A 115,343-nucleotide genomic window follows, 5' to 3' on the forward strand; every position below is an offset into this window, starting at 1 on the left:
AAATACAAAAGTAGTAGATGTAATAGAAAATCTAAAAGAGTTTGGTACAGATGTTACTATTTTTGATCCTTGGGCAAATAGTGCAGAAGTTAAGCAAGAATATGGTATTGAAACATTTAGAAATATGCCTCAAAATAAATTTGATGGAATTGTATTAGCAGTTTCTCATAAAGAATTTTTAGAAATAGATTTTAATAAATATTTGAATCCGAAAGGAATTATATACGATGTAAAAGGTTTTTTGAATTGTAAAGTACAGGGGAAGCTGTAGGGCTGAAAACTATGACTAAGACTGAAGATTAAGTCAAAGTAAGATTCAAATTAAAAGTTAAACGATAATAAATTAATAATGAATATAGTAGTAATAGGAACTGGATATGTAGGTTTAGTATCTGGTACTTGTTTTTCAGAAATGGGAAATAAAGTAACCTGTGTAGATATAGATACTAATAAAATTGAAAACTTAAAAAAATCAATTCTTCCAATTTTTGAACCTGGTTTAGCGCCAATGGTGAAAAAAAATATTGAGAGAAATACACTTCAGTTTACAACAAATCTAAAAGAAGCATTGGTAGATGCTGAAATAGTTTTTATAGCTGTTGGTACTCCAATGGGCGATGATGGATCTGCAGATTTGCAATATGTGCTAAAAGTAGCCGAAAATATTGGTGATCTTATGCAAAGAAACTTGGTAGTTGTAGATAAGTCAACTGTGCCAGTGGGTACGGCAGATAAAGTTAAAGAAACCATTCAAAAGCAACTTGATAAAAGAGGTATTGCTATTGAATTTGATATGGTTTCAAATCCTGAATTTTTAAAAGAAGGAGCTGCAATTAACGATTTTATGAAGCCAGATAGAGTGGTTATTGGTTATGAAGGAGCAACTGCTTTAGAAAAAATGAAGCAATTGTATACACCATTCTGTATGTCTCATGAACGTTTTATAGCAATGGATATTCGATCTGCAGAAATGACCAAATATGCGGCCAATGCTATGTTGGCAACAAAAATTTCATTTATGAATGAAATTGCTAATATTTGTGAAAAAGTAGGTGCAGATGCCAATCAGGTACGTATTGGAATTGGTTCAGATAAAAGAATTGGTTACAGTTTTATTTATCCTGGTTGTGGTTATGGAGGCTCTTGTTTTCCTAAAGATGTAAAAGCATTAAAAAAAATAGCTGAAGATCATAATTATACTCCTAAATTAATAACTTCTGTTGAAGAGGTTAATGATGCTCAAAAATTAATTATTTCTGAAAAAATAGTTGAAAAATACGGAGAAGATTTAACAGGGAAAGTGTTTGCAGTTTGGGGATTGGCTTTTAAACCAGGAACAGATGATATGCGAGAAGCTCCGGCAATTTATATTATAAAAGAATTGGTAAAAAGAGGTGCAACAATTAAGGCTTATGATCCAAAAGCGATGGAGGAAGCACAACTATTTTATTTAAAAGGAGTTGAAAATGTAGCTTATTTAAATTCTAAATACGAAACACTTCAAAAAGCAGATGCTATGTTGTTATTAACAGAATGGAAAGAATTTCGTTCACCAGATTTTGAAGAAATAAAAAAACAATTAAAAACACCTGTTATTTTTGATGGTAGAAATCAATATAATGTGTTTAATTTAGAAGAAAAAGGATTTGAATATTATCAAATAGGGAAACGAAACAACTAACACCTTATAACGCATAACAAATTAACAATGAAAAATTTCGCACTAATAGGAGCAAGTGGTTACATAGCTCCACGCCATATGAAAGCAATAAAAGAAACCAATAATAATTTAGTGGCTGCTTTAGATAAATTCGATAGTGTTGGTATTATAGATAGTTATTTTCCAAACGCAGACTTTTTTACAGAATTTGAGCGTTTCGATCGTCATATTTCAAAATTAAAATACGAACAAAAAACAAAACTAGATTATGTAAGTATTTGTACGCCAAATTATTTACACGATGCGCATATTCGTTTTGCATTACGACAAGGAGCTGATGCTATTTGTGAAAAACCTTTAGTTTTAAATCCTTGGAATATAGATGCATTAGCTCAAATAGAAAAAGAAACAGGTAATAAAATTTACAATATTTTACAATTAAGAGTACACCCTAGCATTATTGCTTTAAAAGAAAAAATTGCAAACGGACCAAAAGATAAAATCTACGATGTTGACTTAACGTATTTAACATCTCGCGGACATTGGTATTATACTTCTTGGAAAGGTGATGTTTCAAAAGCAGGAGGAATTGCAACCAATATTGGTGTGCATTTTTTTGATATGTTATCTTGGATTTTCGGCGACTTAAAACAAAATACCGTACATGTAAATACGCACGATAGATCTGCAGGATATTTAGAGTTTGAAAAAGCAAGAGTTCGCTGGTTTTTATCAATAAATTACGATGTTTTACCAGACGAAATTAAAGCAAAAGGGCAACGTACCTACAGATCAATTACTATTGAAGGTGAAGAACTTGAATTTAGTGGTGGATTTACAGATTTGCATACAGTTTCTTATGAAGAAATACTAAAAGGAAACGGTTATGGTATTGAAGATCCGCGCCAAGCCATTGAAATTGTTCATAATATTAGACATGCAGAACCAATTGGGGCAAAAGGAGAATTTCATCCATTTGTTAAAAAATCATTGGCAAAACATCCGTTTGAGAAGTAATATAGTATAAAAGTCAAAAGTCAAAAAGTTGTGAAGAAGAAGTAAAACAAAGTTATTTTTCTTAATACTCAATACCAGAGACCAGATATCGGGTTTTTTAACTCAAAATAATTCCATAAAATGCAAGTAGATTATATAATAGTTGGTTTGGGTTTAGCCGGATTGGCTTTTTCAAAAGAATTAGAAAAACATAATAAATCGTTTGTGATTTTTGAAGATAACTCTCAAAACTCGTCAATAGTTGCTGGTGGAATGTATAATCCAGTAATTTTAAAACGATTTACACCTGTTTGGGATGCTATAAATCAACTTGAAATTGCAATACCTTTTTATAAAGATTTAGAAAAAGAATTCAAATCAAAATACCATTATTCCGTTAATATTTATCGAATATTTAAGTCGATAGAAGAGCAAAATAATTGGTTTATTGCAAGTGATAAACCATTGCTTTCAAATTATATGGAACCTAAAATTATTCACGAAAAACACTTTGGTATTAGTGCAGATTTTGGCTTCGGAAAACTTAAAAATACAGGTAGAATTGACACAAAATTATTGTTAGAAGATTACAGAAGTTCTTTAGCAAATAAAAAACGACTTATAAATGAAAGTTTTAAATACAATAATTTAAAAATTGAAGCTAATTCTATTGAATATAATGGAATAAAAGCTTCAAAAATTGTGTGTTGTGATGGTTTTGGATTAAAACAGAATCCATTTTTTAGTTATTTGCCAATGCAAGAAGCAAAAGGCGAATTGCTAATAATACATGCGCCTGATTTATCAATCAATTTTTTAGTAAAAGCAGCAGTATTTGTACTTCCTTTAGGAAATAATTATTATAAAGTAGGAGCCACTTTTAATTGGAAAGATACCACTCAAAAGTCTACAGAAGCAGGTAAGGAAGAGTTGGTAACAAAATTAAAAACGTGTATAAACGTGCCTTTTGAAGTAGTTGACCATATTGCTGGTATTAGGCCAACTGTAAAAGATAGAAGACCTTTGATTGGTGCACATCCAAAATATTCTAATTTGGCAATTTTAAATGGTTTAGGGACGCGTGGTGTTATGATTGCGCCAAAAGCAGCTAAATTATTATACAAGCATTTAGAATGTAATGAAACCCTAGATAAAGAATTTTCTATTGCTCGGTTTTTGTAAATTTTTTATCGTAATGCACAAAAATATTAATCCAAATTATTCTAGAAAAACGTAAAGAAAAAGGAGAGGTTAAAATTAAAACAATAACAATAGGTATAAAACTTTCTAACAAGCTAAGCTTAAAAACAAGTGTAGAAATAATAAATGTAATTATAGAAATACCTACTGTAAGCGCATAAGTTACATACATTGCACCATAATAAAATGAAGGCTCCATCATATATTTTAAATTACATTTAGAACAATGTTCTTTCATTTTAAATGCATTTTTAAATTTTAAGATGTTGTTTTCTTCCATAAAATCACCTTCATGGCATCTTGGGCATTTATTAAATAATACACTGTAGAGTTTAGATCCTTTTTTAAACATTTTTTATTATATTTTCTTGCTCTAAAATAAGAACTTTAATTGAGTGCCTAAAATTTTTATAGTAAGTTTGCAAGGTTTTAGAAAAACACAAAAATATACATTAAATTACAATAGCAATGCTTAACGTACATAATTTATCGGTTTCTTTTGCCGGTTCCGATTTGTTTTCGGGAATAACATTTAAGTTAAATAAAGGAGATAGAATTGGTTTAATTGGAAAAAATGGAGCAGGAAAATCTACTTTATTAAAAGTTATTTCTCAAGATATTGAAAGTTCTGGCGGAACAATGGCATTTGATAAAGATGTGCGCATTGGATTTTTACGTCAAGATATAGATTTTGAAGAAGGAAGAACTATTTTAGAAGAAGCGTATCAAGCTTTTGAAGAAATAAAACAAATTGAAGCAAAATTAGATCAAATTAATCTTGAATTAGCTGAAAGAACAGATTACGAAAGTGATTATTATCACGATTTAATGGTAGATATAAATGAATATACACACCGTTATGAACTGTTAGGAGGTTATAATTATAAAGGAAATACCGAAAAAATTCTACAAGGTTTAGGTTTTCAAAGAGAAGATTTTGATAAGTTAACAAGTACTTTTTCTGGTGGTTGGAGAATGCGTATAGAATTGGCTAAATTATTATTACAGAATAATGATATTTTATTACTGGATGAGCCAACAAACCATTTAGATATAGAATCTATTATTTGGTTAGAAAACTTCTTAAAAAACTACGCAGGTGCAATTGTATTGGTTTCGCATGATAAAATGTTTTTAGATAATGTAACTAACAGAACTATTGAAATTTCATTAGGTAAAATTTACGATTATAAAAAGCCATATTCTCAGTTTTTATTATTGCGTGGAGAGATTAAAGAAAAACAGTTGCAAGCGCAAAAGAATCAAGAAAAAGAAATTAAAGCAACACAATTATTAATAGATAAGTTTAGAGCCAAAGCTAATAAAGCTACTATGGCACAATCTTTAATAAAAAAACTGGATAAAGTTGAACGTATTGAAGTTGACAACGATGACAATGCTGTTATGAATGTGCGTTTTCAAATTTCAAAAGAACCAGGTAAAATTGTTGTTGAAGCAGAGGATTTATCTAAAAGTTATGGCGACAAACATGTATTGGAGAACGTAAATTTACTAATTGAAAGAAATAGTAAAATTGCATTTGTCGGTCAAAACGGACAAGGGAAATCTACTTTAGCAAAAATTTTGGTAGGAGAAATTGCTCATGGCGGACATTTAAAATTGGGGCATAATGTAGAAATTGGGTATTTTGCTCAAAATCAATCAGAGTATTTAGATCCAGAAAAAACGGTTTTAGAAATAATGGAAGATGCCGCTAATGATACTAACAGAATGCGTGTTAGAGATATGTTAGGGTCGTTTTTATTTGGAGGAGAAGCTGTTGATAAAAAAGCTAAAATGCTTTCGGGAGGTGAAAGAAATAGATTGGCACTTTGTAAATTATTACTTTCTCCATTCAACGTTTTAATAATGGATGAGCCTACAAACCATCTAGATATCGCTTCAAAAAATGTCTTAAAACAAGCGCTTCAAAATTTTGATGGTACATTAATTGTTGTTTCTCACGATAGAGATTTTTTACAAGGCTTAACAACAACTGTGTATGGTTTTAAAGATAAGGTAATTAAAGAATATTTAGGTGATATAGACTTTTTCTTAGAGCAACATCAAATAGAGAATTTAAGAGAAGCTGAAAAAAGAACAGTAGTTGAAAAAAAACCTAATAAAGTTAAAAAAGAAACTGTTCAATTATCTAGAGCAGAAGAGAAAGAATTAAAAAGATTAAAGAATAAACTGGCCAAAATTGAGGTTGAAATAGATACTTTAGAAAAAGAAATTTTAGAATTGGATGTTGCACTTGAAAAAGATTATGAAAGTAAAGCTGCTGAACCAGATTTTTTCGAAAATTATAAAGCTAAAAAACAAAAAATAGAAACTTTAATGGATTATTGGTCACAACTAGAAGAAAAAATTGAAGCGTGTTCTTAGAAGCCAAAAAAAGTAACATACAACAAATTTATTTTTCTGAAATAGCAAATTCAGGTGTTTCATTATATATTAAGCGAGAAGATCAATTACATCCGTTTATTTCTGGAAATAAATATAGAAAATTAAAATACAATCTTATAGAAGCGTCTAAACAACAGCAAAAAACATTGTTGACTTTTGGAGGTGCTTTTTCTAATCATATAACGGCTGCTGCAGCTGCAGGATTTCAATTTGGTTTTAAAACAATTGGAATAATTAGAGGAGATGAACTGGCAAACGATTTAGAAAAAGTCTTGCAACAAAATCCTACGTTAAAGTTTGCTTCAGAACATAATATGCAGTTTCATTTTGTTTCTAGAAGTGCGTATAGAGAGAAAACTTCAGAAGTATTTATAGCTAATTTAAAACAACAATTTGGCGATTTTTATTTAGTTCCAGAAGGAGGAACTAATACATTTGCTGTAAAAGGATGTGAAGAAATTTTAAATGATGAAGATATTATTTATAATGTTATTTGTTCATCTGTTGGTACAGGAGGAACAATATCTGGAATTATAAACTCCACGAAAAAACATCAAAAAACTATTGGTTTTCCTGCTTTAAAAGGAGATTTTCTTAAACATGAAATTAAAAAATATGTACTAACTGATAAAAATTGGAGTTTAAATACAGATTATCATTTTGGTGGTTATGCTAAGGTTTCAGAAGATTTAATTCATTTTATTAATAAATTTAAAAGTGAAACAGGCATTCCTTTAGATCCAGTTTATACGGGTAAACTGTTATTTGGAATTGTAGATTTAATAAAAAATGATTATTTTGATGCTGGAACTAATATTTTAGCAATTCATACCGGAGGTTTACAAGGAATTGAAGGAATGAATGTATATTTGAAAAATAAAAATTTAGCAGAAATAGTATAGTAATGAAGGTAAAATATTTTTTAATAGGAGTTTTAACAATCAGTTTATTAGTAAGTTGTAAATCTAAAAAAAAGCTCGCAGAAAAAAAGGTAAAAACTACTCATAAAGAGGTGGTAGTAAAATCTTCAAGAGATACCGATTCTAAAAAGGTAACTGTAAAATCGAATACCAATTCAACTATAAAAAATTCTACTTTAGAGTATATAGAGCAGTTTAAAGATGCTGCAATGAGAGATATGCGTAACTATAAAATTCCTGCAAGTATAAAATTAGCACAAGGTATTTTAGAGTCTTCAAGTGGAAATAGTCTATTAACAAGAAGGTCTAACAATCATTTCGGAATAAAATGCCATAAAGGTTGGGAAGGTGATAGAACCTATCACGATGATGATGAAAAAGGTGAATGTTTTAGAGTGTATAAAGATCCTGCAAATTCGTATAGAGACCATTCTTTATTTTTAACAAGTAGGTCTAGATATTCAAAATTATTTAAACTAAAACCAGGAGATTATGTTAAATGGGCAAAAGGTTTAAGTGAAGCTGGTTATGCTACAGATAGAAGGTATCCTGCAAAATTAATTGCTATAATAGAAAAATATGATTTACACAAATACGATACTCAAGTTTTAGGGAAGTCTTTTGAATATCCTAAAAATAATAGACTTCAAAATCATATTGTTGTTAAAGGAGATACATTGTATTCACTTTCAAGAAGGTATGGTTTAACCGTAGCTGATCTTAAAAAACTTAATAGTTTAAAATCTAATACTATAAGTGTTGGACAAACATTAATAGTTTCAAAATAAACTTTTTTAATGACTGAGAAAGAAAAGATGCTTTCTGGTAAGCTTTATAATACAAGCGATTCATAGCTTTCACTAGAGAGGCAAAAAGCACGTTTGTTATTTAAAAAAATAAATTCTCTTGGCGAAAATAATAAGTAAGAAAGAAATAAACTTTTTTATGAATTATTTGGAGAAGCAGGAGATTCTTTGTGGGTAGAGCCCCCATTTTATTGCGATTATGGCTATAATATAAGTGTTGGAGAAAATGTTTTTTTAAATTTTAACTGTTGTGTGTTAGATGCTATGCCAGTTAAAATTGGAAACAATGTACTTGTAGGACCAAATGTTCAAATATATACAGCAACCCATCCAATAAATGCAAAAGAAAGAGCAACTATGTTAGAGTTTGCAAAACCAATTACAATTGGAAATGATGTCTGGATTGGTGGTGGAGCAATAATTTGCCTAGGAGTTACCATAGGAAATGGTGTTGTAGTTGGAGCCGGAGCTGTAGTAACTAAAAATATACCTGATAATGTTTTTGCAGCTGGTAATCCTGCTAAAGAAATAAAAAAAATTGATAATTAATTTATATCAATTTATAAAAAATATTAGTAGTAGTATTTATTAATCAAAAAAAAGTGCTGCAAAATAAAATCGCAACACTTTTAATATCAGCAAACTAAACAAACTGATTTTTATCTATTTTTAAACTGTTTTTTAGAACCTCTACCGTTTTTAGAACCTTTAGAGTTTCCTTTTTCTCTATTTCCTTTTCTCATAGTTTGTTTTTTCATGGTTTCCCATTTTTCAAATTGTTCTTCTGTAAGAATTTTTTTGAATTCGGCTTTAGTAGCTTGTTGTTTTTCCAATCTTATTTTTTCACGTTCAAAACGTTGATCAGCTGTTGGTCCAGTACCGTCTGGTTTGTTTTTCATGTGTTCTGCTCTATAACTTTCGCGTACTTCAGCAGATTTCAACATTAATTTTTCAATTTGTTTTTCTTGATTAGTATTTAAATCTAAGCGTAATGCTAATTTTTTAGATTGTAATGTTGCTCTTTGTTCTGGTGTGTAATTAGCTCTTTTGTTTTGTCTTTGCCCTTGAGCAGTTGTAGTTAAAGAAAAGAACATTATTATTACTGTTAATCCTACTAATTTTTTCATAATTTAAATATTTTTATGTGTTAATATACTTCTTTGACGTTATTAAATTAAAAAGGTTTAAAAGCTTAACACTCATTAACACTCGTTAACATTAAACATTTATTATTAAAATTTTAAAATGAAATGCGAACAACTAAAAAATCTAATTAGGAATAATTATAAATAGTGTATTTTTGCAAAATATGATGAACAAACTTTCAGATTGGTTGCCTACTACTAATAAAGAGGTGAAACTTAGAGGCTGGGAAGAATTAGATGTAATTCTTTTTAGTGGAGATGCTTATGTAGATCATCCAGCATTTGGACATGCAGTTGTTGGTAGAATTTTAGAAAGTTATGGATTGCGAGTGGCAATTGTTCCACAACCTAGCGTGCATGATAACCTACAAGACTTTACAAAATTAGGAACTCCAAAAATGTTTTTTGCTGTAACTGGTGGTTGTATGGATCCAATGGTGAGTAATTATACAGCTAGTAAAAGAAAACGAGATAAAGATGCATATACTCCAAATGGAGATAAAGGATTTAGGCCAGATTATGCAACTACTGTTTACAGTAATATTTTAAAAGAAAAATTTCCCGATGTACCTGTTTTAATTGGTGGTATTGAAGCATCATTAAGAAGAGTTACGCATTACGATTACTGGAGTGATACATTAAAACCTACGATTTTAGAAGAATCTAAAGCCGACTTATTGGTGTATGGAATGGGAGAACAGCCCTTACGTGAAATTGTAAATTTATTACAAAAAGGAGTTCCGTTTTCTAGTTTAACTACTATTAAACAAACAGCATTTTTATTAGATAAGGATGAAGAAATTCCAAAAAACAAAAACTGGAAAGACATTTTTATTCATTCACACGAAGTTTGTTTGAAGGATAAAAAACTATTTGCATCAAATTTTAAAGTAATTGAGCAAGAATCTAATAAGTTATTTGCAAATAGAATTTTTCAAGATGTTGGAAATTCTAGGCTAATTATAAATCCGCCATACGAGACAATGACAGAAGCAGAAATAGACACTTCTTTTGATTTGCCTTTTACGCGACTTCCACATCCAAAATATAATAAGCGAGGTACTATACCTGCATTTGAAATGATTAAATTCTCTATAAACATACATAGAGGTTGTTTTGGAGGTTGTAGTTTTTGTACAATTTCTGCACATCAAGGAAAATTTATAGCAAGTAGAAGTCAAGAGTCTATTTTAAAAGAAGTAGATCAAGTAGCTAATATGCCCGATTTTAAAGGCTATTTATCTGATATTGGAGGACCTTCAGCAAATATGTATAAGATGAAAGGAAAGGTTCAAGAAATTTGCGATAGATGTGTTGCTCCTTCTTGTATTTCACCTGTAATTTGTCATAATTTAGATACTTCGCATAAGCCTTTAACAGAATTGTATCAAGCAGTTGATAAACATCCAAAGGTTAAAAAATCTTTTATTGGAAGTGGTATTAGACACGATATGTTGGTACCAGAATTTAATAAAAAAGCTGACCCAAAAGAACTTGATGCTTATACTGAAGAAGTAATGACAAAGCACGTTTCTGGGAGGTTAAAAGTTGCACCAGAGCATTCATCAGATCCAGTTTTAAAATTAATGAGAAAACCTTCATTTAAATATTTTCATATGTTTAAAGAGCGTTTCGATAAAATTAACATTCGTAAAAAATTAAATTTACAATTAATTCCTTATTTTATTTCAAATCACCCAGCTTGTGAAGTTGAAGATATGGCAAATTTAGCTGCCGAAACTAAAGATATGGGGTTTCAATTAGAGCAAGTACAAGGGTTTACACCAACACCTATGACAGTAGCTACTGTTATTTATTATAGCGGTTACCACCCATATACGTTAAAACCTACAAGAACGCCTAAATCTAAGCACGAAAAAGAAGAACAACATCGTTTTTTCTTCTGGTATAAGAGAGAAAATCAAGCTTGGATTAGAAAAACACTTTTAAAAGTAGGAAGACAAGATTTGTTACAAAAATTGCTTCCAACAACTAATTCTTGGAGAAAAAATAAATCTGAAAAAGTTAAAGATACTTTTAATGACGCAGTACCATTTAATTCAAAAAGAAAAAAGAAATTTAAAAAAAGAAAAAAAAGATAGAAATTATAGGTTTTTATTGAGTTCTTACAATTAATATTTAAACATATTTAAAATGAAAAAAATAGTTTTATTTTTTTTATTACTTTCTTCAACACTTATTGCTCAAAATAAGGTAAAAGTTGATTTAAGTAATCCAAATTCAACAATTTATACACATTTGTATTTTTTACAGACAGACTCTTATGAGCCTGAAAAAGCAGCTCAAACAATTTATGGTTTTGAAGGTGATGAAGCTGAAGAAATAGCTATTAAATTAAAGAAAATATTGGACGGAAAAGGATTAAAAGTAGACTTTTCTAAAGTTCCAAAAGATAATTCATATTCAGATTCAACAGGATATAAAGTAGGGTATAGGTATGTACTATTTCCTTATAGAATGCCAGATGTTTATGTTGAAAAAATTGGTGATAGTTGGTATTATTCACCAGATGTTTCAAATAATATAGATGTACTGTATAACAATATTTATCCTTGGTATACTGAAAAGTTACAACAAGTTGTTCCAGAATTTGGTAAAGAAAAAGTCTTTAACATAGAATTATGGAAATATTTTGGCTTGTTAATTTTATCAGTTATCTGTCTTGGGGTATTTTATGTTTTAAGAAGAATAATTTATTTTATTTTACAAAAGATTCAATATTGGCTCGTTAAAAAGTCTAATGATAAAATTAAATTAGCATTAAAAAAATTAACTAGACCAATTGTATTATTAATCTTAATTTGGTTTATAAAAGCCGAACTACCTTCATTAGCACTTCCATTAGATTTAAACACATTTATATTTTTGGCTTTAAATATTATGGTTACTGTTTTTTGGATTTATGTATTCTTAAAACTAGTAAAGGTAGTTATGGATATTTATGCTGACTATGCAGAATCTACACACGGTAAATTGGATGACCAACTAGTGCCAATTTTATATAATTTTTTAAAAGGATTGGTACTGTTTCTTGGGTTTCTAAAACTCCTTACTCTTTTTGGGGTTGAACCTGTTACGGTTATTGCAGGGGCTTCAATTGGTGGTATTGCGGTTGCTTTGGCTTCTCAAGATACAGTCAAGAATTTTATTGGTACAATAATGATTTTTGTAGATAAACCATTTCATATTGGAGATTGGATAGAAGCAGGTATTGTAGCAGGTACAGTTGAATCTGTTGGGTTTAGATCTACTACGGTTAGAGCTGCAGATACTTCAGTATATCAAATACCAAACAGTACGTTGTCTGAAATGGTTGTAAATAATAAAGGACTTAGGGCGTATAGAAGGTATACAACCACTTTAGGGTTACGTTATGATACACCTCCAGAACTTATAGATGCTTTTGTAAAAGGTGTGCGTAAAATTATTGAATTACATCCAGCTACACGAGATGATGCCTTTAATGTTGAATTCTCTGGTTTTGGAGATTCTGCATTAGAAATACTTTTAAATGTATACTTTGTTCAATTAGGTTGGAATGAAGAGCAAGCATCTAAACATAGTCTACACATTGCAATTTTAAAATTAGCAGCAGAAATAGGAGTTGATTTTGCATTCCCATCTACAACGGTAATGATTGAGCAATTTCCAGAAAAGAAAAATATTGCTATAGATTATAATATTGAAGAAAGTAGAATTCAAAATATAATTGATGGTATAAAAAAAGAATAAATTTTTTTAAATTTTAGCAAAAGCAAAGAGGCTGTCTATTTTTTAGACAGCCTCTTTTTAAAGTTGTAAACTTTAGTATTAAAAACTAATTTTCTTTTTCAGGATTTTTTAATTCCAAAATATCTTCAGAATGTTGTTTCTTCATCCAATAAAGAGGTGGTTGTCTTTTATGATCATTTCTTTTGTTTTTATTAAGGTTTAAAATAATAGAAAACTCGTGCGATCCATTATTATAATTAGAAAGGTTATTTGTAATCGCATCGTAAGTATATCCAACTTTTAAATTGTCTGTCAATCTAAGTTGAAAAAGACCAGAGACAGATTCATCAATTCTATGTGAGATACCAAATTCTAATTTATCAAGCCACAAAATGCTAGCAGAAATATCTGTTGAAAGTGGAGAATCATTTACCGCTCTTAACATAAAAGAAGGTCTTAGTTTAAATGAATCTCCTAAGTCAAACACATATCCAGAAGATATATAAAATATCATTTCATCTGAAGCACTAGAAACTACCGTACTGCTTTTATCGTAATGCTTGCTTTTTAAAATGTTTACGGTAGATAAGCTTGCAAAAAAGCGATCTGTATAGTAAAACACACCCGCTCCCATATTAGGGTTAAATTCATTAATGTTTTCACTAAACAAATTGTCATTTTCAATACCGAGTTCTAATAAATTTACATCTAGAAAACTACCTCCAGCTTTTAATCCAAAAGCAAGCGTAGAATTTTCATTTGGATAAATAGAATAGGAGAAATCTGCATAGATATCAGTTTCTTTTAATACAAACACTTTATCATTTACAATAGACAAACCTAAACCTACATTTTTATCAGTAGCTCCGTGAATTGATAAGGTCTGTGTTTCTGGGCTACCAGCTTCACCAGCCCACTGACTACGAATGTTTGCAGTAGCAGTAAATAATCCATGACTACCAGAGTAGGCAGGATTGATTAAGCTAAAGTTGTTATAATATTGTGTGTATAATGGGTCTTGTTGTGCATTACTTTTTAAAATGATTAAAAAAGCACTTACAAATACTAATTGTTTAAATATATTTTTCATCTTAATTTTTCTTAATAATTGATGTATAACCAGCCTTTAACTATTTTACTTCCTCCATTAACACTTAACACATAAAAATATGGAGCTGCGGGTAATTTTTTAGATTTACCAGAAGATACGCCATCCCAATAATTTTGATAATTTTTGGATTCATAAACTATGTTTCCATATCTATTATAGATTTGGATACTGTTATTAGGATATTTATGAAGTCCTTTAATTATAAACTCATCATTAGCTCCATCTCCATTAGGAGAGAACCCTTTCGGTATTTCTAACTCACCACTATCACAAACATCACCAATTCCATTACGGTCTAAATCTGCTTGATTGGCATTTGGAACTGTAGGACAATTATCTATGACGTTATTTACGCCATCACCATCCAGATCATCATCACAACTATCTGCAATACCATCATTATCTAAATCATCCGAAGTAAAAGTTATAATAGCCATTTCTGATGCACTATTCCCCGCATTGTCAACAGCTGTTAATGTTACCGAAGTATCACCTAAAGTAGGACAGTTAAATGTTGTTTTATCTAAACTCATAGTAGCTATTCCACAAGTATCAAAACTACCATCATCAATGTCATTAGCATCGATGGTTGCATTTCCATTACTGTCTAATTCAATAGAGATATTTTGTGTTATTACTATTGGGGCGTTTACATCTTCAACAGTAACTGTAGTTTCACAGAAACTAGTGTTTCCACTTGTGTCTGTTACAGTTAGTGTAATGGTGTTTTCGCCAATATCAGCACAGTCAAAAGTGTCTTTATCAATTATTATAGAGGCAATTCCACAATTATCTGTTGAACCGTTGTCTATTTGATCAACAGTAATACTTGCACTTCCAGTTTCATCTAATTGAATTGTAAAAGGAGCAGCACAACTAATTGTTGGAGCAATTAGTTCTTTAACAGTTACTATGGCTGTTGCACTTGTGCTATTTCCATTTGTATCTGTTACTCTTAATGTTACTGTATTATCTCCAATATTAGTACAATCAAATGTTGTAATGTCTAATTCTAAAGTTTCAATTTCACAATTATCTGTTGAGTTGTTATTAATTTGGTCTGCTGTAATTGTAGCATTTCCATCGATGTCTAATTCAACAATTATATTTTGAGTGTTTACTGTTGGAGCAATATTATCTTGAACAGTAACAATAGCATTGGCGTTAGCAATATTTCCGTTACTATCAGTTACTGTTAATGTTACTGTATTATCTCCAATAGTTGCACAATCAAATGTTGTAATGTCTAATTCTAAAGTTTCAATTTCACAATTATCTGTTGAGCTGTTATTAATTTGATCTGCTGTAATAGTTGCAATTCCGTTTGCATCCAATTCAATAATTATATCTTGAGTGCTTATTGTTGGTGCAATATTATCTAGAACAGTAACAATTGCACTGGCGTTAGTACTATTTCCGCTACTATCAGTTGCTGTAAGTGTTATTGTGTTTTCTCCAACATCAGTACAATCAAATGTTGTAATGTCTAATTCTAAAGTTTCAATTTCACAATTATCTGTTGAGTTGTTGTTAATTTGGTCTGTTGTAATAGTTGCAGATCCGTTAGCATCTAATTCAATAATTATATCTTTAGTGCTTATTGTTGGAGCAATATTGTCTTGAACAGTAACAACTGCACTGGCGTTAGCACTATTTCCATTAACATCGGTAATGGTAAGTGTTATTGTGTTTTCTCCAACATTAGTACAATTAAATGTTGTAATATCTAATTCTAAAATTTCAATTTCACAATTATCTGTTGAGTTGTTGTTAATTTGGTCTGCTGTAATAGTTGCAGATCCGTTAGCATCTAATTCAATAATTATATCTTTAGTGCTTATTGTTGGAACAATATTGTCTTGAACAGTAACAACTGCACTGGCGTTAGCACTATTTCCATTAACATCGGTAATGGTAAGTGTTATTGTGTTTTCTCCAACATTAGTACAATTAAATGTTGTAATATCTAATTCTAAAATTTCAATTTCACAATTATCTGTTGAGTTGTTGTTAATTTGGTCTGCTGTAATAGTTGCAGATCCGTTAGCATCTAATTCAATAATTATATCTTGAGTGCTTATTGTTGGTGCTATATTGTCTTGAACAGTAACAATTGCACTGGCGTTAGCACTATTTCCGCTACTATCAGTTGCTGTAAGAATAACTGTATTTTCTCCAATATTTGCACAATTAAACGTTGTGGTATCTAAAGCTAAAGTTTCAATTTCACAATTATCTGTTGAGCTGTTATTAATTTGGTCTGCAGTAATTGTTGCAGATCCGTTAGCATCCAATTCAATAATTATATTTTGAGTGTTTATTATTGGAGCAATGTTATCTTCAATAGTCAAAATTGCATTTTCAGATGATACATTTTCATTAGTATCTACAACATATAATTTAATTGTATTTTCTCCAAGATTGGAACAATTTAATGTTTGTTCTGAAAAACGTGTAATATTATTAATTTTAGCTCCTATACTTTTAATTTCGCAATTATCTGTTGAACCATTGTCGAAAATATTAGGTGAAATAGTAACTTCTCCATTTTCATCTAATTGTACGGTAACGTCTTTTGTCAAAACTGTTGGAGGAATGTTATCTTCAACCGTTACTGTAGCAGTGCAATAGTCAGTATTACCAGTGCTATCTGTAATAGTTAGTGTAACTATGTGTTCTCCTATATCGGTACAAGAAAAAGTAGCATTATCTATAGCTAAACTTACGGGGCCATCTGGATCAAAGGATCCATTATCTATATCAGAAGGTAAAATTGTAACATTACCTGTAGCGTTTAATTGTGCTGTAAAATTTTGACAAATTGCTGTTGGCATTGAATCTACTACTAATACAACGTCATTTCCATCTCCACCGTCATATTTTACAAATACAAATTGACCGTTAAAAGGTATTGATGCATTGTTTGGAAGATCGCTAAAAGTTCCAATAACAGCATCAGTACCGTCATTATCGATAATTATAAATTCGTTAGCTTCTGGAAGGGTTCCAACAAAATTATTAACCAGTGTTAAGGTTGCATCAGTTACATCTACTGTACCATTTACTACAATTTGGTCGTAATCTGCTCCTGGAGTAGTTATATCGTTTATTTCAAATTCTGCCGTGTCTCCAGAACTTAATGTAAAGTTTCCATTAACAGTGACTTGTCCTGGCGATTGCCCTGGAGCAAGTATTCCATTAATAAAAGTATTTGAAGCATTGAATATTGCATATCCGGGTATTCCAGTTGGGGTATTAATTTTACCTAAGCTTGCTGTTGCGGTTATATCTCCTCCTGCTGAAATAGGACCTATAAGTGTGGTTATATTTATGGCTGGATTAATTAGAGCTGAACTTGTACCATTTAGTTGAATACTACCTCCAACACTTGTAATAGAGGTAGTATTATTAAGATAAAGCCCAATATTATTAGTTGTTCCATTACCTCCAGTACCGTTTATTTGTATAGAACCTGTGCCAGTTGCATTTATTAGAGAGCCAATATATGTTCCATAGTTATTTCCGCCTGCAGTTCCAGTAGAAATTCCATTAACTGTTATATTTCCATTCTCTGTACTTACTTCAGTTCCGTTGGTATTTATTTCCAAACCATAATTACCACCTGTTCCATTCCCACTTGTTCCATCTATAGTTATCGTTCCATTTCCAATTGTTGAAACCGTTGCTATATTTCTAATACTGGTTCCCAGATTAAAAGAACCTGTTGTTCCAGAATTACCGGTTCCAGAAATAAAAATATTTCCTCCATTGGAAGTTACCGAAACATCACCTTGTATTTCAATACCTCTGTTTTGTTGAACTCCTGTACCACCAGTACCTGTTATGTTTATAGACCCTGTTCCCATATTCCTTACTAATGCCAATGAAGAAATACTAACTCCTTGGTTAAAATTACCTGTACCATTTCCACCGGTACCAGTTAAAGAGATTTCACCAGTATTAGTCCTTACAATTGATGCATTTTGTATTGCAATTCCAAAATTATCACTATCACCAATTCCTCCAATTCCTTTAATATTAATAGAACCTCCTGCCAAATCTTCTACAGTAGCACCTTCAATAGATACTCCTTTATTATAACTTCCAGTAGAAGTATTATCAGCTGTTCCTTTAATAGTGATACCTCCACCATTAGATTGTACAAGACCAGTATTATCAAATAATACTACTCCTCGGGCCCAACTATCACTTTGACCTCCATTTCCAGTTAAAGAGATAGCACCATTTCCACTAGTAATAATATCAACATCACCTATAGTTAGTAATCCCAAATTGTCTCCATAACTACCAGATCCTCCAGTTCCTGTTACACTTATATTACCATCAACAGCATTTATACGTGTTCCGTTATTTAATCTTACACCTTGATTAAAGAAAGTTCCGTCTCCTCCAGTTCCTGTTAGAGCAATGGCTCCTGCTCCTGTATTTCCTATAGTAGCTTCATTTACTTCGATACCAAAGTTACTTGACCCAGACCCACCAATAGCACCTTGCCCTGTTATATCTATAGTGCCACTAGCTGCACTAATAGTTGTTCCCGAACCATTAATAAAAACCCCTCTATTTGAATCAGAGTTACCTCTTCCGTTACCTTCTAAAATAATAGAACCTGCGTTTGTTGTCCGTACCACGGAATTCCCTACTATTTGGATACCATCATTATAACTTAATCCATCTCCTCCCGTACCCGTTAAAGCAATATTTCCACTTGTGGTATCTTTTATAGTTGAACCTCCCTCAATAGATATACCATAATTTGCATCAATACTACCATTTCCATTTCCAAGCATTGTAATTCCTCCGCTAGCTGTTATAGCATCAGCATTAAAAAAGACAATACCTTTATTAAAACTCATTCCATTTGTAGCATTTCCTGTAATATCAATAGCTCCAGTTCCAGTTGATTGAATTAAAGCATCACCGATAATAGTAACACCTTCATTATTGTTTCCAGTACCGTTACCACCTGTTCCATTAAGAGAGATATCTCCATTTACTGAAGATATAGTTGCTCCTGCACCTTTAAGGAGAATCCCTTGGTTAGCACTTACTCCTGCACTTCCTGTTCCAATTAGAGTGATTGTTCCACTATCTGTACTCTCAATAAATCCACCATTTTCTAATTGAATTCCATGATTATCATTTCCAGTTCCTGCTCCAAATCCTGTAAGCAATGTTCCTCCTCCATTGTTTCTTATTCCAGATTCAGCACCAGCGAGCACAATACCTTTGTTAAAGTTTGTTCCTCCTGTTGCAGTTCCTAATAATTCAATTAATCCAGCTGATGATTCTACTATTGCCGCCCCTGCAATTGTAACACCTTCATTATTGTTTCCAGTACCATTTCCGCCAGTACCAGTTAAAGAGATATTTCCAGTATTGGACTGAATTTTTGTATTAGTACCAACTAAGAATACTCCAATATTAGTATTAATTCCACTACCACCATTACCGTTCATACTAATACCTCCGGTTCCGGTTTGTATAACAGTTGACCCAGAGGAAATAAAAATACCTTGATTACTATTTCCTGTTGAAGTAGTGCTCCCTGTCCCATTTATATAAATGCCACTGGCATAGGCATTGGTTACCGAACTATTTTCTAATATTGCAACTCCTCTATTTTCGTTTCCTAATCCACCAGCTACTCCATTTAGACGAATATCTCCTCCATTAGAAGTAACACTGGCCCCAAAACTAATTTGTACTCCATTATTTGAATTTTCTCCGGTACTTGCACCTGTACCATTAAAAGTAATGGCACCTGTGCCTGAAGTAATTACTTGTGCATTACCTTCTACCACAACGCCATAGTTAAAACTGTTCGTCCCTAGGCTTTGTGCGGTTCCTGTAAATAAAATATTACCAGATCCAGTAGTTTCAACCATAGATCCATTCCATATTAAAACTCCATCATAGTCTCCTGAGGTATTTCCATTTGCTAATAGGGTAATATTTCCATTTTCAGCAGTTACAGAAGCAGCTGAGTTTATAATGATCTTAGAGTCACTAGTCATTGAAATGAAACCAGTTTCTGTGGTTGATATATCTTGTATTACCGAAATAGCTAAAGCATTCACTGTAATATTTCCAGTGCCAACACTGGTTGGGTTGGTTTGAAAGTTAACATAATCGTCAACGTCACCATTTATAGTTAAATCTGCATCAAAAGCAGCGTCAACCCCTTGCACAGATATAGTTTCTGCTTGAGTTCCCCCATTAATAGTTAATGAAATGGTTGGGTTAGAAAACACCATAGATTCAAAGGTGCCATTATTTGAATAAAATTGAGTATATCCAGTAGATGTATCATTTTCTAAAACTGCGTTGTTAGCACTATTGGGTAAATTAAAAATTAAGTCATTTACAGTAGAACCAGACATATCTATAGGTTCTAAACCGGTATAATTTATTTGATTACCATCTAATAAAATACTACCATCATTGGCGTTGGTAAAATTACTGATTACTGTAGCAAAAGTACCTCCAGTTATGGTAAGTATGTCTCCAGGCATTGAATTGTTTTGATCACCACCATTATAACTAATAGGTATATTTATAGTATCTTCTGAAAAATCTACAATAAATGTATCATCACCTTCTAAAGTGTTAACTAAAATACTTGTTATTCCTGTACCGGGTATTGTAATTGTACTTGTTCCGCTTCCCGTAGCACCAGGAATATTAGTAGATATTTCTAAACCACTATTGTCTGTAATGATAAAAGCCCCATTGGCATAGGAAATAATTAAATCATCATTTTTACCAATAGTGTCTTCAATAGTTAAAATACCACCCACTAGTGTTACCAAAGTTTCATCAACTGGAGGTAATACATTGTAGGAGCAATTTTCATTTGCAGTTGGGCTAAAAATTGTAGTATTATTATTTTTCCAATTAGATACGTTATTTATTATAGCTGAAAGTTCAACAGCAGTGCCCGTTAACGTATTTCCACTAGCAAGACTGCAATCAAACTGCCAGTTGTCAGATTCTGCTGAACCTGCAGAATACAATCTAACAGCATTTACACCATTTTCCAATTGATCTGGAAGTGCAGAAGTTGAATTATTTATAGAAACTCCGTCCCAATTTGCGTCAGTTCCTGTAGCATCGTTATACTGTAGACCAGCAATAAAAACTGGAGCTGCAATGGTGCCTTGAATTGCAAAAAGTTGATCACCAATTATAGCGTAAGCAGCCGGAAAGAGTAAGCTCATATCTATGGTTACCACCTCTCCTGCAGATCTTGCTGAACCGCTGGTCCAAGTAAATTCGCCATCACCCCAAAAGTTTGTGAAACCAGTGGCATCATCCCAACCTCTGTCGGTAAAGATAATTGTGGTTGCAGCATCAATATCTTTTAGTAAAACAAAGGATACAGAATCTATAAAATTTGTTGCCCCATCGGTATTACTACCCACAAAAGCAATATCTCCTGGAGCAAGTGTTGTTTGAGCATTTGTGTAAAAAACAGTTAGTGTTACAACCAACAAGAGTGTAATTTTTTTCATAATAGATAAGTTTAGGCTCCTTTCAACTATGAAAGTGAACTTTAGTGAATTTTATAGGCGATAAAAGCAATCTGTTTAACTTCTTGAAGGGAAAATTCCAACTAATGCAATACAATAATTTATTCCTAAAAAAGGATCTCTTGTACTAAATGATTGTCCACCACCAGTATTGCCAACGGATGTAGCTGCCATTACTTTATCTGTAGCAGCACCAAAAGCATTAGTTCCATCGCCAGCTATAAATGCTCCGGTAGGATCATCCGTAGTGCCCTCTTCTTTCGCATTTACTGGGTGGTTGTGTGCAGGCAGATTTGCAACAGTAAGTGTACGGTTTTCAGCGCCACCTTTTTGTCCTTGAACTACATTGTTTAGTCCAGGTCCTTGACCAAAATGTATTCCACTTCTACCTCTAAGGTCCGGTAGTGCAAAAGTAGTTCTGCCGTCACCACCATAAGTAGTTCCCAATAAAGAAAAAAGAGCTTGGTTTGAATTAATAGCTAAAAGTTGTCCATCGCATTTAGCCCATCCACGTGGTGCAAAATTAAATCCGAATGCTTGTATTTGTCCTAAAAATGGTTCCATAATAATTGATTTTTAAAAGTTAGTTAATATTAATTTTTAAGAAGATTTAGCTGTTACTTAAAAAAAACAGTTAAACATGTATTTTAGATAGAAATATTAAAAACAACAGATGAATTGTTTTTAGCACCTTTTTTTATAGGAAATAAATTATCTTTTAATTGGATATTTTCTTCCCAATGTTTTCCCGTAATGTTAGCTCCAAAATCATTTATTAATAATTCCGTAAAATATGTTTTTGAATTATTAGATACTTTAAAATAGATTCTGCTCATTTTACCTTTTTCCTTATTAGGAAAGTCGGTTACAAAATTGTATTCACCATTAGTATTGGTTTTTAATTTTGCATGATGTTTGTATGTATTTGAATTTGGAGATAAATGCCAAACCTCTATTGAAGTATTTGATAAAGGGAAAGTTCCGGTTTTATCAAATATTATCCCTTTTACAGATAAATGTTTTCCAAATAATGATGAGGTTCTCAAATCAGTAGTCTCTTTGGCATAAGGATTATATCCATCAAATGGACTTTCTGTATTTGTAAAAGAAGTAGCAAAAGTAGGTGAAGAAAATAGTGCTAAACCTGTTGCTGCAATTGCGGTATTGCGCAAAAACAACCTTCTAGAAGGAAGATTTTTCATGAATAAATTTGATTAGTTAGTATTGTAAATGTAATAAAAGTTACATAAAAAACAATATTTTTTTAAAAAAAATCATAAATACACTTGTTTTGTTGAATAAAAATCAGTAAAACAATTAAAAGATTAAATAGTATTTAATTTAAAGGTAAGTCTTAATTTTAATGTTATAAAATTAATATAGTATTGTGTCACAATTTTTTTATTTAATTTTATAACTTAAATTTAAATAAATGTTTATCAAAATTAATTGTTGAAAAGAAAATTTAAATAAAATTATTTATAATAAATTACGTTAAAAAACACCAAATACTTATGAAAAAAATAGCCGCATTAATTGTTTTAGCAATTATGTTTTCTTGTAAAGAAGATAAAGAAGCGCGTAAACCTGTAAAACAAGTTACAGTTGAAAGAGAATTGACAGAAATGGATAAGAATTTAGAGAAATATGTGTCATTTAAATTAACTTCAGATTTAAATGTTTTAACCGAAAATCAGCAAAAAATGTTGCCATTATTAATTGAGGCCGCAGATAAAATGAATGCTCTTTTTTGGTATGAAGCCTATGGAGATAAAGATGAATTACTAGCCAAAATTGATGCTTCCGAAACGAAACAGTTTGCTGAAATAAATTATGGTCCTTGGGATAGATTAGACGGAAATAAACCTTTTGTTGAAGGAATAGGAGAGAAGCCTTTAGGAGCAAATTATTATCCTATAGATATGACAAAAGAAGAATTTGAAGCCTTTTCTGATGAAAATAAATCTAGTTTATACACTTTTGTTAGAAGAGATGAAGATAGAAATTTAAAAACTATTTGGTATCACGAGCAATTTGAAAAGGAAGTGAAAGAAGTTTCAAACTTATTATTAGAAGCTTCAAAATTAGCTGAAAATGAAGGACTAAAGAATTATTTAGAATTACGTGCGCAGGCATTTTTAAACGATGACTATCAAGCAAGTGATTTTGCGTGGATGGATATGAAAACAAATACACTAGATATTGTAATTGGTCCTATTGAAACTTATGAAGATCAGTTGTTTGGAAATAAAGCTTCACATGAAGCTTATGTATTAATAAAAGACCAAGAATGGAGTAAAAAATTAGAGAAATTTGCACATTTTTTACCAGAGTTACAAAAAGGATTACCTGTTGATGAAGCATATAAAACGGAAACACCTGGTACAGACTCTGACTTAAATGCGTATGATGTTGTGTATTATGCTGGTGATTGTAATTCTGGAGGAAAAACAATTGCTATTAACTTACCAAATGATGAAGAAGTTCAATTGCAAAAAGGAACAAGAAGATTGCAGCTAAAAAATGCAATGCGTGCAAAATTTGATAAAATATTAATTCCAATTGCTGATAAAATTATTGATGAAAGTCAACGTAAGCACATTACTTTCGATGCATTTTTTGCCAATACAATGTTTCATGAAGTTGCCCATGGTTTGGGAATAAAAAATACCATTAATGGTAAAGGAACTGTAAGGAGCTCTTTAAAAGAATTAGCTTCTGCATTAGAAGAGGGAAAAGCTGATATTTTAGGATTGTATATGGTACAGCAATTACATAAAAAAGGAGAAATTGATGGAGATATAAAAGATTATATGACCACTTTTATGACAGGGATTTTTAGATCTGTTCGTTTTGGAGCTTCAAGTGCACACGGAAAAGCAAATATGATTCGTTTTAATTTCTTTAAAGAAAAAGATGCTTTTACTAAAAATGAAGATGGAACTTATAAAGTTAATTACGATAAAATGCAAACAGCTATGGAAGAGTTGTCAACTATTATTTTAACCTTACAAGGTAATGGTGATTATGATGGTGTAGCTAAATTGGTAGCTGAAAAAGGAATTATATCAGAAGATTTGCAAAAAGATTTAGATATGTTAAGCGAACAAAATATACCTGTAGATGTTGTTTTTGAACAAGGTTTAGAAGCTTTAGGTTTACAAGAATAACCAAAATATTAATTATTATGGGAACCTAAATCAAGTTCGATGGGTTTATTAAAATCATAAAAAAAGCCTCCAAATTGGAGGCTTTTTAATTAAATTCTTTTGAATTTAATTTATTATTTAGGGTCTAAAATAGCATCAATACGTTCTGCAATATCTTGTAAATGATATCTTGTAATTGTATTTGGTGCTGCATTAGCAGCTCTTTGAGCATCTCTTTTAATTCTATTTAATTCACCTCTAACAACTGGAATTATATCTGATTGTTTTACAGTAACAGTTGTGCTTTTTACATAGCTAGATTTTCTAGAAGGTGTTCTAGAGTCACTTGCAGTCATTAAGCTTGCAAGTTGTTCTACATGTGCTCTTTGTAAGTTTCTTCTGTAAGTGTCAATACTTCTTCCAGAGCGTAATTCTGTCCAGATACCATTTCTTAAATCACTCATCATAGAAATTAATGAGTATGCTTCAGAGCCGTTTAAAGTTTCATTTTCAATCATACGCATCATTCTTCCTAAGCTTAAAACGTTGTTAAGTGTTCTTACTTGAAGACCTCTAACGCGTTCTGTAATTCCAGAGTATTCAGTTTTTCCAATAATTTCTTTGTCGATTAACCAAGTTGGTGTTTTAAATAATTGATCTACTACAAAATTCAAACTATTTTTTTGACGTTCTTTAGGTACATGCGTGTATACTAAACCTTCTTGATCTGAAGTTTTAAAGTTTTCATAAACACCACCTATATTTGATGAAACATGTCCCATATATCTATTAAATTGAGAAACTACATGACCGTACATTTCAGATAAATCGTCATAATTTTCACCTTTTTTAGAAGTCCAGTCAATCAAATTATTCATAATAATTTTTAAATTTGAAATACCGTAAGCACTTGCTTTAACAGCATCATCTCCTAAATCTTCAGTTTGAGAGCTAGGGTCTACAACATCTCCAGCTTGTTGGTGACCAAATCTGTATAATGGGTCGCCAGCATGTTCTAAAATCCAACTATCTAAGATTTCTTTTTCATCTTCAGGAGTTTCAGCTTCTAAGATTGGGCGGTATCCCCATTTCATTGCATATTTATCATACACACCAATATTAGGCATCATTGCAACACTTTCATCTCCAGGTTGCGCAATATAATTAAAACGTGCATAATCCATAATTGAAGGGGCAGTACCATATTTTTTAGTGAAAGTAGCTGATCTTAGAGAGTCTACTGGGTATGCAGAACTACTTCCCATATTATGAGGTAAACCCAATGTGTGTCCAACTTCATGTGAAGAAACAAATTTTATAAGTTCACCCATTACTTCATCTTTAAATCCAACTTTTTGTGCTTCAGGATTAATAGCAGCTGTTTGTACAAAATACCAACCTTGTAATAAACTCATTACATTGTGGTACCAGTTAATGTCTGATTCTAAAATTTCACCAGATCTTGGGTCGCTTACATGAGGACCATTTGCATTTGGAATTGGAGAGGCTAAATAACGTACTACAGAATAACGTATATCTTCTGGGCTATATTCAGGGTCTTCTTCTTTTGTTGGTGCGTCTTTAGCTATAATTGCATTTTTAAAACCTGCTTCCTCAAAAGCCACTTGCCAGTCTTCAATACCTTGTTTAATAAAAGGTCGCCATTTTTCTGGAGTTGCTCTGTCTATATAATAAACTATTTGTTTTTTTGGTTCAACCAATTCACCTCTTTTAAATTTTTCAATATCTTCGTCTTTAACTTCTAATCTCCAACGATCTAAATAAGTAATGGTTTCACTTTTTTGAGCTTCAGAACTATAATCTATTTGACTAGAGGTAAACCAACCTACACGTTCGTCAAAAAGTCTTCTTTTCATTGGTTCTTTTGGAAGTAAAATCATAGAATTACTCATCTCAACAGAAACAGTTCCAGTACTTGAATTTGATGGTGGTGCACCTGCACTATATGTTTTTACGTGTCTACTTTCTATGTTTAAAGGGTAACTTTTAATACTGTCAATAAATGATTTTTGGGTATCTAATCTTGTAATTTTGTAACCTTTTCTAACTCTATCAGGTAAACCTAAAGCTTTTACATCAGTAGCATATAAGTCTGTTACATCTATAACTGTTGCAGTTTTATCTTCAGATAAAGCTTTAATTGGAAAAGCATATAAAACAGGTTCAAAGTTTGAGTTTGTAACTGCTTCGTGTACTGGTAAATCTTCATCAGCTACAACATTATGAGATACAACTCGTAATAAAATTTGTTTTCCTTTTTTTTGCCAGCGTAAAACTTTTGTATTTGCTTTTTGTCCACCAAAACTACTATTGTTTGAAGTGTTTTTGGCTATTCTAGTAACCATTAACATTTCTCTTTCTAGTAAAGAATCTGGAATTTCAAAAAGGTATTTATCATCTACAAAATGGACTTTAAATAAACCTTCATCGGTTTTTGCATCTTTGGTAATTACTTTTCCGTAAGGAAGTATATCACCTTTTTTTGGTTTTGGTGTTGCTGCTGCAGCTGCTTTAGCAGCAGCTTCTTGTTCTTTCTTTTTCTTCCTTTGAGCATCTGCTTGGGAAGTAACACCCACTATTAATAGTAGTGTTAATAGTGTGGTAAAAAATTTACGAGTCATGCGTTTTTTATGATTAATTAATGATTAAAAATTATTAAACGCCTAATTTATTAAACCTCAGTACAAAAAATCTTAAAAAATTGTTAAAGAAAAAACCGTTATTAGTAATGTTAAACTATTTTTTAACAAATTGATTTTAAAAAAAATTAAAAAATAAAGATATTTTTAACAGTTATCAGTTCTTTTTTAATTGTTTTTGAATTTTTTTAATGGCATTTTCAATTGGTTTTTCGGGTTCAATTACATTAAATTCGCCCCAAAATTCAGGATCTGAAAAGCCTTGTGCTTCATCACTAAGAATTATAGATGGTTTTAACCGATCTTTAAATTTAATGGTGTTTATGTTTGTAGTTTTTTCCCAATCTGTAATTGCTATTTCCATAATTAGATTGTAAACTGAATTAAATAAACGTTTATCATAGTTTATTTTAAAACCTAATTCAATTCTACTGTATCCAAAATACCATTTGCCATCTTTTTCTCTATAATTTATTTGGTAAGAAGCTTTTATAGGTGTAACATCTGCTTTTTTTGGTTTTTTAACAACAAATAATCTACTAGCTTCTTGTTTGTTGTCTAAATTTAAGTGGAATTTAGTGCTAATTAAGGCGTAAGTATTAGCATCTATAAATAATTGACCATAGTAAAAAGGGGTTTTAATATGGTTTTTTTGTTTAAAATTAACTACATATATAGGTCTGTTGTCTATTTTGGTAGCATTTGCAAATTTAAACTGATAGTTTTCAAAAACATCATCTCCAAAAAACTCGAATGTATTTTTTATAACATCAATTTTTAGGGTGCTAGAAGGACCTCCTTTTAGCTTTAAAGTAATGGTGTCTAATTTGTTATAATCTGTACTTTTACGTGCTTTATAAAGTTTAATTAAATCCTTTTTACGATTTAGATATGATTGTTTGTTAACCTCAATTACTGCTTCAGAAAGCGATACGTAACTTCTTCTTTTTTTAATTGTTTCTCTATAAAAGGCTGTCATAGATGTGGCAAAATCAAAATAATTGTGTTGTTTGTTTTTTAACATTTCTCGTATCAATGCATCGGCATTTTCGATGTTTATTTTAATTTCAGAAAGTTTTTCAATATGAGTTTCTAATGTAATTACGATTTTGTCTTCATTTAAAGTATTAAAGTCGATTGCTTTATTTGTATAACCTAAAAAAGAAACTGTAACGAGATTTTTACTATATTTTTTTGGAATTTTTAATTGAAATTCACCCTGTGTATTTGTTATAGAACTTATATTGGTATTGTTAACTAAAAGCGTTGCAAAAACTAATGGTTTTTTTGATTTTGAATCTATAATTTTACCTTTATACTGCTTAAAATCAACAGTGTCATTAACAATTAATGTACTTGAATAGACAATATTTTGAAATCCTATTAGGGAAATAAAAATAAAAATGGAAACTTTATTAGATAGTATTTTAAGAAATAGATTTTTATTTTTCATAACTCAATAATTTAGTTTTCATTTTACAAGTTACTGATTTTTAAGCTATTTTTAAAATAAAAAATGTATTTCAACTTCGTTAAATGTTTTTTTAAGTTCGAAGTTGAAATACATTTATACAATTTATACTATTGCTAGAATAGAGGTTTTAAGTTTTGTTAATTTTTTGAAACTGGAAATCCGCGGTCTCTCATTAATGCGTCTATTTTAGCATCTCTACCTCTAAATAATCTATAAGCTTCAGCAGGATCCATTGAGTTTCTAGGTGCAAATAAATACTTTACCATTTTCGCAGCCAATTCTTTATCGTAAAATCCGTTTGGAGCCTCAGCAAAAGCTTCTGCAGCATCAGCTGTTAAAACATCAGCCCACATATAACCGTAATATGCAGTTGCGTAACCTTCACCTGAAAAAACATGTCCAAAATGTGGTGTTCTATGGCGCATAACCAATTCTTTCGGCATATTCATTGCTTCTAATGTTTCTTTTTCAAAAGCATCAATATCAATATTTGTTGGGTCTGCTAAGTGAAGTTTCATATCCATTATTGCAGAAGCTAAATATTCGGTTGTAGCAAAACCTTGGTTAAAAGTAGATGCTTTTTTAATTTTTTCAACTAAACTTTGAGGAATTGCTTCTCCTGTTTTATAATGAACTAAAAATTGATTTATCACTTTATCTGTAGCTAGCCAACGTTCTAATACTTGAGATTGGAATTCTGTGTAATCTCTAACGCCACCATTTAAAGTAGGGTATTTTACATTTGAAGAAAAGAAATGCAATGCGTGTCCGAATTCGTGTAAAAATGTGGTAGCATCATCCCAAGAAACTAATAATGCTTCACCTGCAGCTGGTTTAACAAAGTTAGAGTTGTTAGATGCTAATACAGTTTTTTCACCATTAAAAGTAGTATGACTTCTATAGGTTGTAGCCCAAGCTCCTGAGCGTTTTCCTGGTCTTGCAAATGGGTCTAAATACCATAATCCAATATGTTTTCCAGTTGTTTTATCTGTTACTTCCCAAACGTTTACATCTTCATGAAAAACAGGAACGCTTCCTTCTGGAACTGGTGTAAAATTGTAATTAAATAATTCGCTTGCTACAAAAAATAGCGCTTCAGTTAGTTTATCTAATTGTAAGTATTGTTTTACTTCGTCAGAATCTAAATCATATTTTTGTTGACGAACTTTTTCTGCGTAGAAACGGTAATCCCAAGGTTCAATTGTAATGTTGTCTCCATTTGCATTTGCAACAGCTTGCATATCAGCAACTTCTTCTTTAACTCTTGCAATAGCAGCAGGCCAAACCGCATTCATTAAATTCATAGCGTTTTCAGGAGTTTTTGCCATTCTGTTTTGCAAACGCCAATCACCAAAATTATCATAACCTAATAATTCTACTCGTTCTTTTCTAAGTTGTAAAATTTTAGCTATATTTTTATTATTATCAAACTCATCTGCATTATCGCCTCTCGAATAATAATTTGTCCAAACTTGCTTACGTAATTCTCTTTCGGTTGAATAGGTTAAGAACGGATCTATATAAGAGCGTGTATTAGGTACTGCGTATTTACCTTCGTGCCCTTTTTCTGAAGCAATTTTAGCCATAGATTTAATCATTCCTTCTGATAAGCCACCTAATTGACCTTTAGTTAAGTATACTACATAATTTTCTTCGTCGGCTAAAATGTTATTTGAGAAATTAGTATATAATGAAGAAAGTTCTTTGTTTATGGCTGCGTAACGTGCTTTTTTTTCAGCGTCTAATTCTGCGCCACCCATAGCAAAATCTTCGTAAATAAGTTGAATAACGCGTTGTTGGTCGGCTTCTAAAGGGTTTTTAATAGCGTTGTTGTAAACGGTTTTAATACGTTTAAATAATTCAGAATTTTGTGAAATTTTAGAGTTGAATTCAGATATAATTGGAGCCATTTCACTTTGAATTGCTCTAAATTCTGAAGATGAAATATTAGAACTCCAAATACCATAATATTTAAAAACTCTACTCAATGCTTCTCCAGATTTTTCTAGCGGGACAATGGTGTTTTCAAATGTTGGAGCTTCTGTGTTTGCTGTAATTTCATCAATTTCTTGAAGTTTTAGCTCCATACCTTTTTCAATTGCAGGTTTAATATCTGTAAGATTCATTTTATCAAAAGCTGGAACTCCACCATAAGGACCTGTCCATTCTTGTAATAATATATTATTTTCGGTCATGTTTTTTGTTGTTTGCTTATTCTCTTTGCAACTTGTAAATGCGAGTGTTATACATAAAATGGTTGCAAATAGCGTTGTTGTTTTTTTAGACATATATATTAACTGTTTATTAAATTGATTGTTGCTTCAAAATTAACGTTTTAACAATAATTTTTATGCGATGCCTTTAATTTCAAGACGTTTAAATTAGTTAATATAATGTTAAATTTTTATTATTTTGAAGTTGCTACGTATAATTTAATGCTATTTGAAATAGTTTTAAATGGCATAAATTGTAAAAAAAAGACTGCCTAAAATAAATTAAGCAGTCTCTTTATAGTTATTTTAAAAGCTTTTTCTAAATTTTAAAAGCTTCTTTTATTTTAGCTACGTAGTCTAATTTTTCCCATGTAAATAATTCAACATCTAAAGAAACTTTAGAGCCATCTACATTTGTAAATGTTTTATTTACAATACGGTTGTCTCTTCCCATATGTCCGTAAGCAGCTGTTTCTAAATACATTGGTTGGCGTAATTTTAAACGTTCTTCAATAGCAGAAGGTCTCATATCAAACAATGTTGATACAATTTCAGCAATTTCACCATCTGCTTTGTTAACTTTAGAAGTTCCGTAAGTGTTTACGTAAATTCCCATAGGTTCTGCAACACCAATGGCATAAGAAACCTGAATTAAAATTTCATCAGCAACACCAGCCGCAACTAAATTTTTAGCAATATGGCGCGTTGCATAAGCAGCACTTCTATCTACTTTACTAGGATCTTTTCCAGAAAAAGCACCACCACCGTGTGCACCTTTTCCACCGTAAGTATCTACAATAATTTTTCTACCAGTTAAGCCGGTATCACCGTGAGGTCCGCCAATTACAAATTTTCCTGTTGGGTTAACGTGGTATTTAATATTATCGTTAAATAAAGCTTGTATTGAAGTTGGTAATTTTGCAATTACTCTTGGTATTAAAATATTGATAATGTCTGACTTAATTTTAGCTAACATTTCAATATCATCTTCTAAAAATTGATCGTGTTGTGTTGAAACAACAATATCTTTAATCCTAAACGGAACATTATCATCGGTATATTCAATGGTAACCTGACTTTTAGAATCTGGACGTAAATAGGTGATTTCGTTGTTTTCTCTTCTTAATGCAGCTAATTCATGTAAAATTCTATGACTTAAATCTAAAGCCAATGGCATTAAATTTTCAGTTTCGTTGGTAGCGTAACCAAACATCATACCTTGGTCTCCCGCTCCTTGTTCTTCTTTTGTAGCTCTATCAACACCTTGGTTAATATCTTGAGATTGTTCGTGGATTGCAGATAAAACACCGCAAGAGTTTCCATCAAACATATATTCTCCTTTTGTGTAACCAATATTGTTAATAACATCTCTTGCTATTTTTTGAACATCTAAATAAGTTTTAGATTTTACTTCTCCAGCCAATACAACTTGACCAGTGGTTACTAAGGTTTCACAAGCTACTTTTGAATTTGAATCAAAAGCTAAAAAGTTATCTACTAATGCATCTGAAATTTGATCTGAGACTTTGTCTGGATGCCCTTCTGATACAGATTCTGATGTGAATAAATATGACATAATTATTTAATTTTAAATTGTTTGAAGAGAGGTTTGTTGATTGCGTTGGTCGCTAAAAGGAGTAAAAAATTACTGCTTTAGCATTTTTTAACGAGGTTGCAATCAGATCAAATTTTTCCTCCTAAATATTTCGTCTGCAAATTTATGAAAAATAAAAAGTTATAAGCTAAATAACTGTTAAATAATTTCTAAATATATTTTTTGTAATGATTTTGAGTTTTTTACGACTTCTTATTTACTAAACTAATTAAAATGAAAAACTTAATTGTATTCATGCTTTTTGTAATAACATTTAGCAATTGCTCAGAAAATAACGATGAAATGGATGTTATTGAAGTACGTATAGAAAATGAAGAAAACAATATAAATGAAGAAAATACTACAAGTGAACCCACTTTAATAATGGGTGATTTTATTGATGGGGCACATCCAACTTCCGGAAAAGCATCTGTAAATTCAGATAAATCAGTTTTATCGTTTACAAATTTTAAAACAGATAATGGGCCTAAATTACTAGTTTATTTATCAACGGATTCAAATGCTAATGAGTTTGTAAATTTGGGAGATTTAAAGGGGATTATTGGAGATTTTACTTATGGTATTCCTGAAAATATAGATGTTTCAAAATACAATATTGTAAATATTTGGTGTGTAGATTTTTCTGTTAGTTTTGGAACAGCAACATTAAAATAAATAAAATATTTATTGGATTTTAAAAAAATGTGATTACATTTGTCGTATCAAAAAAGAATAAAATGACAATTAAATTTAATATAATGCGTGCTATGATGTGTAGAATTTACACAGAGGATGCTATTGTTTAAAATTTAATAAAACATAAATAATAAAAACCTCTGATGAAAATCAGAGGTTTTTTATTTTAAAAACAATTATAATATGAAAATTACTTTCCAAAATAGAACGTCAAACCAATTTGAAATGTGTATGCGAATGATGCGTAACACAATGAACTGGTATTGCCTAAAATAAATGGAAAATAAAATCTAATTAGATAAAAGTCCCTTTGGTAATACCTAGAACCAAAGGGACTTTTTTTATTAAAAATTAAAACTAAAAAAATAAAATTATAAGATTATGAGTACTCAAAAAATTTCTACACAAGCATTACACGCAGGACACGATACAACAAAAAATGGAGGCACTAGAGCAGTTCCAATTTATCAATCAACTTCATATGTTTTTAACAATACAGAGCATGCTGCAAATTTATTTTCATTAAAAGAATTAGGGTTTATTTATGCAAGATTAAACAATCCAACAAATGATATTTTGCAACAACGTTTAGCAGCAGTTGAAGGAGGAGTTGGAGCTGTTGTATTTGCCTCTGGAACTTCAGCAATTTCAACAGGATTGTTAACTTTGTTAAAAGCTGGAGATCATATTGTTGCATCAAGTAGTTTATATGGTGGTACCTATACGCTTTTAAATGTTACTTTGCCAAGATTAGGAATTACAACAACATTTGTAGACGCTTCAAATCCAGATAGTTTTAAAGATGCTGTTCAAGAGAATACGAGAGCGTTTTTTGTAGAATCTTTAGGAAATCCAAAATTAGATGTTCTAGATTTAGAAGCTATTGCAGCGCATTCAAAAACTGCTGGTGTTCCATTTATTGTAGATAATACGGTTGCAACGCCAGCATTATTAAATCCAATTAAACATGGAGCAAATTTGGTAATTCATTCATTGACAAAATATATTGGCGGACAAGGGAATTCTTTAGGAGGTGCAATTATTGATGCTGGAACTTTTGATTGGACAAACGGAAAATTTCCTGAATTTACAGAGCCGTCAGCAGGTTACCATGGCTTAGTTTATAGTGAAGCTTTAGGAGCTGCAGCATTTACTTTTAAATTAATTTTAGAGGGTTTACGTGATTTTGGTGGTGCTTTAAGTCCGTTTAACGCTTTTCAAATTATACAAGGGTTGGAAACTTTACCTGTTCGTATTAAACAACACAGTGCAAATGCATTAGAATTAGCAAAATGGTTAGAAAGTAGAGAAGAAGTAGCTTGGGTAAATTATCCAGGTTTAGAAAGTAATAAGTACAATACATTGGCTAAAAAATATTTGCCAAAAGGGCAAAGTGGATTGGTTACATTTGGAGTAAAAGGAGGGTTTGAAGCAGCTAAAAAAGTCACAGATGCAACTGAAATATTTTCACTACTTGCAAATATTGGAGATACAAAATCATTAATTATACATCCAGCAAGTACAACACATCAACAATTAACAGTTGAGCAACAAGCAAGTGCAGGTGTTGGTCAAGATCTAATTAGATTATCTGTAGGTCTTGAAGATATTGAAGATTTAAAAGGAGATTTAGAACAGGCTTTCAAAAAAATAGTAGATTAAATTTTGTTTGAGAAAAAATTATTGCGTTAATTTGTTGCTTAGTTCATAAGCATATTGACTATTGTTATCAAGAAAGGCAGAGGGAATAGACCCTGTGAAGCCTTAGCAACCCTTTAACTTGTAAAGAAGGTGCTAAATTCTACCCATTTTGGATAGATAACTAAACCTAATTATTCTCAAAATAATTAGCTGCAAATTCACATAACAATTTTTTTTAAGCAAACTAAAAAGTTTGAAATATATCATATTAAGAGTAATAAAACATTGATGTTTTAGAATGTTAAAACTCGTTTTGTTATTCTTAATATGATTAAATAAAGTTTAATAAGTAATAATTGATGAAGCAATTGCAACATATAACTCTTTCCAATTTTATTTCTGAAAAAGGATATAGAAGTGAACAACTTCAACTTTCTTATGAAGTTTTTGGAAAAGAATTGTATTCTGCTCCTATTATTTTAATAAACCATGCTCTAACAGGAAATTCTAATGTAGCTGGAAAAGGTGGCTGGTGGACAGATTTAGTTGGAGAAAATAAGGTGATAGATACCAATCAATACACTATTTTATCGTTTAATATTCCTGGAAATGGGTACGATGGTTTTGTAATTGAAAACTATAAAGATTTTGAGGCGAGAGATATAGCAAACATATTTTTATTAGGGCTTGAAAAATTAAAAATACAAGGTCTATTTGCATTAATTGGAGGTTCTTTAGGTGGTGGAATTGCTTGGGAAATGGCAGTTATAAGTCCAAAAATTACCGAACATTTAATATTAATTGCTACCGATTGGAAAGCTACCGATTGGTTAATTGCAAACTGTCAAATTCAAGAACAGTTTCTTGTAAATTCTAGCAATCCAGTACATGATGCACGTATGCATGCAATGCTGTGTTACAGAACGCCAGAATCTTTTAAAAAGCGTTTTCAACGTTCTAAAAATGAAGCATTGGCCATTTTTAATGTAGAGAGTTGGTTGTTGCACCACGGCAAGAAATTACAAGAACGCTTTCAATTATCTGCTTATAGATTAATGAATCAATTGCTTAAAACTATTGATGTTACCAAAGGAAGAGATGCACATGTTTTAGATTCAATTAAAGCAAATATTCATATTATAGGAGTAGATTCAGATTTGTTTTTTACGGCTGAAGAAAATAAAGAAACACATAAACAATTAGCATTAACAAACCCGAATGTTACTTATAACGAAATTAATTCGGTACACGGACACGATGCTTTTTTAATGGAATATAAACAATTAGGGAAAATTATAGAACCAATTTTTAACATAAGTTCTAAACATAATAAGATGAAAATAGTAAAATTTGGAGGGAAGTCTTTAGCAAATGGTTTAGGTTTAGAAAGTACCTTAGCTATTATTAAAAATAAAATTGACAACAACGAAAATATAGCAGTAGTAGTTTCTGCACGTGGTAAAACTACAGATCATTTAGAGTCTATTTTAGAAAAAGCTAAAAATAGTTTGCCTTATGTAGAAGAATTTGAACAGTTGAAAAATTATCAGTTAGAGGCTGATAATACAGTAGATTTATCTGCAGAATTTCAATTGTTAGAAGAAATTTTTAAAGGCGTTAATTTACTTGGAGATTACAGTGTAAAAGTTAAAGATCAAGTACTTGCTCAAGGTGAATTAATTTCAGCTAAATTGGTTGCAAATTTATTGAATAAAAATGGTGTAAAAGCCAATTTTGTAGATACTCGTTTGTTAATTAAAACAAATAATCAGTTTGGAAAAGCACAACCTTTTGAAAATACTTCAGAAGAAAATGTTATTGAGTTTTTTAGAAATCAACCAGATGATATTACTCAAATTATTACAGGTTTTATTGGTTCAAATTTACAAGGAGAAACAACAACTTTAGGAAGAAATGGTAGTAATTACACAGCTTCTTTAATTGCTAATTTTTTAAATGCACAAGAGTTTCAAAACTATACACATGTTGATGGAATTTATACAGCAAATCCAGACTTGGTTGAAAACGCAAAAAAAATTGAAAAATTAAGCTATCAAGAAGCCAATGAAATGGCAAATTTTGGAGCTAATATTTTACATGCAAAAACTATTATTCCTTTAATTGAGAAAAATATTCCTTTACGAATTTTAAACACCTTTAATGCTAATAATGAAGGAACTTTAATAGGTAAAGAAACAGAACGTGGAGGTATAAAATCGCTTTCAGTTGAACAAAATGTTGCTTTGGTAAACTTAATAGGTAGAGGATTATTGGGTAAAGTTGGTGTAGATGGTAGAATTTTTGGAGCTTTAGGTAGAGAAAATATAAGTGTAAGTATTATTTCTCAAGGATCATCAGAACGAGGAATTGGTTTTATTGTAGATGCTAAAAATGGCTATAGAGCTAAAAAAGTACTAGAAGAAGAATTTAAAACAGAATTTCAAAGTAAAGATGTAAGTCAGGTTTATGTTACAGAAAATGTTTCGGTAATTTCTATTATAGGTCAAAGTTTATATTCTTTTAATCAGCCATATAGCGCGTTAATTAAAAACCATATAACACCTATACTAATTAACAATACGGTTACTGGAGAAAATGTATGTTTGGTTGTAAAACAAACAGATTTAAAAAAGGCTGTTAATGTTATTCATGGAGAGATTTTTGGAGTTTCAAAAAATGTAAACATTGCTATTTTTGGGAAAGGTTTAGTTGGAGGAACGCTTATAAATCAAATTTTAAAGAGCAAAGACAATATTATTAAAAGAAAAAACATCAACTTAAATATTTTTGCTGTAGCAAATTCATCAAAAGTTTTATTGAATAAAAATGGGGTTTCTACAGATTGGGAAAAAGACTTAGAAAAAAGTGACGTAGAAAACAGTATTCAAAATATTTTAGAATATGCAGAAAAATTTCATTTAGAAAATTTAATTGCAATTGATAATACCGCTAGTAGCGAGTTTGTTAAACATTATATAGAATTAGTTGAAGACGGTTTCGATTTAATTTCTTCAAATAAAATTGCAAATACATTAGATTATACTTTTTATAAAGAATTAAGAGAAAAACTAAGTAAAAATAAAAAAACATATTTATACGAAACTAATGTTGGTGCTGGATTACCATTAATAGATACTATAAAATTATTACATGATTCTGGTGAAAATATAACAGGAATAAGAGGTGTGTTTTCGGGATCGTTAAGTTATTTATTTAACAATTATTCAGCACAAGATCGTCCGTTTAGTGTAGTTTTAAAAGAAGCTATAGAAAACGGATATACAGAACCAGATCCACGTGAAGATTTATGTGGAAACGATGTAGGTAGAAAATTATTGATATTAGCACGTGAATTAGATTTACAAAATGAATTTACAGATGTTAAGATTGAAAATTTAATTCCTGAAGATTTACGTGAAGGTTCCGCATCAGAATTTTTAGGTAAACTTGATGAGATGGATGCATATTATCAGGATATTAAAGACAGTCAAAAAGAAGGTCATGTTTTAAGATATATTGGAGATTTATCTGGTAATTTACAAGAAGATAAAGGAATTTTAGAAGTAAAATTAATTTCTGTACCTGCAAATAGCGCTTTAGGTCAAATACAAGGAGCCGATGCCATTTTTGAAGTATTTACAGAATCTTATGGAGAAAAACCTATTGTAATTCAAGGAGCTGGAGCAGGAGCGGCAGTGACAGCACGTGGAGTTTTTGGTGATGTTTTAAGACTAGCAGAGAAAAATTAATTTGCAAGGTTAAAGTTAAAAGGTAACATCAAAAACGCGTTAGCGATAGTAGTGGCATCCTTTTTTAAAGTGGAACGAAGAAAAAGATATAACGGATAGCGCGACCTGCAAGGAAACGCCCAAAAGAATACTATATTAAATGAGTAAAAAAAAATTTGAAACAGCAGCAATTAGAACTCAATTAGAACGTTCACAATTTCAGGAACATTCTACACCAATGTATGTAACTTCTAGTTTTGTTTTTGAAGACGCAGAAGATATGAGAGCTTCTTTTAGTGAAGAAAAAGATAGAAATATTTATTCACGTTTTAGCAATCCAAACACTACGGAATTTGTTGAGAAAGTTGTTACAATGGAAGCTGCTGAAGATGGTTATGCTTTTGCAACTGGAATGGCTGCTATATATTCTACGTTTGCAGCTTTATTAAGTAGTGGTGATCATATAGTTTCTGCGCGTTCGGTTTTTGGTTCTACACATACTTTATTTACTAAGTATTTTCCAAAATGGAATATAGAAACGTCATACTTTGATATTAACAATCCTAATGAAATTGAAAGTTTAATAACGCCTTCAACTAAAATTTTATATGCTGAATCTCCAACAAACCCAGGCGTCGATATTATTGATTTAGAAATATTAGGAAAAATTGCAAAAAAACACAATCTAATATTAATTATAGATAATTGTTTTGCAACACCATATATTCAACAACCAATTAAATTTGGTGCAGATTTAGTAGTACATTCTGCTACTAAATTAATGGACGGGCAAGGAAGAGTTTTAGGAGGCGTTGTTGTTGGTAAGTCTGAATTGGTTCGAGAAATTTACTTATTTTCACGTAATACGGGTCCTGCAATGTCTCCATTTAACGCTTGGACTTTAAGTAAAAGTTTAGAAACTTTGGCTGTAAGAGTTGATAGACATTGCGAAAATGCACTTAAAATTGCTAAAACTTTAGAAAGTAATGCAAATATTTTAAAAGTTAAATATCCATTTTTAACATCGCATCCTCAATATAAAATTGCCAAAAAGCAAATGAAATTAGGAGGAAATATTATTGCTGTTGAAGTAAAAGGAGGTATAGAAGCAGGAAGAAAATTTTTAAATGCTATTAAAATGTGTTCACTTTCGGCAAATTTAGGAGATACTAGAACTATAGTTACACACCCTGCATCTACAACACATAGCAAACTTAGTGAACAAGAACGTTTAGCAGCTGGAATTACACCCGGTTTAGTGCGTATTTCAGTTGGTTTAGAAAATGTGAATGACATTCTAGAGGATATTGAACAGGCATTAAATACTTAAATTTTAACAAATTTTTTTAAAAAATGTTAAAATTTAGTAGAATAATAATCTATTAGTCTATCGAGTTGGTAGGCTAATAAAAAAAATGTATGTTTGCCATCAAAATAGTATAAAAGAAAAAAATGATACTAGATCAATTATTTATTTTAAACAAAACGCCTAAAGCTAAAAGCAAAACAAAATCGAAAGATTCTGAAAAACCTTTACGCAGTGTTGTAAAATCAATTAGCTGGAGGATTGTTGGAACTTTAGATACGGTATTAATTTCTTGGTTAGTTACCGGACATATAGCGCTGGCTTTATCAATTGGTTCTATAGAATTAATTACAAAAATGGTATTGTACTTTTTTCATGAAAGAATTTGGAATAAAATAAAATGGGGAAAATAATGAAACAGTTTAATATTGAACAAATAAATGAAGATTTAAAAGATAAATCTCCAGCAGAAATTATTACTTGGGCATTGTCAGTTGCTAAAAACCCAGTGTTAACAACAAACTTTAGACCGTATGAAGTTGTTATTTTACACGCTTGTACGCAAGTTGAACCAGAATTAAAAATTATTTGGTGTGATACAGGTTATAACACACCACAAACATATAAGCATGCAAATGAACTGATACATGCGCTAGAGTTAAATGTACATTTATATGTGCCAAAACAAACAGCTGCGTATAGAGATTCAATTATTGGAATCCCTCAAATTGATGATCCACAACATAAAATTTTTACTGAACAAGTAAAACTAGAGCCGTTTACTAGAGCAATGCAAGAGCATAAACCAGATGTTTGGTTTACAAATTTAAGAAAAGGTCAAACTGCTTTTAGAGATAGCATTAATGTAGTTTCATTAAGTAAAGATGGTATTTTAAAAGTGAGTCCTTTTTATAATTATTCAGATGCGCAATTAGATGCATATCTAGAAGAATATGAATTGCCAAATGAGTTTAAATATTTCGACCCTACAAAAGTATTAGAAAATAGAGAATGTGGTTTACATTCGTAAAAAGTGAATTATGACAGATAAATTATACATAAATCAATTAGAAAACGAAGCAATTTACATTATAAGAGAAGTTGCGGCACAGTTTAAAAAACCAGTGCTGTTATTTTCTGGAGGAAAAGATTCTATAACTTTAGTTAGGCTGGCTCAAAAAGCATTTTATCCAGCAAAAATTCCTTTTCCTTTAATGCATATTGATACAGGACATAATTTTCCTGAAACTATTGAATTTAGAGATCGATTGGTAAAAGAATTAGGCTTAGAATTAATCGTTAGAAATGTTCAAGATTCTATTGATCAAGGAAAAGTAAAAGAAGAATCTGGAAGGTATTCTAGTAGAAATATGTTGCAAACAACTACGCTTTTAGATGCTATAGAAGAATTTAAATTTGACGCTTGTATTGGTGGAGCGCGTAGAGATGAAGAAAAAGCAAGAGCAAAAGAACGTATTTTTTCTGTACGTGACGATTTTGGTCAGTGGGATGAGAAAAACCAACGTCCAGAACTATTTGATATGTTAAACGGACAAATAGATTTTGGTCAAAATGTACGAGTTTTTCCAATTTCTAACTGGACAGAATTAGATGTTTGGACTTATATTGAACGCGAAGATTTAGAAATTCCTTCTATTTATTTTTCACACCCAAGAAAAACATTTGTGCGCGATGGTTTAATCTGGTCAGCTTCTGAACATGTGTACAGAGATGAAGAAGAAGTAGTAGAAGAACGTATTGTTCGTTTTAGAACTGTTGGTGATATGAGTTGTACAGCAGCAGTAGCTTCTTACGCCGAAACAATTAGTGAAGTAGTTGCTGAAATTAGAGATTCAAGTATATCTGAAAGAGGTGCAAGGATTGACGATAAAAGATCAGAAGCAGCAATGGAAGAACGTAAACAACAAGGGTACTTTTAAAATTTTCTTTAGAAAATTTTGCCTTTAGCTTTTGGCAATTAGTCAATAGCAGATTAATAAAATGATAATAAAATTTAGCCAATAGCAAAATGCGAATGGCACATAGCTAAAAAGAATGGAAGTTTTAAAAATAGCAACAGCAGGAAGTGTAGATGATGGGAAAAGTACATTAATTGGAAGATTATTGTACGATACAAAATCGTTAACAGATGATAAATTAGAAGCCATTGAACGTAGCTCTAAGCAAAAAGGGTACGATTATTTAGATTTTTCCTTAGCAACAGATGGTTTAGTAGCTGAAAGAGAACAAGGAATTACTATTGATGTAGCTCATATTTATTTTTCAACTGCAACAAAAAGTTATATAATTGCCGATACTCCAGGACACGTAGAATATACGCGTAATATGGTTACAGGCGCATCTACATCGCAAGTTGGTGTGGTTTTAATTGATGCGCGTCACGGTGTTATTGAACAAACCTATCGTCATTTTTTTATCAATAATTTATTGAGAATTAAAAATGTAATTGTAGCGGTAAATAAAATGGATTTAGTTGATTTTTCTGAAGAAAGATACAACGAAATTAAAGCAGATTTTCAAAAGGTAGTTGATAAAAGTGATTACGAAGATCAAAACATTACATTTATTCCTGTAAGCGCTTTAAAAGGAGATAATGTGGTTGAGCAATCAACAAATATGCCTTGGTTTTCAGGTAAAACCTTATTGCAATATTTAGAGGAAATAGATAGCGAAGATATTTATAATAAAGGTAAAGTACGTTTTCCGGTGCAATATGTAATTCGCCCAAAAACATCAGCATATCACGATTTTAGAGGGTATGCAGGTAAAGTGTACGGAGGTGAATTAAATGTTGGTGATGAAGTTGTTATTTTACCTTCAAAAACAAAATCAAAAATAAAAGAAATCTTCTTTTATGATAAAAAATATAAAACTGCAGCTCGTAGATCTTCAGTAACAGTTACCCTAGAAGATGATGTAAATGTGAGCCGAGGCGATATGATTGTAAAAGAAAGTGAATTGCCGAAAATTGAAAAAAAGTTTACAGCAACTGTAACTTGGATGGATAACGAAAATCTAACACCTGGCTCAAAATATGTTTTACAACACGGCGTAAATAAAGTATTGGCTAAAGTTGGAGCGATTCACAATAAAATAAATCCAGATTATTCTGGAATTGAAACAGGAGTTGAAAGTTTAAAAATGAACGATATTGCGTCTATTTCTTTTCAAGTAAATAAACCAATTTTTTTTGATGCTTTTAAAGAGCATAGAACTAACGGATCTTTTATTTTAATCGATCCACAATCTAACAATACCGTAGGAGTCGGATTTATTGAATAACTAAAAGAAAATCAATTACATATTAATTTATTGAAGCTTATAATTCCTTATGAACTAGGAATTCTATTATTACTAACTAAAAAATAAAATAGCATGCAAAGCTTTAGAAGCGAGATCGAAAATCCGATCGTCGAAAAGGATATTATTGAACTAGAAAAAAAGATTCAACAGTTTTATAAGGGTGAAATTGATGAAGATAGATTTAGAAGTTTACGTCTTGCGAGAGGTGTTTACGGTCAACGCCAATTTGGTGTTCAAATGATTCGTATTAAGTTACCTTACGGAAGAGTTACAAGTGAACAATTACACAGAATCTCTAATGTTTCAGATGAATATTCTAGAGGAAGATTGCATATTACTACGCGTCAAGATATTCAAATTCATCACGTTAGTTTAGATAGAACTCCAGAATTATGGGCAGAACTAGAAAAAGATGATATTACCTTGCGTGAAGCTTGTGGAAATGCCGTTAGAAATGTAACCGCAAGTGAAACTGCAGGTATTGATCCAGAAGAACCTTTTGATGTTTCTCCGTATGCACAAGCTACTTTTGAATTTTTTTTAAGAAACCCAATCTGTCAAGAACTTGGTAGAAAATTTAAAATTTCTTTCTCAGGAACCGACAAAGATACAGCCTTAAGTTTTATGCACGATTTAGGTTATATTGCTAAAATTAAAGATGGTGTAACTGGTTTTAAAGTAATGCTTGCTGGTGGATTAGGATCGCAAGCTAGATTAGCAGATACACTTTTTGAATTTATTGAAGCTGATAAAATTATACCTCTAACTGAAGCTGTTTTACGTGTTTTTGATAGGTATGGAGAACGCTCTAGAAGAGCAAAGGCACGTTTAAAATTTTTAATAAAAGATATTGGTTTTAATGCATTTGTAAAATTGGTTGAAGAAGAGCAAAAAGCACTATCAGTAAAAACATACCCGATAGATACTTCTAATTTTGATGCTGAGGTAGATTTATCTCATGTTCAAATTCCAACAGTAGAAATTAAAAATGAAAAAGCTTTTGAAGCTTGGAAAGCAATAAATGTAATTCCTCAAAAGCAAAAAGGTTTAAGTGCTATTGGAATAAAAGTGCATTTAGGAGATTTTTATACCGATAAAGCTAGAATTTTAGCAGATTTAATTAAAAAATATGCAGGTAATGAAATTCGTTTAACATTACGTCAAAATATATTAATTCGTCATGTAAAAAATGAATTATTGCCTTTTTTCTATGTAGAGTTAAAAAAAATGGGTTTTGTAGATTTAGGGTACGAAAGTACGTTAGATATTACATCGTGTCCAGGAACAGATACCTGTAATTTAGGTATTGCAAGTAGTACGGGAATTTCCGTGGCATTAGAAAATGTATTGAAAAATGAATACCCTCAATACGCAAACAACAAAAATATTACTATAAAAATTAGTGGTTGTATGAATTCTTGTGGGCAACATACAATGGCGCATATTGGTTTTCAAGGTATGTCTATTAAATCTGGAAATTTGGTAGCTCCAGCTTTACAAGTATTATTAGGAGGAAGTGTTTTAGGAGATGGAAAAGGTAGAATTGCTAATAAAGTATTAAAAATACCAAGTAAACGAGGCCCAAACGCATTACGTTCAATTTTAAATGATTATGAGGCAAATGTTCTAGCTAACGAAAGTTTTATAGATTATTACGACCGCCAAGGTGAACGTTATTTTTATAACCTGCTAAAACCTTTGTCAGATACTACTAATTTAGAACAAAACGATTTTATTGACTGGGGAAGTGAACATGCTTATGAAAAAGCTGTTGGAGTAGGAGAATGTGCAGGTGTTGTTATAGATTTAATTGCTACGCTATTATTAGAAAGTGAAGAAAAATTAGAAAACGCTTCAGAGTCGTTAAATCTAAATCAGTTTTCAGATAGTATTTATTACGCATATTCAAGTATTGTTAATACCGCAAAAGCTTTGCTAACTTCAGAAGAAAAGAAAACCAATACACATGTTGGTATTATTTCTCAGTTTGATGAGTTTTTTGGAGATAAAATTGATTTAGGCGTGCCTTTTTCAACATTGATTTATCAAATAAAAAATAATGAACCAACTAAAGAATTTGCTCAAAAATATTTGAGCGATGCACAGTTGTTTTATAAAAAAGCAAATGATTATAGAGCTAAAACTGTGAGTAATGAAAACTAAATTAGAAAAAAAAGTAACTTTAGTTGGAGCTGGTCCAGGAGATCCAGATTTAATAACGGTAAAAGGTGTAAAAGCATTGCAAAAAGCCAATGTTATTTTATATGACGCTTTAATAAATAGAGAATTATTAGCGTATGCACCAACTGCAAAAAAGATTTTTGTTGGTAAACGTAAAGGAATGCATAGCTTTTCTCAAGATCAGATTAACGAGTTAATAGTTAAAAGCGCTTTTGAGTACGGAAATGTTGTCCGTTTAAAGGGAGGTGATCCTTTTATTTTTGGAAGAGGTACTGAAGAAATTGATTATATTGAGTCATTTGGTATAGAAACCGAAGTTGTTTCAGGTATTTCATCATCAATGGCTGTACCTGCAAGTCAAGGTATTTCATTAACAAAAAGAGGTGTTGCTGAAAGTTTTTGGGTAATTACAGGAACCACTTCAGAAAAAAAATTATCGGGCGATGTATATTTGGCGGCTCAATCAACAGCTACAGTTGTTATTTTAATGGGGATGAGTAAGTTGGATGAAATTGTTTCAGTTTTTAAAAAATATAATAAAACTGAAATACCAACAGCAATTATTCAAAACGGAACAACAAAAAACGAAAAATTAGGATTAGGTACAATAAATACCATTGAAGAGGTTGTAGCTCAAAAAAAATTGTCTTCACCAGCCATAATTGTTATTGGTGAAGTAGTTAAGGAAAGTTCAAAATTTCACTTATTTTATAAAAATGTTCATTCTGAATTGTTAAAAGAGTTGTAATTGCATTTTAGTAGTAGTTTTACAGCTAAGAGTGTTTAAAATAAAGTTACTATGAATCAAAATGAATTATATCCTATTTTTTTAAAAGTGTCTCAGCTAAATGTATTAATAGTTGGAGGTGGAACTGTAGCGTTAGAAAAACTTTCATTTTTATTAAAATCCAGTCCTAATGCAAAAGTGTTGGTGGTTTCTAAAGAGTTTGATGAAAATTTGCTAAAGCTAGTTGAAGAACATAATGTATCAACAGCAACAGCTCCATACAATAAATCTGCACTAAAAAATAAGCAGCTTGTTATTGCAGCAACTAATAATAAGCAGGTAAACAAGCAAATTTATTTAGATGCAAAATCAGAAAATATTTTAATAAATGTAGCAGACACTCCTGAATTATGTGATTTTTATTTAGGAGGTATTGTTACCAAAGGGAATATTAAAATAGCAATTTCAACTAACGGAAAATCACCTACATTAGCAAAGCGTTTACGTCAGTTTTTTGAAGATGTAATCCCTGAAAATATAGATGATTTGGCTACTAATTTAAATGCATTTAGAAAAACTATAAAAGGTAATTTTCAAGAGAAAGTAAAGAAAATGAATCAATTAACTGAGAAATTGCTTTAGAATTTAATAAATTGCGGTAGTAGTTTGTTATTCATAAGAATATGCCGTTTATTTGCACAAAGTTCATAAACATACATATTAGTTATTAAGAAAGGCAGAGGGAATAGACCTGTTGAAGCCTTAGCAACCCTTTAAAGCTAAAGAAGGTGCTACGTTCTACCATTAATTATGGACAGATAACAATTACTTCTTAATAACTTCCGCGTATTTATTAAAAAATATAAAATGGAAGACATTCGTAACATATTAAAAAATAAAATCCTTGTACTAGATGGCGCTATGGGAACTATGATTCAACAGTATAAATTTACTGAAGAAGATTACAGAGGAGAACAATTTAAAGATTTCAAAGTTTCGGTAAAAGGAAACAATGATATGCTTTCAATTACACAGCCAAAAGCAATTAAAGAAATTCATGCAAAATATTTAGAAGCCGGAGCAGATATTATTGAGACCAATACGTTTTCGTCTACAACAATTGCTATGGCCGATTACAAAATGGAAGACTTTGTTTATGAGCTAAATTTTCAATCTGCTAAAATAGCTAAAGAAGTTGCAAAAGAATTTACTGAAAAAGATCCATCTAAACCGCGTTTTGTAGCGGGTTCAATTGGACCAACAAACCGTACAGCAAGTATGTCTCCTGATGTAAATGACCCAGGTTTTAGAGCAGTAACTTTTGATGATTTAAGAGTCGCTTACAAGCAGCAAGTTGAAGCATTAATTGATGGAGGAGTAGATGTATTATTAATTGAAACAGTTTTTGATACTTTAAATGCTAAGGCTGCTTTATTCGCTATTGAAGAAATTAAGGCAGAAAGAAAAATTGATATTCCTATTATGCTAAGCGGAACAATTACAGATGCTAGTGGAAGAACATTATCGGGGCAAACGGCAGAAGCATTTTTAATTTCTGTATCACACATTTCTTTATTAACTGTTGGTTTTAATTGTGCTTTAGGAGCAAAACAATTAACACCACACTTAGAAGTATTAGCTCAAAAATCTGACTTAGCAATTTCGGCACACCCTAATGCAGGATTGCCAAATGCATTTGGAGAGTATGATGAAACGCCTGAAATGATGGCTAATCAAATAGAAGAATATTTAGAAAAGGGTTTAATTAATATTATTGGAGGGTGCTGTGGAACAACCCCAGATCATATTAAAGCTATTGCAGATGTAGCTAAAGGATTTGAACCTCGTAGAGTTGATTCAAAAAAATAAATTTTCGTCATTCTGAATTTATTTCAGAATCTCACACATAATAGCATGAATACAGAAAGAAAATACTTAAAACTTTCGGGCCTAGAACCCTTAATAATTACTCCAGAAAGTAATTTTATAAATGTTGGTGAACGTACCAATGTTGCAGGTTCTCGCAAGTTTTTACGATTGATAAAAGAAGAAAAATTTGATGAAGCATTAGCTATTGCTCGTCATCAGGTTGAAGGTGGCGCACAAATTATCGATATTAATATGGATGATGGTTTGTTAGATGGAAAAGAAGCAATGGTTCGCTTTATGAATTTGATTGCTGCAGAACCAGATATTGCACGTGTTCCAATTATGATTGATAGTTCCAAATGGGAAATTATTGAAGCTGGATTACAAGTTGCGCAGGGTAAATGTGTTGTAAACTCTATCAGTTTAAAAGAAGGAGAGAAACAATTTAAAGAACATGCAAGAAAAATAAAAATGTATGGAGCAGCCGTTATTGTAATGGCTTTTGATGAGGATGGACAGGCTGATAATTACGAACGTAGAATTGAAATATCTCAGCGTTCATATAATATTTTGGTAAACGAAGTTGGATTTCCTTCAGAAGATATAATTTTTGATTTAAATATATTTCCAGTGGCAACCGGAATGGAAGAACACCGTAGAAATGCTTTAGATTTTATTGAAGCTACACGTTGGGTTCGAGAGAATTTGCCAAATGCTAGTGTAAGTGGAGGTGTAAGTAATGTGTCGTTTTCTTTTAGAGGGAACAATGCGGTACGCGAAGCAATGCACTCAGTGTTTTTGTATTATGCTATTAAAGCAGGAATGAATATCGGAATTGTAAATCCTGCAATGTTGGAGGTTTATGATGATATTCCAAAAGATTTATTAGAACACGTAGAAGATGTAATTTTAGATAGAAGAGATGATGCTACAGAGCGTTTACTAGATTTTGCTGAAAGTGTTGTAAGTACTGCTAAAGAACGTAAAGTAGATATGTCTTGGAGAGAAAAACCTTTGCAAGATCGTATAACTCATGCATTGGTAAAAGGCTTGGATGAATTTATTGTTGAGGATGTGGAGGCTGCACGATTGGAAGCTGAAAAACCAATTGAAGTTATTGAAGGTAATTTAATGATTGGTATGAATGTAGTTGGAGATTTATTTGGTTCTGGTAAAATGTTTTTACCTCAAGTGGTGAAATCTGCTCGTGTAATGAAAAAAGCCGTAGCTTATTTATTGCCTTTTATTGAAGCAGATAAAAATGGTGTAAAGGAAGCAAATGGAAAAATTTTATTAGCAACTGTAAAAGGTGATGTACACGATATTGGTAAAAATATTGTAGGTGTAGTTTTAGGTTGTAATAATTATGATATTGTAGATTTAGGGGTAATGGTTGCCCCAGAAAAAATAATTCAAGCAGCGAAAGATGAAAACGTTGATGCTATTGGTTTAAGTGGTTTAATTACACCTAGTTTAGATGAAATGGTGTATTTAGCAAAAGAAATGGAGCGTCAAAAATTTGAAGTTCCTTTGTTAATTGGTGGTGCAACAACTTCTAAAGCACATACAGCAGTAAAAATTGATCCACAATATAAAAATGCTGTAGTTCACGTGCACGATGCTTCAAGAGCAGTAACTGTAGTTGGTGATTTATTAGATAAAAGAATTAACCAAAAATATGTTGGCGATATAAAAGCAGATTATGTTAAGGTTCGTGAAGGTTTTGCTAATAGATCAAGTAAAAAAGAATATTTGTCGTTAGCTGATGCAAGAAAAAATAAGTTTAAGATAGATTGGAGTACTTCAACAATTGTAAAACCAAATTTTGAAGGAATTCAAGTTTTTGAAGATTTTGATTTAACAAAATTAGTAGATTATATAGATTGGAGTCCGTTTTTTAGAACTTGGGAATTAGCAGGTAAATTCCCTGCAATTTTAACTGACAAAGTTGTAGGAGAGGCGGCTACCAACTTATTTAATGATGCAAAATTAATGCTTGCAAAAATATTAAATGAAAATTTATTAACTGCAAAAGCTGTTTTTGGTATTTTTCCAGCAAATAGTGTAAACGAAGATGATATAGAGCTTTATGCAGATACGGATAGAACTAAAGTAAATGTTAAGTTTATAACATTACGTCAACAATTAAAAAAGAAAGAAGGAATACCAAATATTGCCTTGGCAGATTTTATTGCTCCAAAAGAAACAGGAATTGAAGATTATATGGGAGCGTTTTGTGTATCTACAGGATTTGGAACAGCTGAATTAGCTGCGGAATTTGAAAAAGATCACGACGATTATAACTCTATTTTGATTAAAGCTTTAGCCGATAGGTTAGCAGAGGCTTTTGCAGAATATCTGCATGAAAAAGTTAGAAAAGAATACTGGGGCTATGCTTTAGAAGAGGTTTTATCTAATCAAGAGTTGATTAAAGAAGGTTATAAAGGTATTCGTCCAGCTCCAGGATATCCTGCTTGTCCAGATCATACAGAAAAATGGACTATATGGGATTTGTTAAGTGTTAAAGAAACTATTGGGGTAGAATTAACCGATAGTTTAGCTATGTGGCCTGCAGCTTCGGTATCGGGTTATTATTTTGGAAATGAAAAAGCTAAATATTTTGGAGTAGGTAAAATTACCGAAGAGCAATTGATAAGTGTTGCTGATAGAAAAAATAAGGATTTAGATGTAATGAGAAAATGGTTAAATCCTAATTTAGCTGAAAGTTAGAAAGTTTAAAGTAAGACCTAACATGTTTTAAAAACCTGTTAGGTATGTAAAGTCAAAAGTGCGTTAGCGATAGTAGCGGCATCCTTTTTTGGAGTGTAACGGAGAAAAAGATATAGCGAATAGCGCGACCTGAAAGGAAACGCCCAAAATATTAAGTTCAAAAGTTTAAATGTTGAAAGTTAAAAAGTTTGTGAAAAACTAATAGCTAACAACTAGAAACTAACAACTAAAAAAAATGAAAGTAACAAATCATATAAAAAATGCGAACGGTAAAACATTGTTTTCATTTGAAATTGTACCACCACAAAAAGGTCAAAATATCCAAGATTTATACAATAATGTAGATCCTTTAATGGAATTTAATCCGCCTTTTATTGATGTAACAACTTCTAGAGAAGAATATGTGTATATAAAAAAGGAAAATGGTTTATTAGAGCAAAAAATGACAAGGATGCGACCAGGAACTGTAGGTATTTGTGCTGCTTTAAAGTATAAATATGATGTAGATGCAATTCCACATGTATTGTGTGGAGGTTTTACTAAAGAAGAAACTGAATATGTGTTGGTTGATTGTCATTATTTAGGGTTAGATAATATTATGGCATTACGTGGTGATGCTATGAAACACGAACCGTATTTTGTACCAACAGAAGGCGGAAATGTGTTTGCATCTGATTTAGTAGCTCAAATAAAAGAATTAAATGAGGGTAAATATTTACATAATATTATTGAAACAACTAATAAACCAGATTTTTGTATTGGTGTGGCTGGTTATCCAGAAAAACATTTAGAAGCACCAAGTATGGAAACAGATTTGCGTAGATTAAAAGAAAAAGTAGCTGCTGGTGCAGATTATGTAGTAACGCAAATGTTTTTTGACAATCAAAAATATTTTGATTTTGTTGAAAAAGCGAGAAGTATTGGTATTACTGTGCCTATTATACCAGGTATAAAACCTATTGCAGTAAAAAGACATCAGCAAATATTACCTCAAGTTTTTAGGTTAGATTTACCCGAAGAATTGATTGCTTCTATTGAATCTTGTAAGGATAATAAACAAGTTCGACAAATAGGTATAGAATGGGCAATACAGCAATCTAAAGAGTTAATAGCTAACGGAGCTCCTGTAGTTCATTTTTATTCGATGGGGAAATCGGATAATATAAAAAAAATAGCAAAAGAAGTATTTTAATAACACTTAAAATTAGTTTTGTTAATAGTTTAATAAAGAAAAGTAATAAATGTTGAATTGTTTTGGTGAAATATTTGTTTACTTTTGTACAAATTTAAATAGCATTTATTAATTAATAAAAATATATCATGGCATTAGAAGTAACAGATGCAACTTTTAACGAAGTTGTTTTACAATCGGATAAACCAGTAATGGTTGATTTTTGGGCAGCTTGGTGTGGACCTTGTAGAATGGTTGCTCCAATAATGGAAGAACTATCAACTGAATATGAAGGAAAAGCAACAATAGCAAAAGTTGATGTTGATTCAAACCAAGAGTTTGCAGCTAAATATGGAGTACGTAATATTCCTACAGTTTTAGTTTTTAAAGGAGGAGAAGTTGTTGAAAAACAAGTTGGAGTTGCTCCTAAAGCAACATATGCTCAAAAAATTGACGCACATTTATAAAATTTAATTTTATATATAACTTAAGAAAGCTCGACAAAATTTGTCGAGCTTTTTATTTTTAAATTAATAAATATTATAATTATACAGCTTGTTTATTTTTAGTTTACTATTTTTAATTTCTTATAATTAAAACCAATTTTATATATTATCAATTGTTAAAAATTGAAAGTACTTTTTAAATAATATTTATGGAAACATTATCAGTAAAACATCTTTCAGAACTAAATAACTTAGATTTGTTAGCAAAACAAGTTGTTGAAGGATTTATTACCGGGATACATAAAAGTCCGTTTCATGGGTTTTCTGTTGAGTTTGCTGAGCATAGATTGTATAATAAAGGAGAAAGTACACGACATATAGATTGGAAACTTTACGCTAAAACAAAAAAGTTGTTTGTAAAACGTTATGAAGAAGAAACAAATTTACGCTGTCATTTAATTATAGACAATTCAGCGTCTATGCATTATCCAGTAGTTAAACAACCAACAATAGATAATTTAACAAAAGTTGCATTTTCAGCTATTGCTTCTGCAGCATTAATGGAAATTTTAAAGCGTCAGAGAGACGCTGTAGGTTTAAGTGTATATAGTGATAAAAACGAATATTACGCACCTGCAAAAGGAGGAGAACGCCATAGAAGGATGTTATTAACAGAATTAGATGGTTTGTTAAAGAAACCTTCAGTTTCAACAACAGATACATATACAGCATTGCATGAAATTTCAGAAAAGATTCCTAAACGATCGTTGGTGTTTTTATTTACAGACATGTTTCAGGCGTCTAAAGATGAACAAGAATTATTTGACGCGTTAAGGCATTTAAGATATAAAAAACACGAAGTTGTTTTGTTTCATACATATGATGAAAACTTAGAATTGAATTTTGATTTTGAAAATTCTCCAAAAAAGTTTGTAGATGTAGAAACTGGCGAAGAAATTAATATGTATGCCTCAAATGTAAAGGAACAATACCATAAAAATATGCTAAAATATTTTAATGAGTTGAAATTGAGGTGTATGCAATATAAAATTGAATACGTTCCAGTAGCTATAAATAAAGGGTTTGACACGATTCTTCTATCGTATTTAATGAGTAGAAAAAATTTTTTATAAAAAAGTTGAAAAAAGTTTTGCAGAAGTCAAAAACACTTGTATATTTGCAACCGCTAAGAGCAACGGTCTGGTAGTTCAGCTGGTTAGAATACCTGCCTGTCACGCAGGGGGTCGCGGGTTCGAGTCCCGTCCAGACCGCAAAAAGCATCTCAATTGAGATGCTTTTTTTATGCAATTTTGTTTCAAAGCCCTTTGTTTATTGAGGTTCTAGAGGTTTTCTTGTAAAATAGAATAAAGTTAGATAAAGAGAAATAAAATAATTTTCGGTACATCTTTCGGTACAAATTTATTTTTTATTACTTTTAAGTATTCGAAAATTGCAATTGCTATGGCAACAATAAAATTTTTTTTAAGAAACAAGTCTCTTCAAAAGATGTCTCAATAAGTTTAAGAATATTATTGCCAGAAAAGAATGAATTGGTTTATTCAACTGGTTTAAAAATTTCTGTAAAAAATTGGGATGTGAAAAATCAACAAGTTAGAAACAGGGTTGAAGTATCAAATGTAAAAGATGTTATAAATAATAAATTAACAAAAATTAAATCTTTTGTTGAGGAAAAGTTTATTGCATTATTAACAGCTGATAAATTATCTAAAGAAAATTTGAAATATGAATTAGACGTTTATTTCAATAAAGTTAATGTTGAGAAGAAAATGAAAAATTTCACAAACGACGAATTTAAAAACAACAAGTTATTTCTATTTATTTTAGACACAAGTTATAAGAAATTTATTAGGTAGTCCAAACTCTAATGTCAATTCTTTAATAGATTTACCCGAATCTAGTAACGATACTAGCATCTTTTTGAAATCTTCATTATAAATTATTCTTCCCATTTTGCTAAGTTAATTTATTCACTTAAATGCGTACCAACAAAACTAGACATTCCATAGCAAACTTTGTATATACAGAACAATCAACAAATATTAAAGTAGGAATGATGTCTCCAAGTGAATATTTTGCTAAAGTGAAAGATGAAATAGCTGCTAAAGTTAATAATATTTCTACCATTGATTCAGAAGAATTACTATCTAGTAATTTAATAGTTAATGATATCCCTACTTCAATATTAAATGCAAGTCACTCTAATTATAATGATTTTTTAAAAGAGAGAAGGGTATTAATGGTAAATAATATTAAGGAATATTATGAAGGATTATAGTTTTATCAATTTAATAAATAAACTGGATACTGGAAGTCTTTTAATTTTGTGACCATTAATGGTCACAAAATTAAAAGACTTCCATCTAAAACTATAATACTTTATTAATATTTGTCCAGTTTTTTAATTAATAAACTGGACATTTTTAGTACATTTGTATAAAGTTAAATAAATGAAAGCATCTGATTACATTGAAGATAGGGTAAATAAATTGCCAAAAGGCTATGTTTTCACCTATGTAGATTTTCTATCGGAGGTGGCAAAGCGAGAAGCTATTATTAAACATCTAAATAGAATGGTAGTTTCTGGTAAAATTGAAAAGCTCTCAAAAGGTAAATATTATAAACCTCAAAGCACTGTTTTTGGAAATCTATTGCCAGAGCAAAATCAAATTGTAAAAGATTTATTAGAGAAAAACGGAAAACTTTTAGGGTATATTACTGGATATAGCTTTTACAATGCAATGGGTTTTACAGCGCAAGTAAGTAGTATTATACAAATTGCTAAAAATGAAACTAGACCTTCTTTACAAAGAGGTAGGTTTAAAATAGCATTTATCAAACAAAAAAACACCATTACAAAGCAAAATATACCGTTATTAAGATTGTTAGATGCTATTCGTTTTATTAAAGACATTCCAGATGCAACTATCAATAATTCGTGTACTCGTTTGCTAACATTATTAGCTGATTTATCAGAAGAAGAGCAAGAACAGATAAAAAAACTGGCGTTAAAATATCCACCATCAACAAGAGCTTTGTTAGGTGCGTTTTTTCAACAAATAGATAGCAATCAAAATACAGAGACCCTTAAAAAGTCTTTAAACCCAATAACAACTTATAATTTATCGGTTTCAGAAAACATTTTACCAACTGCTAAAAACTGGAATATTAAATGAACCTACACGAAAATAAAGACTTATTTAAAGATGCAGTAAAGTTTACAGCAGAGCAAAAACATATTAAGGATATTTATGTTGAAAAAGATTATTGGGTAACATTTGTATTGTATAATTTGTATAAAAGTGAATTAGGTAAGGGAATTGTATTTAAAGGAGGAACTGCATTGTCCAAATGTTACAATATTATAGAACGCTTCTCGGAAGATATAGACTTAATTATCTTAAAAAGTGACAACCAGTCAGATCACTATTTAAAGAAAAAACTAAAAGATATAACAACAGCTGTATCTAAATTATTACCTGAAATAGAAGAAAAAGGTATTACTCATAGAATTGGAATGGTTAGAAAAACAGCACATTCCTATCCAAAAGCATTTAAGGGTGAATTTGGTCAAGTGAGAGATACTATTATAGTTGAAGCTACCAGATTAGGGCATCACGAACCTTATGAAACAAAAATAGTTTCATCTTATATTTATGAAATGATGTTAAATACAAAACAAGAAAATTTGGCAACACAATATGGATTGCTCCCTTTCAATGTTTTGGCTTTAGATATTAAAAGGACATTGTGCGAAAAAATAATGAGCTTAGTTCGTTTTTCATATACCAAAGATGCTATTGAAGATTTAAATAATAAAATTAGACATACTTATGATATTCATCAATTATTAAATAATAACGAGATTAAAACATTCTTTAATTCTGAAAGTTTTGATAGTATGTTGTTACGAGTTGCAAATGATGATTTAGTAAGTTTTAAAAATAACAATGAGTATTTAAAAAAACATCCTAAAGACGCACTATTGTTTAGTCAGCCTAAAGAAACATGGAAGCAACTAAAAAGCACCTATCAAGGTAGTTTTAAAACATTGGTTTTTGGCACGTATCCAAATGAAAGTGAAATACTAAAAACATTACTTACTATTGCTGTAAGATTAGAAAAAATAGATTGGAAATTTAAATTCGATTAAAGCTATGAAATTTACGGAATCCCAATTAGAAAAAGCATTTATTGAACTTTTAGGCTCAGAGAAAATACCACATGTTTCTGGACAAAATATTCAAAGAGATATTTCAGAAGTGCTTCTTAAAGATGATTTAAAAGAATTTCTTTTGAGTAAATATAAAAAAGATGGACTCACTAGTGTTGAAGTAAATTCTATAATTCGTAAGCTAGAGCTCTACTCCTCTTCAGACCTTTATGAGAGCAATAAAGCTATTATGAAACTTATTTCTGATGGCTATGTTTTTAAAAGAGAAGATCGCAGTAAAAAAGACCTTTACATTCAGTTTATTGATTATTCCGAAGAAAACAATAATAGATATAAAATTGTAAATCAACTTGAAATTTTTGGTTATGAAAAAAGGATACCCGATGGTATTTTGTACATCAATGGATTGCCGCTTGTAGTTTTTGAATTTAAAAGTGCTATTAGAGAAGATGCAACAATACACGATGCTTTTAAGCAGTTAACTAATCGATATAAAAGAGATATTCCAGAGCTTTTTAAGTACAATGCTTTTTGTATAATTAGTGATGGTGTAAATAATAAAGCTGGTTCGTTTTTTTCATCTTATGAATTTTTTTATGCGTGGCGAAAAGTTGAAGGTTTAGACAATGAAGTTGATGGTATAAATTCTATGTATACATTAATTGAAGGGATATTTAACCACAACCGTTTACGTGATATTATACAAAATTTTATTTATTTTCAAGACAGCTCAAAAAAGGATGATAAAATTGTGTGTCGTTATCCACAATATTATGCTGCAAGAAAATTATTTAACAATATAAAACTGCATCAACGTCCTAAAGGTGATGGTAAAGGAGGAACGTATTTTGGAGCGACAGGATGTGGTAAAAGTTATACAATGCTTTTTTTAACAAGATTATTAATGAAGAGTGTGCACTTTTCAAGTCCTACAATAATCTTAATAACTGATAGAACAGATTTAGATGACCAGCTTTCTGGACAGTTTACTAATGCTAAAGGTTTTATTGGAGATGATACTATTATTAGTGTTGAAAGCAGAAATGAACTGAGAGAATTGCTGCAAGGAAGAAATAGTGGAGGGGTATTTCTAACAACAATACATAAGTTTACTGAAGATACAGCGCTTTTAACCAATAGAACAAATGTGATTTGTATATCTGATGAAGCACATAGAAGCCAAACAAACTTAGACCAGAAAATAGTGATTACCGATAAAGGAGTTGAGAAAAAATTTGGATTTGCAAAATACCTTCATGACTCCTTACCAAATGCTACTTATGTTGGTTTTACAGGAACACCAATAGACGCAACAATGAGTGTTTTTGGTGATATTGTTGACACTTATACAATGACTGAGTCTGTAAAAGATGATATTACAGTTAAAATTGTGTATGAAGGTAGAGCAGCTAAAGTATTATTAGATACTAGTAAACTTCAAGAAATTGAAGATTATTATGCTTTATGTGAAGAGGAAGGCTCTAATGAATATCAAATAGAGGAAAGTAAAAAAGCGACAACCCAAATGAGTGCTATTGTTGGTGATCCAGATAGGTTAAAAGCAGTTGCTTTAGATTTTGTAACTCATTACGAGCAAAGAGTAAACGAAGGAGCTTCAATAAAAGGAAAAGCAATGTTTGTTTGTAGTAGCCGACCTATTGCTTATAATCTTTATAAAGAAATTATCCTTTTGCGACCAGAATGGGAAGAAATAAAAAACTGTGATGATGGTGTGGAATTGACTGAAAAAGAACAAAAGGACATTAAACCAATGGAGCGTATTAAAATGATTATGACCAGAGGTAAAGATGATCCAAAAGAAATGTATGATGCCTTAGGAACAAAGGAGTATAGAAAAGAATTAGATAGGCAGTTTAAAAATGAAAAATCAAACTTTAAAATTGCCATTGTTGTAGATATGTGGTTAACGGGGTTTGACGTTCCTTTTTTAGATACAATGTACATTGATAAGCCAATTCAACAACATAATTTAATTCAAACAATTTCAAGAGTAAATAGAAAATTTGAAACTAAAGAAAAAGGGCTAATAGTCGATTATATTGGGATAAAATCCCAAATGAACAAAGCCTTAAAAAAATATTCAAAAGTTGATGGTAATAATATAGAAGATATTCAAAAATCTATTGTAGCTGTAAAAGATTAATTAGATTTATTGGCAAAGATATTTCACAATTTCGATAGTACAGATTATTTTACAGGAAAATCTTTACAACAATTAGATTGTTTGAATAAAGCATCTGAATATGTTCAATTAACAAATCAAATAGAAGTGCGCTTTATGGGGTTAGTTAAACGCTTAAAATCAGCGTATGACATTTGTTGTGGAAGTGATGAACTTTCTCATATAGAAAAAGATTATATTCATTTTTATTTAGCAATTCGTTCAATTGTACTTAAACTAACCAAAGGCGATGCACCCGATACTGCTCAAATGAATGCAAAGGTTCGTAAGATGATTTCAGAAGCACTACAAAGTGAAGGTATTGAGGAAATATTTAAACTTGGAGATGATAAAGAAAGTAAGATTGATATTTTTAATGAAGATTATTTAGCTAAAATCGAAAAAATAAAATTACCGAATACCAAAATAAAATTATTACAACAATTGTTAGCAAGAGCAATTGATGACTTTAAAAAAATAAATAAAGTAAAAGGGGTTGATTTTTCTAAAAAAATGAAAACATTAGTTGACAAATACAATGAAAGAAAAGCTGATATTTTACAAAGTGAAGTTTTAGAAGATTTTACAGATGAAATTATAGATTTATATCATTCACTTAAAAAAGAAAAAGAATCATTTAATGATATGGGTATTGATTTTGAAGAAAAGGCTTTTTACGATATTTTGAAATCGTTGGCAGTAAAATATGATTTTGATTACCCAGAGGATAAACTTATTTATCTAGCTAAAGAAGTTAAAAAAGTGGTGGATGATAAGGCTAAATATACAGATTGGAATCAGAGAAATGATATAAAAGCAGAGTTAAAAGCGTATTTGATTGTGCTATTAGCTGAAAATGATTACCCTCCAATTGATAGAGATGAAGTGTATAAAGAGATATTTGAGCAAGCAGAAAATTTTAAGAAGTATAACAATTAAATGTTATGTTTTTCGAGATTGAAAAGAATGAGTTTTGTTAAATATTAAAGGTAATATCCTGTCAAGTGTGTTAACGGGAAAAGTTATTTTGAAATTTTTTGGTTTAAATCATTTTAAGTATGTAATATATAATGGTAAGTTCTATGCAGACCGAATGTTAAAATATTTTTTAACCTTAATATTATCACTTATCAAATTAAAAAAGTAAAAGTCAATTATTTTCACCTGATAATAATTATTAATTTAGTATTCATCATAACTATTTAACTTCACAGATTGTATCTTTTTATCAAAGCATTACGGAAACCCGTAGATTTTTTTTTAAAAATGCAGGTATATTTGTTATGATAAAAGTCATCTTTTTATTCATGTTAACTGTTTAAATTTAAGTCTTTTATAGGTGTTTATGGGAGAAATCACTAAATCATACAACTAAATTTTTTATTTATTATCTTTAATACGGAGTAACTTATCCAAACATAAGTCATGGGCAAATCAATTACAATTTTTATTCTTGCAATTATTCTATTTAATGTTTCAATATATTCCCAAACTTCGGATGAATTGTGGTCAAAATCTTCAATATCAGCAAAACAATCCTCGAAAAAAATTCAAAGACAAACAGCTCTAACAGAGTTTGATGTATATCAGTTGAATTTTGAGTTGTTAAAACGAAAGCTTGTAAATGCTCCTCAAAGAAAAGGAATTGTTGCAAAGAACAATAACATAATTAGTTTTCCTGATGGAAAAGGAAAGTTGGAAAATTACTATGTTTTTGAAGCATCGATAATGGAAGAAGAACTTCAAATACAGTACCCAAATATTAGAACTTATATTGGGAAAAGTGTAAATAATCCTAGTTCAGTTATTAGATTTAGTATTACTCCGTTAGGTTTGAATGCTTTAATATTAAATAATCCAGATGGAGCAATTTATATTGATCCTTATACGTCAGACAACCATACTTATTTAATATATAATAAGAAAAGTTTACCTGAAAGTGAACCGTTTGATTGTGGGTTTGATGAATTAAATTCAACAATAGAAGAGTCTAAACAAGGTGTTCATTCAAAGACAGATATTGTAAATGATGGAAAGTTAAGAACTTTTAGACTAGCAGTTGCTGTAACGGGGGAATATTCTCAATGGCATTTAAATAGTAGAGGTGTTAGCAGTTATGAGTCTGATGAAGTGAAAATTGGAAATGTATTTGCTTCTGTTGTAGTTACAATGTTAAGAGTAAATGCCATTTTTGAAAGGGATTTAGGAGTGTCAATGATTTTAGTTGATAATAGTGCTAAAATGATGTTTTTAAATCCAAATACTGATGGTTTAACAGGTAATGATAAATATAAAATGATAGATGAAAGTATAAATGTTCTAAACACTTATATAGGTGAGTCAAATTATGATATAGGTCATGTCTTTGCTGCAAGTAACCTAGGAGGTGTTGCATATAGGTCTTCAGTTTGTGGTTATTATAAAGCAGGAGGTGTTTCTGGTATGAGCCCACCTGAAGGTTCTAATTTTGAAAATACTGTTACACATGAGATGGGGCATCAATTTGGAGCAACACATACTTTCAATTCAAGTTCTGGAAGTTGTAATGGAAATAGAACCGATGAAACTGCCGTAGAGCCAGGAAGTGGATCTACAATTATGTCTTATGCTGGAAATTGTTCCCCTGAGAATGTTACAAGTTATAGTGAACGTGATAAATATTTTCATTTAGTTAGTATTAAACAAATGTGGGCTATAATATCTAGCATTGGAAGTTGTGGTACATCAGTTAATACTGGAAATAACCCACCTATAATTGAAGCGATACCCAATTATACAATTCCAATTTCTACACCATTTGCTTTGAATGCAAATGCTTCAGATGCAAATGGAGATGAATTAACTTATACTTGGGAACAATTAGATACCGAAATTGCTGTTGCTCCCCCAAACTCAACTTCAACTGGTGGTCCCGCCTTTAGATCCTTACCTCCAAATAGTTCTCCAACTCGTTATTTTCCAAATCTAAATACAGTAGTAGGAGGTAATTTGTCAAATACTTGGGAAGTTTTGCCGTCAGTTGCTAGAACAATGACCTTTGGAGTTACAGTGAGGGATAATAACTCAGATGGAGGTCAAACCAATAGTGAAGAAACTACCATTACATTTGCTGGTAATACAGTACCATTTAAAGTTACATCTCAATCCTCAGCTGTTAATTGGGAAATTGGTTCAACTAAGAATATAACTTGGGATGTTGGTAACTCAAACACTTCTCCAATTAATTGTTCTAAAGTTAATATACTATTATCAACAGATGGTGGTTATACATTCCCTATAGTTTTGGCTTCAAATGTAAATAATGATGGGGTTCATCAAATTGTTGTACCAAATATTTTAACGAACTCCAGTCGTATTAAGGTTGAGGCTGTAAATAATATTTTTTATTCACTTAATAAATCTAATATACAAATAATTAATGTTGATGATGATAATGATGATGATGGAGTTGAGAATGATATTGACCAGTGTCCAAACACTCGTTTTGGAGATAAAGTAGATGCTAATGGTTGTTCAGAAAATGAAACTTTGGTTCCAAATGAATTATGGGGGGTAGCTCCTCGTTCCGGAGATTATAAATTAGGATCCATTTACAAATTTGACCCTGCAACCAATAATTATTCTAGAATGTATAGTTTTAAGGGGGGTGTTGATGGTGAAATTCCTCAAGGGGGGATAATTCAAGCTTTAAATGGTAAATTATATGGGCTTACTAGAAGCGGAGGAGCTTATAATAAGGGAGTATTATTTGAATTTAACCCAGCGAATGGTGTTTTTATGAAAAAAGTTGATTTTAATGGAGGTAATGGAAATTGGCCTGAAGCAAGTTTGTTTGCCGCTTCTAACGGGAAATTATATGGAATGACTTACTTAGGGGGATTGAACAATGATGGAGTTTTTTTTGAATATGATCCAATCAATGATGTTTATCTAAAAATAATCGATTTTGATGATAAAGTTTCAGGACGGAATCCATTAGATAATGTTATGGAAGCATCAAATGGGAAACTTTATGGTACAACTAGATATGGAGGTCCAAATGGTTCAGGTGTAATTTTTGAGTATGACCTGTCTTCCAAGGAGTTTAAAGCTCTATTTAGCCTTGGGGGAATTTTTGCTGGAGGTTTCGATATATATGGTGGTTTAACCCAGGCTTCAAATGGAAAGCTATATGGTATGACATCATGGGGAGGAATTAATACAGACGGTATTATCTATGAATTTAATATAGAGACAGGAGAATATTCAAAGAAATTTGATTTTGAAGAAGAGACAACAGGTAGACGTCCCTACGGGAGTTTAGAATTAGCTAATAATAATAAGCTTTATGGTATGACTTCTGGCATTTGGAATGGTAGTTATAGTACAGCATTTTTATTTGATTATGACCCCATAACAAATGCTTTTAACATAACATGGGATTTTATCACGGAAGAATATGGGCAAGGGTCAAACTCCAATACGTTGCTGCTTGCTTCAGATGGTATGCTATATGTAGGATCAAATGGTGGAGCGTATGGAAATGGAATGATTATCAAATATAGTCCAAGTACTAATTCATTTACTAAATTAATAGATGTTGGAGTAAATGATGCATTACCAGATTCTAATTTTATTGAGATAGAAGATTATGACGATGATAATGATGGTGTAATAAATTATGAGGATTTATGTATGAACACTCCAACAGGTGAAGAAGTAAGCGCAACAGGATGTTCAGAAAGCCAGCTAGATGATGATGGAGATGGGGTCATGAATAATATTGATACTTGTCCAAGCACTCCAACGGGTGAAGTTGTAAATGAAACAGGGTGTTCAGAAAGCCAGCTAGATGATGATGGAGATGGGGTCATGAATAATATTGATACTTGTCCAAGCACTCCAACGGGTGAAGTTGTAAATGAAACAGGGTGTTCAGAAAGCCAGCTAGATGATGATGGAGATGGGGTCATGAATAATATTGATACTTGTCCTGACACACCAATAGGAGAAAATGCAAACACAACAGGATGTTCACAAAGCCAGTTAGATGATGATGGAGATGGGGTCATGAATAATATTGATACTTGTCCAAGCACTCCAACGGGTGAAGTTGTAAATGAAACAGGGTGTTCAGAAAGCCAGCTAGATGATGATGGAGACGGAATAATGAATAATATTGATATTTGTCCGAACACTCCAACAGGTGAAGACGTAAGCACAACAGGATGTTCACAAAGTCAGCTAGATGATGATGGAGATGGGGTAATGAATAATAAAGATACTTGTCCAGATACGCCTACAGGAGAGGATGTAAATGAGACAGGATGTTCAGAAAGCCAGTTAGATGATGATGGAGACGGAATAATGAATAATATTGATATTTGTCCGAACACTCCAACAGGTGAAGAAGTAAGCGCAACAGGATGTTCACAAAGTCAGCTAGATGATGATGGAGATGGGGTAATGAATAATAAAGATACCTGTCCAGATACGCCAACAGGAGAGGATGTAAATGAAATAGGATGTTCAGAAAGTCAGATAGATGATGATTTAGATGGGGTAATGAATAACATTGATACTTGTCCAGATACGCCAACAGGAGAGGATGTAAATGAGACAGGATGTTCAGAAAGCCAGCTAGATGATGATAATGATGGTGTGATGAATAATTTAGATTTATGTCCTAACTCAACTGCAGGTGTAACTGTAAATGAAAATGGATGTTTCTTTTTACCATCCAATAATTTTACTTTTGAAGTAATAAGTGAAACCTGTCTAAATAAAAACAATGGACAAATATCAATTTCAGCTGCTGAAACGCATAATTATCTAGCCACTATAAATGGAAATAGTCATAACTTCAGTAATAATAGTTTAACCGTTTCTAATATGGAATCTGGAACATATGAAGTTTGTATTACAGTGTCAGGTGAAACCTACGAGCAATGTTTTAATGTTGAAATAAGTGAAGGTACTTCAGTGTCTGGAAAATCAAGTGTTTCATCAAATAAAGTTTCAATTGTTATAACTAAAGGGACAGCTCCTTACAACGTTCTTGTAAATGGTAAAAATGTATTAAACACATTTTCAACTTCAATTGAAGTTGATGTAAAGCATGGTGATTTAATTGAGGTTAAAACAGCTGTTTTATGTGAGGGAATTTTTTCAAAAAATATTGATTTATTTGAAACAATATCAGCATATCCAAATCCAACCAATGGAATTTTTGAAATTACTTTACCAGTTTTATTGAATGAGATCAAAATTGAATTGTTGACATCTAATTCACAATTAATTTCGTCTCAAATATATTCCGTAATTAACGGTAAAGTGCAATTAAATATTGAAAATATATCTTCTGGTGTATATTTTGCAAAAATATATTTAGAAAATCCTATTTCGGTTAAAATTGTGAAAATATGATTATAAGAATTAGATAAATTTGGAAATTTTTTAGGTATATCAATTAATAAATTCGGTACAAATTTCGGCACAAAAAATAGTGTAAAATTATAAGTAACTGAAAATAAGCACTGTATAAATATAAAAAAAGTCCCGTCCAGACCGCTTAAGGAATCCTTAATAATCTTGTAATGAGAGAGTTAAGGATTTTTTGTTTTTTACCTACTAAACTATTACAAAACAACTTCAATAATTAGGGTATTTTTATGGATCATTCTCAAAAGTTGTGGAAAAACTAAAATCAATAATATATTCAATACTTATTTTTAACAAATAACGTATAGTACAAAATATAAAATGCCACTCTTATATATAGGAATCTAGTAGAGATTACTTTTTTATAGATTAAGGTTGTTTCAACTTGATTCGGGTTAAAAGATTTAATATCAAAATAATTTTATATGAAGTTTTTAAAAACAATTTTACTTGCATTATCACTTTTTTTTGTCACTTATCAAGCAAGTGCTTGTACAGTAGCTGTAATTTCGGGGAAGTATACTAAAGATGGCCGACCATTATTGTGGAAAAATAGAGATACGCCAGCGATAAACAATCAAATTGTATATTTTAATGATGGAAAATACAATTATGTAGGTTTGGTTAACTCTAAAGATACTCAAGGTAAAAGCGTTTGGATTGGTCAAAATAGTACGGGTTTTGCTATAATGAATTCAGCTTCATATAACTTAAATATTGGAGACGATACCAAGCTTAGTGGTTTTGAAGGTAGAATTATTAAAGAAGCCTTAGCAACGTGTGCAAGTATAGAAGATTTTGAAAAGTATTTAGATAGTTTACCAATTCCAACAAGATTAGAAGGTAATTTTGGTGTTATTGATGCACAAGGCGGAGCAGCAATGTATGAGGTAAATAATAAAGGATATGTGAAATTTGACGCTAATGATGCTAAAGTAGCACCTTTCGGATATATTATTCGATCTAATTACTCTTATATGGGAAGTTTTGGTGAAGAGAGCAGTGGGTACCTTAGAAGCAATACAGCAAATGAGCTTTTTTACAACGCTATGGCAACAAATACTTTTGATGCACAATTTATACTTCAAGATGTAACGCGTAGTTTAAAACACTCTTTAACTAAAGATGATTTGTATAGAGATTATGCCGATATTCCAGAAAATACTCCTACGTATTCTTTTTTTCACGATTTTATTCCGCGTAGAAGTACAGCTTCTGCCTGTGTTGTGCAAGGTGTGAAAAAAGGCGAAGATCCAGTATTTACAACCTTATGGTCTGTTGTTGGATTTCCATTAACATCAATTGCATTACCTGCTTGGGTTAAAGGAGAACATGATTTTCCAGATGTGTTAAAACGCAACGACAAGTTTAATGATGCACCAGTTTGTTATGCAGCGTTAGAATTAAAGAAAAAATTCTTTTCTATTAGGTGGGGAAAATGGGCAGCTAAATACTATGTAAATATAAATGCTTTAGTAAATAAAGATAATACGGGTATTTATCAAAAAATTCATCCGTATGAAAATGAGATCTTTAAAATAACAAATCAAAAATTAGATGCTTGGAGGTCTAATGAAATGAAAAAATCAGATTTAAAAGAGCATTATAATCAACTTAATCAATTGGTGGTATATATGTTTGATAAAGAATTTGAAATTGATTTAAATTAAAAGGATAGTATGAGAATTTATGTTATTATAATTGCTTTGTTTTCTCTTTTTGCTTGCGAAACCAAACAAAAGAGCCAAAATGAATCTGTAAATACGAATGGAAAATTAAAAATTGCTGTTTTTAATGGAAATGGAGCAGGAGAGGTTTCTGTAATTGAAGCGGTTGAAGCATTAAAAATTGATACAGGAATTGTTGCTGTGCCTTTAAGTGCTTCTGAAATACAAGATGGGAAATTAAATGAATTTGATGCTTTAGTATTTCCTGGTGGAAGTGGAAGTAAGCAATTATTAAATCTTGGAGAGAAAGGTAAAGAAATTGTAACGGATTTTGTTGTAAATCAAGGAAAGGGTGTAATTGGTATTTGTGCAGGAGCATATTTACTTTCTTCTACAGAAAATTATCCTAATTTAAAACTAGCAAGTTCAATTCATATAGATAGAGCACATTATAATAGAGGTCGTGGACTTGTTGAATTTGAATTAACGAATGAAGGATTTAACGTTTTTCCTGAATTAAAAAATGAACGCCTTTTTGCTCAATATTATGATGGGCCTGTATTGGTAAAAAATGATTTAGCAGAAGTACAGTTTGAAGAACTGGGGAAATACGTAACAGATATCCACCCAGATGGATTTGCACCAGAAGGAATAACACCAGGGAGAACATTTATGTTGCGACAAAATAAAGGAAAAGGAAAGGTGTTCTTAATAGCTGGTCACCCAGAATCTACTCCAGGAATGCGTTGGATGGTACCTAGAATGGCACGTTGGGTATGTGGAAGTGAATTGATAAGTTATGCAGGAAAATGGGTGAGGCCTCAAATAAATAACAAACCAATAATATTTGATAAAGAACTAAGAAAGGTTGAAAAAGCTAATTATTGGCTTTTATTTAGTGAGAATTCACAAGAGCAAATAAAGGCGATAAATAAATTACATGAGCTACGTTCTAGACCGGCAGTAAGATGGAATATAGGACTTTTAAGAAGTGTTCATGCCGAAACCAGAAGAATGGCTGCTAAAACTTTACAAGAAACAGAATATTCTAATGCGATACCTGATTTAGAAATGGCTTTAAAGGTTGAAAAAGATTCGCTAACAAAAGTTGCTTTTGAAGAAACTATTGCTTTTTTAAAAAAATAAATAAGTTAATTTAAAAACGTATAAACTAAAATTCAGAATTAAGTTATATTAATTTAATTCTGAATTTTATGTCTTTTATTAATTTTTTTAGAATTGCTGTAAATCTTGAGGCTTATCCATCATCATTTACAAATATGGTTGGGCTAAATCTTTCAGTAATTATTTATTCTGATAAATTACTTTTTATATTATTTCTAATACTTTAATTATTGCTAATATAAACTAATAAATCACCTTTTTCAAAGGAGATAAAAACACTGTCTTTAATTGCTTTGTTACGGGTTCCAATGCGTTCTCCAAAAGTTAAAGATTCTTTATTAAGCGGGTACATAAGTCCTTTGGTTTCTATACCCGTTGCTGTAGGAAAAGGAATTAGAGAAATGTTTTTTTCTTTAACATTGGTTAATAGTATACTATCTTCAATAAAAAAATATTTACCAAAATCGTCAAAAAAAGAAATAGATAATCCCATTTTCCATTGTAATGCAGTGCTAATATTACCTAAAAAGTGATCGTGTTCTTTACCGCTTCCTCCATAAACATCTATATGTGTAAATTCACGATGTTTTAGAATTTGTAGTGCTTTTTCAAAATCGGTATAATCTTGGTTGGGTGTTTTTATAACTTCAATAGAAGTTGGTATAGTATCTATAGAATCAAAATCTCCAGTAACTAAATCTGGGGTTAGGTTGTTGGCTTTAAAATAATTATATGCGCCATCTATAGCGCAAATAATTTCATACTTAGTAAGGTCTGGCAGCGATAAAGGCTGTGAACCATTAAGTAAGATAAATGCTTTTTTCGTTTTCATAGTTTACAAAAATAATGAAAAAAAGCATTGGTTTTTTATAAGTGTTGTAAATAATAAAAAAATAGTTAGTATCTAAAGATTTAGTACTAACTATTTTAACTGATGGTTACTTTTTTAAAAGCTTTAAAATAATAATTCCAATTCTGGCAATTAAGAATACAATCATTCCAAATAGTGGAGAAAGTATAGCAATTTTAAGTCCGCCTGCTAATACTGCAGGTGAAATATCTCCAACGGCTTGAATTGCATCAAAAGCGCCAATTAAACCAATCATTTGACCTAGAAATCCCCAAACCAATACAAATAAGCTTAAAGAGCTAACTAAGGTTATTGTTTTATCTCGAGTTGTTGGCTTTAAAAAACCTCTAATTAACAGCGCAGTAATTATAATTAAAATAAAGAGCGTTGTATACATAAAAAGTGGTCCACCTTCATTTAATCTTGCAACAAAAGGATTTCCAGCTAAAAGTGTAATGGTTTGTAGTACTAACATAATATGATTTTTTTTAAATTATAAATCAAAAATAACTTATTAGTTGTGTGTTTAAATTTTAAAGCGATACTTTGCTAGTAAGTTAAGATAATTGACTGGTTAAATATGTTTTTTGCAATTTAAAGAGTGAAATTGGTTGAATTAAGCTTATTTTTCTAGTTTCACCTCTAAAATAAATGTAATTTTAATATTATTTGCATATTGCACTTTATGGAAAGTAAGAACATTATTTTAAAATACCTATTCACTATTTTTGGTCATCTATTGTTTTGGGTAGTTGTCTATTATTTTTATTCTTATTTTTTAGGTTATGGAAGTACTAATACAGCGTATGTAAATCAGTTTTCTGGTTTTTTAATGCCTGTTACTATTTTAATTAGTTATTTTTTAATTTATTATTTAATTCCAAATTATTTACTTACTAAAAAGTATGCATATTTTATTTTGTATGGTGTATATACGTTTATAATTTCTTTGTATATAATTATTTTATCTATACTATATGGTTTATTGTATTCTGAAGGTTATAAAGAGGTAGAAACTGTTCCATTAACTAAATCCTTACCTTTTATAATTTTAGGCGTTTATTTTGTGGTTTTAATTATAGTTTCATTTAGTTTAATAATGTATAACTATAAATCGATTGTAAGTAATGAAAATTTAAATAATAAAATTCTACAAACAAAATTGCAAATTAAAAATCAAGAGTTGCGTTTTTTAAAAATGCAAATCCATCCACATTTTTTGTTTAATTCTTTAAATACTATTTATGGTTTTGCATTAAACAAGAAAGATGAGGCACCAGAAATGATTTTAAAACTTTCTAATTTATTAGATTATATTTTATATCAAATTGAAAAACCACATGTATTATTAATAGATGAAATTAATCATTTATTAGATTATGTTGCATTAGAAAAAATGCGTTTTAATGATACATTAGAAGTTAAAACAACAATTGAAGTTGCAAATAAAACAATTAAAATAGCGCCAATGTTGCTAATTCCTTTTGTTGAAAATGCGTTTAAACATGGGGATATTATAAATGGAAAATTAAATGTTTCAATTTATATTAAAACAGAAGACGATACTCTAATTTTTGAAATTGAAAATACATCTATAGAAGAAAATAAGTCTAAAAAAGGAATTGGCTTAGAGAATATAGCAAAAAGATTAGATATGTTATATTCAAATTTTTATAGTTTAGAAACCAGTCAAATTGCAACTATTTTTAAAGTGAAATTAATAATTAATAACTTAAAAAAATAACCAATGCCTAAAACCATTCAATGTATTATTGTAGATGATGAACCTGTTGCTCGAGAAATATTAGAAAATCATTTACAAAAGATTGAAGCTGTAAATGTTATTGCAACTTGTAAAAATGCCATTGAAGCATTTAATCAAATTAATTCAAACCAAATAGATTTAATTTTTTTAGATATTAATATGCCCGAAATTTCGGGACTTTCGTTTGCAAAATCAATCAATAAAAATATAAAGGTAATTTTTACAACAGCTTACCGAGAATATGCGGTAGATGGTTTTAATTTGCAAGCCGTAGATTATTTATTAAAGCCTATTTCGTTTCAACGTATATTGCAAGCTGTAAATAAATATTTGGGTGAAAATACTTTAGTAGAAACCAGTTTAGCTACTGAAATAATTCAAGAAAAAAATGACTTTATTTTTGTGCGTTCAGATAGGAAAATGGTAAAAATAAATTTTTCTGAAATCAATTATATAGAGAGTTTAAGTGATTACATAAAATTTCATTTAAAAGATAAAATAATTATAACTCGAGAAACTATTTCTAATATTGAAGCAAAATTACCTCAAAAAGAATTTATAAGAATACATAGATCTTATATCGTATCAATCTCTAAAATAAATTCTTTTACTAATGAGTTTATTGAAATTCATAAAAAAGCTTTGCCAATAAGTAGAAGCTATAAAAAAGAAGTTTTATCTAAATTAGAGCAGGTTTAGTAGTTTTATAGTGGTTGTTGTGTTTTAATGAAATTACATCAATTTGAGTGAATTTTAAATAATTTTAACTCTAACTAAAAGTTCTCGATACAATCTTTTTCTATTTCATTTTTAAAAAATTACTCGAACAGGCGTATTTATACTTTTATATTTAAAATGAATTAAGAGTTATAGTATATTAAATATAAGTTTTGTTTTACTTTTTTACTTAAATATTAAACAGTATCTTTGTTAAAATTTATGAATTTGACCGAAAAAGATTTTATTTTACAAGATTATACTTGTAAAAATAACACAAAAGGAAGCATAACTTGGAAAACCCCAAGTAATATTGCATTGGTAAAATATTGGGGAAAACAAGAACCTCAAATTCCAGAGAACACTTCTATTAGTTTTACGTTAGATGCTTGTTTTACGTTAACAACTTTAGAGTATAAACTTAAAGAGGGTAATGCTGAACCTGATTCAGAATCTCAGAATAAGATGTTGAATCAAGTTCAGTATGATAAAAATAGGTTCAATTTTGAGATTTATTTTGAAGGTGAAAAAAAAGATGACTTTAAGCCTAAAATTCAACAGTTTTTTGAAAGAATTGAGCAATACGTGCCGTTTTTAAAAGCATATGATTTTGTAATTAAATCTAGAAATTCTTTTCCGCACAGTAGTGGAATTGCGTCATCGGCAAGTGGAATGAGCGCATTGGCTTTATGTTTAATGAGTGTTGAAAAAAAGATAAATTCAGAAATAAGTGATGAGTATTTCAATAAAAAAGCATCTTTTTTAGCACGTTTAGGTTCAGGAAGTGCTTGTAGAAGTATTGAAGGTGAATTAATTGTTTGGGGAAATCATTCTGAAATTGCAGGAAGCTCTAATTTATTTGGAATTAAATTTCCATATAAAATTCATAAAAACTTTAAAAATTACCACGATACTATTTTATTGGTTGACGAAGGAGAAAAACAAGTTTCTAGTACCGTTGGTCATAAATTAATGCACAACCATCCGTTTGCAAAACAACGATTTTTACAAGCTACGGATAATATTTCAAAAATTTCTAAAGTCATTCAAAACGGAGATTTAAAAGAATTTATAGCTATTGTAGAAAGTGAAGCGTTAAGCTTACATGCAATGATGATGACAAGCAATCCGTATTTTATTTTAATGAAACCCAATACGTTGAAAATAATCAATAAAATTTGGGAATTTAGAACGAAAACAGCAAGTAATATTTGTTTTACATTAGATGCTGGAGCTAATGTGCATGTGTTATTTCCAGAAAATGAAAAGGAAATCGTTAACAATTTTATAATAAGTGAGTTAATTCAGTTTTGTCAAGAAAATCATTATATTTGCGACAGAGTTGGAGAAGGAGCTAGGTTAATGAAAAATGAATAAATAATACTGAAAAAATAGTTCAGTATAAAATATAAAGAACTTTTAAAGTTATAAGTACGTATTATTTAAGTAACCAACCAAATAATTGTCAATTTAGAAAATAATGAAAGGACCACTTTTTTACGCTAAAATTTTGCTTTTTGGAGAGTACGGAATTATTAAAGATTCCAAAGGATTGGCAATACCATACAATAGCTACCAAGGAGCTCTAAAAAAAACGGATAAGTTAACTGCTAAAACTAAAGATTCTAATAAAAATCTTTTAAAATTTTACACGTATCTTTCTAATTTAAAAACCAATTTAGTACGTTTTAATTTAGATGAATTTAAGCAAGATATTGACCAAGGAATGTATTTTGATTCTAGTATTCCACAAGGTTATGGTGTTGGAAGTTCAGGAGCTTTAGTAGCTTCAATTTATGATAAATATGCAACTAGTAAAATTACAGTTTTAGAAAATCTTACACGCGATAAATTATTGAAATTAAAAGAAGTATTTTCTTTAATGGAATCCTTTTTTCATGGTAAAAGTTCTGGATTAGATCCTTTAAATTCGTACTTGAGTTTGCCAATTTTAATAAATTCAAAAGACAATTTAGAGGCAACAGGTATTCCATCTCAAAAAGAAGGAAAAGGCGCTGTATTTTTATTAGATTCTGAAATTATTGGAGAAACAGAACCAATGGTTAACATTTTTATGAATAAAATGAAAAACGAAGGTTTTAGAAGAATGATTGATGAAGACTTTGCAAAATGTACCGATGCTTGTATAGATGATTTTTTACATGGAAATATAAAATCGTTATTTGGTAATGTTAAAAATTTATCTAAAATAGTACTTGATAATTTTAAACCTATGATTCCTAAACGCTTTCATACTATTTGGCAAAAAGGAATAGAATCTAACGATTATTATTTAAAATTGTGTGGTTCTGGTGGAGGTGGTTATATTTTAGGTTTTACTGAAGATTTTAGTAAAACTAAAACCATTTTAAAAGACTATAAACTAGAATTAGTTTATAGATTCTAATTCTAAATTATTAAAATAAACACTTATTTATTGGCAATATTAGTAGGCTAATTTTATATGGATTTACTCGAAATTTCTAAAAATAACACTAAAAAAAATGCTCCATTTTATGTTAAAATGTTGAGTCTGTTTTCTGTTGTTAGAGGGTATAATATCTTATTAATTATAATTGCCCAATATTTAACATCTATATTTATTTTAGCCCCAGAAAAATCACTAAAAACCATATTGTTAGATGTTAACTTGTATTTTATTGTTTTAGCAACAATGTGTGTTATTGCTGCTGGGTATATAATTAATAATTTTTATGATTTTGAAACTGATAAAATAAATAAACCTTTAAAAACAAAGATTGATACTATTGTAGAGCAGAAAATTAAATTGCCTATTTATTTTGTATTAAATTTTTTAGGTTTTGTTTTTGGATTGTTGGTTTCTTGGAGAGCAGCTTTGTTTTTTTCAGTATATATTTTTTCAATTTGGTTGTATTCACATAAGTTAAAAAAATATCCGTTAACAGGTTTATTTGCTCCTGCTGTATTATCAATACTACCTTTTTTTGCTGTTTTTGTGTATTATAAAAATTTTTCAGAAATTATTTTTACACATGCAGCATTATTGTTTTTTATTCTATTAATTAGAGAGTTGGTAAAGGATTTAGAACGCATAAAAGGAGATTTTGTTAAAAACTACCAGACTATTGCAGTCAAATACGGAGAACATTTTACCAAGTTATTAATCTCGTTTTTGGTGTTGTTAACACTAAACCCAATTTACTTTTTGTTAAAGTATCCAGAAATTGGAGGAATGAAATATTACCTATACATAAGTATTTTAATGCTTATTGTTTTTTTACTGTTTTTGTGGTTTAGTAAAAGTAAAAGAAATTACACATTGCTTCATTGGTTACTAAAGCTGCTTATATTTGCAGGTGTTTTTAGCTTAGCATTTATAGATACTTCAATTTTAATTGAGCGTATTTTACCAAGTTAATTAAAATATTAATAATTTAATAAAGCCTTATGGCAGTTTTATAATTTTATCTTTTTAATTATAGACAACTATTTATTAGATTATTAAAGGATTAACCTTACTTTTGCAAAAAATAATAATAAAAATACTAATGAATTCAAATAAAAACTCGTCGAGAGGACGACAACAAGGAAAAAAGAAACCTCAAGGTACATTTACTAGAAAATTTGATGCTAAAAAGAAATTTTCTAAAAATAGAGATACTTTTTCAAAAGCACCTAAAAAACAAACTACCAGTAATCCAGAAGTTGACGGAATACGTTTAAATAAATACATTGCAAATTCAGGAATTTGTTCTAGAAGAGAAGCAGATGTTTTTATTGCGGCAGGAAGTGCAATGGTAAATGGAAAGGTGATTACAGAAATGGGCTATAAAGTTAAATTAACTGACGAAGTTAGGTTTGATGGTTCTTTAATTAGTCCTGAAAAAAAGCGTTATGTCTTATTAAATAAACCGAAGAATTTTATTACTACTATGGATGATGATAGAGGTAGAAAAACGGTTATGGAATTAGTTGGCAATGCATCAAAAGAGCGTATTTATCCTGTAGGTAGGTTGGATAGAAATACAACAGGACTATTGTTGTTTACAAATGATGGGGAATTGGCTAAAAAATTAACACATCCAAAACACAATATACAAAAAATTTACCACGCTTCGTTAGATAAAAAATTAACGAATGCCGATTTAAATAAAATTGCAGAAGGTTTTGTTTTAGATGAAAAACGAGTTATTGTAGATGATATTTCGTATATTTTAAATCAACCAAAAAGTGAAGTTGGAGTAAAAATTCATTCAGGAAGAAATAGAATTGTCCGTAGAATTTTTGAACATTTTAATTATAAAGTAGTAAAACTAGATAGAGTTATTTTTGCTGGCTTAACTAAAAAAGATTTACCAAGAGGACACTGGAGACATTTAACAGAAATGGAAGTTAATAATTTAAAAATGCTTTAATAGTAGCATTTTAATTATTTTAAAAAAGACTGTTTTAATAATTTATACTATTTAACAGTCTTTTTTTTGTTTTATAATTAAATATATTTGAACTTGTTTTTTATTAATTTTTTGAAATTAAATATTCATTAATAAACTGAAATATTTTTTTTAAGAGTTAACATTTCATTCAAATATTTTTTTATATTTGAACAACTTGAATAATAAAATTCAAGGTAAATTTAATTGTTTAATATATAATTTTAACTGATTTGTTTTGAAGAGAATACTAGTAGATTTTAAAAAATTAACACCTGAAATTCTTAATTTATTGGTGGAGAAATTTCCTGATGGTTATGGGTTGAGAGATATTATCCATTTTACAAATTCAAAAGGACAATATGTTGATGCTGTAGAAGTGAGAACTGAAGATACTATTTATTTAGTGAAAATTAGTGAGCAGCTTGCTGATACTATGGAAAATTATGAAGAAGAGGAAGATGAGGATCCAATAATTAGTGATGATTTAGATATTGATGTTGATGCTGCAGTTAGTAAGGATGTTTTAGATGACGATTAAATTTTAGGAGTGTAAAAATATCTTATCAAGATTACTGTTTCTGTTAATTTTATTAATCTTAATAAAATAAGTTACTAATAACTTGTTTAGTATTTAAATAATATTAAAAAGCTATAGGTTTTATAAAAAAATCTATAGCTTTTATTTTTTAGAGCAGAATTATAGTTTGTAGCAAACTATTTAGCGTGTTTTTTTATGTATTCTGTTGGACTTATACCATACTCTTTACTAAAACATTTACTAAAATATTTTTGATTGTTAAAGCCAGTCATATAAGCAATTTCAGAAATATAGATTTTGTTTTTCTTTAATAATTGCGCTGCTCTTTTTAATTTAATAGTCTTAATAAAGTTAACAGGAGTGTCATTTAAAATAACTTGAACTTTTCTGTAAAGGTTGGCTCTACTCATCCCTATTTCAGAAGCTAAAAACTCAACATTTAAAATGTTACTACTCATATTTTCTTCAATTATTTTGATAAGCTTTTTTATAAATTTTTCATCATTAGAATCTATTTGAATATCAGTAGGAGCTGTAGTTATTAGTTTACTATATTTTTCTTTAAGTTCTTGTCTTGTTGTAAGTGTATTTTTTATTTTCCATTGTAAAAACTCAAGGCTAAAAGGTTTTTCAATATAATCATTGGCTCCTAAACTTAAGCAATCAATTTTAGTTTCATTTGAGTTTTTCGCTGTCAACATAAATATTGGAATATTGCTGAGTTCAGCATTTTTCTTAATTTGTTTAAGCATTGACACTCCATCTTGTATTGGCATTAAAATATCACTAATTATAAGCTCAGGTTTTTCTTTTAAAGCTACTTCGTATCCTATTTGACCATTTGAAGCTTCAACTACATTAAATGTAGGGTTTAACTCAGATTTAATCATTTGTCTTAAATCATCATTGTCTTCAACTATAAGAATTTTAGGTTTTTTAGATTTTTCTTTTTTTATTTCATTCTCTTTAAACTTAGAGGAAACTTCTTCAATTATTTGAAATTCATTGTTTTTAATAAAATTTCTTTTTAGTGGGGTTCCGGTTTCTAATCGTTCGTTTTTATTGTATTTGTTTTTTGCTATTGGGAGGTAAAAAGTAAATTCGGTAAAGACATTTTCTTCACTTTCTACGGTAATAGTACCATGGTGTCTTTCTATTAATTTAGAAACAAGTTCCATACCAATACCTGTTCCTGGAATTTGATTTCTTTGAGATTTAGTTGCTTGGTAGTAACGGTCAAAAATGCTTTTTAAATCTTTTTTAGGAATTCCTACTCCATTATCTCTTACACTGCATTTAATGTGTTTGCCATCTATATTGTGGGAGTTAATTTGTAAATTTTTAGGTTTAATAAGTTCTAATTTTACAGTAATTTCGCCATTTTCTTTGGTAAATTTAAAAGCATTTGATAAAAGGTTAAATAATATTTTTTCTAAGAGATCTACGTCATACCACGCTTTAATTTCTTTGTCTTCTGTTATAAATTCATACTTTATACTGTAAATTTTAGCAAAATCATTAAAAGCATTTTTAATGGTATTAATGTCTCTTACAATATCATTTTTAGAAATTTTCAATTTAAATTTACCTTCATCAAACTTTCTTATATCCATTATTTGGTTAATAAGTCGATTCATTCTTAGTGTATTATTATAAATACGTTGACTTGTTAAAGGGCTTAAAGTAAATTTCTTTTCTTTTACAACTTTTTCAATGGTTCCCAGTATTAGAGATAAAGGAGTTCTTAATTCGTGAGAAATATCAGTGAAAAAAATCATTTTCATTCTATTGTGTTCATTATCTTTTTCTCGACTAATTGTTTCTTTTACCAAATTTTTCTTTAATAAATACCATCTTTTAATTAAAATAATATTGATATAAATTATTAAAATTGAAATTAAAATGTAGCCAAAAATAGCCCAATTGCTTTTCCAAATAGGAGGTTTTATTGTAAAGGTTATTTCAGAAGGCGTTTCATTCCATATTCCATCGCTATTGGAACTTTTAGCTTTAAAGGTGTAAGTTCCAGGCGCTAAGTCGTTATAGTTAGCGCTTCTATTAGAAGCATCTGTATAAACCCAATAATCATTTAAACCGTCTAATTTATAGGCATACAGGTTCTTATTAGGCGCTGTAAGATCTAAAGATGAAAAGTTAACATATATGTTATTTTGATTGTAAGGTAAGACAATAGGTTCTTTAGCGTAAATGTTAATATTATTTACAGGACTTAGAGCATTAGCTGAATTGTTTTCATATACTTCTCCAAGTGTAGAAAAATTGGTTATTACCGTATTAGGTACTATGTTTTGTGGAATTAGTTGATCTGGATACACGCTATAAAAACCGTCGGCACAACCAAAATATAAAATCTTTTTTTGCTCATCTGAAGTACTAGAATTAAAAACAAACTGATTTTCATTTATACCATCTTCTACACCAAAAGACATAAACCTTTCAGTTGTTAAATTTAGCATGGCAATACCGTCTTGTGTACTCATCCAAATATTGCCATTAAAGTCTTCTTCTATGGCAGTAACTACTTTTGGATTGTTAGTAGTTGTTTTTCTGAAATTTTTGAATTTTTTAGATTCTATGTCATATACATTTATACCACCACCTCTTGTTCCGATCCATATTTTTCCACTTTTATCTTCGTAAAGGCTTAAAATAGCATTAGAGGTTAAACCATTAGCAAGTGTTGGTAAATAGTGTTTGTAGTTTTCTTTTATTAAATCTATTATGTATAAACCTTCACCTCTTGTTCCTATAAATAATTGATTACCTGTAGTTAATAAAATTGTTGAGGTATGATTGCCTTTTAATTCTTCTATAATCTTTTTTTTGAACTCTGATAGTATGTTTTCACTGTTTATTATATCTACACCTTCTCCCCAAATACCTACCCACATTTCGTTTTTGTTTATGGGTACAATGTCTTTTATTGGATTTTGGTAGGTTTTAACTTTTATTAATTCAAAGTTTTTAGGGTTGTTAGGGTTGTAATTTTTTGAATTATAAATATTATTATTGTCAGCAATAATAAGCTCTGTTTTTTCGAAGTTTTTTGTTACAACAGAAGCTGTTTCTATGGTGTTATTAATTTTTAAAGCAGTTTTAGTTGTTTTATTAAAAGTAAATAATCCATTATTTAAACCAACTAATAATTTGTTTGATTTTTGATTGTCTAAACAATTGGTTAAGTTATTGTTTGTAGAGAGTTCATGAAATTCAAAAAGTGGAGTTCTTCCTAAATATTTATTAACACCTTTAAAAGAACCAATCCACAGATTTCCGTAAGTGTCAAATATTGTTGAAGTAATGGTGTTGTTTAATAAATTGTCTGAGTTAGATTCGTTTAAATAATGAGAAAATTCGTATTTATTATTTTTCCTATTTCCTTTTATTAATCCAGATGTTGTACCTATCCACAATTCATCACTTTTAGTGTTAATTGCAATTGTGCTTAAAGTTGTGTTTGGATCAAAATTGGTTAATAAATTAGTGTAATTTTCAAGTATCTCTAATTTACTGTCAGATTTGTTATATCCTAAAATATAGATGTCACTTGGAGTTAAGACAATAATTTGATTATTACCTAAAAGTTCCATGTTTAAAACCTTTTTATTAAATGTTGTTGGTGTAATTTCTCCTTTTTTATTTAGTTTTAAAATACCTTCTTCTGTACCAATCCAATTTCTTCCAAAATTATCTTCAATTAATGATAGGTTTTGTTTTTCAATCTTATAAATATTTTTAATTATCTGGGTGCTAAATTCAGAATCTAATTCTATGCTGTTAACATCTTTATTCGTTTCAACTTTTAATAATCCATAGTTTTCTAACTTTACCCATATATCTCCAGACTTTGTTTTGTTTTTTACAATTGAGGTCTTGTTTTTTAAGTATCCTTTAAACTTATTATCTTTTCTATTGAAGCAAATAAGGTAACTTTCACTACCTATCCATAAGTTGTTATAGTCATCTTCAAAAATGGAATTGATATTATTATTAGGAAGCGAATGTGGTGTGAAAGCATCATATTGATATTCGGTAATATTATGCCCGTCGTATTTATATAATCCAGAATTACTTCCAATCCATAAATATCCAAAACTATCTACAAATAAGGTATTAACTCTTTTGTTAAAAAGCACTCCATGAATGTCTAACTTATGGAAATTTACAGAGTTAGTTTGTGAATAGAGTACAATAGTACTAAATAGTAAGATGAATTTTATTAAATAATTTTTAAGCATAATCTACTTTATTATAAATGTATAGAGTGGATTCAAAATGTAACATAACCAATGTTATGAGATTTTTGGCAATTTACACAATGTTTACCTATTTTACATCATTTTTAACAAGCATAGGGGGATATAAATGTCTAAAATACCTTGTACTTATGTTGCATATAAGCGTTTTTACTGGTGTTTATTACTTGTGCAACATTCGTAGACTATATTTGGTAATTTTTTTTTAAGTAACTGTTGTATATTCGTTTGTGTATAAAAAATAGAATAATATATAGTTAATATGGTATTGAAATTACTGTAGTAAATTAATATCACAGCAAAAAAATAGATTTTAATAATGCATAAAAAACATAAAATGAGTAAGTATTTAGTCGCACTAATTGTAATAGCTACTTTAATATCATGTAATAAGGTAGTTTTAAATCCAAGTAATAATAATGTTGCTAATAATTGGGAAAATCCAGAATGGGAAAACCCAGAATGGGAAAATCCAGAAATATTTCAAATTAATAGAGAAGAACCAACAGCATCATTTTATAAATATAATGAACCAACAGAGGCTTTTGAGAATGATAGTTGGCAAAATTCTTCATTATACCAATCTTTAAATGGAACTTGGAATTTCTATTATGCAGATAGTGTACAAGCAAGACCTACAGGATTTTATAAAGATGATTTTAGCCTAGAAGGATGGGATAAAATTGAAGTACCATCAAACTGGGAAATGAAAGGTTTTGGAATACCAATATATACAAATAGAACATATATGTTTCCAGCAAATCCACCTTTTATTCCTCATAATACTAATAATGTAGGAAGTTATAAAAGAGATTTTGAAATTTCAGATGATTGGGATGGAAAAGATATTTACTTACATTTTGAAGGTGTAAGTGGTGCAATGTATATTTGGGTAAATGGAGAAAAAATTGGTTATAACGAAGGTAGTAAAACAGCAGCAGAGTTTAAAATTACAGATGTTGTTAAAAAAGGAAAAAATAGCTTAGCAGTTCAAGTATTACGTTGGTCAGATGCCAGTTATATGGAGGATCAAGATTTTTGGAGATTGACAGGTATTGAAAGAGATGTTTATGTATATGCAACTAATAAAGTTACATTACGCGATTTTAGAGTAACTTCAGATTTAACAAATAATTTTACAGAAGGTGTATTTAATGTAGATTTAAAAGTTGATAATAATTCTAAGAAAAACGTTGAAAAAGAAGTTAAAGTTCAATTGTTTGATGGGGATAATGAAGTTTATTCAGCAACTAAAAAAGTTGATTTAGCAAAGGGAAGAACTATTGTAAACTTTAATAAAAATATTCCTAATGTAAAAACTTGGAATGCTGAAACACCTAACTTATACACACTTTTACTAACTGTAAACGGTGAATCTACAGCAATAAAAGTTGGGTTTAGAAATATTGAAATTAAAAACAATCAATTTTTAGTTAATGGAAAAGCTGTTTTATTAAAAGGAGCAAATCTTCACGATCATAGTGAAACAGAAGGGCATGTAATTTCAGAAGAATTAACAATGCTAGATTTAGAGGTGATGAAACAAAATAACCTGAATGCAATTCGTTGTAGTCATTATCCTAAAAATCCACACTTTTACAGATTGTGCGATAAGTATGGTTTTTATGTAGTTGATGAGGTTAATATTGAAACTCACGGAATGGGAACTACAAATCAAGGTTTAGATAATAATAAAAAAGCACAAGCTGTTCACCCAGCATACTTACCGCAATGGAAAGCTATGCACTTGGATAGAACAATTAGAATGTTTGAACGTGATAAAAACTATCCTTCAATTGTAACTTGGTCTTTAGGTAATGAAGCTGGTAATGGAGACAATTTTGTTGCAACTTATAATTGGTTAAAAGAACAAGATGCTACTAGACCAACACAATATGAAGGAGCTACACAATACAGTAATACCGATATTCAAGCTCCAATGTATTGGACAATAGATAGAATGATAAAATACGCAGAAAATAACCCTACACGACCATTAATTCAATGTGAATATGCACATGCAATGGGGAATAGTGTTGGAAATTTACAACAATATTGGGACGTTATTGAAAAGTACGATATTATGCAAGGTGGATTTATCTGGGATTGGGTAGATCAAGGAATTTTAACTAAAAATGAAGAAGGAGAAGAGTTTTGGGCTTATGGAGGAGATTTAGGTGGTCAAGATTTATATAACGATCAAAACTTCTGTTTAAATGGAATTGTAAACCCAGACAGAACTGCTCACCCTGCTTTATATGAGGTGAAGAAAGTATATCAATACATAAAGTTTAAACCAGTTAATTTAAGTAATGGAGAAATTTCAATTAAAAATATTTATGATTTCACCAATTTAAACGAGTTTGATTTTACGTGGAAACTTTTAGAAAATGGAGTTGAAATATCTGAAGGAAAAATACCAACGTTAGATATCGATTCTTATGAAACGAAAACAGTTAAAATTAACATTCCAAAGTTAAATAATGCATCAGCAGAGTATCACTTAAATGTTTATGCTTTAAATAAAAATGAAACAGACTTAATGCCTGTAGGACATGTTGTTGCTTTTGAACAATTTCAATTAACAGCGAATAAATTAACTGCTTCAGAAAGTACAATAAGCAGTGAAATTTCTATTAGTACTACAGATAATATTACAACTCTTTCAAATGCTAATTTTGAAGTTAAATTTAATACAAAAACAGGTTTATTAGATGCTTTAGATTATGGAAATGGAAACTTATTGGTTAAAGGTGTAACTCCTAACTTTTGGAGAGCAACTACTGATAATGATTTTGGAGCAAAATCACCTGAACTTTTAGGTGTATGGAAAGAAGCGACTGACACACAAATGTTAACAAAAGTTAGTTTATCAAGTAATGGAGAAGAATTAGATTTATCTAAAGCTTTAACCGTAAATAATAATGTTAAAATTGAAACAACATATAATTTACCTTCAGTTAAGGGTCAAATAGTTGTAAGTTATACAGTAAATGGGCAAGGTGAAATTTCAGTAAATAACCAGTTGAAAAATATAAGTTCAGAACTGCCAATTTTACCAAGATTTGGAAATAATTTTATTATAAATAACCAATACCAATCAGTTACTTGGTTTGGAAGAGGACCACACGAAAATTATAACGATAGAAATACCGCTGCTTTAGTTGGACTGTATAAAGCCTCAGTTGAAGAATTATACTTCCCTTATATTAGACCACAAGAAAATGGATATAGAACAGATGTACGTTATATAGAGTTTGTTAATGCGGCAGGAAAAGGATTGAAAATTGAAGGAAGTTCATTAATAAGTTTTAGTGCACATCATCAATATAATAGTGATTTTGATGCAGGTAAAACAAAGCAACAAAGACATACAACAGATATTAAAAAGAGAGATTTTGTAAATATAAATATAGATTATATGCAAACGGGAATAGGAGGAGATAATAGTTGGAGTTTAAAAGCTCGTGCCCATGAACAATTTAGAGTAAAAGCTGAAAATTTAAATTATTCTTACAAAATAACTCCTTTAAAATAATTATTTTGATAATGAAGTTAGGTTAAGTTTTATTGTAAATTCTCTGTCAATTAATTGGCAGAGAATTTTTTTAATAAATTGTAAATCGTAAAAATTAAACCCCATACTATAATGAAACTAAAACAGTATTTAAATTATCCAATAGTACTATTTGTGCTTGTACTATTTTTTTCTTGTAAACAAAATACAGAAAACTTACCACCACCTAATATTGTTTGGTTAGTATCGGAAGATAATTCAATGCATTATCTTAAAATGTTTAATGAGAATGGTGTTGAAACTCCAAATCTTGAAAATTTAGCAGCTGAAGGATTGGTTTATACACATGCTTTTTCCAATGCTGCAGTATGTAGTGCTGCACGATCTACAATAATTTCGGGTTTATATGGACCTCATTTAGCATCTCACTATCATAGAAAAATTGAAAAAGTTTCAATGCCTCAAGAAGTGAAAATGTTTCCTGCATATTTAAAAAAAGCAGGTTATTATACTACAAATAATAGTAAAGAAGATTATAATATTATTAAATCGAATAATGTTTGGGACGATTCTTCAAAAAAAGCAAGTTGGAGAAATAGAGAAGAAGGACAGCCATTTTTCCATGTATATAACAGTGGAATTACTCATGAAGGAAGTCTTCATTTTAATAAAGAAACATTTGAAAATAAAAAAACGACTACAAGCTTAGAGTCATTTAAAATTCAACCAAACCATCCAAATACAGAATTGTTTAAATATACAAATGCCTTGTATAGAGATAAAATTGTTGAAATGGATACTCGTATGGGTAAAGTAATAAACCAATTAAAAGAAGATGGTTTATACGATTCTACTTTTATTTTTTATTATGGAGACCATGGAGGCGTATTGCCTGGAAGTAAAGGTTATTTATATGAAACAGGTTTACATGTTCCAATGTTGGTTCATGTTCCTAAAAATTATAAAAACTTAGTTAATAATAAATTAGGAAGTAAAGTTAAAGGCTTTGTAAGTTTTGTAGATTTAGCTCCAACAGTATTAAATTTAGCAGGAGTTGAAATTCCTGAAGCATTGGATGGTAAACCATTTTTAGGAGAAAATATAACGGCCGAAGAAATTAATAATAGAGACGAAACATTTAGTTATGCAGATAGATTTGATGAAAAGTACGATATGGTTCGAGCTATTAGAAAAGGTAAATATAAATATATAAGAAATTACCAGCCATTTAACTACGATGGTTTAATGAATAATTATCGTTACAAGCAATTGGCTTACAAAGAATGGGCTAAATTGTATAAAGAAGGTAAATTAAACGATGTACAAGCAGCATTTTTTAAACCTAAAAAAACAGAGATGCTTTTTAATGTTGAAAGCGATCCTTTTGAAACTAATAATTTAGCAGAAAATAAAGAGTTCGAAACAGTTTTACTTCAATTAAGAAATAACTTAAATAAGCACCTTTTAAAAATGCCAGATTTATCATTTTATCCAGAGCATTTTTTAATAAATAATGCATTTGATAATCCTATTAAATTTGGTCAAGAGCATAAAGAAGCTATTTCAAAATATATGCAAATAGCAGATTTAAGTTTATCAGATTTTGATGCTGTTAAACAGCAAATAAATGAGGCCTTAAATTCAAAAGACCCTTGGGAACGTTATTGGGGAATTATTGTTTGTAGCAATTTTGGAGAAAAAGCAAACGAATTTACATTAAAATTAAAAGAAATTGCAAACAGTGATGTAGAGCCAATTAATAAAGTGAGAGCTTTAGAGTATATGGGGTTATTTTTAAATGAAAATACATTGGGTGAAATTGCTCAAGTTCTCTATAAATCTAAAGATACTGCAGAAGCTTTATTAATATTAAATTCAATGGTTTTATTAACAGATAATGAGTTTGGCTATAATGAGAATTATAATTTTGAATTACTTTCAAAAAAAATAACAACGAATCAAGACATAAAAAATAGAATAGAATACTTGTCAAATAAAAAATTCAATTTATAATGAATAAAATTTCTTTAATGCTATTGCTGCTTTTGGTAATTGCAGCATGTAAAGAGAAGAAAATAGCTATTAATTCAAAAAAGGCCATGCCTGTTGGAAAAAGCTTAAATGAAAAGCCAAATATTATTTTAATTTTAGCTGATGATCTAGGAAAGGGCTTGCTAAGTAAAAATGGACAAGAGATTATAACCACTCCAAACATTGATAAATTAGCGGAAGAAGGTATTTGTTTTAGCAACGCCTATACAAATATGTTATGTGCACCATCCAGAGCATCTTTAATAACAGGTATTCATGACAGTCACGCAAACAAATTTGATATAACTTCTGGAGGTTTGTATAAAAAAATAAGTGCAAAAACAGCTACACTTAGTGAAATTGAAGAATCTATTAATAGTGTTTTAAAACCTATTGGTGAAGATGAAGTTTTTTTAGGAACAGTAGCACAAGAAGCGGGTTATAAAACAGGGCAAATTGGTAAATTAGAATGGGGTTTTTCAGCTACCGACGCACAAATGAAACGTCATGGATGGGATTATTATTACGGTTATTTAGACCATGCAAGAGCACACGGTTTTTATCCACCATATTTATTTGAAAATGGAAAACAAGTTAATATAGCAGGAAATTTACTACCAAATTCAGGTAAATCTAAAGAACCTGAAACGCCAGAAGCTTATAGAGAAAGACATGATATGACCGGTAAAAAGGTGTATTCTCAGAATTTATTTATGGAAAAAGCGTTTCAGTTTATAACTGAAAATAAAGATGCTCCTTTCTTTTTATACTTTCCAACCCAATTACCGCACGGACCTGTTTCAATTCCAGAAGTACATGCAGATTTTATAAACGATGATAGACTAACACCAATTGAAAAAGAATATGCATCAATGGTTAAAATGTTAGACGATAATGTTGGACAAATTATGCAAAAATTAAAAGATGAAGGGATTGCTGAAAATACAATTGTAATTTTTGCATCTGATAATGGGCACGAAATTTATTATGGACAAGAAGGACGTGTTTTAAAGCCATATACCAATATAAAAACAGGACAACGTTTCGATAATTTAGAACGTAAATATTACAGTGATTTAGCTGGAGATGTTTTTGATGGTAATGATGGACAAGCAGGGATGAAAAGAAGTAATTTACAAGGCGGTATTACTACTCCTTTAATTTTTAATTGGCCAAATAAAATTAAACCAGGTACTACAAGTGATAGATTGATTGCAAATTATGATATGTTAGCTACGATAGCTGAAATTACAGGGTTTAATAAACCTTTAAATATTGATGGGATTTCTTATTATAATGAACTTTTTGGAGGTGAAACAAAAACACATGAATATGTTGTTTATTCATCATATTCTGGACCAACTTTAATTACAAATGACGGATGGAAAATACGTGCTATTTTAAATAAAAATGTGTTTGAAATTTATTATTTACCAGATGATTATAGAGAAGAAAATGAGTTGTCTAAACAATATCCAGAAAAATTAAAGGAACTTAAAGAAAAATTATTAAAAGCTTGTGATGGAGATTTTAACAATGGACTTTATTCTTCAAAAAACAGTGAAATAAGAATTAAATAACTGATTTAATCATTAAGGAAGAAACACTTGTATATAAATTTCAAACAATTAAAATGAAAAATATATTTTTATTTATACTAGCAATTGTACTGTTAAGTTGTACAAAATCTAAAAATAAAACACCTGAAAAACAACAATCAAATATTGTTTTTATTTTTACAGATGATCAAAGTTATTCAACGGTTCATGCTCTAGGTAATAAAGAAATTATTACCCCTACAATGGATTCTTTTGTTGAAGCTGGTACAACATTTACACATGCGTATAATATGGGTTCATGGAGTGGTGCTGTATGTGCAGCGTCACGTGCAATGATGAATACTGGACGAACTGTTTGGAGAGCCAATAAATTCCGTAAAAATTGGACTAAAAAAGATTCTTTAGAACTTTCTTGGTCAAAATTAATGGCTTCTCAAGGTTATGAAACCTATATGACAGGAAAATGGCATGTTGATGCTCCTGCAGCTGCAATATTTGATAATACTGTTCACATACGTCCGGGAATGCCTAAAGATGCTTGGAAAGGGCGTAAAAATTTTGACGCGCCTTTACCTAACGGATATAATAGACCTTTAAATGAAAACGATAATTCTTGGAGTCCTTATGATACCTCAAAAGGAGGTTTTTGGGAAGGTGGAAAACATTGGAGTGAAGTTGTAAAAGATGATGCAATTGAATTTATAAATCAAGCTAAAACCAAAGACACTCCTTTCTTTATGTATTTAGCATTTAATGCGCCACACGACCCGAGACAAGCTCCAAAAGAATATGTAGATATGTATCCGTTAGAAAGTATTTCTACACCAAAAAGTTTTTTACCTGAATATCCTTATAGAAATTCAATCAAAAATGGAGATTATTTAAGAGATGAAATGTTGGCTCCAATGCCAAGAACAGAATATGCAATTAAAGTCCATACTCAAGAGTATTATGCAAGTATTACACATGTTGATGCCCAAATAGGAAAAATTGTAGAAGCATTAAAAAAATCGGGTAAAATGGATAATACCTATATTATTTTTTCAGCAGATCACGGATTGGCAATGGGACGCCATGGGTTTATGGGAAAACAAAATTTATACGATCATAGTATTCGTCCACCAATGATTATTTTAGGTCCAGACATTCCAAAAAATAGAAAAGTTGATGCCGATGTGTATTTACAAGATATTATGGCAACGTCTTTAGAACTTTCAGGAATTGAAAAACCTGCCTATGTTGAGTTTAATAGCTTTTTAGATTTAGCAAAAGCAGAAAGAAACGAAAGTCATTATGATGCTATTTATGGAGCTTATTTAAAAGCGCAAAGAATGATTAGAAAAGATAATTTTAAATTATTAGTATATCCTGAAATTAATAAAGTACGGTTGTATAATTTAAAAAATGATCCAGAAGAATTGAATGATATAGCAGACAATCCAATACATCAAGAAAAAATCAAAAGTTTATTTAAAGATTTAATTCAACTTCAAAAAGAACTGGATGATCCTTTAGACTTATCAAAAGTATATGAATCCTTATTTTAATTTGGGTAAGGATATTCATTTTAATATATAAAATTTAACTTTATGAAATTCAAAATAATTGTAATAATTGCATTGTTTGTTATTTCCAGTTGTGTAAAAATTACAGCTCAAAATTCAACTATAAATAATTCAAAAAAACCTAATATAATCTATATAATGGCTGATGATTTAGGGTATGGAGATTTAGGTATAAACGGACAGAAGAAAATTAAGACTCCAAATATAGATAAACTGGCTTCTGAAGGAATGTTATTTACGCAACATTATGCTGGTTCTACAGTATGCATGCCTTCTAGGGCTTCTTTATTGGTAGGGAAACATATGGGACATAATACAGTGAGAGGAAATCCAAATTGGACTTCAACGGGAAAAGCTGTTAATTTATTAGTTGAAGATGTTACTGTTGCTGAAGAATTAAAAAGAGCGGGATATAAAACAGGGATTATTGGTAAATGGGGCCTGTCTGAAGGTGGTGATGATGCAAATTTACCTTTAAATCAAGGGTTTGATTATTTTTATGGTTACAGAAATCATGGAGAAGCACACCATTATTATCCTGATGTTTTATGGGAAAATAATAAGCCTTTTGAAACAGGTAACATTGTTATGGAAAAGAAAGGGACTTTTTCGCACGATTCATTTGTAAAAAAAGCCAAAGATTTTATTAAAGAAAATAAGGAAGATCCCTTCTTTTTATATTTAGCTTTTACAATTCCACATTACGAGCTTACAGTTCCAGAAAATTCGAAAGTGCCTTATAAAAAATTAAATTGGGAAGAACGTGAATTAAAGGTGAAACCAAATAAAGGCTATCAGCATGATAAGGATGGACATGCTACTTATGCAGGTATGGTTTCTCGTATGGACGGTGATATTGGTGATTTACTAAAGTTGTTAGAAACCTTAGACATAGATGAAAATACAATTGTAGTATTTACAAGTGATAATGGTCACGAGTTCGATAAAAATTTCTTTAACAGTAATGGCGATTTTAAAGGTAAAAAACGTGATTTGTACGAAGGTGGAATAAGAATTCCATTTATGGTGCGTTGGCCAGGAACAATTCAGCCAAATTCAAAAACAACACATATTTCCGCATTTTGGGATTTTTTACCAACTGTTTGTGATATTGCAGGAATAAAACCAAGCGACCCTACCATAGATGGTATTTCATATTTACCAACTTTATTGGGTAAAGAGCAAAAGAAACACGATTATTTATATTGGGAGTTTAATGAAGGGAAAGGTCCTATTCAAGCAGTAAGAAAAGGAGATTGGAAAGCAGTAAAATATCTTGAGAAATCTATAGAGCTTTATAATTTGTCTAATGATGTTGGAGAAGCTCATAATGTTGCAAAAATGAATCCTGAAATTGCAGAAGATATGGCTAATTTAATGAAGGAAGCTAGAACAGAAAATAATAACTTTCCATTAGAGTATCACAAAAGAGTATTAGAAAAAATGAATAAGCAAAAACAAGTTAAAAACTAATTGTATTTGTTGTAATCTAAATTTTGAACAAATTATGGTTTGTTTTAAAATCTTTTAGGTTTTATAAATTTATATTGAATTTCTTATGAAAAACTTATTTATTATAGTATTGCTGATTGTCTTTTCTTTTTCTTGCACTACTAAAAAACAAGATGAAACTACCGAAAAACCTAATGTTATTTATATAAATGTAGATGATTTAGGTTGGATGGATACAGAAACTTATGGTAGTTCATTTTATGAAACTCCAAACATTTCTAAACTAGCTGAAATGGGTATGATGTTTACCAATGGTTATGCTTCTGCCTCAAATTGTGCTCCAAGTAGAGCTTGTTTAATAAGTGGGCAAAATACACCACGACACGGAATTTATACTGTTAGTAATTCAGATAGAGGAAATAAAAAAACGCGTAAATTAATATCAATAAAAAATACTGAAATATTGAATGATAGTGTGTTTACAATGGCAGAAATGTTTAAAAAAGCAGGCTATGTTACAGGAACTTTTGGTAAATGGCATTTAGGAGAAGACCCTACAACACAGGGGTTTGATGTAAATGTAGGTGGTGCTCTTAATGGAAACCCTGGATCTGATGGTTATTTTAGTCCATATAATATTAAAAACATTGAAGATAATACACCAAATGAAAATTTAACGGATAGACTTACTTCAGAAGCTATTAAGTTTATCGAAAAAAATAAGGAAAAGCCATTTTTTGTATACCTTCCTTTTTATGCTGTCCATACGCCTTTATCTACAACTTCATTATTAGAAAAAAAATATACAGATAAAGGAGGTAATAAACTTCAAAATAAAGCTGTTTATGCTGGAATGATAGAGACAGTAGATAAAAATATAGGCATTTTATTAAATACTTTAGAGAAGCTAGATTTAAAAAATACACTTATAGTATTTACGTCAGATAATGGAGGAATTAGAGCTGTTTCTTCTCAAGAACCATTAAGAGCAGGAAAAGGTTCTTATTATGAAGGAGGTATTAGAGTGCCATATATTATTAGCTGGAATGGAGTTGTACAACCAAATTCAGTTTCAAATACCCCAATTAGTAATCTTGATTTTTATCCAACTTTTATGGATGTGGTCGGTGTTAAATTACCAAATAAAATTTTGGATGGAACATCAATTTTACCAGTTTTAAAAGGAGAATCAATTACTGAAAGAGCCTTGTTTTTTCATTTTCCAATTTATTTACAATCCTATGCAGGAAAAAAAGATGATGCACGTGATCCTTTGTTTAGAACTCGTCCTGGTTCTGTTATTATTGAAGGTAATTGGAAGTTGCATCAATATTTTGAAGATGAAGCTTTAGAATTATACAACTTATCTACAGATATTGGAGAACGTACAAACCTTATTAACGCAAACCCAGAAAAGGCAAGAGAACTTTTAGAAAAATTAGATAGTTGGAGAAACAATACAAATGCTCCAATACCTACAGAATTAAATTTAGATTACGATCCTAATTTTGTTCAGAAAAAGAAAAAAAAATAGTTTTTAAACTGCAGGAAATAGAATAATTATAAGATGTTATAATTAAAAAAACCAAAAATATAATGAGATTTTTTAAAAAAATTCAGTTAATAAGTAGTGCTTTAGTGTTGATATTTTTATTCTCGTGTAATAATTCAAAAGAAATAATTACTACGGAAAGTTTGTTAAAAGAAATGGTTAACAGAACCGAGCAGTCGCGTTATCCAAAAGTAGATTTTAGGTTAAAACAAGCAAGTAGTTATAATCGTGCATCTGTAGATAGTTTAGATATCGATGGTTGGTTTATAAATCACGATTTTAACTCTAACAATAAAGACCATAATTTTATTCGTATTGAAGAAAACAATCAACAAAAAGAATGGGTATTAATGGATCATAATGGTCCTGGAGCTATTGTTAGAACTTGGATGCCTTTTTTAAATGATAGTAAGCCAGATACAGATATTCAAATTAAAATTTACTTAGATGGAAGTGAAACACCAATAGTAGAAGGCAATATGTTGCAATTATTAAATGGAGATGGTTTGTTTCCGTTTCCGTTTGCACATAAATCATTACGTTCTGCAGTTTCATTTTTTCCAATAGCGTATGCTAAAAGTTGTAAAATTACTACAACTGGACGTCCATTTTTTTATCAGTTTACATATCGTGAATATCCTGAAGGAACAAACATTAAAACATTTTCTAAAGAAGATTTTGAAAGCAATAAAAGTTTAACTGTACAAATAGGTGAAAAATTATTAAATCCAGTAAATACTACTGAAGGTCAATCGGTTAATTTAAATGTAAAAATACCAGCTTCTGGAGAAAAAACAATAGAGTTACCAAATGGAGCAGCGGCTATTAATATGTTTACACTTAAATTAAGTGATTATACTAATGATGACGTAATGAGATCTACCATTGTTAAAATGAATTTTGATGGAAAAGAAACTGTATGGTGTCCTATTGGAGATTTTTTTGGGTCAGGAATAGGTTTAAATCCTTATAAAGGTTGGCATAATACGGTTGCTGAAGATGGTACAATGACTACCAAATGGGTAATGCCTTATCAAAAATCGGCTAGTATAAGTATTGAAAACTTAAGTGAAGCTGTAATTGATGTTGAATTAAATGCAGTAGTAGGAGATTATAAATGGGATAAGCGAAGTATGTATTTTAACGCAGCATGGCGTGGTCAATATCCGGTTGCTACAAGACCATATTCCGACTGGAATTTTATATCATTAAAAGGACGAGGAGTTTATATTGGAGATGCATTAACAGTAATGAACCCTGTTAAAAAATGGTGGGGAGAAGGTGATGAAAAAATTTGGGTAGATGGAGAAGATTTTCCATCCATTTTTGGAACAGGAACAGAAGATTATTATGGTTATTCTTGGGGAGGTAAAAGCACCGATTTTTATGAGCACCCTTTTCATGCACAACCACAAAGTAACGTTTATAATAAATTAAATAGAAAAGTTACTGATGAGCGAAATACAAAAGGTTTTAGCACAGAAGTTAGAACTAGAGCTCTAGATGTAATGCCTTTTTCTTCTTCATTACACTTTGATATGGAAATTTGGAGCTGGACAGACTGTGATATGGGGTACGGAGTTGGACTAATGTGGTATGGTTTTGAGGATGTAACTTCAAATAGAACACCAAATGCAATTGAAGCGTTGAATGTACCAAAATTAGAAAGTATAGATTAATTATTTTTTAAATTTAAAAATGCATTAAATTAAGAATACTCTCGTCTTAAAATATATAGATTAAAACAACTTATAAAGTAATCAAATGAGAACAAAACTAAAATACATTATTATCGGTTTAATTTTTCAATTTTCTTTTGGTCAACAAAAAGATAGTTTAAAAGTTATAATTACTCCTGAAGTTGAATATCAAACTATTCATAATTTTGGTGCTTCAGACGCCTGGACAACCCAGTTTGTAGGTAATTGGCCTTTAGAAAAAAAGAATGCAATTGCCGACTTATTATTCGGTTTAGAGTACGATTCAACAGGGTCTCCAAAGGGAATTGGCTTGGCGGCTTGGCGGTTTAACATTGGGGCAGGAAGTGCAGAGCAAGGTGCATTAAGCGGTATTAAAGATCCTTGGAGAAGAGCAGAAGGTTTTTTACAAGACGACCTTAGTTATAATTGGAAAAGTCAAAGTGGTCAACAATGGTTTTTGTTAGCTGCAAAGCAACGAGGTGTAAAAGATTTTGTTGGTTTTGTAAATAGCCCTCCAGTACAATTAACTAAAAATAATAAAGCATACCCATCTAATGCAAATTCATCAAACCTTGCGGAAGCGAATTATAATTCTTATGCTGTTTTTTTGGCTGAAGTTGTAAAGAACTTTAAGCGTAATTTAAATATTGACTTGACTTATATAAGTCCTTTTAACGAGCCGCAATGGGAGTGGATAAAAGGAAGTCAAGAAGGTTCTCCTTGGAATAACAATGAACTAGCATTAGCAACAAAGGCTATTGATAAAGTTTTTAATGAGGAAAATTTAAAAACAAAGTTGGAAATCTCAGAAGCAGGTTCTATTGGTTATTTAACTTCCGAAAAAACTAAGTTTAATAATAGAAGTAATCAAGTAGAAGAGTTTTTTAATACCGAAAGCAGTAATTATATAGGAGACTTAAATTCGGTAGCATCAAAATTTGCAGGACATAGTTACTTTACTACTTGGAAAATTTCAAAACTGAAAAAAGAACGTGAAAAAATAGCTGAAAAGTTACAAGAATACCCCAATCTTGAATATTGGATGACTGAATACTGTGTTTTGGAAAATAATGAAGAAATTAAAGGAAAAGGGAAAGATTTAGGGATGAATACGGCATTGTATGTTTCAAGGGTCATTCATTCAGATTTAACAATATCAAACGCAAGTGCTTGGCATTGGTGGATTGCATTAAGCGCTTATAATTATAAAGATGGTTTAATTTATGTTGATAAAGCAACAGATGATGGTGAGTTTGTAGACTCTAAATTATTGTGGGCATTGGGTAATTATGCGCGATTTATTAGACCTAAGGCTAAAAGAATTAAAGTAGACTATAAAGATTTAAACTCTATAGAAAATTTAAAAAATGGTTTATTAGTTTCAGCATATAAAAATAGCGATAATAGTATTGTTGTTGTAATTGTTAATCAACAAAAAAGTGCTGTACATTTAGATATGTTAATTGATGGTACTTCAACATTTAAAGTAAAAAAAATGTACACAACAAATAAATCTTTAAACTTAAAAAATGTTGAAATAAAGAATAATAAGCCACTTATAATTTTAGGAGCATCTATAAATACTATAATTTATGAAAAATAGTTTTTTATTATAAAAAATAATACATATTTTAATTTTAATTGAATCTTCTATTGTTAATTATTTGATATTACTTTTAAATAGTAATGCTTAATTTTAAAAATAGAAGATTTTTTTTTGTATAAGTTTTGGGAATGTACTAATTATTTCTATCGGTTTAAAACCTTTTTCTAAGCTTTTTATTGAATGTTAAATCTAATATTAAATAGTATATTTATTTTTTTTGAGTATGTGATTATAGGTGTTAGTTTGTTTTAATAGGAGTTAAATTGTTGCAAGCGGTTAAATACCTGTTATTTATTGTTATTTGCAACAAATTTACCCCAAAAAAGAGAACCTTGCTTTTTATTTATCTTATAGATTTGTTGTAATCATTTGTTATAATGATGAAACCAAACTATAAATTAATTATTAATTAGTATGAAATTAAAACTAAGTATTTTATTACTGTTGTGTTGTGGTTTTATGTCCTTAAAGGCTCAAACAACTATTACAGGAACAGTTACAGACGACTTAAATCAAACTTTGCCAGGTGTTAATATTTTGGTAAAAGGAACAAACCGAGGGGTGACTTCCGATTTTGATGGAAACTATTCAATTGAAGTTTCTAAAGGTGAAATTTTACAATTTTCATATATTGGGTTTGTGGCTCAAGATATTTTAATTGGAGATCAAGAAGTATTAAACATTGTTTTAAAAGGAGATTCACAACAATTAAATGAAGTTGTTGTAATTGGGTACGGAACTACATCTAAAAAAGATTTAGTTTCTTCTGTATCTTCTGTAAAATCTGATGTTTTGGAAAATCAACCAGTCGCAAGGTTAGATCAGGCACTACAAGGTAGAGCTACAGGAGTTTCAGTAACATCTAATAGTGGTGATCCAGGATCGGGTTCAACTATTAGAATTAGAGGTGCTAGTTCAATAAATGGTAATAACAACCCTTTATATGTGGTTGATGGATTTATTGTTGGAACAGGGTTCAACTTAAACACTTTAAACGTTAATGATATTAAATCTGTTGATGTTTTAAAAGATGCAACAGCATTAGCTATTTATGGTACAAGAGGGGCTTCAGGGGTTATTTTAGTTACAACTAAAAATGGTACCGAAGTTTCAAAAGGAAAACCAAAAATTAGCTTAAATCATTACTACAGTGTTCAAGAAGTAGCAAATGAAATTGATATTTTAAGTGGAGAAGATTATGTGAATTATATTAATGAAGCTGGTCAATTTAATCCAAATCTAAATAATGGTTTTGGAGGAACAGACCCTACTTTACCATTGATATTTGATGAGCCAGGAGCAGTTGAAACAACCGATTGGTTAGACCTTGTATCTCAAACAGGTCATGTTATGAATACAGATTTATCTATAATGGGTAATTCAGAAAATTCAAACTACTATGTTTCTATAAATCATTTTGATCAAGAAGGTATTTTAAGAGGATCTGGATTAGAAAGAGTAACCTTTAGAACTAATTTAGATGTAAGACTTTCTGATAAGTTTAAAATGGGAATTCGTTTAAACGCTACACATTATAAAAAAGAGAATAACAAAGTAAATTATTCAAATATTGTACAATCGCTTTTGCCTATTTCAAAAGTATATAATGATGATGGTAGTTATAATGGGGTGAACCCTATTAGTTCTGGAACACAAAGAAATCCAGAAGCAGATATTAATTTAAGAGTAGATCACGATTTAATTACAAAACTTATTTCTAATGCATATTTTGAGTATGAATTGTTTGAAAATTTTAAATTGAAATCTACTATTGGTGCCGAAATAACGCATACAAAATACAACGATTATCTTCCTGGAGCTTTACCAGATAGAATACTTAATAAAGGAGGAACAGGTTATGGAAAAGTAGCTACAAATTTTTCAAAAAGTATATTGAATGAAAATACATTTACTTATGATGTAGCTGCAGATGAAGATCATTCCCTTAAAATATTAGGAGGATTTACTTGGCAAAAAGATAATAATGAAAGTACTGTTTCTGAAGCCGATGGTTTTCCAAATGATGCTGTATCATTTAATAATCTTGCCTTAGGTGATGCTACACTTTATTATGCAAACTCAGGATATAGCCAAAGAACGCTAGCTTCATTTTTAAGTAGGGTAGATTATGGTTATAAAAGTAAATACCTTTTAACTTTAGTTGGTAGATACGATGGTTCTTCTGTATTTGAAGCAGGAAATAAATATGCATTTTTCCCTTCTGTAGGTCTTGCTTGGAATACAAGTGACGAAAATTTTATGGAAGATATAGATGTTATTAATAATTTAAAAGTTAGAGGTAGTTATGGTATTGTTGGTGAGCAGGGTGTAAGTCCTTACAATTCAATTGCAACATATAACAATACAATTAATGTGTTTAATGATAATGTAGTAAATGCAGTTCAGTTAGGCTCTGTACCTAGTGATGGTTTAAAGTGGGAAACTACAAAACAATTAGATCTTGGTTTTGAAATAAGCCTTTTAGACAATAGAATTACATTTGAAGCTGATTACTATAAAAAAACTACAGAAGATTTATTGTTAGCTAAAGCTTTATCTGCACAAGCAGGTGGAGGTACTCAATTACAAAATGTAGGATCAATTGAAAATAAAGGTTTTGAGTTCTCTTTAAATACTATTAATGTTGAGAAAAAAGATTTTTCTTGGAGTTCAACATTATCAATTTCAACAAACAAAAGTGAAGTTTTAGAATTAGATGGTAGAGAATATATAGACTTACAATCAACAGGTAATCAGGGAGGTACTTCAGCAAGACTTATTGTTGGAGAATCTATGCCAGTATTTATTGGACTTAATTATCTAGGAACTTATAAAACAGCTGAAGAAATAATTGCAGATGGTAGAGAAGGAATGTCATTTATTGGTGGTCCAAGATTTGAAAATTTAGATGATAATCCATCTTGGAACAGTGAAGATGCAACAATAATTGGAAGTCCAGAACCAGATTTTTATGGAGGTTTTAGAAATACTTTTACGTATAAAAATCTTTCATTAGACGTATTTTTTCAAGGTCAATACGGAAGTGATATCTTTAATATTAGAACTCAAACTTCATTTTATGGAAGAAACGAAGAAAACTTAGATTCACGAGTATTAGATCGTTGGATAGAAGGAGAGAATGAAACTTCAGATGTTCCTAGAGCAGGTGTTTCTGCAAGTTTATTTAACCCAAATAGTACTAATAATATTGAAGATGGTTCATTTTTAAGATTAAAAACTGCCACTTTAAATTACAATCTTCCTTTAGATAAAATTGGATGGGATAATACATTTAGCGCATTTAATGTATATGTTACAGGTTCTAATTTATTTTTAATTTCTAAGTTTAAATTAGGAGATCCAGAAACAAATAATTTTAGTGCAGGTAGTGGTTTTGGATCAGTGTCTCAAGGTTTTGCAGCAGGTACTTATCCGTATGCTAAGTCTGTTACATTTGGATTAAAAATGGAATTTTAAAAAAATAATAAAATGAAAAATATATTAAAAAATAAAATACTCCTAGTATTATTAGGTTTCTTTGCTATAATTTCATGTGATGAATATCTAGAAGAGGAATTGAGGGATGCAATTACTCCAGAAAACTTTTTCAATAATGACAAGGAAGCTGAATTGGCTGTAAATGGTATTTATACATTATACCATAATAATAATTTATATAGACAAAGAGGTTTAGATGATTATAATTTAAGTGGAGCAGATGAAGTTGGCCCTAATAGAAATGTAAATGGATCCATTCATAATTATTTAATTGCAGAAGGTACAGCCGATGGTAATGGTGTGTGGTCTCAATTATATGAAGTAGTAAATGGAACAACAGAGTTTTTAGCCAATATTGATGGAAATGAAAAAATTTCAGAAGCGGCAAGAAATCAAGCCGTTGGTGAATTGTTGTTCTTAAGAGCTTTGGCATTTTTTCACTTAACTAATTTATGGGGAGATGTTCCATATTTTAGAGAAATGTTAAATCCTATTGAAGCTGGAGAATTGGGTAGATATGATAAAGATTTGATTAGAACAGATATGAAAGAAGATCTAACAAGAGCTATTTCATTATTACCAGAATCTTACTCAAGTGCAGATTTAGGAAGAGCTACAAAATGGGCGGCTTATGCTTTAAAAGCGAAGTTTCACTTATTTGATAAAGAATGGGCGTTAGCTAAAAGTGATTGTGATGCTATTATTAATAATTCGCATCATACATTATTAGATAATTTTGCAGATGTTTTTAATCAATTAGATCCAACAAATTCAATAAATAACGAACATATTTTTATTATTGATTTTAAAGCTGATGAACTTAATACTACAAGAACAGATGATTATAATCCTCGAATAAGAGATGAACCTTCAAATAGAAATGAAAATGCTTTTGATGAATTTGGAAATCCAGTGCTTAAATCTAATGGAACCCAAATGAAACGATGGGAATATTTTCAAAGTTTAATGTTAGAGCAAGAAGAAGACATGACAGGGTATGGATGGGCAATACCATTACCAGAAATAGCTGATAGAGATAATTGGCAAGATGGAGATTTACGTTATGATGCAACTATAGTAACAGAATATTTAGGCTTTGAACTTGCATTTCCATATTACAGAAAAAATTGGAATTTAGACCAGGTAAATTCAGTGAGATATAACCACCACGAAAACTATATTGTTTTCCGTTTGGCTGATATTTATTTAATGGCTGCTGAAGCAGAAAATGAATTAAATGGTCCTGCTAATGCATATCCATATGTAAATAAAGTACGTGAAAGAGCTTTTGATCCAGATCAACCTTGGAGCGGAATGTCTCAATCTGAGTTTAGAGAAGCAATGTATTCTGAAAGAAAATTTGAACTTGCTGCAGAAGGACATAGAAAAATGGATTTAATTAGATGGGGAATATTGCTAGATGTAGTAAAAAATACAGAACATAGAAGTTGGAATAATCCTGCGGCTAATATTCAACCATACCATGTGTTACTTCCAGTACCACAAAATCAAATTTTATTAAATGCAAATTTATTAGACTCTGACCCTACAAATAACGGTTACCGTTAAAATAAAATAACCAAAAGCTAGAGTGTAAATATTAATATTTACACTCTAGCTATTTTAAAATTTACCAATTATGAAAAGTTTACTTTCTTTTATTGCTTATGTGTGTCTTTTATCGAGCATAATTTCTTGCTCAAATCAAAAAGAAAAGAACAGTTTAGACATAGCACAAGAGTCTTCTAAAAAACCCAATATTATTTATATTCTTGCCGATGATTTAGGATATGGCGATTTAAGTGTTTACGGACAGGAAAAATTGAGTACGCCAAATATTGATGCATTAGCTTCAGAAGGATTGTTATTTACTCAACATTATGCAGGTAATACGGTATGTGCACCGTCAAGATCTGCTCTATTAACAGGAATGCATACAGGACATACACCAGTAAGAGGAAATAAAGAGATACAACCAGAAGGACAATATCCAATACCAGCAGACACTTATACTTTAGCAGAAGCCTTAAAAAAAGGAGGATATGTCACAGGAGCCTTTGGGAAATGGGGATTAGGATATCCAGGTTCAGAAGGAGATCCCGTATATCAAGGATTTGATACTTTTTATGGATATAATTGCCAGCGTTTAGGCCATAATTACTATCCATTTCACCTATGGTCAAATAGAGATTCTATAGTTTTGGCAGGCAATAGCGGATTTAAAAAAGAGCAATACGCACCAAATTTAATACAAGATGAAGCACTTTCATTTTTAGAAAAAAATAAAGACACTACATTCTTTATGTATGTACCAACCATAATACCACACGCAGAATTAGTTGCTCCAGATTCAATTATGGCAAAATACAAAGGAAAATATTTACCAGAGAAAAAATACGAAGGCGTAGACGGAGGACCAGAATATAGATTAGGTTTTTACGAATCACAAGACGAACCACATGCGGCTTTTGCAGCAATGATAGAGATTATGGACACCCAAGTAGGTGAAATAATGAAAAAAGTTAAAGAACTGGGAATTGAAGATAATACAATTTTAGTATTTGCGTCTGATAACGGACCTCATTCAGAAGGTGGTGCCGACCCAGAATATTTTAAAAGTAGTGGTCCATTTAAAGGAACAAAAAGAGATTTGTACGAAGGTGGTATTCGAGTACCAATGATAATTAAATGGCCAGGGAAAATAAAAGAAGGTACAAAAACAGACTTAGTTTCTGCTTTTTGGGATGTATTTCCAACATTCTCAGAAATTGCTGAGATACCAGTTCCAGAAAACTTGGATGGAATTTCATTTTTACCAACGTTATTAAATAAACCAGAATTACAAAAACAACATGAATATTTATATTGGGAATTTCACGAAAGAGGTGGAAGACAAGCTGTTAGAAAAGGAGATTGGAAAGCCGTTAAATATAATGTTTTAAAAGAACCAAATGCTCCTATAGAATTGTATGATTTATCGAAAGATGAAGGAGAAACAACTAATGTAGCAAGTCAATACCCAGAAATAGTAAAAGAAATGGAGCTTATTTTAAAAGAAGCAAGAACACCGTCAGATGTTTTTACATTTAGTCAAAATACTTTTGTAGCTGATTAAAAAATTGCTTGTATTAATTATTATATCAACGTTTTACAAACTACTTTTATAAATTTGAGTTATTAATTGTGAGTGACCAAAGCAGGGGTGCTAAGTCTTTAAGTAATAACGTTGATATAAAACTCCAATTAGAACCAATAATTGGTAAATACTAATAAAGTGTTACCAAACCATTAAAATTAACATATAGCATAAAAAGCTATAGAAAATAAAAATATAATGTAAGTAATGTGTTTTTTGAGATTAAAACTTCATTACTACTAATAAATACTACTATGTCATATATTAATAAATCCTATTTAAAACAACAAACTTATTTAATCTTGTCTTTTATAGTTAGTTTATTGTTTATAAGTTGCCAAAATGAAACAACTGAAATAAGTAACAATTCTCGTGTGAATTTTGATTCCAATTGGAAATTTATTCAAGAAGATATTACAGGTGCTGAATTAATTGAATATAACGATGCTTCTTGGAGAACATTAAATTTACCTCACGACTGGAGTATAGAAGGTGAATATGATGAAAATAACCCAATGGCCGGACAAAGTGGTTACTTACCTGCTGGATTTGGGTGGTATAGAAAAACCATTACTGTTCCAGAAACTTGGAAAGGGCAACATGTAGAAATAGCTTTTGATGGGGTATTTATGAATAGTACAGTATGGGCAAATGGTAAAAAATTAGGAACCAGACCTTATGGTTGGATTTCATTTGCATATGACATATCAGAAATTGTACAAACTTCAAAAAAAATAACTTTTGCTGTACGTGTAGATAATAGTAAACAACCTTCGGCACGTTGGTATACTGGAAGTGGAATTTATGCACATACTTGGATAGATGTAAAAAATAAAAACCATATTACAAGAGATGGAATTTTTGTAAGAACAGAAAAGAATAACATTTTTGTAGATACTGATTTAACAACTATAGACGATCAAGCTAAAACAGGAACACTTATTACTTCCGTTGTAGATAAAAGTGGAAAAGTAATTGCTACTACAGAAGATAGTTTAATGGAAAGTGAAGATTTAATAATTAAAACAAACTTAACTTTAAACAACCCAAAACTTTGGTCAATAAAAACACCGTATTTATATACCTTAAAAAGTGAGTTAAAAGTAAATGAAGAAGTAGTAGATGTTGTTGAAACTAAATTTGGGGTTAGAGATATTGAATGGGTTGCAGAAACAGGAATGTGGATAAATGGAGAAAATATTAAATTACAAGGTGTATGTAACCATCAAGATGCAGGGGCTTTTGGAGCAGCTGTGCCTGATAAAATTCTTCGTTTTAGAATTCAACAGTTAAAAGATATGGGAGTCAATGCAATTAGAACGGCTCACAACCCACAAACACCAATATTTTACGATTTATGTGATGAGCTTGGTATGTTAGTAATGGATGAAATTTTTGATGGATGGAAGAAAAAAGCTAAAAACGATTATGGAGCACATTTCTTTGATGAATGGTGGAAGCAAGATTTAACAGATTGGATAAAGAGAGATAGAAATCACCCTTCTATTGTTATCTATAGTGTTGGAAACGAAACAGGAGGACCTATAGCTAAGGATTTAGTTGAAGCTTGTAATAATCTAGATCCTACTAGACCAGTAACTTCAGGTCATTCTGGGTCTAACCATATGAATGTTTTAGGTGTAAATGGAGGTAGTGAGAAGAAAGGATTTATGGAAAACATAGAAAAAAATCAAAAAGGAAAAGTTTTTATAGGAACAGAAAATACACATACTTGGCAAGTAAGAGGATATTACAGAACCAAAACTTGGTTTAGAGATGGTTTCCCTAATAAAAATCAACGACCTTACGCCATTCCAGATTTAACAGAAAAAGAAGTATTTACTCATGATTGGGTTGATGAAGTTGATAGAAAAAATAGAAAACAAGTTTTTAATTCAAGTTATGACAATGCAACTGTGCGTGTATCATCACGTTTAAATATAGCACAACTTAGAGATATACCAGAATATGCAGGTTCATTCCGTTGGACAGGTTATGATTATATTGGTGAAGCAAGTTATGTACATGGTGGTTGGCCTTTTAAAGCTTTTATGGGAGGTGCTATAGATTTAGCAAATTTTGAAAAAGATTTGTATTATTTATACCAAAGTCAGTGGACAACAGAGCCAATGGTTCATATTTTACCACATTGGACACATCCAAAAGTGGAATTGGGTACAGAAATTCCAGTGTGGGTTTATTCTAATTGCGATGAAGTTGAGCTATTTTTTGACAATACATCTTTAGGAAAAAAGAAACCAGGAAAAGCTTGGGATGAAATGCAGTGCCAATGGTTAGTTAAATGGCAACCAGGTACTTTAAAAGCTGTTGCTTATAAAGACAATAAAGTAGTTTCTGAAAAGGTTATAAAAACGGCAAATGCGCCTTCTAAAATTAAATTATCAATTGATGGTGAACCTTTAAAAGATACTACAAATGATATTGTACAAGTAAGAGTTACAACAACAGATAATACTGGTGAATTTTATCCTTATGGAGAAAATAGAACTTATTTTAATGTAATTGGAGCAGGAAGAATTAAAGCTTTAGATAATGGAAGTCCTGTTGATGTTGAACAACATGTAGGTCTAAATCATAGAAAAGCATTTTATGGATTAACACGTGCTTATATAGAATCTACAAATAACTCTGGTGCTATTAACTTGTTAGCAAGTTGTATTTTAGGAGAGAAAAAACAAATTACTTCTAATAAAGTAAGTATAGATACCGAAATTCTTAATTTAAGAGGAGCTAAAATTAATCCTACAATTAAAATATTTTATACTACAGATGGTACTAATCCAACTATTAATTCTAAAAAATATGAATCGAGTTTTGAAATTGCACCAGAAACAACTGTAAAAGCATTAATTGTTGTAGATGGTGAAGCTTTACAAGTTTTGGAAGAAAAATTTGGAGCAAATGAAGGATTTACTTGGAATGAAAATATAACAAATGTAACAGAAATAGGAGAACAAGCTGAAGAAGCTACAGTAGTTAATGGTAGTGTTTTAGCAAAAGGTTCAAACTTTAGAGGTAAAGGTTATGTAAGTTTAGATAAAGAAGTAGGATCGTCTGTGGCTTGGTATCAAGAAAATGATGGAGGTGCAGGAGAAATAGATTTATACATTAGATATAGTGCACATATTAAAGGTGCTGCAGGTACTTATGTTAAACTTATAGTTAATGATGAGGTTGTAAAAGATAAGCTTTTTTTACCAAGTACAGATAATTGGGGAGAATTTTGGAGTAAAGTAAAAGTTTCTATTCAAATTAATAGAGGTGCAAATACAATTAAATTAGAAACAGTTGAAGATAAAGGTCTCTTTGTTGATGAAATTATTTTTAAATAAACTGTAAATTTGTTTTTAAAATTGTAACCATTACTAATATATCAAAAGTTTAACTGATAATTCAACTAATGAAAAATATAAATGTATTTAATAGGTATTGCTTAGTTTTTACAATATTATTTATTAGCTGTAAAGGTTACAGTCAAAAAAACACAGTTGTTCCGGTACAACATAAAGTAACACTTAAAGAAGCACATAAAGGAGATTTAGAAATTGACACTTTATTGCTTGATAGTTACGGACTTTTACCTGAAAATATTAGACAGTTTTATATGGAATCTCGTGCTGTATTTTTAGAAAATACAGAAGCGAATTTTGCAGATGCTAAGATTTTAGAATCTGCAAAAAAGCATAATTTAGCACTAATAGGAGGTCCTATACTAGGGAATTTACAAGAGGAAGAAGTAACTGTTTGGTTGCGAAAATACTCTGAAACACCTATTACTATCAAAGTGTTGAATATAAAAGATAAGAGGGAGCATATATATTTTAAAAACAATATAACACCAGGTGTTGAGCAAAGGATAGTATTGGATGGATTAACTGCTAATTCAGAGTATAAGTATCAAATTTATGAAAATGAAATTAAGCTAGCAGAAGGGGGATTTAAAACAGCCCCAACTACTAAAGAAAAAGGCTTGTTTAAAGTGGCTTTTGGATCAGATTTTCATAAAGTAGGATTGCATAATCCAAACTTAGTAACACAAATTCTAAAAAGAAATCCACAAGTAATGTTGTTAATTGGCGATATAGCTGTTGATGATAGGGAAAATAAAATTAACCTACATAGGTCAGATTATCTTTTACGAGATATGTCTAAACCTTGGAGAGACCTTTCAGCCAATGTTCCTTTATATACTGCTTGGGATGATCACGATTATTTTAATAACGATCTAAGCGGTATTCCAGATAAATTCACTAGTGATGATGTTGAGGCAGTTAGAGCAGTTTGGTATCAGAATTGGAACAATCCAGAGTATAAAGGAGAAGGCATATATTTTAGCACTGTAATAGGTCCTGTTGAAGTAATTATGTTAGATACGCGTTCTTGCCGTACAGTTGAAGCACGAGGCGAATATGGTTCGTATTTAGGTATAGAACAACAAAACTGGTTAAAAGAAACTTTAAAAAATTCTATAGCTCCTTTTAAAATTATTTCAAGTGGAACTATGTGGAGCGACGCTATATCTAATGGAAAAGATTCTTGGGGTACTTGGGATACTGCTGCAAGAGAAGAAATATTTAACCTTATTGAAAGAGAAAATATAAAAGGAGTTTTATTTATTAGTGGAGACCGCCATGGAACACGTGCATTTAATATACCTAGACCATCAGGATATATTATACACGAATTTGAAGCAGGAACATTAGGCGGTGTTCCTGGGCCAAAAGCTATGGCAAAAGATACTACCAATCAAATTTTTGGCTATGGAGGTACTGAAATAATTGCTTTCGGCGAATTTTTATTTAATACAAAAGCAAAAGAACCTCAGGTTACTTTTAGGTTGATTGATGAACACGGTAAAATTGTAGAAAAACACACTTTATTATATAACCAACTTACCCCAAGAAAATAAAAAAGATGAAAATTAAATTACCCATATTTATAGTATTTACACTTTTAATTCTATTAAATTTTAGTTGTAAAAGTGATAAAAATAAGAGTTCAATTACTACTAATGAAAAAGTAAAACCTAACATATTATTCATTCTTGCAGATGATTTTGGATACAAAGATACAAGTGTTATGGGTAGTGAATATTATGAGACTCCTAATATTGATAAAATAGCCAATCAAGGTATGAATTTTACAAATGGCTATGCTAATTGTCAGGTTTGTAGTCCTTCAAGAGCTAGTATTTTAACAGGTAAAAATACTGCACGTCATGGAATAACAGATTGGATAGGTGCAGCAGTAGGAGAAAAATGGAGAAATAAAAAAAGATATAATAAGTTACTTCCGGCGGATTATAATCATCAATTAAATTTGTCTTATACTACTTTGCCTGAAGCTTTAAAAACTCAAGGATATAAAACATTTTTTACTGGAAAATGGCATTTAGGTGGAGAGGGATCTTCTCCAGAAGATCACGGATTTGATATTAACAAAGGAGGATGGGAGAGTGGTAGCCCAAAAGGAGGTTACTTTTCACCATGGATAAATCCAACTTTACCAAATACAAAAAAAGGAGAAAATCTATCTATGCGTTTGGCAGATGAAACAATAAATTTTATGAAACAAAATAAGGATACTACCTTTTTTGCTTTTCTTTCATTTTACGCAGTACATGGTCCTATTCAAACTACACAAGAGAAGTGGCAAAAATACCAACAGAAAGCTCAAGAATTAGGTGTTGCAGAACAAGGGTTTAAAATGGGGCACTTTTTACCAATTAAACAGCAACAAGATAACCCAATTTATGCAGGCCTTGTTGAAACAATGGATGATGCAATTGGAAAAGTAATGAATTCTTTAAAAGAAATGGGGCTTGATGATAATACAATTGTAGTATTTACATCAGATAATGGAGGGGTATCTTCAGGAGATTCATTTTCAACATCAAACCTTCCTTTGCGTGGAGGAAAAGGTTATCAATTTGAAGGTGGAATTCGTGAGCCTTATTTTATTAAAGTTCCTGGTTTAGCAAACGGTCAAATAAATACAACGCCAGTTACGGGTTCAGATTTTTACCCTACTTTATTGGAATTAGTTGGAGCAGATCTTTTACCAGAAGAACACCAAGATGGAGTAAGTTTAGTGCCAATTCTAAAAGGAGAAACTATTGCTAAACGTCCATTAATCTGGCATTATCCACATTACGGAAATCAGGGCGGAGAGCCTTCAAGTATCATAAGAGAAGGAAAATGGAAGTTAATTCATTATTACGAAGATGGACATAAAGAATTGTATGACCTTGAAAATGATATTGAAGAAGCTAATAATATTGCTGAAAATAATCCAGATACAGTAAAATATTTAGATGAGAAACTTTTTAATTATTTAAATGAAGTAGGAGCAAGATTTCCTGTAAAAGATGATGAATATAACGCTGAATTAGAAAAAAAATATTTGGAATCAGTAATTAAAAATCAGTGGCCAAATCTAGAAAAACAACGATTGAAATTTCTTTCCGATGATTTTAAGCCAAACGATACTTGGTGGGATAGTAAAACTACAGTTGATTAGTATTGATTTATTAAAACAATTTAGAATTAATGAAACAATTAAGTAAAAAAATAAGAAGTCTAGGTTATTAAAATAAAGTAGATTTTTTTGCATAAAAAATTATCCCCAATTTTATCTAAATGAGTATAAAATTGGGGGGGTATTTTTAAGCAACATTTTTATCCCTCTATTGAGAAAATTTTACTTTAAAAAAGCACTAACTTTATCTCTGTAAAAAAAATACTATTTATTAGTTAATAATAAGATATAAAATGAGTGTTAAAATAGATCATCTGTTTTTTATTGGAATGTTATTGTTTTTTAGTTTGAGTTGTAAAAACAATCAAAATGTTACAACAACAAAAATTAGTGAAGAGAAAAAGCCAAATATTATTTTTATAATGGCAGACGATTTAGGATACGGAGATATAGGTAGCTACGGGCAAACTAAAATTAAAACTCCAAATCTAGATAAAATGGCTTCCGAAGGAATCATTTTTACAAATCATTATTCTGGTTCAACTGTATGTATGCCATCGCGTGCTAGTTTATTAACTGGATACGATCAAGGACATGCAAGTGTTAGAGGAAATCCTGTTTGGACTCAAAGCGGAAATCCAGTTAACCTTAAACCAAACGAGCCAACTGTAGCAAATGAACTTAAAAAAGCAGGATATAAAACAGCCATTATTGGTAAATGGGGGCTTTCAGAAGGAACTGCTAAAGGAAATATGCCTTCTAATCATGGTTTTGATTATTTTTTAGGTTATAAAACACATGGTGAAGCGCATCATTATTATTGGGATACTATTTACAAAAATAATGAACCTTTTATTTTGAAGGATAATAATTTTAAATTAAAACAAGGAAAATATACGCATGATGTTTTCGTAAACGAAGCATTAAGTTATATTGAAAAAGAAAAAAATAATCCTTTTTTTCTGTATTTAGCTTTAACAATTCCTCATTTAGAATTAACGGTGCCTGAAGATTCTAAAGAACCATATAAAACACTTGGTTGGCCTAAACGTAAAATGAATACTAAAGGACATTACAAAAATGATAAAGAAGGAAATATTACTTATGCAGGTATGGTTTCTCGTATGGATAGAGATATAGGAACACTCTTTGAAAAATTAAAAGAACTTGGAATAGATGAAAATACCATAGTCTTTTTTACCAGTGATAATGGGCCAGAATATGAAAAAGATGATCATTTTTTTAACAGTAATGGAGATTTAAGAGGGGGAAAACGAGATTTATATGAAGGAGGTATTCGTGTTCCATTTATTGCAAATTATCCAGGTAAAATTGCTCCAGGTTCTAAAAGTAATCATATTTCTGCTTTTTGGGATTTTTTACCAACAGTTTGTGATTTAGCAGGTGTAAAACCTTCAAATAAAGATATTAATGGACTTTCTTTAATGCCAGAATTGATGGGGAATACAAAAGCTCAAAAAAAACATGATTATTTGTACTGGGAATTTAATGAAAAACAAGGGCCTATTCAAGCAATTAGAAAAGACGAATGGAAATTGGTATGGAAATTAGAAGGGAAACCAGAATTGTATAATCTTTCAAAAGATATTGGTGAAACTGAAAATTTAGTCTTAAAAGAACCAGAAAAATTAAACGAAATGCTACGTATATTAAAAAATGCTAGAACAGAACATAGCGAGTTTCCATTAGAAACAAGAGCGTTGGCAATTAAAAGAAGAAGTAATAAATAAAAGAATATCAAAATCAATAATTATATAAAAATTAATAAATGAAAAAAATACTTGTAATTTTTTTATTGTGTATGGTATATGTTACATCATATGCACAAACAGAAAACAAAAAAAGACCAAATTTTCTATTTGTATTAGTAGATGATCAATCTCCGTTCGATTTAAAAATCTACGATGAAAAATCAATACTAGATACTCCAAATATTGATAAACTAGCAAAAGAAGGAATAGTTTTTGACAGCGCACGTAATATGGGAGCTATGAATGGAGCTGTTTGTACGCCTTCTCGTCATATGATTATGTCTGGGCGTAAAGTTTGGGATTTACCACGTAGTGCTGGTTTTAACGAAAATATAACTGCTCCAGATAGTTTAGAACTTCAAACAATAGGAGCCGTTTTTAATAGAGCTGGTTATAAAACCATGCGAACTTGTAAACAAGGAAATTCTTACGGAGCAGCAAACAAACAATTTACAGTAGTTCATGATGCTGTAAAACGTGGAGGTACCGAAGAAACAGGTAGTGCTTGGCATTCTAAACAAGTACTTAATTATTTAGAAAATCGTGAAGAAAGTAAAGAAACAGACCCTTTCTTTATTTATTTTGGGTTTTCTCACCCACACGACGAGCGTAATGGAACTCCAGAGTTGTTAGCAAAATATGGAGCTACAAATCATAAAGATCCTAACACAATTCCCCCTATAAATTCAAAACAACCAGGTGTACAAGATAATTACCTGCCAGCACACCCATTCTTTCACGGGCATAAAAATTTAAGAGATGAAGAACGTGTAGTTGGAGTTTGGAAAAATAGAGATAAACAAACAATTCAAAATGAATTAGGACGCGAATATGCTTGTAGTGAAAACATAGACATTCAAATGGGTAAGGTGCTTAAGAAGCTTGAAGAAATGGGAGAATTAGATAATACCTATATTATTTATACTTCGGATCACGGAATTGCAATAGGAAGGCATGGTCTTATGGGAAAACAAAATTTGTACGAACATACTTCTCGTGTGCCATTTATAATTAAAGGTCCAAATATTAAAGCAGGGCAACGTGTTAAGGGAAATGTTTATCTTTTAGATATTTTACCAACAGTTTGTGATTTAGCGGGTATTGAGATTCCAGAAACTGTTCAAGGAGTTAGTTTTAAACCATTGTTAGAAGGTAAAAAAAATACTATGAGAGATGTTATGTACGGAGTATATTGTGGAGGGTCTAAACCTGGAATGCGTAGTGTTATTAAAGGTGATTGGAAACTTATAAAATACGATCTTATGAAAGGTTCTATTAGAAAAACACAACTTTTTAATCTTGCTGAAAATCCGAATGAGTTTTTAGAAGAGCACCAAAAATTGGGTGAAATGGAAACTAATTTAGCTAACAATCCTTTATATGCCGAAAAATTAGCAGAAATGGAACAATTATTATTAGAACAAATGATAGAAAATAATGATCCCTATAGATTGTGGGATCAAGAAAAATAAACACTTTATTGTATTTGTGTATAAAAAAGAATCTTATAAAATAATTAAAAATAAAATAAGCAAACTTATGGATAGAAGAAATTTTATAACCTTATCGTTGTTAGCAAGTGCTGGAGCAATGCTATATACTGGATGTTCAAATATTATTGGTAATTCTATACCTCCATATTTAAAAGATTATGAAGATCTTTATAATCAAGATCCTAGAAAAGCAGCAGTTGAATGGTTTAAAGAAGCGCGTTATGGAATGTTTATTCACTATGGGTTATATTCTCTTTTAGGAAGACATGAATGGGTAATGCATAATGAAAAAATTCATGTAGCTGAATATGCCAAGTTAAAAGATAAATTTACGGCCGAAAAATTTGATGCGGATTTTATTACAGATCTTGCTCTTGAAGCAGGAATGAAGTATATAAATTTAACCACACGTCATCACGATAGTTTTTGCCTGTGGGATACAAAATTTACAGACTTCAATAGTGTAAATTCCCCTGCAAAAAGAGATTTAGTAGCTGAACTTTCAGAACAATGTAATAAAAAAGGTTTAGCATTTTTCTTATACTATTCTCATGGACGTGATTGGCGTCATCCACACGCTCCAAATAACGATAAATGGAAAGGAGCTGCGCGTCCAGATTACGAAACCAAAGAACCATTTTATAAATATGGAGAAGAACATGATTTAAATATTTATTTAGAATTTATGTCTAACCAAGTGAATGAATTACTTGAAAATTATGACAATATTGCCGGTATATGGTTAGATGGTTTTGCTACACCAGCTTCGGGAGATCGTTCTCTTTTTAAATGTCAAGACTTATACGATTTAATTCATAGCAAACAACCACAAACCTTGGTTTCATATAAGCAAGGGATGCTTGGAACAGAAGATTTTCTTGCTCCTGAGCGTAAATATAAAAAAGGACAAAAAATAGAAAAACCTTTAGAAATTTGCGATCATTTACAACGAAAAGGGTGGGGCTATCTTTCTTCAGAAGATGGAAATCATAAATCTAAAGAAGAAGTGATAAAGATGCTTAAAAGAGCAAATGAATATCCAGCTAATTTATTGTTAAATACAGGGCCGTTACCAAGTGGAGAAATGCATCCTGAAGATGTAAAGGTACTGCGTGAAGTTGGACAAGAAATAAAATCAAAAGGATGGGAAGCCCTTTTAAAAGAGGTTTAGCCAATTCTTTTAAATTAAAATTTTAGGATAGAAACAAGTTTAATCTACAATCTAATTTATAATTCAATGAAAAACACCATTATTTTATCGCTATTAATTTTTACTTTTATTAGCTCAAATGCTCAAGAGAAAAAAATTTGGGACGAAACAGCAAAAGAGAAAACAGAACGTTTGGCTTGGTGGACAAATGATCGTTTCGGAATGTTTATTCATTGGGGAACTTATTCTTTAGCTGGAAGACACGAATGGGTTAAAAAACGTGAAAGAATTTCAGATGAAGACTATCAAAAATACTTTGATAATTTTAATCCAGATTTATACAATCCAACTGAATGGGCTAAACTAGCTAAAGAAGCAGGAATGAAGTATGCTGTAATTACAACAAAACATCACGAAGGTTTTACCTTGTTCGATTCTAAATATACAGAATACAAAGTTACAAATACCGAATATGGTAAAGACGCTCTTAAAGAATGGGTTGATGCTTTTAGAGCTGCAGGAATAAAAATAGGTTTTTATTATTCTATTATTGATTGGCACCACCCTCATTATACCATTGATAGGGTACATCCAATGTCTCCAAAAACGGATAAAGAATATAAAGCATTGAATAAAAATCGCGATATGAGTATTTATCGCGAATATTTAAAAAACCAAGTAACTGAAATTTTAACAAATTACGGTAAAGTAGATATGTTATGGTTAGATTATTCTATTCCTGGTAAGCATGGTAAAGGTAGAGAAGATTGGGGCTCAGTTGAACTTATGAAGTTAATAAGAAAACTTCAGCCAGAAATTATTGTAAACGACCGATTAGATTTAAAAGAATATGCTGGAGGTTGGGATTTTACAACGCCAGAACAATTTAAAGTTGAAGAATGGCCTACTTATAATGGAGAAAAAATACCTTGGGAAACCTGTCAAACTTTTAGTGGATCTTGGGGATATTATAGAGATGAATTAACCTGGAAAGATAACAAACAGTTATTAGTATTATTAATAGAATCAGTAAGTAAAGGTGGTAATGTTTTATTAAATGTTGGCCCAAATGGAAGAGGTGAAATTGATTACCGTGCCGAAAGTGCTCTTAAAAAAATGGGAACTTGGATGAAATATAACGGAAAAGCAATTTACGGATGTACAGCCGCTCCAGAGGAATTTGAAGTTCCTGCTAATTCATTATTAACTTACAATCCAAAAACACATAGATTGTATATTCATTTATTAGATTATCCATTACAAAATTTTACCCTAAAAGGAATGAAAGGTAAAATAAAATATGCCCAGTTTTTACATGATAATTCTGAAATAAAAATAGCGAATAGACATGGAGCCTGGGGGAAAGAAGAAATGGCAGCACAAGATGTTAACCTTAGTCTTCCAGTTGTTAAACCTAATGTTGAAATTCCTGTTATTGAAATTGTGTTAAAATAAAAAAGCTTAATAAATAACATTTTAAAGTATTATTAGAAAAATTAGCAGAAGCACATTAAAAGATTATAATAAAACCTAAATACAATGCAAAAACCTAACAAACTACTATTGATTTTAGTATTTATTCCATTATTGTTTAATAGTTGTTCTACTCAAAAATCAAAAAAAACGGCAATTCTCCAAAAGCCAAATATCATTTATATTTTAGCTGATGATTTAGGTTATGGAGATATACAAAGTTTTAATTCAGAAGGAAAAATACCTACTCCAAATATAGATAAAATGGCAAGTAATGGCGTTATGTTTACAGATGCTCATACGTCATCTTCGGTTTGTACTCCAACAAGATATGGTATTTTAACAGGGCGTTATAATTGGCGTAGTGCTTTAAAAAGTGGTGTGCTTGGTGGTTATTCAAAAACATTAATTACACCAAATCGTACTACGGTTGCTGATGTATTAAAAAATCAAGGATATACTACTGCGTTTATTGGTAAATGGCATTTGGGTTGGGACTGGCAATTTAATACAGATACTGAAGTAAAACAAATAAACAATTTACATACAATACAAGATGTAAATTATAAAGCTCCTATAAAAAATGGACCGTCAACCCATGGGTTCGATTATTCATTTGGGTTTTGCGGTTCTTTAGACATGCCACCGTATGTTTATGTAGAAAATGATTATGCAACCATGGAACCAACAAAAACTACAGCCAATAGAAATACAAAAGGTTTTTGGAGAAAAGGACCTACTTCAGATGA

At 30.3% G+C, this 115,343-nt stretch carries 75 protein-coding genes, 1 tRNA gene and 2 riboswitches (2 of these 78 running past the window's edge); of the genes, 63 read left to right on the forward strand and 13 right to left on the reverse strand.

What is annotated here, in order from left to right; all coding sequences use genetic code 11:
* From MKD41_RS15300 to MKD41_RS15315, 4 genes are all read left to right on the forward strand, one after another.
* Positions 1–271, forward strand: partial view of a nucleotide sugar dehydrogenase gene (locus tag MKD41_RS15300; RefSeq protein WP_240243213.1) — the end only. Its footprint begins 1,013 nt before the window's first position; 271 of the gene's 1,284 nt are visible here — the last part of the coding sequence; its start codon lies beyond the left edge, outside the window; it ends in the stop codon at positions 269–271.
* A 78-nt stretch (positions 272–349) separates the two neighbouring features.
* Positions 350–1,681 carry a UDP-glucose dehydrogenase family protein gene (locus MKD41_RS15305; RefSeq protein WP_240243214.1) on the forward strand — a complete coding sequence of 444 codons (1,332 nt, stop codon included), beginning with the start codon at positions 350–352 and terminating at the stop codon, positions 1,679–1,681.
* Positions 1,682–1,708: 27 nt separating this feature from the next.
* Positions 1,709–2,677, forward strand: a complete 969-nt coding sequence (locus MKD41_RS15310) for a Gfo/Idh/MocA family protein (RefSeq protein WP_240243215.1) — start codon at positions 1,709–1,711, stop codon at positions 2,675–2,677.
* A gap of 120 nt (positions 2,678–2,797) precedes the next feature.
* Positions 2,798–3,838: an NAD(P)/FAD-dependent oxidoreductase gene (locus MKD41_RS15315; RefSeq protein WP_240243216.1), complete on the forward strand. Its 1,041-nt coding sequence runs from the start codon at positions 2,798–2,800 to the stop codon at positions 3,836–3,838.
* Here MKD41_RS15315 and MKD41_RS15320 read toward each other — a convergent pair.
* A complete protein-coding gene (locus tag MKD41_RS15320) occupies positions 3,819–4,208 on the reverse strand; it encodes a DUF983 domain-containing protein (protein WP_240243217.1) in 390 nt (129 codons plus the stop codon). The genes MKD41_RS15315 and MKD41_RS15320 overlap by 20 nt on opposite strands.
* A 116-nt stretch (positions 4,209–4,324) precedes the next feature.
* Here MKD41_RS15320 and MKD41_RS15325 point away from each other — a divergent pair, with 116 nt between their 5' ends.
* From MKD41_RS15325 to MKD41_RS15340, 4 genes are all read left to right on the forward strand, one after another.
* Entirely contained in the window at positions 4,325–6,244 is a 1,920-nt protein-coding gene (locus tag MKD41_RS15325) for an ABC-F family ATP-binding cassette domain-containing protein (protein ID WP_240243218.1), read from the forward strand.
* The gene (locus MKD41_RS15330) at positions 6,235–7,167 is read left to right on the forward strand and encodes a 1-aminocyclopropane-1-carboxylate deaminase/D-cysteine desulfhydrase (RefSeq protein WP_371824273.1); all 933 of its coding nucleotides are present in this window, start codon (positions 6,235–6,237) and stop codon (positions 7,165–7,167) included. Before MKD41_RS15325 ends, MKD41_RS15330 begins: the two co-directional genes overlap by 10 nt.
* A 2-nt stretch (positions 7,168–7,169) precedes the next feature.
* Entirely contained in the window at positions 7,170–7,973 is an 804-nt protein-coding gene (locus tag MKD41_RS15335; RefSeq protein ID WP_240243219.1) for a glucosaminidase domain-containing protein, read from the forward strand.
* A 186-nt stretch (positions 7,974–8,159) separates the two neighbouring features.
* The gene (locus tag MKD41_RS15340) at positions 8,160–8,540 is read left to right on the forward strand and encodes a sugar O-acetyltransferase (protein WP_371824274.1); all 381 of its coding nucleotides are present in this window, start codon (positions 8,160–8,162) and stop codon (positions 8,538–8,540) included.
* Positions 8,541–8,650: 110 nt separating this feature from the next.
* Here MKD41_RS15340 and MKD41_RS15345 read toward each other — a convergent pair whose 3' ends face one another.
* Positions 8,651–9,118 (reverse strand): hypothetical protein, encoded by a 468-nt coding sequence (locus MKD41_RS15345; RefSeq protein ID WP_240243220.1) that lies wholly within the window; start codon positions 9,116–9,118, stop codon positions 8,651–8,653.
* Positions 9,119–9,300: 182 nt separating this feature from the next.
* Between MKD41_RS15345 and MKD41_RS15350 the strand changes: the two genes are divergently transcribed.
* Both MKD41_RS15350 and MKD41_RS15355 read left to right on the forward strand, forming a co-directional pair.
* Complete coding sequence (locus MKD41_RS15350) at positions 9,301–11,238, forward strand: YgiQ family radical SAM protein (protein ID WP_240243221.1); 1,938 nt, start codon at positions 9,301–9,303, stop codon at positions 11,236–11,238.
* A 52-nt stretch (positions 11,239–11,290) separates the two neighbouring features.
* Positions 11,291–12,889, forward strand: coding sequence for a mechanosensitive ion channel family protein (locus MKD41_RS15355; RefSeq protein ID WP_240243222.1), 1,599 nt, complete (start codon positions 11,291–11,293; stop codon positions 12,887–12,889).
* Between the two features lie 85 nt (positions 12,890–12,974).
* Here MKD41_RS15355 and MKD41_RS15360 read toward each other — a convergent pair whose 3' ends face one another.
* The 4 genes from MKD41_RS15360 to MKD41_RS15375 all read right to left on the reverse strand — a co-directional run bounded on the left by MKD41_RS15360 (position 12,975) and on the right by MKD41_RS15375 (position 22,734).
* Positions 12,975–13,958: a PorP/SprF family type IX secretion system membrane protein gene (locus tag MKD41_RS15360; RefSeq protein ID WP_240243223.1), complete on the reverse strand. Its 984-nt coding sequence runs from the start codon at positions 13,956–13,958 to the stop codon at positions 12,975–12,977.
* 11 nt (positions 13,959–13,969) lie between these two features.
* Positions 13,970–21,514 carry a gliding motility-associated C-terminal domain-containing protein gene (locus MKD41_RS15365; protein WP_240243224.1) on the reverse strand — a complete coding sequence of 2,515 codons (7,545 nt, stop codon included), beginning with the start codon at positions 21,512–21,514 and terminating at the stop codon, positions 13,970–13,972.
* Positions 21,515–21,589: 75 nt separating this feature from the next.
* A complete protein-coding gene (locus MKD41_RS15370; RefSeq protein ID WP_240243225.1) occupies positions 21,590–22,096 on the reverse strand; it encodes a phage tail protein in 507 nt (168 codons plus the stop codon).
* A gap of 83 nt (positions 22,097–22,179) precedes the next feature.
* Entirely contained in the window at positions 22,180–22,734 is a 555-nt protein-coding gene (locus MKD41_RS15375) for a hypothetical protein (protein ID WP_240243226.1), read from the reverse strand.
* Between the two features lie 312 nt (positions 22,735–23,046).
* On the opposite strand from MKD41_RS15375, the gene MKD41_RS15380 reads away from it, so the two are divergent.
* Entirely contained in the window at positions 23,047–24,702 is a 1,656-nt protein-coding gene (locus MKD41_RS15380; RefSeq protein WP_240243227.1) for a dipeptidyl-peptidase 3 family protein, read from the forward strand.
* Positions 24,703–24,815: 113 nt separating this feature from the next.
* On the opposite strand, the gene MKD41_RS15385 is transcribed toward MKD41_RS15380, so the two are convergent.
* The 4 genes from MKD41_RS15385 to metK form a co-directional block, all read right to left on the reverse strand.
* Positions 24,816–27,323, reverse strand: a complete 2,508-nt coding sequence (locus tag MKD41_RS15385) for a zinc-dependent metalloprotease (RefSeq protein ID WP_240243228.1) — start codon at positions 27,321–27,323, stop codon at positions 24,816–24,818.
* A gap of 175 nt (positions 27,324–27,498) precedes the next feature.
* The gene (locus MKD41_RS15390; RefSeq protein WP_240243229.1) at positions 27,499–28,794 is read right to left on the reverse strand and encodes a carboxypeptidase-like regulatory domain-containing protein; all 1,296 of its coding nucleotides are present in this window, start codon (positions 28,792–28,794) and stop codon (positions 27,499–27,501) included.
* A 158-nt stretch (positions 28,795–28,952) separates the two neighbouring features.
* Positions 28,953–31,103, reverse strand: coding sequence for a M3 family metallopeptidase (locus MKD41_RS15395; protein WP_240243230.1), 2,151 nt, complete (start codon positions 31,101–31,103; stop codon positions 28,953–28,955).
* Between the two features lie 244 nt (positions 31,104–31,347).
* On the reverse strand, positions 31,348–32,604 hold the full coding sequence (gene metK, locus MKD41_RS15400) for a methionine adenosyltransferase (protein ID WP_240243231.1): 1,257 nt from the start codon (positions 32,602–32,604) through the stop codon (positions 31,348–31,350).
* Positions 32,605–32,856: 252 nt separating this feature from the next.
* Here metK and MKD41_RS15405 point away from each other — a divergent pair, with 252 nt between their 5' ends.
* The 26 genes from MKD41_RS15405 to MKD41_RS15530 all read left to right on the forward strand — a co-directional run bounded on the left by MKD41_RS15405 (position 32,857) and on the right by MKD41_RS15530 (position 68,048).
* The gene (locus tag MKD41_RS15405; protein WP_240243232.1) at positions 32,857–33,297 is read left to right on the forward strand and encodes a DM13 domain-containing protein; all 441 of its coding nucleotides are present in this window, start codon (positions 32,857–32,859) and stop codon (positions 33,295–33,297) included.
* A gap of 402 nt (positions 33,298–33,699) precedes the next feature.
* Positions 33,700–34,980: an O-acetylhomoserine aminocarboxypropyltransferase/cysteine synthase family protein gene (locus MKD41_RS15410; protein WP_240243233.1), complete on the forward strand. Its 1,281-nt coding sequence runs from the start codon at positions 33,700–33,702 to the stop codon at positions 34,978–34,980.
* A gap of 61 nt (positions 34,981–35,041) precedes the next feature.
* Positions 35,042–35,143, forward strand: a riboswitch (SAM riboswitch).
* A 175-nt stretch (positions 35,144–35,318) separates the two neighbouring features.
* On the forward strand, positions 35,319–38,708 hold the full coding sequence (gene thrA, locus MKD41_RS15415) for a bifunctional aspartate kinase/homoserine dehydrogenase I (RefSeq protein ID WP_305852418.1): 3,390 nt from the start codon (positions 35,319–35,321) through the stop codon (positions 38,706–38,708).
* 139 nt (positions 38,709–38,847) lie between these two features.
* On the forward strand, positions 38,848–40,017 hold the full coding sequence (locus MKD41_RS15420; protein WP_240243235.1) for a trans-sulfuration enzyme family protein: 1,170 nt from the start codon (positions 38,848–38,850) through the stop codon (positions 40,015–40,017).
* 122 nt (positions 40,018–40,139) lie between these two features.
* Positions 40,140–40,406 (forward strand): DUF2061 domain-containing protein, encoded by a 267-nt coding sequence (locus tag MKD41_RS15425; RefSeq protein ID WP_240243236.1) that lies wholly within the window; start codon positions 40,140–40,142, stop codon positions 40,404–40,406.
* A complete protein-coding gene (locus tag MKD41_RS15430; RefSeq protein WP_240243237.1) occupies positions 40,406–41,023 on the forward strand; it encodes a phosphoadenosine phosphosulfate reductase domain-containing protein in 618 nt (205 codons plus the stop codon). The genes MKD41_RS15425 and MKD41_RS15430 overlap by 1 nt, the downstream gene beginning before the upstream one ends.
* 10 nt (positions 41,024–41,033) lie before the next feature.
* Positions 41,034–41,933, forward strand: a complete 900-nt coding sequence (cysD, locus tag MKD41_RS15435) for a sulfate adenylyltransferase subunit CysD (RefSeq protein ID WP_240243238.1) — start codon at positions 41,034–41,036, stop codon at positions 41,931–41,933.
* A gap of 115 nt (positions 41,934–42,048) precedes the next feature.
* Complete coding sequence (locus MKD41_RS15440; RefSeq protein ID WP_240243239.1) at positions 42,049–43,296, forward strand: sulfate adenylyltransferase subunit 1; 1,248 nt, start codon at positions 42,049–42,051, stop codon at positions 43,294–43,296.
* Positions 43,297–43,389: 93 nt separating this feature from the next.
* Complete coding sequence (locus tag MKD41_RS15445; RefSeq protein ID WP_240243240.1) at positions 43,390–45,480, forward strand: nitrite reductase; 2,091 nt, start codon at positions 43,390–43,392, stop codon at positions 45,478–45,480.
* Positions 45,470–46,246, forward strand: coding sequence for a uroporphyrinogen-III C-methyltransferase (gene cobA / locus MKD41_RS15450; RefSeq protein WP_240243241.1), 777 nt, complete (start codon positions 45,470–45,472; stop codon positions 46,244–46,246). Before MKD41_RS15445 ends, cobA begins: the two co-directional genes overlap by 11 nt.
* A gap of 51 nt (positions 46,247–46,297) precedes the next feature.
* Positions 46,298–46,867, forward strand: coding sequence for a precorrin-2 dehydrogenase/sirohydrochlorin ferrochelatase family protein (locus MKD41_RS15455; RefSeq protein WP_240243242.1), 570 nt, complete (start codon positions 46,298–46,300; stop codon positions 46,865–46,867).
* A 79-nt stretch (positions 46,868–46,946) separates the two neighbouring features.
* A riboswitch (SAM riboswitch) is annotated at positions 46,947–47,050 on the forward strand.
* A gap of 42 nt (positions 47,051–47,092) precedes the next feature.
* Positions 47,093–48,094 carry a homocysteine S-methyltransferase family protein gene (locus MKD41_RS15460; RefSeq protein WP_240243243.1) on the forward strand — a complete coding sequence of 334 codons (1,002 nt, stop codon included), beginning with the start codon at positions 47,093–47,095 and terminating at the stop codon, positions 48,092–48,094.
* Positions 48,095–48,106: 12 nt separating this feature from the next.
* Positions 48,107–50,824: a methionine synthase gene (gene metH, locus MKD41_RS15465; protein ID WP_256451684.1), complete on the forward strand. Its 2,718-nt coding sequence runs from the start codon at positions 48,107–48,109 to the stop codon at positions 50,822–50,824.
* Positions 50,825–51,059: 235 nt separating this feature from the next.
* Positions 51,060–52,016, forward strand: coding sequence for a methylenetetrahydrofolate reductase [NAD(P)H] (metF, locus tag MKD41_RS15470; protein WP_240243245.1), 957 nt, complete (start codon positions 51,060–51,062; stop codon positions 52,014–52,016).
* A gap of 128 nt (positions 52,017–52,144) precedes the next feature.
* The gene (trxA, locus tag MKD41_RS15475) at positions 52,145–52,462 is read left to right on the forward strand and encodes a thioredoxin (RefSeq protein WP_240243246.1); all 318 of its coding nucleotides are present in this window, start codon (positions 52,145–52,147) and stop codon (positions 52,460–52,462) included.
* 188 nt (positions 52,463–52,650) lie between these two features.
* The gene (locus tag MKD41_RS15480) at positions 52,651–53,574 is read left to right on the forward strand and encodes a DUF58 domain-containing protein (protein ID WP_240243247.1); all 924 of its coding nucleotides are present in this window, start codon (positions 52,651–52,653) and stop codon (positions 53,572–53,574) included.
* Positions 53,575–53,638: 64 nt separating this feature from the next.
* Positions 53,639–53,712: transfer RNA gene (locus tag MKD41_RS15485), tRNA-Asp, on the forward strand.
* A 204-nt stretch (positions 53,713–53,916) separates the two neighbouring features.
* A complete protein-coding gene (locus MKD41_RS15490) occupies positions 53,917–54,315 on the forward strand; it encodes a hypothetical protein (RefSeq protein WP_256451685.1) in 399 nt (132 codons plus the stop codon).
* Positions 54,316–54,437: 122 nt separating this feature from the next.
* The gene (locus MKD41_RS15495; RefSeq protein ID WP_240243249.1) at positions 54,438–54,737 is read left to right on the forward strand and encodes a hypothetical protein; all 300 of its coding nucleotides are present in this window, start codon (positions 54,438–54,440) and stop codon (positions 54,735–54,737) included.
* Between the two features lie 172 nt (positions 54,738–54,909).
* Positions 54,910–55,635: a DUF6088 family protein gene (locus MKD41_RS15500; protein WP_240243250.1), complete on the forward strand. Its 726-nt coding sequence runs from the start codon at positions 54,910–54,912 to the stop codon at positions 55,633–55,635.
* Complete coding sequence (locus MKD41_RS15505; RefSeq protein WP_240243251.1) at positions 55,632–56,612, forward strand: nucleotidyl transferase AbiEii/AbiGii toxin family protein; 981 nt, start codon at positions 55,632–55,634, stop codon at positions 56,610–56,612. Before MKD41_RS15500 ends, MKD41_RS15505 begins: the two co-directional genes overlap by 4 nt.
* Before the next feature lie 4 nt (positions 56,613–56,616).
* Positions 56,617–58,797, forward strand: a complete 2,181-nt coding sequence (locus MKD41_RS15510; RefSeq protein WP_240243252.1) for a type I restriction endonuclease subunit R — start codon at positions 56,617–56,619, stop codon at positions 58,795–58,797.
* A gap of 9 nt (positions 58,798–58,806) precedes the next feature.
* Positions 58,807–59,754 carry a DUF3387 domain-containing protein gene (locus MKD41_RS16455; protein ID WP_240243253.1) on the forward strand — a complete coding sequence of 316 codons (948 nt, stop codon included), beginning with the start codon at positions 58,807–58,809 and terminating at the stop codon, positions 59,752–59,754.
* 486 nt (positions 59,755–60,240) lie between these two features.
* Positions 60,241–65,220, forward strand: a complete 4,980-nt coding sequence (locus MKD41_RS15520) for a choice-of-anchor tandem repeat GloVer-containing protein (RefSeq protein WP_240243254.1) — start codon at positions 60,241–60,243, stop codon at positions 65,218–65,220.
* Between the two features lie 440 nt (positions 65,221–65,660).
* Positions 65,661–66,905 (forward strand): hypothetical protein, encoded by a 1,245-nt coding sequence (locus MKD41_RS15525; RefSeq protein WP_240243255.1) that lies wholly within the window; start codon positions 65,661–65,663, stop codon positions 66,903–66,905.
* Positions 66,906–66,914: 9 nt separating this feature from the next.
* The gene (locus MKD41_RS15530) at positions 66,915–68,048 is read left to right on the forward strand and encodes a BPL-N domain-containing protein (protein WP_240243256.1); all 1,134 of its coding nucleotides are present in this window, start codon (positions 66,915–66,917) and stop codon (positions 68,046–68,048) included.
* A 202-nt stretch (positions 68,049–68,250) separates the two neighbouring features.
* On the opposite strand, the gene MKD41_RS15535 is transcribed toward MKD41_RS15530, so the two are convergent.
* A complete protein-coding gene (locus tag MKD41_RS15535) occupies positions 68,251–68,859 on the reverse strand; it encodes a thiamine diphosphokinase (protein WP_240243257.1) in 609 nt (202 codons plus the stop codon).
* Between the two features lie 106 nt (positions 68,860–68,965).
* Complete coding sequence (locus tag MKD41_RS15540) at positions 68,966–69,352, reverse strand: MotA/TolQ/ExbB proton channel family protein (RefSeq protein WP_240243258.1); 387 nt, start codon at positions 69,350–69,352, stop codon at positions 68,966–68,968.
* A 210-nt stretch (positions 69,353–69,562) separates the two neighbouring features.
* Here MKD41_RS15540 and MKD41_RS15545 point away from each other — a divergent pair, with 210 nt between their 5' ends.
* The 7 genes from MKD41_RS15545 (at position 69,563) to MKD41_RS15575 (ending at position 76,315) form a co-directional block, all read left to right on the forward strand.
* Positions 69,563–70,621: a sensor histidine kinase gene (locus MKD41_RS15545; RefSeq protein ID WP_240243259.1), complete on the forward strand. Its 1,059-nt coding sequence runs from the start codon at positions 69,563–69,565 to the stop codon at positions 70,619–70,621.
* 3 nt (positions 70,622–70,624) lie between these two features.
* On the forward strand, positions 70,625–71,341 hold the full coding sequence (locus MKD41_RS15550) for a LytR/AlgR family response regulator transcription factor (protein WP_240243260.1): 717 nt from the start codon (positions 70,625–70,627) through the stop codon (positions 71,339–71,341).
* Between the two features lie 246 nt (positions 71,342–71,587).
* Positions 71,588–72,736, forward strand: a complete 1,149-nt coding sequence (locus MKD41_RS15555) for a diphosphomevalonate/mevalonate 3,5-bisphosphate decarboxylase family protein (RefSeq protein WP_371824299.1) — start codon at positions 71,588–71,590, stop codon at positions 72,734–72,736.
* Positions 72,737–72,839: 103 nt separating this feature from the next.
* A complete protein-coding gene (locus MKD41_RS15560) occupies positions 72,840–73,766 on the forward strand; it encodes a mevalonate kinase family protein (RefSeq protein WP_240243262.1) in 927 nt (308 codons plus the stop codon).
* 57 nt (positions 73,767–73,823) lie between these two features.
* Positions 73,824–74,759: a geranylgeranylglycerol-phosphate geranylgeranyltransferase gene (locus tag MKD41_RS15565; protein WP_240243263.1), complete on the forward strand. Its 936-nt coding sequence runs from the start codon at positions 73,824–73,826 to the stop codon at positions 74,757–74,759.
* Between the two features lie 130 nt (positions 74,760–74,889).
* Positions 74,890–75,756 (forward strand): pseudouridine synthase, encoded by an 867-nt coding sequence (locus MKD41_RS15570; RefSeq protein WP_240243264.1) that lies wholly within the window; start codon positions 74,890–74,892, stop codon positions 75,754–75,756.
* 256 nt (positions 75,757–76,012) lie between these two features.
* On the forward strand, positions 76,013–76,315 hold the full coding sequence (locus MKD41_RS15575) for a hypothetical protein (RefSeq protein ID WP_240243265.1): 303 nt from the start codon (positions 76,013–76,015) through the stop codon (positions 76,313–76,315).
* Positions 76,316–76,491: 176 nt separating this feature from the next.
* Here the strand turns inward: MKD41_RS15575 and MKD41_RS15580 are convergent, their stop codons facing one another.
* Entirely contained in the window at positions 76,492–80,574 is a 4,083-nt protein-coding gene (locus MKD41_RS15580; protein ID WP_240243266.1) for a hybrid sensor histidine kinase/response regulator transcription factor, read from the reverse strand.
* Positions 80,575–80,929: 355 nt separating this feature from the next.
* On the opposite strand from MKD41_RS15580, the gene MKD41_RS15585 reads away from it, so the two are divergent.
* The 19 genes from MKD41_RS15585 to MKD41_RS15675 all read left to right on the forward strand — a co-directional run.
* Positions 80,930–84,130, forward strand: a complete 3,201-nt coding sequence (locus MKD41_RS15585) for a glycoside hydrolase family 2 TIM barrel-domain containing protein (protein WP_240243267.1) — start codon at positions 80,930–80,932, stop codon at positions 84,128–84,130.
* 111 nt (positions 84,131–84,241) lie between these two features.
* Positions 84,242–86,122 carry a sulfatase family protein gene (locus MKD41_RS15590; RefSeq protein ID WP_240243268.1) on the forward strand — a complete coding sequence of 627 codons (1,881 nt, stop codon included), beginning with the start codon at positions 84,242–84,244 and terminating at the stop codon, positions 86,120–86,122.
* Positions 86,122–87,720: an arylsulfatase gene (locus MKD41_RS15595; RefSeq protein WP_240243269.1), complete on the forward strand. Its 1,599-nt coding sequence runs from the start codon at positions 86,122–86,124 to the stop codon at positions 87,718–87,720. The genes MKD41_RS15590 and MKD41_RS15595 overlap by 1 nt, the downstream gene beginning before the upstream one ends.
* A gap of 53 nt (positions 87,721–87,773) precedes the next feature.
* Positions 87,774–89,246 carry a sulfatase-like hydrolase/transferase gene (locus MKD41_RS15600; protein ID WP_240243270.1) on the forward strand — a complete coding sequence of 491 codons (1,473 nt, stop codon included), beginning with the start codon at positions 87,774–87,776 and terminating at the stop codon, positions 89,244–89,246.
* Between the two features lie 42 nt (positions 89,247–89,288).
* A complete protein-coding gene (locus MKD41_RS15605) occupies positions 89,289–90,737 on the forward strand; it encodes an arylsulfatase (protein ID WP_240243271.1) in 1,449 nt (482 codons plus the stop codon).
* A gap of 85 nt (positions 90,738–90,822) precedes the next feature.
* Entirely contained in the window at positions 90,823–92,250 is a 1,428-nt protein-coding gene (locus tag MKD41_RS15610) for a sulfatase (protein ID WP_240243272.1), read from the forward strand.
* 62 nt (positions 92,251–92,312) lie between these two features.
* Complete coding sequence (locus tag MKD41_RS15615; RefSeq protein ID WP_240243273.1) at positions 92,313–93,947, forward strand: glycoside hydrolase family 172 protein; 1,635 nt, start codon at positions 92,313–92,315, stop codon at positions 93,945–93,947.
* A gap of 85 nt (positions 93,948–94,032) precedes the next feature.
* Entirely contained in the window at positions 94,033–95,571 is a 1,539-nt protein-coding gene (locus MKD41_RS15620) for a glycoside hydrolase (protein WP_240243274.1), read from the forward strand.
* A gap of 417 nt (positions 95,572–95,988) precedes the next feature.
* A complete protein-coding gene (locus MKD41_RS15625) occupies positions 95,989–99,051 on the forward strand; it encodes a SusC/RagA family TonB-linked outer membrane protein (protein WP_240243275.1) in 3,063 nt (1,020 codons plus the stop codon).
* A gap of 12 nt (positions 99,052–99,063) precedes the next feature.
* Positions 99,064–100,641 carry a RagB/SusD family nutrient uptake outer membrane protein gene (locus MKD41_RS15630; protein WP_240243276.1) on the forward strand — a complete coding sequence of 526 codons (1,578 nt, stop codon included), beginning with the start codon at positions 99,064–99,066 and terminating at the stop codon, positions 100,639–100,641.
* 70 nt (positions 100,642–100,711) lie between these two features.
* A complete protein-coding gene (locus MKD41_RS15635; RefSeq protein WP_240243277.1) occupies positions 100,712–102,187 on the forward strand; it encodes an arylsulfatase in 1,476 nt (491 codons plus the stop codon).
* A gap of 275 nt (positions 102,188–102,462) precedes the next feature.
* Positions 102,463–105,561, forward strand: coding sequence for a glycoside hydrolase family 2 TIM barrel-domain containing protein (locus MKD41_RS15640; protein ID WP_240243278.1), 3,099 nt, complete (start codon positions 102,463–102,465; stop codon positions 105,559–105,561).
* Positions 105,562–105,629: 68 nt separating this feature from the next.
* Positions 105,630–107,138, forward strand: coding sequence for an alkaline phosphatase D family protein (locus MKD41_RS15645; protein ID WP_240243279.1), 1,509 nt, complete (start codon positions 105,630–105,632; stop codon positions 107,136–107,138).
* 5 nt (positions 107,139–107,143) lie between these two features.
* Entirely contained in the window at positions 107,144–108,748 is a 1,605-nt protein-coding gene (locus tag MKD41_RS15650) for a sulfatase (protein ID WP_240243280.1), read from the forward strand.
* A gap of 251 nt (positions 108,749–108,999) precedes the next feature.
* A complete protein-coding gene (locus MKD41_RS15655) occupies positions 109,000–110,457 on the forward strand; it encodes an arylsulfatase (protein ID WP_240243281.1) in 1,458 nt (485 codons plus the stop codon).
* A gap of 38 nt (positions 110,458–110,495) precedes the next feature.
* Positions 110,496–111,950, forward strand: coding sequence for a sulfatase-like hydrolase/transferase (locus MKD41_RS15660; protein ID WP_240243282.1), 1,455 nt, complete (start codon positions 110,496–110,498; stop codon positions 111,948–111,950).
* 67 nt (positions 111,951–112,017) lie between these two features.
* The gene (locus tag MKD41_RS15665) at positions 112,018–113,142 is read left to right on the forward strand and encodes an alpha-L-fucosidase (protein WP_240243283.1); all 1,125 of its coding nucleotides are present in this window, start codon (positions 112,018–112,020) and stop codon (positions 113,140–113,142) included.
* A gap of 66 nt (positions 113,143–113,208) precedes the next feature.
* Positions 113,209–114,576 carry an alpha-L-fucosidase gene (locus tag MKD41_RS15670; RefSeq protein WP_240243284.1) on the forward strand — a complete coding sequence of 456 codons (1,368 nt, stop codon included), beginning with the start codon at positions 113,209–113,211 and terminating at the stop codon, positions 114,574–114,576.
* 84 nt (positions 114,577–114,660) lie between these two features.
* Positions 114,661–115,343, forward strand: partial view of a sulfatase family protein gene (locus MKD41_RS15675; protein ID WP_240243285.1) — the 5' end (the start) only. The gene runs 895 nt beyond the window's last position; only the first 683 of its 1,578 coding nucleotides appear in the window; it begins with the start codon at positions 114,661–114,663; its stop codon lies off the right edge, out of view.

The sequence above is a fragment of the Lutibacter sp. A64 genome (assembly GCF_022429565.1).
GTDB lineage: Bacteria > Bacteroidota > Bacteroidia > Flavobacteriales > Flavobacteriaceae > Lutibacter.

Coding starts and splice junctions, on each gene's coding strand:
- MKD41_RS15305 (WP_240243214.1), top strand. CDS start 350: ATGAATATAGTAGTAATAGGAACTGGATATGTAGGTTTAGTATCTGGT.
- MKD41_RS15310 (WP_240243215.1), top strand. CDS start 1,709: ATGAAAAATTTCGCACTAATAGGAGCAAGTGGTTACATAGCTCCACGC.
- MKD41_RS15315 (WP_240243216.1), top strand. CDS start 2,798: ATGCAAGTAGATTATATAATAGTTGGTTTGGGTTTAGCCGGATTGGCT.
- MKD41_RS15320 (WP_240243217.1), bottom strand. CDS start 4,208: ATGTTTAAAAAAGGATCTAAACTCTACAGTGTATTATTTAATAAATGC.
- MKD41_RS15325 (WP_240243218.1), top strand. CDS start 4,325: ATGCTTAACGTACATAATTTATCGGTTTCTTTTGCCGGTTCCGATTTG.
- MKD41_RS15335 (WP_240243219.1), top strand. CDS start 7,170: ATGAAGGTAAAATATTTTTTAATAGGAGTTTTAACAATCAGTTTATTA.
- MKD41_RS15345 (WP_240243220.1), bottom strand. CDS start 9,118: ATGAAAAAATTAGTAGGATTAACAGTAATAATAATGTTCTTTTCTTTA.
- MKD41_RS15350 (WP_240243221.1), top strand. CDS start 9,301: ATGATGAACAAACTTTCAGATTGGTTGCCTACTACTAATAAAGAGGTG.
- MKD41_RS15355 (WP_240243222.1), top strand. CDS start 11,291: ATGAAAAAAATAGTTTTATTTTTTTTATTACTTTCTTCAACACTTATT.
- MKD41_RS15360 (WP_240243223.1), bottom strand. CDS start 13,958: ATGAAAAATATATTTAAACAATTAGTATTTGTAAGTGCTTTTTTAATC.
- MKD41_RS15365 (WP_240243224.1), bottom strand. CDS start 21,514: ATGAAAAAAATTACACTCTTGTTGGTTGTAACACTAACTGTTTTTTAC.
- MKD41_RS15370 (WP_240243225.1), bottom strand. CDS start 22,096: ATGGAACCATTTTTAGGACAAATACAAGCATTCGGATTTAATTTTGCA.
- MKD41_RS15375 (WP_240243226.1), bottom strand. CDS start 22,734: ATGAAAAATCTTCCTTCTAGAAGGTTGTTTTTGCGCAATACCGCAATT.
- MKD41_RS15380 (WP_240243227.1), top strand. CDS start 23,047: ATGAAAAAAATAGCCGCATTAATTGTTTTAGCAATTATGTTTTCTTGT.
- MKD41_RS15385 (WP_240243228.1), bottom strand. CDS start 27,323: ATGACTCGTAAATTTTTTACCACACTATTAACACTACTATTAATAGTG.
- MKD41_RS15390 (WP_240243229.1), bottom strand. CDS start 28,794: ATGAAAAATAAAAATCTATTTCTTAAAATACTATCTAATAAAGTTTCC.
- MKD41_RS15395 (WP_240243230.1), bottom strand. CDS start 31,103: ATGTCTAAAAAAACAACAACGCTATTTGCAACCATTTTATGTATAACA.
- metK (WP_240243231.1), bottom strand. CDS start 32,604: ATGTCATATTTATTCACATCAGAATCTGTATCAGAAGGGCATCCAGAC.
- MKD41_RS15405 (WP_240243232.1), top strand. CDS start 32,857: ATGAAAAACTTAATTGTATTCATGCTTTTTGTAATAACATTTAGCAAT.
- MKD41_RS15410 (WP_240243233.1), top strand. CDS start 33,700: ATGAGTACTCAAAAAATTTCTACACAAGCATTACACGCAGGACACGAT.
- thrA (WP_305852418.1), top strand. CDS start 35,319: ATGAAGCAATTGCAACATATAACTCTTTCCAATTTTATTTCTGAAAAA.
- MKD41_RS15420 (WP_240243235.1), top strand. CDS start 38,848: ATGAGTAAAAAAAAATTTGAAACAGCAGCAATTAGAACTCAATTAGAA.
- MKD41_RS15425 (WP_240243236.1), top strand. CDS start 40,140: ATGATACTAGATCAATTATTTATTTTAAACAAAACGCCTAAAGCTAAA.
- MKD41_RS15430 (WP_240243237.1), top strand. CDS start 40,406: ATGAAACAGTTTAATATTGAACAAATAAATGAAGATTTAAAAGATAAA.
- cysD (WP_240243238.1), top strand. CDS start 41,034: ATGACAGATAAATTATACATAAATCAATTAGAAAACGAAGCAATTTAC.
- MKD41_RS15440 (WP_240243239.1), top strand. CDS start 42,049: ATGGAAGTTTTAAAAATAGCAACAGCAGGAAGTGTAGATGATGGGAAA.
- MKD41_RS15445 (WP_240243240.1), top strand. CDS start 43,390: ATGCAAAGCTTTAGAAGCGAGATCGAAAATCCGATCGTCGAAAAGGAT.
- cobA (WP_240243241.1), top strand. CDS start 45,470: ATGAAAACTAAATTAGAAAAAAAAGTAACTTTAGTTGGAGCTGGTCCA.
- MKD41_RS15455 (WP_240243242.1), top strand. CDS start 46,298: ATGAATCAAAATGAATTATATCCTATTTTTTTAAAAGTGTCTCAGCTA.
- MKD41_RS15460 (WP_240243243.1), top strand. CDS start 47,093: ATGGAAGACATTCGTAACATATTAAAAAATAAAATCCTTGTACTAGAT.
- metF (WP_240243245.1), top strand. CDS start 51,060: ATGAAAGTAACAAATCATATAAAAAATGCGAACGGTAAAACATTGTTT.
- trxA (WP_240243246.1), top strand. CDS start 52,145: ATGGCATTAGAAGTAACAGATGCAACTTTTAACGAAGTTGTTTTACAA.
- MKD41_RS15480 (WP_240243247.1), top strand. CDS start 52,651: ATGGAAACATTATCAGTAAAACATCTTTCAGAACTAAATAACTTAGAT.
- MKD41_RS15495 (WP_240243249.1), top strand. CDS start 54,438: ATGCGTACCAACAAAACTAGACATTCCATAGCAAACTTTGTATATACA.
- MKD41_RS15500 (WP_240243250.1), top strand. CDS start 54,910: ATGAAAGCATCTGATTACATTGAAGATAGGGTAAATAAATTGCCAAAA.
- MKD41_RS15505 (WP_240243251.1), top strand. CDS start 55,632: ATGAACCTACACGAAAATAAAGACTTATTTAAAGATGCAGTAAAGTTT.
- MKD41_RS15510 (WP_240243252.1), top strand. CDS start 56,617: ATGAAATTTACGGAATCCCAATTAGAAAAAGCATTTATTGAACTTTTA.
- MKD41_RS15520 (WP_240243254.1), top strand. CDS start 60,241: ATGGGCAAATCAATTACAATTTTTATTCTTGCAATTATTCTATTTAAT.
- MKD41_RS15525 (WP_240243255.1), top strand. CDS start 65,661: ATGAAGTTTTTAAAAACAATTTTACTTGCATTATCACTTTTTTTTGTC.
- MKD41_RS15530 (WP_240243256.1), top strand. CDS start 66,915: ATGAGAATTTATGTTATTATAATTGCTTTGTTTTCTCTTTTTGCTTGC.
- MKD41_RS15535 (WP_240243257.1), bottom strand. CDS start 68,859: ATGAAAACGAAAAAAGCATTTATCTTACTTAATGGTTCACAGCCTTTA.
- MKD41_RS15540 (WP_240243258.1), bottom strand. CDS start 69,352: ATGTTAGTACTACAAACCATTACACTTTTAGCTGGAAATCCTTTTGTT.
- MKD41_RS15545 (WP_240243259.1), top strand. CDS start 69,563: ATGGAAAGTAAGAACATTATTTTAAAATACCTATTCACTATTTTTGGT.
- MKD41_RS15550 (WP_240243260.1), top strand. CDS start 70,625: ATGCCTAAAACCATTCAATGTATTATTGTAGATGATGAACCTGTTGCT.
- MKD41_RS15560 (WP_240243262.1), top strand. CDS start 72,840: ATGAAAGGACCACTTTTTTACGCTAAAATTTTGCTTTTTGGAGAGTAC.
- MKD41_RS15565 (WP_240243263.1), top strand. CDS start 73,824: ATGGATTTACTCGAAATTTCTAAAAATAACACTAAAAAAAATGCTCCA.
- MKD41_RS15570 (WP_240243264.1), top strand. CDS start 74,890: ATGAATTCAAATAAAAACTCGTCGAGAGGACGACAACAAGGAAAAAAG.
- MKD41_RS15580 (WP_240243266.1), bottom strand. CDS start 80,574: ATGCTTAAAAATTATTTAATAAAATTCATCTTACTATTTAGTACTATT.
- MKD41_RS15585 (WP_240243267.1), top strand. CDS start 80,930: ATGAGTAAGTATTTAGTCGCACTAATTGTAATAGCTACTTTAATATCA.
- MKD41_RS15590 (WP_240243268.1), top strand. CDS start 84,242: ATGAAACTAAAACAGTATTTAAATTATCCAATAGTACTATTTGTGCTT.
- MKD41_RS15595 (WP_240243269.1), top strand. CDS start 86,122: ATGAATAAAATTTCTTTAATGCTATTGCTGCTTTTGGTAATTGCAGCA.
- MKD41_RS15600 (WP_240243270.1), top strand. CDS start 87,774: ATGAAAAATATATTTTTATTTATACTAGCAATTGTACTGTTAAGTTGT.
- MKD41_RS15605 (WP_240243271.1), top strand. CDS start 89,289: ATGAAATTCAAAATAATTGTAATAATTGCATTGTTTGTTATTTCCAGT.
- MKD41_RS15610 (WP_240243272.1), top strand. CDS start 90,823: ATGAAAAACTTATTTATTATAGTATTGCTGATTGTCTTTTCTTTTTCT.
- MKD41_RS15615 (WP_240243273.1), top strand. CDS start 92,313: ATGAGATTTTTTAAAAAAATTCAGTTAATAAGTAGTGCTTTAGTGTTG.
- MKD41_RS15620 (WP_240243274.1), top strand. CDS start 94,033: ATGAGAACAAAACTAAAATACATTATTATCGGTTTAATTTTTCAATTT.
- MKD41_RS15625 (WP_240243275.1), top strand. CDS start 95,989: ATGAAATTAAAACTAAGTATTTTATTACTGTTGTGTTGTGGTTTTATG.
- MKD41_RS15630 (WP_240243276.1), top strand. CDS start 99,064: ATGAAAAATATATTAAAAAATAAAATACTCCTAGTATTATTAGGTTTC.
- MKD41_RS15635 (WP_240243277.1), top strand. CDS start 100,712: ATGAAAAGTTTACTTTCTTTTATTGCTTATGTGTGTCTTTTATCGAGC.
- MKD41_RS15640 (WP_240243278.1), top strand. CDS start 102,463: ATGTCATATATTAATAAATCCTATTTAAAACAACAAACTTATTTAATC.
- MKD41_RS15645 (WP_240243279.1), top strand. CDS start 105,630: ATGAAAAATATAAATGTATTTAATAGGTATTGCTTAGTTTTTACAATA.
- MKD41_RS15650 (WP_240243280.1), top strand. CDS start 107,144: ATGAAAATTAAATTACCCATATTTATAGTATTTACACTTTTAATTCTA.
- MKD41_RS15655 (WP_240243281.1), top strand. CDS start 109,000: ATGAGTGTTAAAATAGATCATCTGTTTTTTATTGGAATGTTATTGTTT.
- MKD41_RS15660 (WP_240243282.1), top strand. CDS start 110,496: ATGAAAAAAATACTTGTAATTTTTTTATTGTGTATGGTATATGTTACA.
- MKD41_RS15665 (WP_240243283.1), top strand. CDS start 112,018: ATGGATAGAAGAAATTTTATAACCTTATCGTTGTTAGCAAGTGCTGGA.
- MKD41_RS15670 (WP_240243284.1), top strand. CDS start 113,209: ATGAAAAACACCATTATTTTATCGCTATTAATTTTTACTTTTATTAGC.